Genomic DNA, 115343 nt, shown 5'->3' with positions numbered 1-115343 from the left:
TGGACGTGGGCGGCAAATACGCCGGCACCGTCTCGGGCAGCATGAACATGATGGGGAACTTTGGCGGCATGGCCGGGCCGATCGTGGTGGGCTGGGTGCTGACGCTCACCAACCGCGACTGGCAGCAGGTGTTCGTGGTCACCAGCATCATCTATTCGCTCGGCGCATTCTGCTGGCTGTTCATCGACCCGGTGACCCCGTTGGAGAAGGAAGAGGGAAAAGTTATGAATTGAGAACATGCGCGTCGATGCTGCCACGGGCTGCTTTATCTCCCATCGTTTGTTCGAGCCCTGATTCCCCATGCGCCTCCTCCTAGCCCTGTTGCTGCCGCTCGCGGCCTTTGCCCAGGAGCAAAAGCCGTCCGGCTTCGCGCTCGACCGTCTCGCCTGGCTGGCGGGCAGCTGGCGGATGGAGCGCGCCGGCCGCGTGACCGACGAACAGTGGATGGCGCCCGCCGGCGGTGTCATGCTCGGCATGTCGCGCACGGTGGCCAAGGGCAAGGTGGTTGAACATGAGTTTCTGCAGATCCGCAGCGGCCCGGGGGGCGAACTCTACTACGTCGCCCTGCCGGCGCGGCAAAAGGAGGCCACCTTCAAGGTTGCGACGCAGAGCGAAACCGAGGTGGTTTTCGAAAACAAGGAGCACGATTTTCCGCAGGTCATCGGCTACCGCCTGAACGCCGATGGTTCGCTGCTGGCCTGGATCGAAGGACCCCGGGCCGACGGCACCACGCGCCGCGTGGAATACGCCTACCGCCGCATCGCACCGTGACGCGGGTCAGGGAGGCGTTTGGCCGACGAAGACGAGGTAGAGGTTGCCTTCGGTCTGGCGCGGGTCTTCGGTGTTCGAGCCGAGGGTGAGGCTCGCGGCGGCTGTCACATTGCGTCGGAACAGCCTCATCGGACGCTCCAGCACGCGAAGAACGGTGTCAGTGGGCTCGAACTGCCGGGTCAGCCACGCCGGACGGGGCAGCGCCTCGTCATGGGCGATCCACACGGTTGCGTCGGTCGCGACGGACAGCTCGATCAGGTCCACGGCGCTGTAGAGGGCGTCGCGGTTGTCCACCTGGACCCAATCCGCGTCCTGAAGGGCGACGGGCAGTCCCGCGAAAGGTGAATCGGTGTTCACGTAGGCGTTGCGGCCGTCGCGCGCATGCGTCTCGACGTGGACGATCGAGGCGTTGGGGCCGGTGTAGTTCAGGGTTCGGATGAATCGGCCGAGCCGGGTGGCGTCGGTCCGGGCGGCGGTGGCGGCTGTCGCGGCGAGGATGAGGCGGGCAGGAGCCGTGGCCGGGAGTGACACCGTCGGCAACGCCGGCGGGGCGCCGGCGTAGGCGTTGAGGCGAAAACGGATATGGCCGCTCTGCAGTCCGGCCGCACGGGCGGTCACGGTTACTTCGCCGGGTTCGCGACCGGCCCGCAAGGCGACGCGATTGATGCCGGCCTCCAAGTCGAGATGGCGGTGGTTGATGGAGTCGGTTTTCCCGCTGTTGTAGCCACCGCGCCAAGTGACGGGGCCGCTCACGTCGAAATCGACGCGCTGCTGAAAGGTCGGCACCCGCCGGCCCTCGGCATCGACGGCCTCGACATCAACCAGGGCCACATCGGCTCCATCGGCCACGAGACCGCCGGTATGCCGGACCAGGCTCAGCCGCAGGGCCGTGGCGGGCCCGGCCGTAAGCTTGGTGGCGGTTGCGAGCACCTTGCCGCCGGATGACGCGACCGCCTTTATCTCACCCGGCTCAAACGCGACCTCGGGGAACGTGAAGAGAAAGCGGTCGGACCTCTTGCCCGACCCCAGGGAACGCCCGTTGAGCAACAGCTCGACTGTGTCGGTGTTGGCCACGACATAGACGCTTTTCCGCGTGCCGGCGGGATAGGACCAGTGACCGATGATGTGGACCTGCGGATCGTCGCGGAACATCGCCTGGGTGACGTAGTAGGCCTCCTTGGGCAGACGCACGGCATCCACCTCGCCGCTGGTGCGCGCCACCTCGACGGCCACGCGGCCGCCGCTTGTGGAGTCGGAGAAGATCCAGTTGGCGCCGCCCGCGTGCTCGGGTGCGCCGAGTTTTTTCACGTAGTGGCCGATCTGGTTGACGGCAAACTGCTCGGATGTGAGCTGGTAGGTCTGCCCCTTGGCCTCGGGGTAACCGAAGTTCGGCGGGGAGAAATCGTCCCAGACCCGGCGCGGTGACTCCTCACGGTTGTATTCGCCCTCGACGACTGGCAGCCGCGCAATCTCGCGGCCGCCCTCGGTGCCGATGCCGACATCCATGAACTCGGCCGTGATGGCATCGGCGCGGCGGTGCGCGTAGGCGCGCTGGCCGTGCGGGTCGTAGCGGTCCATCAGCGCGCGCAACTCGGCCGCGTGTTCGCGCGAGATCTTCTGGTTGCCGCCCTCCCAGATGAGGATGGACGGGTGATTGCGATAGTAGATGAGCACGTCGCGGAAGTTCGCCACGCGCAACGCCCAGGCGCCGCCCTTGGTGTCGTGTTCGCCGTCGGTGCCGGGTTGAAGCGTGACGAGGCCCAGTCGGTCGGCCGCGGCGATTTGCGCCGGACCGCCGGGCACATGGCCCCAGCGCACGAAGTTGCCGCCGGCCTCGCGCATCAGTTGCAGCGTGTAGAACTGGAGCGAATCCGGCAGCGCCGCGCCCAGGCCGGGCCACTCATTGGTGGGTTTCTGGCCCCAGCCACGAAGCTTCAGATGCGCGCCGTTCAGGAAGAGCCCGCCGTCGGTCTCCCAGCGGACCTGCCGGATGCCGAGGGGAATCTCGACGCGATCAATGTTCGTATTACGAACATTGAGGCTGATGACGACGCGGTAGAGGTGCGGGTAGGCGGGCTCCCAGAGGCGCGGCCGGGGGATGACAATGGCAGGAAGGGTGAACTTGCGGCTGCCGCCGGCGGGCAATGTCTCGCGCACTTGCATGGCGGCCACGGAGCGTCCGTCGGCATCAATGATTTCAGCGCCGATTTGGAAGTCAGCCGAGCCGGTGCGGTCGTTGCGAACGGGGACCTCGATACCGATCTGGGCGGATTTCTCGCTGATGCTCGTGGCGTAGGCGTAGGGGCCCTCGGTCTGGAGGAAGCTGTATAGCGGGAGCGTGAGGTGCAGCGGGTCGGTAACGATGAGGCGGACGTTGCGGTAAATCCCGCCGTGGGCCGGATGCCAGTGGGGGTTGTTCCAGGGAATCTGGTCGGCCTGCAGTTCCTCCAGCGTTTCCGGGATCTGCTCCATGAGCTGCTTCGAGAGCTGCGCGAGGTTGGGGTGGGTCTTCGCGTTGGTCGCGGCCTGCGGGTCGAGCGCCGGGTCCATCGGATCGCGCTGGAAACGGTTGTCGGCCATCACCGCGAGAACGTTGGGTTCACCGGGGCGCAGATGCGGTGTGAGATCGAAACCGAAGGGCGTGAAGCCGCCTTTGGCCGTGCCGAGCTTCACACCGTTGAGGTAAACCTCGGCGACCTGCCGGACGGCTTCGAACTCGATGAACACCTTGCGCCCCTGCCACTCGGCGGGAGCGGCAAAGGTCTTCCGATACCAGGTGCGGCCGCTCCATTGGTCCTGTTCGCCGCGGTGGCCGGGCAGCGACCAATTGTCGAAGGTGTCGGTGTCGTTGAAGGTGTGCGGGGCCGAGACGCGCTCCCATGCGGAATCGTCGAAGCCGGGAGTCTCGGCTTTGGCCGGGTCCTCCTTGAGGAAGCGCCAGTCGGGGTTGAAATCGATTGTTTCACGACCGTGCGCCAGAGCGAGTCCGGTCAAAAGCACGAAAAGCAGGGGGAGTCGCATGAGAGTAGTGTAGGGCGGAATCGCCGATCCTGCCGCTGAGGCGAGGGGAAGCGCGCAAACAGGCGGGATCCGCGATCCCGCCCACCCGTCACTTCCGCGCGCGGAGCAGGGCCTCGAGGAAGTAGTAGTCGCCGTAGTTGAGCGGCGTATCGACCTCGCTGTTCTTTGGATGGTTGCCCGTGGCGTGTTTGAGGATGAATCCGCCGTTGGTGCCGGTCTCGGCCAGGTAGGCGGGGGAGGCGAGGCTGCGCAGTTGCGCTTCGGCAAAGGCTGCGTAGCGGACGGCTTCGTCGGCGGGCACGTAGGTGCGGAGTTCCAGCAAGGCGGAGCAGATGATGGCCGCGGCCGAAGAGTCGCGCGGGGCGTTGGGGATCTTCGGGTCGTCGAAATCCCAATACGGCACCTTGTCGGCCGGCAGTCGCGGGTGGTTCATGATGAACGCCGCGATCTTGCGCGCCTGCGCGAGGTAGCGCTCGTCCCTGGTCTCCCGATACATCACCGTAAATCCGTAAAGCCCCCAGGCCTGGCCGCGCGCCCAGGCCGAGGCGTCGGCGATGCCCTGATGGGTGACGCGGGACTTCACGCGGCCGTCCGCCGCCGAGTAATCCACGACATGGAACGAGCTGCCGTCGTCGCGGAAATGGTGGGCGAGCGTGGTGTCGGCGTGCCGGATCGCCACTTCGCGGAAGGGCGAACCAGGTTGCTCGCGGCCGGCCCACAGCAGCATTTCGAGGTTCATCATGTTGTCCACGATGACGGGAAATTCCCAGACCTTGCTCCAGTCCCACGACTTGAGCGAGCCGATGGTCGGGTTGAAGCGGGTGGTGAGGGACTTGGCGCCGTTGAGCAGGACCGGCTTGTAGTCGGCGTTGCCCGTCAGGCGCAGGCCATTGCCATAGCTGCAATAGAGGATGAACCCGACGTCGTGCGTGCGCGTGTTGTGTTGTTCGGGCTCGAGCTGCGCGGTGAATTTTTCCGCGGCGGCACGCCACTTCGTGTCGCCCGTGGCCTCGAAGAGATACCAGAGCGAGCCGGGGAAGAAACCGCTGGTCCAGTCGCGGGTCGCGACCGTGACGAGCTTGCCGTGCTCAAAGGTGCGCGGCATCGGCTTGGCGGGATCGGCCGGCAGGTGCGCCAACATCCACTCGTATTGCCGGGCCGCGGCGGTGAGGCTCGCGCGGATGACTTCCGGGAGCGGCGTTTCGGCGGCACGCCCGGAGGCGATCGCCACAAGAAGGAGGAGGCAGAGGGGTAGTCTCACGTTTAAGAGGTATTGGCAGGTGCCGGAACGGTCCCAGCGTGCTTCAGTTTATACCGATAAGCAAACTCCAGGCAAGGATGGGACCTGGGGATGTCGCAAACGACACGGCCTCTGGACCGGCCTCAGCGAGACCGGCTGCAGCTCATCCAAGTCAACGCTTCCGCTTCCCGTTCTGCTCGATGTTGAGGTAGGTCTTGGCCTGCATCTGGGCCTCGTAGAACTCCACGAGGCGCACGCCTTCGCGGGGCTTGATGAGGTCCTTCTTCGTGGCGTGGTCGATCTGCTGCTTGATCTTCCGGCAGAGCTCTTCCCACTGGTATTGCACGCCCTCGATGACCTCGGAGACGCGCGAACCGGCGAGGGCTTCCTCGATATAGTAGCCGTTGGGCTCGTCGTCCTCGAGGAAGACATGGACCTCGTTCACGCGGCCGAAGAGGTTGTGCAGGTCGCCCATGATGTCCTGGTAGGCGCCGGTGAGGTAGATGCCGAGGTAGTAGGGCTGGCCGGGCTTCAGCGGGTGCAGCGTCATGTAGTCCTTCACGTCCTGCAGGTCGATGAAGCGGTCCACCTTGCCGTCGGAGTCGCAGGTGATGTCCACGAGCACGGCGTTGACGGTGGGCTTCTCCTTCAGGCGGTGCAGCGGCGTGATGGGGAAGAGCTGCTTGAGGGCCCAGCTGTCGAGGAGCGACTGGAAGACCGAGAAGTTGCAGACGTATTGGTCGGCGAGGAGCTTCTTGAGGTCGTGCAGTTCCTCGGGCTGGTAGCCGGCCTTGTCGCTCTCCTTGTCGATCTGTTCGCAGATCTGCCAGAAAATCTGTTCGGCCGCGGCGCGGTTCTCGAGGTCGAGGTAGCCGAGGTTGAAGAGCGAGAAGGCTTCTTCCTTCTTTTGGAGCGCGTCGTGGAAGCGCTCGAGGCGGCCCAGGCGGGCCTTGTTTTTCAGGAGCACGGCGAGGTCGTCCACGATCTTGTGGCGGGACTTGGGCTGGTGCTGCTTGCCGAGGGACTCGTGCTTGTTGATCCGCTCGAAGACCTCGACCACGAGCATGGAGTGGGGGGCGGCGACGGCGCGGCCGGATTCGGTGACGATGTCGGGCACCTTCACGCCGGAGGCCTCGCAGATTTCGCGGATGTTGAACACCACGTCGCGGGCGTATTCGCCGACGGTGTAGTTCATCGAGGACTCGAAGTTCGTGCGCGAGCCGTCGTAGTCGATGCCGAGGCCGCCGCCGACATCGAGGTAGCCCATCGGGAAGCCCATCTTGGCGAGCTGGCAGTAGAAGCGCGCGGCTTCGGTCACGGCGGCCTTGATCGTGATGATGTTCGGCACCTGCGAGCCGATGTGGAAATGCACGAGGCGCAGGCACTGCTGCATCTTGGCGGCGCGGAGCTTCTCGACGGCGAAGAGGATCTCAGCGGTGTTGAGGCCGAACTTGGCGTTGTCGCCGGTGGACATGGCCCACTTGCCCTCGCCGCGGGTCTGGAGCTTCACGCGGAAGCCGATCATCGGCTTCACGCCGGTCTCCTTCGAGATCTCGATGATGCTGTCCACCTCGGACAGTTGCTCGATCACGATGATGACCTTCTTGCCCAGCTTGCGCCCAAGGAGGGCGAGCCGCATGTAATCCTTGTCCTTGTAACCGTTGCAGATGATGAGGCGCTGGCCGCCTTCGTGCATCGCCAGGGCGATCATCAGCTCGGGCTTGGAGCCGGCCTCGAGGCCGTAGTTGAAGTCCTTGCCGGCCGAGACGACCTCGTCCACGACCTCCCGCAGCTGGTTGACCTTGATGGGGAAGACGCCGCGGTAGTCGCCCTTGTAGCCCTCGTCCTTGATGGCCTTGCGGAAGACCTCGTTGAGCTGGGTCACCCGGTGACGGAGGGTGTCCTGCATACGGATGACGAGGGGGGCCTTGAGGCCCATGCTGGTGGCCTCGTCCACCACGTCCATGAGGCGGACGGTACGGCCGTCGGCGAGTGGCTGAACCTGCACGAAACCCTCGGAATCGACGGAGAAGTGATTGGCGCCCCAGCGCTTGAAACCATAGAATTCTTCAGACTGGGCGGCGGACCACGCGGATGCGGCTTTGATCTTCAATTTTACAGACGGAAAAGGGGAGGGCTTAGGCTTGCTTTTTAAAATCGGGCTGGGCTTAGTCGCCCTTTTCCATTTTTCAAAACACCCGCAGACGCAATGACTAAAATCTCCCTATTGATCGCCCAAGCCGCTCCCGCCTCGCCCGCCGCCCCCGGTGGCGCCGGATCCCTGATGCAGTTCCTGCCGCTCGTGCTGATGTTCGCCGCGATGTATTTCCTCCTCATCGCCCCGCAGCGCAAGAAGCAGAAGGAGCACGAGAAGATGCTCGCGGCCCTCGCGGCCGGCGATGAGGTCGTTACGGCCGGTGGCATCTATGGCGAGATCACGCAGGTGAAGGATGACCGATTCGTCGTTCGCATCGGCCACGACAACGTCAAGGTCGAGATCGGCAAGGGCTTCATCAGCGCGCTGGTGAAGAAGGCCTGAGTCTTCCGTCCGAGTCCGTTCCGCGGCCCGTGTGCCGCACCATACCCCTTTAACAACCAACACCCATGCTTCGTCAAAACTTGTGGAAATTGATGCTGTGCGCAGCCGTCGTGCTGTGGGCGGCGTTCAACCTGATTCCGCTGAAGGATCAAGACTTCGGCGACTACCTCAAAACGGAGGCGGAGGCCAAGCCCGCCCAGTTCGCCACGCTGCTCACCCGTGCGTCCGAGCGCGTTAAGTCCGGCCAGGCCCAAAGCGTGTTCGTCGCGCTCAAGCAGATCGGCCGCGAGGACAAACTCGACCTCTCGCAGTTCTTCCCGCAGGTCCGCCTTGAGGAGACCCTCAAGAATGTTGAGAAGCGCAACGACCTTCTCCTGAACGAGCTCCTCCGCCAGTCCAAGGGCAAGCTGCAGCTTGGCCTCGACCTGAAGGGTGGCGTCGCCTTCACCCTCGAGGTGGAAGAGACCGCCGCCGTGGCTGAACCCGAGCACGCCCGCGTGGAGAAGCTCAACAAGGCCATCGAGATCATCGGCAACCGCGTGAACGGCCTCGGCGTCTCCGAGCCCATCATCCGGGCCGTCGGCACGAGCCGCATCGAGGTGCAGCTCGCCGGTATCTCCACCCGCGACAACCCCGAGGTTCTCGCCAGCCTCAAGAAGCCGGCCCGCCTCGATTTCCGCATGGTGCATCCTTTCGCCACCCCGCCGATGGATGCGCCTCCGGGCTACATCGCCATGACACTCGAGGGCGAGACCCGCAACGGTGAGACCTACACCGAGGAACTCTACGTCAAGCGCATCCCCGAGATGACCGGCGAGGCCGTGTCCGACTCCTATCCGATCATGGATGAGTTCGGCCGCTTCAAGATCATCCTCCGCTTCACCAGCGAGGGCAGCAAGCGCTTCGCCGATGTCACCCGCGCCGTGGCCGAGGAAGGCCAGCGCACCGGGCGCCGCGGCCGTCTCGCCATCGTGCTCGACGACAAGCTCTATTCGGCCCCCGGCGTGGAGCGCGAAATCAACAGCGATTCCGCCGAGATCTCCGGCCAGTTCTCCCAGCGCGAGGCCGTGGACCTGGCCAATGTGCTCAATAACCCCCTCGACGTGCCCCTGCAGGTCAAGGAGCAGTATGAGGTCGGACCCTCGCTGGCCAAGGACGCCGTCGCCAGCGGCAAGATGGCCTTCATCATCGGCACCAGCCTGACCATCCTCTTCATTCTGGTGTTTTATACCTTCGGCGGACTGGTCGCCGCCGTCGGCATGGCCATCAACGTGTTCATCGTGCTCGCGGTCATGGCTTATTTCGGCGCCACGCTCACGCTGCCCGGCATCGCCGGCATCGTGCTGACCCTCGCCATGTCGGTGGACTCGAACATCCTGATTTTCGAACGCATGCGCGAAGAGCTGAAGCAGGGCAAGTCGCTCGCCACCGCCCTCGAGGCCGGCTTCGACAAGGCCTGGTCCGCCATTCTCGACGGCAATCTCACGACCCTCATCACCGCCGCCATCATGGTCGTGCTCGGCACCGGCGCCGTGAAGGGCTTCGGCGTCACGCTGACCATCGGTATCTTCACCACGATGTTCGCCGCGGTCGTCGTTTCCAAGCTGCTCATGGAAATCCTGGTGCACGGCAACGTGCTCAAGAAGATGCCCATGTTCTCCGTGCTGCAAAACACCTCCTTTGATTTCATGGGCCGGGCCAAGCCGGCCTTCATCGCCTCCTGGGTCGTCATCCTCATCGGCGTCGCCACGGTCGCCTTCAAGGGCAAGGCGGTCTATGGCATCGACTTCCTCGGCGGTGACACCGTCTCACTGTCCTTCGCCAAGCCGGTCGAGGTTGGCGCGCTGCGCAGCGCCGCCCAGGCCGCCGGTTTCAAGGAGGTCAACCCGGTCTATCAGAAGACCATCGGTTCCGACCGCGAGACCCTGAAGATCACCACGCCGTTCGACCAGGCCGCTCCCTTGGTCGAGAAGCTCCAGCAGGCCTTCCCCGAGTCCAAGTTTGTCAACGAGGGCGTCACCCGGATCGGCGCCTCGGTCGGAGCCGAGATCCAGTGGAACGCCCTCAAGGCCTCCTTCTGGGCCCTCGCGCTGATTCTCGTCTATGTCGCGTTCCGCTTTGAGTTCGGCTACGGCATGGGCGCGGTCATCTCCACCATCCACGACGTGCTGATGACCATCGGCATCTTCGTGCTTCTGGGCCGGCAGTTCAACGCCTCCATGGTCGCGGCCATCCTGCTGGTGATGGGTTACTCCATCAATGACACGATCGTGGTCTTCGACCGCATCCGCGAGGAGCTGAAGATCAACCCGACCGGCACGCTGCGCGAGATCATCAACCGCTCGCTCAACCTGACGCTTTCCCGCACGATCATCACCGGCGGCACCACGCTGCTCACGGCACTCACGCTCATCTTCGTGACCACCGGCGACGTGAACGACATCGCGCTCACGCTCCTCATCGGTGTCGTGACCGGCACGTTCTCGTCGCTGTTCATCGCCAGCCCCATCTTCTACTGGTGGCACAAGGGCGACCGGAAGCACGTCGAGGCGCACCACGACATCGCCCCGAAATACGAGTGGGCCGGCTCTTCCCGCGCATCCGAGTAAGCGACGCCCCGTCGCCTCATGCGCTGGAATTACACGCCGGTCCGCGCCGAAAGCGTGGAGGCCCTTGCGCGCGGCTTGGGCACGACGCCGATCGTGGCCGAACTGCTGTTGCGCAACGGCGTGGACGGGGAGGCGGCAATTCGCTTCCTCCAGCCCACGCTGGCCAGTCTGGCCGATCCCTTCCTGGTGGCCAACCTGGAGCGGGCGGCGGACCGGCTTTTGCTGGCCCTGCAGCGCAAGGAAAAGGTCACCGTGCTCGGCGACTACGACGTGGATGGCGTGTGCAGCACCACGATCCTCGTGTGCCTGCTGCGCCGGCTCGGCCTGGAGCCGACCTATGTCGTGCCGCGCCGCGCCGAGGAAGGCTACGGCCTGACCTGCACCTCGATCGAGCGCGCCCTTGAGGCCGGCGTGCCCGACCTCTTCATCGCCCTGGACTGCGGCACGAACTCCGCCGAGGAGGTGGCGTTTCTGCGCGGCAAGGGCGCGGAGGTCATCATCGTCGACCATCACCGTTCCACCGAGCCGCCCGCCTCCGATGCGATTCTGATCAATCCGCATGTCTTTCCGGCCGCCGGGGACGACGCCTGGCGTTACCTCTGCACGGTGGGCCTGGTCTTCAAGCTGGCTCACGGGCTGTTGAAAAAACTGCGCCAGGAGCAGCACCCGGTGGCGCTTTCCATCGTGCTGAAGGACTACCTCGACCTCGTGGCGATGGGCACGATCGCCGATTTGGTGCCGTTGCACGGGGAGAACCGCATTTTTGCCCGGCACGGCCTGCGCGTGCTCGCCGAGACGCGCCGCCCCGGTCTGATCTCCCTGATGCAGGTTTCGGGCCTCAAGGCCGAGCAGGGGCTGGTGCCCACCGACATCTCCTTCCGGCTCGGGCCGCGCATCAACGCCAGCGGACGCCTCGCCGATGCGGCGCTTTCGGTGGATCTGCTCCTCAGCCGCGATCCGGGTTTTTGCGAACAGGCCTCCCGCCAGCTCGACGGTCTCAATCGCGAGCGGCAGGACATCGAGCGCCAGATCACCGAATGTGCGGAGCGGCACGTGGAAGAACGCTTTGCCACCGCCGGCGGGCTGGTGCTGTTCGACGAGGCCTGGCATCCCGGCGTGGTGGGCATCGTGGCCGGCCGCATTTCGCGCAAATACAACCGTCCGGCCATCGTGCTGGGCAACGAGGGCGAACTCGCCAAGGGCTCCGGCCGCGGCATCAACGGCTTCAACCTCGTCGAGATTCTTGGCGCCTGCGCCGATTGCCTGGACGGGTGGGGCGGACACCCGATGGCGGTGGGCGTTTCCCTGCGCAAGGAACGGCTGGAGGAATTCCGCACCCGTTTCGAAGCGGCCATCCGCGCCCGCCATGACGGGTCCGGGGTCGAGCCCGGCGTGGAGCTGTCGGGCTGGCTCGAGGGCACGGCGGTGAACGAGGTGCTCATGGGCGAACTGGACCGGCTGCATCCCTTCGGCATGGGCAACCCCGAGCCGGTGTTCGGCGTGCGCGGCCTGCGCCTGCGGAACCGGCCCGATGTTTTCAAGGAGCAGCACTTCCGTTTCACGGCCGAGGATGCCGCCGGCCGGCGCATCAGCGGAGTGGCCTGGAAAATGGCTGACCGCCTGCCGCCCGTCGGCACCCCGCTGGAACTGGCCGTGCAGCTGAACTGGAATTACTACAACGGCCGTCGCACCCTGCAAATGGAGTTGCTAGATTGGCGCGCAACCGGAACTTAAAGGCCACTAAGCCCGCTCATGTTCGAGACGCTGCTCAAGTCCTTCCAAAACTCCCCGCTCTCGCTCTGGGGGCCGTTCTTCGTGCTGTTGCTCTGCGGTCTCGGGCTGCCGCTCCCCGAGGACGTCGTGCTCGTGACCGCCGGTGCGCTCGGGGAGATCGACGGCCGTCCTTGGCTGGAGGTCACCGCAGTGATGTATGCCGGCGTGATGCTCGGGGACTCGACGATTTTCTTCGCCGGGCGCTACTTCGGCGTCCGTTGGCGCAACTCCAAGTGGTTCCAGCGCTATTTCTCCCAGAAGAAACAGGACAAGGTGGAGGACCTCTTCGAACGCTACCATTCCTGGGTGCTCTTTGTGGGTCGTTTCCTGCCCGGCCTGCGCATGCCGATCTTCTTCACCGCCGGCTCCTCGCGGGTGAAGTTCTGGAAATTCTTCTTCTTCGACGGCCTCGCCGCGCTCATCAGCGTGCCGTTCTTCGTGTGGCTCGGCCACTGGCTGTGGCGCAAGTTCAAGGACGACATCGCCCAACTCGACAAGGCCCTTTCCCGCACCCAGACCTACACGATGATTGTAGCGGGGGTCATCTTCGTGGTCGTCGTGATCGTGGTCGTGAAGAAAGTCCGCGAAGCCCGGATGAAGTGGGACGAATGAGGTGGATTCCGCGCTCCGCGCGGGATTAAACCGGCAGGGAGCACCGGCGGGGGGACTCGAATTCGTCCGCCGAAATACGGAAAAAATTCTGCTTGAAGTCACTCCGCAGACCCCGCTTATTCGCCGTTCTCTCGCGCACCCGTAGCTCAATTGGATAGAGCATCTGACTACGGATCAGAAGGTTTGGGGTTCGACTCCCTACGGGTGCGCCACTTTTGAAACTCCGGCAATCCAACAGGTTGCTGGAGTTTTGTTTTTAGTCGGCCGGCTTCCACCGGACTGATAACGTCGCGGTGGCGTTCATGCCTTCCGTTTCTCACGGTCGGCCCATTGCTTGGGAGGCAGGCCGTAGCGCTGGCGGAACAGGCGGTAAAACTGGGAGAGATCCCCGAAGCCGCAGGAGAAGACCACGCCGGTGACGGAGTGCTCGCCCTGTCGCAACAGTTCGGCGGCGTGGGTCAGGCGGAGGTCGGTGAGTTGTTCCCAGAAGGTCCGCCCGGTGACGCGGCGGAACAGCATGCTGAAATGCCTCCGCGACACCCCGGCGCGCGTGGCGGCGCGGTCGAGATTCCAGTCGTCGTAGAAGGTGGCCTCAAGTTCCCGGGCCACCGCGGCCACGCGGGTGAGGGGAGCGCTAACGGGTTGCAGCACGGGCACTCGCGCCAGCGTCACCAGCAGGCGGGCGGCGAGGGCGCGGCCGAGAGTGGCGCTGCCCAGGCGGGGATGCACGCGCTCCAGCAAGGCCCGGCGCCAGGTGGACTCGACCTGCAGCTGGCTCGGCCGGCTCAGGGCGAGGCGGCGTTCGCGGCGGCCGGCCAGCTCGCGCCACAGCCTGGGTAGCTCGGGGTCGGTGCGGAGAAAGGCGGGGCTGAGGCAAAGCAACAGCAGGGTGGAAGGTTGCTCGTCCTCCAGCCGATGCCGGGTCCCGGCCGGCATCACGAGGATCATACCGGTGCCGATACTTTCCCCGGGCCGCCCCGTCTCGTGGCAGGTTATCTGTCCGCGCAGCACGTAGAGCAGCTTGTGAAACGGGTCCGTGCGCGGGGCCATCTGGAAATCCCCGGTGTGCACGCTCTCGGCAAAGAGGACGCCGGAGGCCGGCAACGTGATGCTGAGGGGATGCGCGGTTTTCATGAAGTGCCCGATCTACCAAAGCCGGATTACAGGATAATCCAAGCGGTTATCCGACGGACCTGCTACGCTGGGTTGCCTCATCTGCCATGTCTGATTTCCCGCCCACCGTCCTGCCGCTCCTGACTGAGGAGACCGCCCTCAACGCGCTACGCCGCACCTGGCAGCCCGTGGCCAACGCCGCCGCCGTGCCGCCCGGGGGTGTCATGGGCTACACGTTGCTCAATACCGAGCTGGTGATTGCCCGGTTTGCCGACGGCAGTCTGCTCGCCGCCGACGTGGCCTGCCCGCACAAAGGCGCGCGGCTATCCGCCGGTTGCATTCGGGACGGGCAGCTGATGTGTCCGTATCACGGCTGGCGCTTCAATGCCGAGGGCGACTGCCTGAGCATCCCCTCGCTGCTGGAGCCGAACGCCGATAAACTTGCGCTCTCACACCTGCGCACTTACGAGGTGCGGCAGCGCTATGGTTTCATCTGGGTAAAACTCGTGGCCAGCCGACACGGACTGCCCGCCGTGCCGGAGTTCGAGGACGAGCGTTGGACCTACCTGATGGGGCCGCCCATGAAGTTTGCGGCGGGCTGGCGGCGTGAAGTGGAAAACTACCTCGACATGTCGCACTTCGCCTTCGCCCACAGCGCCACGCTGGGCCAGGCCGCCGATCCGCGCATACCGGACATGAAAATTACACTGCACGAGGACGGTTTCCAGATGGACGCGCCCTTTCCTGCGCTGCAATCAACCCACGAAATGCCCGGCAAGCTCCAGAGTACGCATCATCGGCGACAGCGCTGCCACTTGCCGAACTTCACCACCATCCGCCAGTCCTTTCCTGATGGGGACGAGCGCGTGTTGGTCCATGTGCCGTCGCCCAACACCGGCGAGAGCTGCACGGTGTTCTGGTCGCTCGCCATTTCACCCGGATTTCGCGGACCGCCGCCGGAGCAGCAGATCGAGTTCGCCGTCCGCGTGCTCGATGAGGACCGCCAGATGTGCGAGCTGCAGATCCCGCGTGAGGTGCCGCTCAATCCGTCGCGCGGAGGGTGGGGCGTGCTCGTCATGCCCGGCGACACGCTCGCGACCACCTTTCAGAAGCAATTTCGGCGCTGGCTGACGGCTGGAGCGACGGTATAGTCCGCGACCATGCGGAGAATGCCTCTTCTCTTCCTGGCCTGCTGCACGACAGCCTTGTTCGCGCAGTCGAGACCGGAAACCACACCGACTGAGCTGCCTGGCGCCGAGACGTTACTCTATCGTGAAACGGAAGAGTCGCCGATGCGGCTGTTCGTTGTGAAACCAACGGGCTGGCAGGCGGGTGACCGGCGTCCGGCTCTGATTTTCTTCTTCGGCGGTGGCTGGACCACCGGAACGCCAGCCAGTTCGATCTTCTGGGCGAAGTTTGCCGCCGGCCTGGGGCTGGTGGGCATCGCTCCCGACTACCGCACGAAGGGCCGGCACGATGTGCCGCCGATGGGTTCCGTGGCGGACAGCCGCGCAGCTGTGCGTTGGGTGCAGGATCATGCGGCCGAATTGGGCGTGGATCCGCGGCGTATCGTCGTGGGCGGTAATTCGGCCGGCGGCCATGTCGCGCTCTGGACCGGCATCACGCACGCGCCTCCGGGCTCCCGCGAAGCGGAGTCGCCCCTGATCAAGCCGGCGGCGCTCATTCTCTTCAGCACGGTGTCCGACACCTCGGCCGAGACCGGTTACACCCCGCAGCGCTTCGGCGAGCACACGACCGCGCTCTCGCCCGTGCATCAGCTCGATGCGCAGATGCCGCCCGTGCTGGCCTTCCACGGCGATACCGACAAGACGGTGCCGCTGCGCCAGGCCGTGGCCTTGCGGGATAAACTCATCGCCACCGGCAACGTCTGCGAGCTGCACATCGTGCCCGGTGGCGGCCACAATTTCGGCAACGACGTGCCCGAGTGGCAGGAGAAGTCGCGCGAGCTGATGATCGCGTTTCTGCGGCGGCACGGGCTTGTTCCCTAATGGAGGCGGGGTGCCCTCACCCGCGAGTTGGAGACCGCGAGAATCTGAACCAACGGGTGAGAGCACCCCGCCTCCAGTCAAGTCCGCCTCACCACCAGTTGCGCTTGGCCGCGGCGGCCAGGGCGTCGTCGAGCGGGGCGAGATAGGGATGCCAGAGTTTTTCCCACTCGAGACTGACGCAGCCGGTGAAGTCCGCCTGCAGCGCCGCGCGCAAGGGTGCCATGGCAAACTCCCCTTCGCCGGGGAGCACGTAGGAGAACGGGTGCCGCTCACTGGGCTTACTGATGCTGTCCTTCACATGAATGTGCACCACGTGCGGCTTGATCGCCGGCCAGGTCACGAGCGGTTCCTCGCCGCCGTTGCGCCAGGTATGCTGGCTGTCCCAAAGAATGGCGGTGCCGGGCGCGAGGGACAGGAACTGGTGGATCGTGGCCGCGGTGAACAGGGCGTCGTGCGTCTCGATCATGATGTCGGTGCGCCAGCCGTGCTGCTTCCGTTCTGCCCGCCACCATGTCACGGTGTCGGCCATGGCCCGATGGGTGGCGGCGTTGGCGGACTTGCCGCCGTCGAACACCCGCAGCCACGGTACGCCGCAAGCCTCCGCCCAGGGGACGAATTTTAGAAATTCATCGCGGTCGGCCTGCTTGTTGTCCGCGAGTTTGAGCGAGGTGTCGAGCGACACAATCGGCGCTGGCGCAGAGCGCAGGCGCGCCGCCAGGGCGGCCGGTGTGCCGTAGGCCTCGGTCAGGACGGCGGGCACGTCGATGGTGCCGGCCAAGGCCCGGATTTCCACCGCGTCGAGGCGGTGGCGTTCCGCCAGAGCGAGGACCTGCTCCAATGAATATTCAGGGCAACCCAGGGTGGAAATCGAGCGGCGATAGGGCATCGGTGGTGGCGAAGATGGGAATTTGCCGGAAGGATTTCACCACTAATCCTCACTAATGTCTCACAATGGAAAAGTTTTGATCGGGGGCATCCGGCCTGCCTCATTAGTGGATAGTTAGTGTGAATTAGTTGTGCCCCGTGATTTGCCCTTAAAATTCACCCAACTCAAACCCACAGACCGTGCAGATCATCGGTATCGACATCGGAGGAACGAAGTGCGCGGTCGGCGTGTTGCGGGACGGCGCGGTGGTGGAAGTGGATCGGTTTCCCACGCAGGATTACACCGCGACCTTTGCACGTTTTCGACAGGCGGTTGCCGCGCTCAAGCCCGGCCCTGATGTTGTCTTCGGCATTTCCTGCGGCGGACCGCTGGATGCGGCGCGGGGCGTCATCCTGTGTCCGCCCAACCTGCCTGGCTGGGTCGATATCCCGATTTGTCGGGTCTTCACGGAGATTTTCGGTGGACGCGCCTTCCTGATGAACGACGCCAACGCCTCCGCCCTGGCCGAGTGGCACTTCGGTGCCGGGAAGGGCTGCCGCCACATGGTCTTTTTGACCGCAGGCACAGGCATGGGCGCAGGCCTGATTCTTAACGGGCGGCTTTATGAGGGCGCATCCGGTGACGCGGGAGAAGTGGGACACCTGCGCTTGCGGCCGGACGGCCCGCTGGGCTTCGGGAAGCACGGATCGTTCGAGGGCTTTTGCAGCGGAGGCGGCATCGCGCGGCTCGCCCTGGCGATGGGGTGGCCGCAAACGGAGGTGACGTTGAAAGATCTCGCCGAGGCGGCAACCCGGGGCGACCCGCTCGCGCGGCAGGTGTTGGACACGGCCGGCGAACGGCTCGGCGAAGCGTTGGCGCTGCTCATGGATACGCTGAATCCCGAGCGGATTGTCCTGGGCGGCTATTATCCCCGTTGCTCCGAGCTCCTCCTTCCCGCGATGAACCGGGCGCTGGCGGCAGAGGCCCTGCCCAGCGCGCGGGCGGCCTGCCAGATTTTGCCCGCGGTGCTGGGAGAGAGCATTGGCAGCAACGCGGCGGTTGCCGTGGCGCTGCACGCTCTTGATACCTTGCCCGAGCGCGTCGCGGAAGGCGGCGCCAAGGAATAAGTTTCAACTGCCAAGTTACAGGATTCCCGAACCCACTCACCATGCCCCAGAGCCAACTGAACCATCTGCTGAAACGCCGTCCGGAACTCGCTGCGATCGGTCCCGATATCGCCGAGGCCTTTGAACTGCTGCGCGATTGCTACCGCGCCGGCGGCAAGGTCCTCCTCTGCGGCAACGGCGGCAGCGCGGCGGACGCCGATCACTGGTCGGGCGAACTACTCAAGGGGTTTTGCAAGAAGCGTCCGCTGACGAAGCCACTGCGAGGCAAGCTGCGCCCGGCGATTGCGAATAAGCTCCAGGGCGCATTGCCCGCGATTCCGCTAACTTCCTTCCCGGCTGCGAGCACGGCCTTTGGCAACGACGTCGAACCGGTGCTGGCCTACGCGCAGCTGATTTCTGCCCTCGGTCGGCCCGGTGACGTGCTCGTTGGGCTCAGCACCTCAGGCAACGCCACCAACGTCTGCGCCGCCGCCGAGGTGGCACGTGCGAAAAAAATGAAGATTCTGGCCCTAACTGCTGCGCACGGCGGGAAACTCAAGAAACTCAGCGACGTGTGCCTCCGTGCTCCGACGAGCGAGACCTACCTCGCTCAGGAATACCATCTGTCGATCTATCACTGCCTCTCGCTGATGTTGGAGGAGGAGTTCTTTGGGTAAATGGGTTCGCGGGCGAGGTCGGCGCAATCGCCGACCCTACATTGAGGAAGTTGAGCTATGATCCCAGTAGCACTTCGCCGGACTCGGCGTCGTAAACGGTCGTGCTACGGGCGGAGAGGTTGGCCGGGATGGTCGGCCCGCCGGGCAGGCGCAGGGTCCGTGGCCCGCCCGTGAGGGTGTGCACCATCAGCAAGCCGTCGCCGAGCAAAGTGGCGTCGTCATGGTCGTTGATGACGTGACATCCGGCCCGCCGTCCAAGCGTGCGCAGCAGGGCGGGCGCGGTCGGACTGACGCCAAAGGACCACCACGTCGCCGTATCGGTCTTGCGCCATGCGGCGCTGATGCTGCCGTCGGACCAGCGGCCGGCGACCTGGGTGGCAGGAACATCATAGACCGGCACGTGCTTCGGTGGTTCTAGCGTCTGCACCTCACGAATGCCATCGAGTTCCAGGGTTGAGATGGGACGGGTGGCATCGCGGCCGTGGGTCGTGATGCCCGTCACGGCGCCCGCGAGCGCGCCACCGATTTCACGTCCATTGCTCCAACCGACGTAGCCGGTGAACATGACATGCCTACCGGCCGCTGCGACCTGGCTGGCGATCACCTGCCGCTGCGTCTCGTTAAGCACGACGGTGGATCCGAAGATCACCAGCTTGAAAGGGGAGAGATCGAGCTGGCCAAGTTCGCCGATAAGCGCCTCGTCGGCCACGAGGCCGGAGCGGTAAAGGCCCTCGAGCAGGCCGTCCATGCCGCGACCCGAGAAGGGATTGGGGCCGACGGGCGGCTGGTCGCCAAATTTGAAACCCTCAAGCGACCAGCGCTTGGCGACCGTGTGGCAGAAGGACCACGGATCGTGGATGACCAGGACATCGGCTGGACGCCGGTACGGCCGGCCATGGCGCGATTGGGCAACGCGGTGGATGGCGCGGATCTCGGCGGCGAGGCGCGGGTGGTCCCACCAGCCGACATTGCCATGCGTGGCGAAGTCGGGCGTGCCGGCGACCATGCCAAAGTCATACCACCACTGGCCGCCGCCGCGGATGACCGGCAGCAGGGCGTTGCGACGCAGGCAGGCGATGTCATCTTCCAGCGTGGTCTTGAAATGCCGGTCCCACGGGCAGCCGACGAGGAAGGTGCCGTGATCGTTCTCGTCGAGCCACAGCTTGCCCGCACGACGCACGGCGCCCGTGATGCCGCGTCCGTGTCCGGAGCCACCAAGCGCGCGCACGCCGTCGGTGTAGGACGCGGGCGAGCACAGGCAGTCGAGGTGGGGCGAGGCGAGAACCTTGTCATGGGCGAGGTGACTGCCCGCGGCATTGCGCGCGAACTGGCCGTAGAAATAGCCCTGAAAGGCCGCCGTTACGATGGGCCGCGGCCAGCACCGTTTCACTGTCGCGGCGAGCCCGAGCAGCGCATCGGCCATCGTCAGGTGCAGCCAGGTGAAGTAGTCGATCAGGTCCTGTTGCGTGCGCGGATCGCGGAGCGGACCCACCGCGACGGTTTCGCGGGCCGGGGAATCGGGCGGCAGAACGGCCTCGATACGTGCGCCGGGACGCTGCCACGCATCAGCCAGCTGTTCGTCCGACCCGTAACGCGTGCGCAGCCACTCGCGGTAGGCGCGGGTCGCGGCGACCCCGGTGTCGGGATCGTGGTGAAGAAAGCCGAACTGGTGCCATTCGCCGTAGAGCCCGTTGGCGAGTTGGATGGCGAAGAGCCCGCCGCCCTCGGGCGTGGCGCCGAGGCGCGTGCAAAAGTCAGCCAGATGCGTATCCGCCCATTCGCGCCACTTGGTTGAGGCGAAGCTGGCCCGCAGCGGACGGTCACCGTCGCCGTGCAAGGGCCGCACCAGGCCCCAGCGCTCCTTTTCCTCGACCGGCACATCGGCGTAGCCCACGCATTCCTCGGGATGCCGGGCGCACCACCACGGCGGGGCGTTGACGTGCAGGCGCAGCATCACGGCCGCGTCGGGACACTGAGCCAGGACACCGGCGATCTGGCGCTGCGCCAGGGTCAAATCAAGTGCGGCGTCCGGCCCGCTGAGCATCTGCTCGAACCAGAGGTCGAGTTGGAAAAGCCGGACACCCTGCGCGGCAAAGAGACTGATGTTACGCGCGGGCAGTTCCTCCCATGACCAGCGGGCGCCAGGGCAGTCGCTGAGCGCGTAGATGAGCGGCGCGTGGGGCTGGCCGTTGAGCACGAGCGTCGGGCGACCGGCGCGCATTTCCACCTTCGAGATGAGCGGGGAGCGGGGCATGGAGAAAAGGAAACCTGAAACTTGAGATCTGAAACCTGAGTATGGGGAGAAGACACTGCAATAGAACGGAAATTAAACCTGTAGGGGCGGCGCTTGCGCCGACCTCGCACATGAGGTCGCAGCAAGCTGCGCCCCTGCATTTATTTCGACGGCGGGGGTGGCGGGGCGAAGTAAGTCTGCCAGAGGCCGACGATGAAGTCGGCGCCCATGGGCAGCAGGTGTTCGTCCCAGTTGTATTCGCGCTGCTTGGCCTGCGAGAAGCTGCGGTAGCCCTCGCGGGCCTTGAAGATCATGTCGCCCATGCCGACGCCCATGCGCCGCTCCAGCATGTCGCCTCCTTCGGTGGCGCGCCATTCACCCACCAGCTTAAGCGTGGCCGCGGTCGGAATATCAATCATCGCGCCCTCGAAGGCGTAGCCGAGGCTGGTGCGCAGACCGTCCCAGTCGGTGCTCTCGAACTCGTGCAGCATGCCCATCTGGCCCTCCCACGGCGACTCGGTGGCGGCGGAGGCGCGCTGCATCAGGCCGGAGGAGTAGCCCGTGCCCGTGTGCACCACGGTGCGCACGGCCTTGGAGAAGAGCCGCAGCGCCTGTCCACGGTGCAGGAGCCAGGGTTGGTGCAGGGTATCGCCGTTCAACGTGAAATCATTGCGGACACCCGCGCCTCGCGTGATGACGCCTTGGGCGAGCACCTGCTTGGCCGGCACCGCGACGGAGCCGCCGTTCATCATCAGGTCGCGGATCGCGGGATTCCAGGTCCAGCAGCGCTTGATGTTCAGGAAGCGGGCGGCCTCGAGCCGGGCGATGAAGCGGTCGAAGTCGAAACCGCGAAAGAAGGCGTTGAGTTCGTCGGGCCCGAAGTAGAGCGAGGCCGAGATGATCGCGCCCACGTAGCCCTCGACGTGGTTCGGATTCCAGCTCTTGTGAAACAACGAGTAACCGTCGAGGAGCAGGTAGTAGTCGTTGTCATCGTCGAGGCAGAAGTGGGCGGCCAGGGCGAGGGCCTGCATGAGCAGGTCGGCGCGGGCCTTCTCATCGGCGGAGAGCTGGCTCCAGGCCGCAGGCGTGCGCTTGGCGAGCAACAGGGCGTGCGCGGGGACGTGATGTGTCCAGCCGCCGATGCCGCCCTGGGCCTCGGGTTCGCGCGTGCTGCCATCGGGATATAGCTCAGGCGTGACGAGAAAGAAGCGGAGTTTGTCGGCGAGGTGCGTGGCGAGGGTTTTCCCGTCCACGACCTGATCGGGCGCCTGGAAGGCGGCCGCGGCCGTCACCTGGAGCGCGAAGGTCTCGCGCATCTCGCGCATGCGTTGGTGATCCACGAATTTCCAGCGCGGCGCCTTTGTGCGCACGGCCAGTTCGACGAGGTCGGTTGGCAAGGAGGGCAAAGGCGCCGCCGGCAGGTGCGGACAGCCGAGCAAGGCGAGGAAAAACAGGCTGAGAAAGGGGCGGATCATGGTTCGGATGGTTGAAACAGGAGATGAGAACATTAGGAGCCAGGGGAGTGAATGGTGCCGTCAGCGCGGATTTCCAGCAGCCGGCCCTGCCAGCGGAGGCCGTGCAGGGCGGCATGCGGATCGAGCCGGTCGAGTTGAGGCCGGGACTTCGGCTGGGTGTAGCCAGGGTCGAAACCAAAGAGGCCGAGCACGACGGTCTCGAAGAAGTTGCCGGCGGAAAGGCAGGTCCAGTCGTTGATATAAGGCCACTCGGTCGGCGCCTTCCGGGCACCACCGGCGACGGTGGGGGCGGCGGTCTCGACGAAGTGGGCCTGGGAATACGGACCCTGTTGGGCGGTGGCCGCCAGGCCGGGCAGCCATGTGGCGAGCAGGTCGGCGTGGTCGGTTTTGAGCAGCGCGGTGGCGGCGAGGGAGACCCAGGCCGGGTAGGAACCGTTCCACTGATGGTCGGGTCGCTGCGAGAAACCGGTGTCCTCGTCCAACGGCGAAAGGGCCGACATCCAGGTCGGCGTCATCAGCTCGCGGCGGAAGAAGTCGATCATCTCGTTGATTTGTTCCGTCGGCAGGTCCGCGTGGAGAAAGTTCAGGGTGTGGATGAAATCCCAGGCATGCCGGACCGGCACAAGTTCGCCGTCGGGCCGGCGGCAGTGCCAGTAGCCGGCGCCCGCCACATAGAGCGACTGCACCCGGGAGACGAGGGCGGTGGCTTCCTGTCGCAAACGGGACGCCTCCCCGGCGCGTCCCTGCCAATCGAGGAGCGTGGCGGTTTCGCGCAGGATCCAGACGTTGGCCGCGTTGAGCGACGCCACCTCATGCTCATAGGTGCCGACCGCTTCGAGCAGGCTGTTGCGGTCGCCGTAGTCGGCGAGGCCGCTGCCCCGGTCCAGCGTGCGGTAGTGCGACGCGCAGGCCACCAGATGCTCAAGGACGGTGCGGTCGCCGACCCGGTGGGTGAGCCAGTCGGCTTCGCCCGTCACGCGCACATAGAGCGTGATCAAGCGCGCCATGGCATAGTCGTTGCACGAATACCAGTTGCCGGTGCTCCGGCCGCTCACGTATTCCGTCCCGAAGTGGCGGTGAATGTCCCGCTCCAGCCAGCGCTCGATCGTGCGGCGGACGCAGGCCGGGTCGAGGAGCGTGAGCAGGAACGCCGCGAGGGACCAGTCGTTGATGAAGCTGGTCGTCACCCAATACCGCGGCATCAACGTGACGTAGGTGCGTCCGTGCGGTGAAACCCGGGGCTCGCGCTTGAAGTAAATGGCCGTGATGACCGCGTTGAGATAGACCGCACGCAGGGCCGCGTTGGTCGTGCGCAGCACGGGCAGGTGGCCGCTGTAACGCGCATTGCCCGGGGTGAAGGCGGCGGCGATCTCGGCGCGCCAGTCCGTTTCGGCGGCGGCGAGTTCTGCTCCCGGGTTTTCGCGCCAGCGGGCCAACGCGGAGTGAAGTTCATCCGGGTCTCCGCCAACCGCGATGATGAAGTGCAGGGTGCGGGTTTCTCCGGGCTCGAACGACCAGTCGAAGCCGAGCCAGCGGCGATCCAGCCAGTCCGGAGACGGTGACGTCGCCTGCAGGGCGTGCGCGGCGCTGGCCTGCGAGGAGAAGAGGAGTCCGCTGCGGTCGGCGAGCACTTCGCGACGGTTGCGGCGCAGCGTGGTTGCGGGTGGCGCGCCTTCCCACGGGGTGGTGGAAATGAGCGGGGCTTCCTGTGGCGACACGGGCGTATGCCAGCCATCGTCGGAACGCACGACGCCTTCGCCGGCGAGCAGGCCGAACCGCACGGTCCGGCGGGCGGCGGCGCGGTTGGTGATCTGCAGCGCGACGGTAACGGTTTGGGCGCGGACGCCCATGACCGTGGTGCTGGTGAAATGCCAGTCGCGGTGCTCGGTTTGGCGCACGACCCGGTCCGGGCGCCATTCGAAGGCGATCTCGGCGGCGGAGGTGTGAAGGCGGCAACCGTCGAACTGCAGGGTGCCGAGCCAACTGGCGCCGACGGACCACGGGGCAAAGGTCAGGTGCTGGACCGCGGTGATGTCGGGGGCGACCTGGAGGCAGCCAAGGAAATTGGTGAGTGCGGGGGGATTGAAAAGTTCGCCGTTCCGGCAGGTCAGCCGGGCGCTGGAGAATTCCTCGAGGGAGGGACCGACGGGCAGGGCCATGGGGGGGGGAGGACCGTCAGGCCGAGCCGGCGGGCAGGCGCAGCAGCGCACCATAAACCGCGATGGCGCGCTCCAGTTCACGGCGGTCGAGCCATTCATCCTTGGTGTGGGCCTGCGCAAGATCGCCGGGGCCGAGCACGATGACCTGGGCGCCGGCGGCGGCGTAGTGGCTGGCATCGGTGGCGTAGGGCGCGCCGATGGCCGTCGCGTCGAGACCGCAGGCCCTGAGCGCTGGCGCGGCCCAGGCGTGCAAGGCCGCGGAATTCTGCGGGGGCAGCGGCGGGGCGAGATACAGGCTGTCGTGCTCCACGGTCTGGCCGGCCAGGGCGGCATCACGTTCCGCCAAAATCTGGGCCGCGGTCTCGCCCGGCACGAGCCGGCGGTCGCAGTAAATCTCGCAGTAGTCGGGGATGATGTTCACGGCCGATCCGCCGCGGATAAGGTTGATGCTGGCTGCGGCGCGGCCAGTGAGGGGAAATCCCCGGCAGGCCAGCGGCAGGAAGCGCGCCTCCAGGGCGGCGACCACGTGCAGCATCGCATGGATGGCCGAACGACCCTTGCTGGGATCGGCCGAATGCGCGGCCACGCCGCGGGTGATGGTGCGCCAGCGCAGTGCGCCATTATGGGCCACGACGGGGCGGAGTCCGGTGGGTTCGCCGACGACGATCCCGCGCAGTCGAGAAATGTGCGCGAGTTCCCCGGCGAAAGCCTTGGCGCCGCGCATCTGTGCCTCCTCATCCACGACGAACACAACCCCGGCATTCCGGACGCGCTGAGTCGAGTGCGCGTAGGCTTGCAGGGCCCAGAGCATGGCTGCGCCTGACCCTTTGGTGTCGCAGGTGCCCCGGCCGTGAAGCCGGTCACCGTCCGCGGTCAGCTTCAGCGGCGGCACCGTCATGCCGTCCAGGCTGACGGTGTCGAGGTGGCTTTCGAACAGGAGCCATTCGGCATCAGGCGCGGTCTCGGCGGTGATGAGCAGATTGAAACCGCGATCGCCCACCGGGAGGCGCCGGGTCTGCAGTCCCCAGTGATGGGCGAGGGTCTCGAGATGGGCGGCCAGGGCCGACTCCCCGCCGGCCGGGCCGCCGAAATCCGGATTCACGGTCTCGAAGGAGACCATCTGGGCGAGCAACTCCTCGCAGCTGGTGGGTGGGGGCAGGGTGGGCATGTTCAGCGCAGCCAGCGTTCACGGTTCTCCGCCACGAAAGCGTCATCGGTCAGCTCGGGGTAAGCGAGACCGACGCGGGTGAGCTCCTCGGCCTGGCCCGGCGAGAGAGCCTCGTGGGGATTCAGGCAATGGATTGACTCAACCAAGCCCTGCCGGCGCAGGACCTCAAGAATGCCGGGGATGCAGCCGTGAAAGGCGTTGGCGGAATCGAAGAGCGCGGCGTTCATGTCGGTCACCGCCACGGCGCGCCGCAGCCATTCGGCGCTGATCACAGGTTGTTGGGCGGCCGCTTGGGCTTCGCGAAACAGCTTCACCGCCGAATGGGTCCACACGCCCCAGTGTCCGAGGAGTCCGCCGACAATGCGCCGGGTCACGGGTCGTCCGTGATGCGGGAATGTAAACGGTGTCAGCAAGTCGGCGACGATGGTGTCGTCGTTGCCGGTGTAGAGCGCGACGTCGTCGCGGCCGGCGTCCACGATCGCGCGGACGACGTCCAAGGTTTGGTAGCGGTTGAAGGGTGCGATCTTCACGGCCGTGACGCCGGGAATCTCCGCGAAGCGGCGCCAAAAGGAGTAGCTGAAGACGCGTCCACCGACGGCCGGTTGGAGGTAGAAGCCGACGACGGGGATGAGCCCGGCGAGGGTCGCAACATGGGCGATGATGGTCTCCTCTGGTTCGGTCTTGAACGCGGCCATGCTGACTAGGGCGGCGTGGTAGCCAAGCGAGAGCGCGAGCTCGGCTTCGCGGGTGGCCTGCGGGGTCCGGCCGCAGATGCCGGCGATCAGCGCGAAGTTGCGGGGCGCGGCGGACAGCTCGGCGCGCACGGTCGCCGCGGCGAGCTCCAGCACAGGCCGCAACAGGTTATGCTGCGGATCGCGGATCTCGAACTGCGTTGAATGCACGCCGACCGCGAGCCCGCCGGAGCCGGCCGCAACGTAGTATCGCGTCAGGGCGCGCTGGTGTCTTTCGGAAAATTTACGCTGGCGATCAAGCGCCAGCGGTTGGGCGGGGATGACGTGGCCGGCAAGCAGATGGGAACGAAGGTCCATGGTCAGAATTTGCCGCTGCGGGCTTCAAAGTGGGTGGGCTTGCCGAGGAGCCGGCCGCCGCCGCCCACGTGCGCGGCGATCAGGTCGAGCATGCGCGGCAGGGATGTTTCAGGCGGGCCGAACAGCTTGAGCGACTCGCGGGCGTCGGACAGCCACGCGGTCGGGGCCTCCGTGCCCGTGAAATGCGGCGGGCGGCCGAAACGCCGGCCAAATTCCCCGGCCAGCGAGCGCACACTGAGTTTTTCTGCGCCGGTGATGTTGAGCAGCTTCGGCGGATTGGCCGTGTGAACCAGGCACTGGATGGCGCGGGCGCACGCATCGCCCTGCCAGATGCAGTTCAACCAGCCCATCGTCAGGTCCACCGGCTCTCCGCGCGCGACCTTCAGGGCGATGTCCACGAGCACGCCGTAGCGCAGCTCCACCGCGTAGTTCAGGCGATACATGAGCTGTCGCGTGCCGAATTCCTGCGCGAAGTGGGCGAAGACGCGTTCACGTCCGACGCAGGTGCTGGCATATTCGCCAAGAAAGGCGACCGGCTCGCCTTCATGGGCCCCTGGGCCGGTGACCGGCACGAAGGGATAGACGCAGCCGGTCGAGAACACGACGATGCGCGAGTTGCGGAAATGCTGTGCGACCAGCGCCGGGACATAGGTGTTTTGTATCCAGGTGAGACCGGGAGCGCTGTCGGTGCCAAACTTCTGTCCGGCGAGATAAAGCACATTGGTCGCCAGCGGCAGCGCAGCCACCTGCGCGGCATCCGCCAAGTCGCACGGGAGCGTGCGCACGCCGAGGTTTTCGAGCCCGGCGCGGGCCTCGGGGCGGCTGAACCGCGAAACGCCGGTGACAACGGCCTCACCCCGGCCGGCAGCGTCGAGCGCGCGGCGCAGCATCACGGCGGTGGAGGTGCCCATCTTGCCACCGACTCCGAGGACCATGAAATCGCCGGGCAGATTACGGACGGCTTCAATGGCGCCAGCGGTGGGCGTCGAAAGCAGGAGTTCAATCTCGTGATCGGTGGAGGGAAGCTCGGGCATGGCTCTAGGCAGGTTCAGAGACGGAGAAAACGTTGCAGGTTGGCGGAAGCAATTAAGCGGCGAGGCGCGGCGCGCAGGGTGGAGGTGTCCAGCTTGGCCCGGGCCGCGGCGGTGATCAGCAGCGGGGTGTGGGAGGCAAAGGCGAGCTGGCGGGCGGGCACCTTGGCGAGGAGGTGCTCCATCGTATCGTGCCACTCGGCGAAAGAGAGGTCGGCGAGGAGGTTGGGGTGGCGGGGGGCCAGCTTGAGCAGGTCGGGGCGCAGGAGTCCGCTGGCTAGCACGGGGCGACCGGGGTGGCGCCGCAGCAGGTTTGCCAAGTCGCCAACCGGCACCGGCTTGATCGTCAGGGCGTGATACTCATGCCGCTGGTCGATGAGCTGCAGCTGGATGATGAGACACAGGCGGAGAAATTTCAGGGCGTCGCACAATTCGTCCACCGCGGGATGGTTGAGCCGGTAATTGTGGTAGTTGGGCAACAGCCGCACGGCGCGCACGCCCGGATCGATGGCGACGGCGGCAAGATCAGCGCGCCAGTTCGCGAGAGAAGGGTTGATCACCGGCACGGGCAGCAGCGCGCGCTGGCGCTTCGTCGCGGCGAGCAGGGCAAGGTTGGCCGGTTGCGGGGCCGGGGCGAAGACGGCGTCGAGCGGTGAAACGAGGGCGCGGGCGATGCCGTGTCGCTTCAAGTGCCCCGCGAGCGAGCGAGGCGTGTGGGCGGCGGCGAAGGAGAAGGGCCAGCGGCCGACCCAGGTGTTGGCGTCGAAGAAGTTCATTTCAGTCCGAGAAGGGCCGCGGCGTTGTCGTGGAGGATTTTTCGCTGCGTGCGGAGATCGAGGCGCGAACCCGTGATACGGGCGATGGCTACGCCGAAGTCGCGGATGGGGGCGTCGGAGCCGTAGAGAATCCGGCCGGCGCCGAGTTGCTCCACCGCGTATTCGACCATGCCCGTCTCGGGGGCGGCCCCGGAAGTGTCCACCACGACGTTGGGGCAGGCTTTCACGGCCTGCACGCCGCGCACGCCGCAGCCTGTCAGGTGGGCCATGATGATGCGGACGTCAGGAAAACGCCGGGCGAGCGTCGCAACATCCTCCGGATCGGTGTGGAAGGCACGTTCGCCGATTTTGGTCATGCTCCAGGCGTGTTGGAGAACGATCAGGTGGTGGCGGCGAGCCTCTTCCATGAGCGGGCGCATGACCGCATCGGCGGCGTTGTTGGCGATCTCCAGCTTGAGGCCGCGAAAGCCACGGGCGACGCAGCGGGCTACTTCCGCGCGGACGGCGGGGGCGCCGAGGGTCGGGTTGAGATGACAGAATCCCGTGACGAACTCCGGATGACGGCACATCAGCTCGTGCGTTTCGTCGTTGATCAGGCGGATCTGCGCCGCATTGGGCGAGCGGCCGAAGGCAAGCACGTCGCCCAGCACGACCACCTGGCGGATGCCGTGGGCGCGGGCCCGGGCCAGGAGTTGCTCCGCGCCGGTGCGGCCGCGGTGGTCGTCGCGCAGGATCGGGTGGGTATGGACGTCAATGATACGCATCGGGTCAGCGGGCAAAGTGGTGGGTAACCTTCGCCACCGCGGCCGCGGTCTGGTCCATGATCTCGTCGGTCAGGCCGGGATTGATCGCCAGCGAAATGCTGTCGGCCAGCACGGCCTCGGTGACGGGGCAGCTGACCCGGCGGTAATCCATCGTGGTGAGGCCGGCTTCGCGGAGCGGCCAGAACCCGGCGAAGAAATCGTGATTTTGAAACAGGGGGTATCGGTAAACCGGACGCGGGATGTAGCCGGGCGTGGCGGCGGCGCCTTCCGCGACCAGGGCCGCGGCAAATTCATCGCGGGTGCAACGGAAGCGGGCGAGATCGAGCCGGAGCAGGCAGAACCAGAAACTGTGACGGTCCCGTGGGTCGATGGCGGGTAGGGAAACGCCGGGAAGGGCACGGGTCTCCAGTTGCGCGAGCAGCCGCGAACCCAGACGGACGTGGTCGGCGATGATGGCGGGCAGTTTCGTCAGCTGGCCGGCCGCGACCGCAGCCTGGGGTTCGCTCATGCGGTAGTTGGGCGCGAGGCTGGTCGGGTTGCGCGCGTCTGCGGCGCTGTTGCGGTCGTAGAACTTATCGGCCCATTTCGCGAGCGTCGGACCGAAGCGCTCGTCGTTGGTCATCACGATTCCGCCGTCGCCGCAACTGACGTGCTTGAACTCGTTGAAGGAAAAACAGGCGAGATGGCCCCAGGATCCGACCGGTTTTCCGCGGTAGAGAGCCCCCCAGGCCTGCGCGCAATCCTCGATCACAAAGAGGTCATGCTCCCGGGCGATGGTCATGATGGCCTCCATGTCGGAGGGATTCCCGGTCAGGTGGACCGGCATGATGGCACGCGTCTTCGATGTGATCCGCCGACGGACGTCCTGCGGATCCAGGTTGTAGGTGTGCGGGTGGATGTCGGCGAAGACCGGGACCAGTTGTTGGTAGAGAATCCCGATGACCGAGCCCATGTCGGTGATGGGCGAGGTGATGATCTCGGAGCCCGGCGGCAGCTGGAGCGCAGCCACGGCGACGTGCAGCGCAGCCGTGCCGGAGGAGGTCGGCATCAGCCATTTGGCCGGGCAGGTCTGGCGGAACTCGGCGGCGAGGTCCGCGCACTGCGGGCCGTTGGCGTAGAAAAGGGATTTCTGTCCCACCATGGCGGTCAGTCGCGATAATTCCTCGGCGCCCCAGCGATGACGCTCGGGGCGGGGGGCGGTGACGGCCTTGGGGCCGCCGTGGAGGGCAAGGGTCGGATTCATGGCGAGGGAAGGGCGCGGAGAAAGTCCGCGAGTTTGAAGACAAAGCCGAACTCCAAGGCCACGCGCCACAGGGCCTGGCGTTTTTCGCGCTCCTCGCGGGCAGTCTCACGGTTTTCCACGGCGGTGGTGGCTTCGGCAATGGTGGAGCAAAGGCAACCGTGGCGGGCCATGTCCACCATGCCGCCCGGAGACATCAGCAGGCACCAGTTGAGCGCGAACCCGGAGTAGATGAGATGATTGATGCCTTGGGCGCGACACAGGGCGGCGAGTTGGGCGCCGTCCTCGGCGATGCCTTCTTCGCCGACCGGGCGGGCGGACGGGGCAAAATCCAGCCGGGCGAACCCGGCGGCAATGTCGGCGCTGTTATGGGCGCCGGGCGAACCCTGCGCGGCCCGCAGGCGCTGCATTCTTTCGTGGAGCGGGTCGGGCGTGACGCGCCGCGGGAGACTGGAGCCTCCGGCCAGCTGGATCGCGCGGTGGTGTCCGGGCAAATGGGAGTAGTAGTCCTTGCCGCCGCCCACGACGTGGAAGACCGGCAACGGCGAAGCGCGCACGGCGGCCAGCAGGGGCGGGAAGACCTCCCGCAGGATGCGCTCGGCTCGCGGGGTATATTCGACCGCGCGGCGCCAGCCGGGGAATTCGTGCGGTTGGCCGCAGTCCCAGGCGTGCATCACGACCAACGCCGTGTGTTGCGGGGCGAGTTCAGCCTCGACCGTGTGCCATCCACCGTAGCCCTCGCCCGGCACCGCGAGCGCGGGATCGGCGTCGAACTGACGATAGAGCTGGGCGGGCAGGCGCACGGGGTCAGGGTAGTTTGGTTTTGGCCGGACGGGAAGCGCGCCAGAGCAGGGCGCCGATCAGAAAAAGCAGCCCGCCGGCGACGAGATTGATAAGCGGCGGAGCGAGGGGCGACGAGGGCAGAACGACGCAGGCGATCAACACGAGGCCCAGCAGCACGCTGACCAATGCCAGCATCTGGAAGTCACGCAGGCTGGCCGGGGGCAGGTTGGGATCGACGGGCACAGGGGTGCGCAGGTCGGCGTCGAACCGCCGGCATTCGGCGCTGCGCGGGTCGTCTTTGCGGTAGAACAACGCGGAGAGGAAGAACACCACGGTCGCGGCGGTGATGGCGCTGATGATGTTACGCTCGTAGGCATGAGCGGGGAAGACGTCCGCCCACAGCAGGGCGAACGCGACGGTAAAGGCCGCGATGCAGGAGGCCATGCCGGACCACCACGGCGTCTTGCGGTAGATCATGCCCAGGAAGACGGGCATCATGAAGCCCGGGCCGGAGAGCGAGTAGTATTTCAATGCGAACGCGAAGGCGCCGCCCGTCCGGGCGATAAAGAAGGCGGCGACGATGCCGAGCACGCCGATGACCAGCATGGTCGCCTGGCCGACGCGCATCTGGTGTTTTTCACCAGGGACCGGCCGGCCGAATCGTTTGCGCAACGGCACGTAGATGTCGCGGGTTATGGTGGCGGCGAGCCAGTTGAAGCCGTCGCTGGCCTGGCCGAGGGTCGCGGAAAGAATGGCGGCGATGACAAAGCCGATCAGGCCGTGAGGCAGGAGCAGGAGGGCGAGGCCGACAAAGGAGGCCTCCTCGGGCGCGGCGAACTGCGGCCAGATCTCCGTGATGTTGGGGAAAATGACCCGCGCGCCCATGACGGGCAGAATCCACAGCAGCGGGCCGAACAGGGAGAGGCCCGCACAGAGCATCGCCATCTTCCGGGCGCCGCGCTCGTCGGGCACGCTCTGGTAGCGTTGCACCTGCCACCAGGCGACGTTGTAGCCGAGCATGGAGGCGGCGGCGTAGCTGAGCAAAAACAGGGGTTGGCCAGTCTGGCCGTTCAGCCCGAAATAACCTTGCGGCGCCTCCCGCCAGAGCCGCGAGAAGCCCGCCGCAACTCCGTCGCCCTGACCCAGGTAAAGGAAGGTCACGGGCAGGATCAACAGCGATGTCACCAGGATGATGACGCCCTGCACTGCATCACTCAGCACAGCCGCCCACAGCCCGCCGATGACGGTATAAACGATCATCACGAGACCGGTGCAGATCATCGTGAGTTCCAGACCCGAGAAAGTCAGTCCGAGGAAGGCGTGTTGTTCCGAAGCAAAGCCGAGAGCGGTGGAAACGAAAATGCAGAGAATATAAAGGCCCTGGCCGATGAGGATGACCTGCGGGATGATCGCGGTGACCGTGTAGAAATAGGTGGTCGAGGACGAGTAGCGGCGAGTGAGAAACTCAAGCGGAGAGTTGATCCGGGCCCTTCGCCAGCGGGCGGCGAAGTAGAACGCTCCGACGAGGTAGGCCCAGGTCGCCGCGGTGAAGACGACGACGGCGCCGAGCCCGTGCTTGTAGGTGAAGCCGGCCGCGGCCACGAACATGAAGGCCGAGAAACCCGAGACCCAGTTCGACACACCAGCGAGAACCCAGGGAACCTTGCCGCCCGCCTTGAAGTAATCGTCGGTGTTCCGGTTTTTCCGCGACGAATACCATCCCACAAAAATGACGATACCGAAGTAGAGCGTGATCAGCGCATAATCGGCACCGTTGGCATGATTGAGGACGGGCATGGCCGGAATCAGAGGGTAAAGAATGCAGGATCGTTGCGTGCGGCGACCTTACAAAGGAATGACGCTGTCAGGCGATGGTGAGGGCAGGGACGCTGGTCGTGGTCTGGAGCGTGACGTCCACCTTCTGTCCGGAGTGGCTGCCGGTGATGTGCCAGCCGGATGCCGTGCGCGTGACAGCGAGTTTGCCATGGGCGCCACCGGCGGGGGCGGTGGTGCAGGCGGTGAGGACCTCATGGTCGGTGGCGCTGGGGGAGACGACTTCAACATAGGGGAAGACGCCGACGCTCTCCGGCAGGGCGAGCTTGGCGGTGCCCGCGCTGACGGAGCCGGCGGAGGCGACGGTGGCGCGCAGCGAGGCCAGCGGCCGGTCAATGCCGAAGGTGGTGCCGGCAGCGGTCGCGGCGCCCTTGCCGTCGTCGTTGAAGACCTGGAAGCGCACCTGCACGGGCGCGGTGCTCTTGAGTTTGACGCGATCGAGCACGAGCAGGACCTCGGGCTTGAGGAAGACCAGCGTGCGCACGACGAACGCGGCGTCGGGCAGCACGAGGGCGTAGGCTTCGGAGGCGTCGCTCGTGACCGTCATCCAGCCCGGGCCCGAGCGAAAATCCGTGACGCTCGCCACGGCCCAGGAGGCATTCGTGCCTTCGGAGCCGTTGTGGTATTGGTGGCCCTGGCCGTTGATCAGAACCGCGGTGTGGGCCTCGGTGAGTCGGAGCAGCCATTGCGGCGTGGTGAAGGAATAGCCGGCGCGGAATGGGTCGTGAAACAGGCGGTCACCGTGCGCCTTGAAGATGATGCTGTTGCGGTCGGCGTGCTCGTGGTTGGCCGGACCGCCGCTGCGCAGTGCGACGACGGTGTCCGCCGGGGCCCAACCGGTGCGGGAGATGACCCAGTCGTTGCTCAGTCGCACATCGTGCAAGTCAGGGCCGGGCGCCTGGCTCGGCGCATCGGGCTGATACCAGACCGCGCCCTGCAGCAGGCGCAGCGAACCGGTGTTCTGGGCGACATGATGGCAGAGGGGATCATGGGCTGTGCTGCCGACCCAGCCGGCGACCGAGACATCCATACCCACGCCGGCATCGCAGAAATTCACGAGATCGAGCGCAGGGTTGTAGTTGCCCTTGGGCGTGGCGTTGTAGGCGGTGCCGAGCTTCGGATCCGCGACCACGCCGCCGCCGCAGGGCATGGCCATGCTCAGGGCGAACCGGATGGTGCCCGGGTAGTTGATGAGCTTGCGGTCATCGAGGCCAAGCCGGCGCCAGACGGCCTCCGCGAGCATCGCCAGGTGGGAGGTGGTGTAGCCCCAGTAGCCGACGCCCTCGTCGTAAGAGCCGTCCGAGCCATACATCGTGGCGAAGGCCTGCGCGCTCTGGCGGGAGAGATCGAGCCACTTGCCCGCATCAGGGTGTCGGCCATGGAACCAGACGGCGGCGAGACCGAGGCCGCAGGTGGGGATGATCTTGAGATTGGTGGCATTGAGGATGAGCGGCCAGCGGGCAAGGCTCACGCGGTAGGCCTGCGGATAGTCGTCCTCGGGATCGAAGCCCCAGCCCTTCACGCGGTCGGGATACTTCATGCCGTAGAGGGTGCGGTAACAGGCGGGGGCTCCCTCCGTGAGAATCCTGTGCTCCGTAAGATTCACCAGGTCGGCCGGCACGGCGGCGCCGAGCCAGTCGAGCGCATAGCAGGCGGCGATGGTGGCTTCGGGGGCGCGCTGCAGGCCGATGGTGTCCTTGCCGCCCTCGAGGAAGTAATCCCAGCGCGGGTATGCGCACATGCGCCGGAGCGCCAGCAGACACAGGTCCAACTGGCGGCGGTCGCCCCAGACCGTGTAGGCAAACGCGCAGTTCTGCACCAGTTTCCACAGGCGCATGAAGTCGGCCACATGGTTGTTGAGGCGTGATTCCTCGCGCACGAACTTCGTCTCGGCGGCAAAATCCACGTCGAGCAACTGGCTGCGGATCTCGGCACAGCGCGGAAGATCGAGATTGGCGCGGATGCGTGGCAGGTCGGCGGGGTCGAACAGCAGGCCACGCCCGGGTCCGGCGGACGGTGGGTTGGCCGCGGTCGCTGCACCGAGCGGCAGGCGGGCGAAGGGCAGGGTGGCGGCGAGGACGGCGGAACTCTTGAGAAAGGTGCGGCGGGTGGGGGTATTCATGGGGCGGGTGGGGCGGAGTGCGGAAGACGGAGAACGGATGACAGGGGACGGAGGCTCACTTGTAGCCGTGGAAGTGCTTGGGGTCGTCGGGGTCCTGATAGCGGGTCGTGTAGGTCTTCTTGCTCGCGGCCAGCTTCAGGAAAACGTCGAGCGGCACGACTTCGACGGGCCCGTCGAGCTGCTTGACCACCTCGACGAGGCTGTTGACGTCGTTGGATTCGCGGACGTGCACGAGGAGGAAGTAGGGCCGGGTGGCGTTGAGGGCGATGAGCTCGTTGAGATCGGCCGCCACCTCGGTGCGCGGGCGGCGCGGGTCGATATAGTAGTCGTAGGAAATCAGCGGCCGGGTGTCGCGGAGGTCGCGGGTGCGGGCGGGACCGTAGCCGTTGATGAAGCCGATCACATCGGGAAACGCTTCGTAATAGCGGTCCACCGTTTCCTTGGTGAGGTCGGCGTTGCCCACGTTTCCGTCGGCGGCGGAGTTGTCCATGATTTCCATCACATGCTCGTCGAGCACGGCCATCAGCTCGCGGGCCTCCTTCATGAGCAGCGGGAAGCGGTCGGCGGGAATATGGTTGGGATACATGTATCCCGGCCCCGAGAGCCCGCCGATGAAGTAGTCGTTCGGTGTCGCGCTTTCGTGGAAATACTCGAGGGCGGCGGGCGAGAACTTCGTCCAGTTCATCGTGACCTGCCACGCGAAGGGCAGCTTGCCGCGACCGGGTTTGGTCCAGACGCCGATGCCGATGCTGTCGGACTGGACAAAGGAGAGGTAAACCTTTGCCGCTGCCGTGAGCTTGGCATCGCGCGCCACGCGGTGGGAGTTCGTGAACTTGAAACCCGGGGTGAAACCGAACTGGCAGTTGAAGCTGAGGTTCGGGAGATTGTGCAGCCCCTCCATCTTGAGGCCGTAGCCGGAGAGCAGGGTGGTCCACTGCTCCTCGGTGTCCTTCGCGTAGGAGTGCCAGCCGAAGACCGTGGCACCGGGATTGAGTTCAGAAAGGAGTTTCTGGGCGAGGGCGAGTTCCTCCGGGTGCTTGGGATTGGCCGAGAGATCCTGGAAAAACATCCGCTGGCGCACGCCCCAGTCGCCCATGGCGGGTTGGCGCACGGCACCGGCGTGTCCGCCCATGAGCATGATGCTGTCGTGCGTGCAACGTGCCCAGTAGCGCCGGACCGCATCGCCGTAAATCTGGGCGTCGGTCTGGCCGGTGTAGCGACCGCGCAGGTCGTCAATGGGCTTCAGGCCGTGTTTCTCCACGAGGGGGACAAGGCCGGCGGTCACGACGAGCGCGTCCTCGAGGCCGGCGATGGTGAAGGCCACGTTCAACGTTGCGGGCACGGCCGGGTCCCAGACGACATAACCCTTCGCGGCGCCGGCGAACCGGCTCAGCGCCTCCTCGGCGGTCTTGAGCCCGGTGAAGCGAACGCCGTGCTTGCGTTGGTAGAAATCGAAGAGCGGCTCGGTGATCTCCCACTGGAAGTCCCGCGGGTGGACGACGTAAAGCTGCGGGGCGGCGCGGTTGGCGAGGCCCTGCAGGCTGACGAGCAGGACTTTTTCGGGCAAACCGCCAGCGACCTGCCATTGGCCGTCCCAATGCATGACGAAGGCCGACCGCGCGTTTTCGGCGGCGGTCAACAAGGGGGCGAGCAGCAGGGCGAAAAATAAAAGGGCGCAGCGCATGGTTCAGGGGGATGAGGGGACGCGGTTGAAACGGTAGACAAGCGGCTGGGGGCGGGAGCTATGCAGCTCGATCAGCACGAGGGACTGGTCGCCCTCGACGAGGCGGTATTCGCAGTAGAGACGCATGACGGCCTGACCTTGGGAAATCTCGATGGGGGCGTCGGCCTCGACGCGCAGCGTGCGTCCGGCGTCCAGCCAGGCGGCGCGCGCGGCGGTCTTGCCGCCCTTGGCCGGATAGAGGGCCATGTGGCGCTGCTCGACGCGGAAGAAATCCGCGAGCTCGACCGGGGCGGTGGTGTCCACCGTGTTTGTAGCCTGATGCTTCGTCGTACGCCACTGCATGTCGTGGCGCAGGCTCACGCGCGGGCCATCCACCGTGATGACAAGGTCCCAGGCGCTCCACCCATCGAGGGCTGAGCTGCGTGCAGGGTCCAGGCGCCAGCGACTGTCGAACGGCGAGCTGGCATGAGCAGCGAGGGGCGCGAGCAGGAGCAAGGCAGAGAGCAGAAGTCTTCGGGGAGTAGTCATGGCGGAAAATTAAATGCGGGCTCAGGGTGGGTCGCGGAAGCGGAGCTTTTCCTCCTCACGATCAAGGTAGGGAATTCCGTCGGACATCCACGCAGGTTGGGGCACACCCTTGAGAAAGTGGTCGAAGAACTGGTGCATGCGGCGGGCAAAATCCTTTTGGTCGGCCCGCCGGCGCAGGCTGTGCAGTTCGTCGTTGTAGTTGAAAAGATAGGCCTCCTTGCCGGCGCGGCGCAGAGCGAGGAAGAACTCGACGGCCTGCGGCCACGGCACGATATCGTCGTGGTCGTTGTGCAGGATCAGCAGCGGCGTGGTGACGCGGTGCGCAAAAAAGACCGGCGAATTCTCCACATACAGGTGCGGAGCCTCCTGCAGGGTGGCGCCGATTCGGCTCTGGTTCTTTTCGTATTTGAACTGACGGGAGCGTCCGGAGCTTTCGCCGATGGCACCGGAGGCGCTGGTCATGTTGCCCACGATCGCGCCGGCCTCGGCGGCGCGGAAACGGCCGGTTTGCGTGAGGATGTAGCAGGTCTCGTAGCCGCCCCACGAATGCCCCTCGAGTCCGAGCGCGTTCTCGTCCACGAAGCCCTGTGCCACGACCGCATCGACCGCGGCCATGACGCACTGGTAGGCGCTCGCGCCGGGTTTGCCGGTGGTGTAGGCGATGTCCGGCATGAGCACGACGTAGCCGTTGCTGGTGTAGAAGCTCGGTTCAATCACCGCCAGCGGTGCGGGCAGGAAGAAGCGGTGCAGATTGGCCGAGAGCCGCTCGTAGATGTAAACGATCATCGGATACTTCCTCGTCGGATCGAAGTTCGCCGGTTTGCAGAGCATACCGGACAACGGTTGCCCGTCCGGTCCGCGGTAGCGGACGAGGCTGGCCGAACCCCAGAGGAAGGGCGCGAGTTGGGCGCCGCCCCCGGTCACCTTGCGGGGAGATTCAAAATTGGTGTCGGTAACGAGGATGTCAGGAAACTCGTCGAAACGTGACGCGGTGAGCATGAGGGTGTCGGCTTCCAGGGCACGACCGACGAAGCGGTGATCCTTGGCGGCCCAAAGGAGGCGTTGCGGAGCGGAGTCCGCCGAACTGAACCGGAAGAAGCCGGTGTCGCGGGTGTCTTGGTGTTCCCCGCGAAAGGTCAGCGCACGGTCGAGGTCGATGCCGCGGATTTCATGCTCGGGCTCGTTGCCTGCGAGGTTGTTCAGCCGCAGTTCAATCTGGTTCAGCCGGCCGAAGCCGCCCGTCAAATTACGGGCGGGGCGACCGTCGGGGAAAACCTGCCAGAGATCAAAGCGATCATAGATGAGCAGGGACTGGCCGTCACGACTCCACCCGGCGGAGCCGTAGGCGCCGGGCATCTCCGGCATGTCGTGCCGCTCGTTGTGGACGGGAAACGGCAGGGCCTGGCTGACCGGGTGCACGGAGCCGTCACGGCTGTCGGCGACGAACCACTGCCGGTCGGCATACCAGGCGAGCCAGCGGTTGTCGTGAGACCAGCGAACGCCGGCTTTCTCACCGACTTCCCGCGCGAGGAGCTTCCGGGAGCCTGAAGTCGCGTCCACGAAGTAGAGATCATGATAAATCCCGTCGTAGTCGATGCGCCGGCGATAGGGGCGGTCATCGAGGCCGAAGGCCTTGGAACCGTCGTTGTTGAAAGTCAGCAAGGCGAGGGTCGGATCAGCCAGCTGGACAAAACGACCGCTAGCCAGGTCCAGAGTGCCGACGTAGGCGCGCTGCCGTTCTTTCTCCGCCTGCACCTTCTGCAGTGGCGGGATGAAATCGTCGTTCCAGCGCCAAAGGTCGGCGCGGATCTTTTCCTCCTCGAGCAGCGCCGCGAACCGGGGATCGGGTGCATTGAGTGCGGGCCGGGTAGAAACCAAAAGCCGGTTGCCGTCGTAGGTGAAGGCGGGGGCGGCATCGCCGCTGACAATCCAGCCGCCCGGCAAACCCGGCGCATCCGCGGGGAGAACACGCCCGGCCGCACCGGAACCGCGTCTCCAGTGGTAAACCGCCATCCGGGGCATCGGGGCGGGCGCTTCGTCGCGGTCGGTGAGGAAGGCCGCTTCAGTCTGCGTGCGGTTCCAGGTGATTTTACGGTAGCGCCCCGGTCCGGAGGCAAGCACCAGGGGTGGGGCCTGGTCACCGGGCGTGACGGCGAATACGCCGTTTTCAGCCGCAGTGGCGGACGCGGTGGCAAACAGGAGCGTCCGTCCGTCGCGAGAGAACGAATATTCGGTGACACCGGGAAAGCTGCGTTCGGCGGCCGAGTTCAGCTCGCGCAGCACAAGTTCACCTTCGGTTTTCAGGTAGGCCAGCCAGGAGCCGCCGCGGGCCGGCACTTGCAGGCTTTTCACCCCGGCGATGGGCACCGCGCGGCCGGTGGCGAGTTCGACGATAACGAGTCCCTCCGGCGGCAACTCGGCGCCCGATTTGCCGGCGCGCAACGCTTGGAGCGTGTCCGCACGGGCCGGAAACGTGTTGGCGACGGCAAAGCGACTGTCGCTCGTGAGCGTCACGTTGACGGACCGGCGCGGGGGCGGCCGTTCCGGGTCGGCCTCCGACCCCGTCATCAACACCGGCGGCAGGGCCCCGACGGGGGCACGCCATTCTTGTGTGCCGGCAAGTTCCCGCACGATCACCTCCCCGTCGCCCTCCTGCGGCATGTAGGCGTAGGTGAGGAACCGACCGTCGCGCGAAAGCACCTGGCCGGAAATGCTCCGCCACCCGTCGAAATCCACATGGCTTAATGCCCGCTTTACGTCAGCGGCCGCCCGGCCATGGATGGCCAGGGCGCAAAGCGCGACGAATAGCAGAAGGAGTCGATTGGGGTGCATGTCGCCGGGGCAGCGCGGATCAGGGATTGTGGTTCACGGGATCGGACGGCTGCCGGTGATAGGTGCGGTAAGTCTTGGCGCTGGCGGCGAGCTTCAGGAACACGTCAAGCGGCACAACCTCGACGGGCTCGCTCAGCCGGCCGATCACGTTGGCGACCTTCTCGATCGTGTTCCGTTCCCGCACGTGCATGAGCAGGAAGTAAGGGCGCGCGGGATTGAGCTGCATGAGTTCCTCGAGGTCGGCGGCGGCCTCGTCCTCGGGGCGCTCAATCGCCAGGTAGTAGTCGTAGCTCAGGAATGGCCTGCCGTCGCGCAGATCGAAGGTGCGGGCGGTGCCGTAACCGTTGATGAAGCCGAGGGCATCCGGGTATTCCGCGTAGTAGCGGTCCACGAGTTCCCGCGGCAAGTCGGTGTTGCCGACGTGGCGGTTGCCTTCCGAGTAGTCCATGATTTCGAGCACGCGCAGATCGAGCTGCTTCATGAGCTTGCGGCCGATGGCGGCGAGCGCGGGGAATTTGTCGGCCGGGATGGACTTGGGATAGAGATAACCCGGACCCGACAGCCCGCCGATGAAGTAGTCGTTGGGTGATTTGTCCTCGTAGAAGAACTGGAGCGCGGGCGGATTCATCCAGACCCAGTTCATCAGCACCTGCCAGGTGTAGGGAATGCGTCCGCGTCCCGGCTTGGTCCAGCTGCCGATACCCATCGAGTCGGTGGCGACGGCGCAGACATAGACCTTGTTCCCGGCCTGTAGGTTGGCGTCGGGCGCGACGTGATGGTTGTTGGTGAAGCGGAAGTCGGGCGTGAGCGCGATCTGCGAGGTGAACGAGACGTTGGGCAGGTTGTGCAGGCCCTCCATCATGAGCCCGTAATTCCCGATGAGGGTGGTGTGCTGGCCCTCGGTATCCTTGGCGTAGGAGTGCCAGCCGAGGACGATGCTCGCCGGGTTCTGGCCGCCGAGGATGCGTTTCAGCAGGGCGAGTTCCTCGGGGTGTTTCGGATTGGCGGAGAGGTCCGTGAAGAAGGCGCTTTGCTGGATGCCGAAGTCGGCGATCCCCGGCTGCATAACGGCACCGGCTTCGCCGCCCATCACCACGTAGTAATCGCGCGAGCAGCGGGCATAGTAGTGATCGTAGGCCCACTGGTAGATGACATGGTCGGGCTGGCCGGTGAACTTTCCACGAAGGTCAACGACCGGCTTCAGGCCCTGCGCCGCGGCGAGTGCGAGCTGGTCTTCGTTGACGACGACGAGGTCCTCGACGCCGGCGATGGTGAAGGCCACGATGAGAGAGGAGCGAACGGCTTTGTCCCACACCACAACCCCCTTCGCCCGGGTCCCGAAGCGGGCGAGGGCGGCCGCAGTGTCATTGAGGCCGAGGCGGTCGAACTTAAGGCCGTGGCGCTTTTCAAGAAACCCGACCAGTGGGTGAACGATCTCCCACTGCCAGTTCTTGGGGTATTCGAGGTAAAGGCGGGGTTGGCCGCGGTTGGCGAGGCCTTGAAGAGAAATGAGCAGGGCGTGCGCGGGCAGGTCGCCCGTCAGCTGCCAGTTTTCGGACAGTGGAATGAGCGTGGCTGCGGCGGGCGCGGGTCCGGTTTTGACCGTGCCGGCGGGTTGGGCCGGGGCGAAGACGGCGCCCAGGGCCAGAATGACCGTGGCGAAAAGACGGCGGAGCAGGCTCATGGCACGCGGGTGAATACGTAAACGACCGGACGGTTGCGGGTGCTGCGAAGTTCGATGAGAGTCAGCACGGCACCGTTGGCGGAGAGCTTGTAGTCGCTGAGGATGTTGACCGGGCGTTCGCCCTGTTGTGTGGACAAAATCAGATTGGTCGAAAGACGGAGAATGCGGCCGGCATCAAGCCACTCGGCTCGGACGTGCTTGGTACGGTCGCCACCGATGTAGGCGCCGAGGTGACGGTTGTCGGGCCAAAGGTTCACCGGCACGACATTGTCGGGCAGAGACGTGTCCACCGTCATCACATCCGCGAACCCGCGGCGCCCCGCGCCGAGCTGGCGGTCGAGCGTGATCCGGTTGCCGGCGACAGACAGGGTGAACTCGTAATTTTGCCACGGACTCAGCTCAGTGCTGCGCGCGGGGTCGAGGCGCCAGCGGCCGGCGAGCGGACTGCCGACGGCGACGGCCGATGCGGACATGACACCAAGCAGGAGAATCGTGAGCAGGCGGAACATGGGACCGACAGGAAAGGGGAGCGCGGAGAAGAAAAAGGGCGGAGGCAGCAGGTGCCTCCGCCCTCGGTTGGATGGTCGGATTGACCCGAGACTTAGAACTTCATGCCCAGCGAGAACATGTAGGAGCGGGGCTCGGCGAGGTTGTAGTTACCCTCGGAGTATTCCTTGTCCGTCACGTTGCTGACATTGAGCGTGCCGGACAGCTTGTAGCCGAACACCTCGAAGGGATAGCTGAACACCGTGTCGAACACCACGTAGTCGCCGGCCGCAAGGCCGCCGCGGGCGGTCCACATGTTCACGTTGTTCTGGATGTTGATCTCGCTCGAGTAGCGGGTGCCGAGGCCGATGCTGAAGCCGCGGCCGTAGTCGCCGATGAAGTTGTCGCTGAACGTGTATTTCTGGAACACGTTGAAGCGGAACTCCGGCGTGTTGATCAGGCGGCTGCTGAACGTGATCTCGTTCTGGATGCGCTGGGCGACGGTGGAGGTCGGGGTGAGCGCGAGGCTGGGATCAGCCAGCGTCTCGGAGCGCCAGATCCAGGAACCGGAGATGACGGCCTGGTAGTTGCGCTTCGGGGTCCAGATGACCTCGAACTCGGCGCCTTCGTTCTCCTCCTCGGCGGAGGCCGAATACCAGCGGACGATGCGGCTGAACGTGCCCTGCTTGTTCGGCAGGAGATAGTTCAGCGGTTCGTTGAACTGGCGGAGGGTGTCGTCGAGCACGCGGTTCTTGCGGTTCACGCGGAAGACCGAGGCGGTGCCGACGATCTTGTTGTCATCGAGCGCGACCTTGACGCCGAACTCCATGTTCAAGCCCTTTTCGTTCTGCACTTCGGTGAGGCCGCCCTCGGAGACGAGGCGGGCGTTTTCCGTGGAGCCGTTCAGGCCGAGCAGGGTCGCGCGGGTGTTGACCGCGTTCGGATCATAGTCGCCGCCCAGGTAGGTGACGCCACTCGGGAGGAAGGTCTGCGACACGCTCGCGTAGACGCTGACGTTTTTCTTCACCTCGAAGGAGGCGCCGATCATCTTGGAGCTGCCCTTGGTGGTGCGCGGGCGGGAGAAGATCGGGCTCAGGCCGTAGGTGACCCAGTCCGCCTGCGGGATGTTCTGCAGGGCGAAGTCGTCGACGATGAACCAGGGCGGGTTGGCCGCGACCAGCTGGCCGACGGTGCTCGTCTTCTCCTCGCGATAGCCGAGGAAGGCGGTGAGACGGTTGTCGAAGGCCGAACCCTGCCAGTTGACATACCATTCCTCGCGCTTCGGACGGCTGTGGTCCACGAGGCCGCGATCGATCGGGGTGATGCGGCGGATGTCGGGATTCATGTGCACGCCCGGATCATACTCGGAGAAGATCTGCTGCGGGGTGAGAATCTTGCCGAAGCGGTCGCGGATGAACTGCTTGTCCACGCCCCAGCCCAGCACGGGGTGGCGGAAGGCGGCCGGGATCGGGGAGACGTAGCCCTCGTCAGGCTTGTCGTAAGCGCCCGGGAGGTAGCCGTAGAACGGGAACAGGTTCGTGTGATTGTTCGAACCGTAGAACGAGTTGTAGGTCTCGCCCATGAGTCCGCCCACGAGGATCTTGTTGTCCATGCCGGCGAAGCTCGCCTTGAACACCGCATCGAGCTGGTGGTAGTAGGCGTCAATCTGGTAGCCCTGTGTGGCCACACCGCCGAGGTTGTAGCGGCGCCCGTCGGCATAAGGATTGGCCGAGGAGAACACGCGGTCAAAACGCGACTGAACCGAGGTGTAGTTGTGACGGATATCCAGCCAGTCGGTGGCCTTGAAGTCGGTCACGACCGCGAAGGTGGAGTTTTCGTCCTTCGTGTAGGTGCCGGACCCGTAGTAGTTGAACTTCTCGTCGAGCACGCGGTTGCCGCTCGCATCGGTGATATAGGCGCCGCGCGCGACGGAGGTATACAGGGGGAGATACTGGTCGTTCGCCGCGTTGCGCTTGTCCGCGATCCATTGGCCAACGTTGTTGAAGATGCGGGCCTGGTAGGCGGTGGCCGAAAGACCCGTGAGGGTCAGCAGGGCCGCAGGCGGGGCCTTGTAGTCATCGAGCCACTGGGTGGGCCAGATGTAGGAATTGTCATCCTGGTTGCGCAGGCGCTGCAGCACTTCGCCCTCGATGGCGACCTTGAGCCGGCCGCTCTTGAACGGAATCAGGGTGAGGCCGGCGTTGACCGAGTAGCCCTTCTGGTATTCGAAGCGCTGGTTGCCGATGCCGTTGTCCCACGCGCCGACGACGCGCATGGCCGCCTTCTCCGAAAAGACCTGGTTGGTGTCGAGCGTGACGCGCTCGCCGCCGATGCGGTCGTCGTAGCCGCTGTAGGAAGCGGTGACCGTGGTCGGAATCTTCGAGAAGGAAGGCTGCTTGGTGACGTAGTTGATGACGCCGCCCGGGAAGGCGTTGCCGAAGAACACCGCCGCCGGTCCCTTGATGACCTCAACGCGTTCGACGTTGTCGAGGCTGTAGGCGTTGTAGCGGAGCAGGCCGTTGCGCAGGCGCGAGTTGATCGGGAAACCGCGCAGCGTCATGATGCCCGACGGGGTGAAGCCCGTGGCGGGTTGGATGATGCCCATGCGGCCGTCACCCGCGGAGGAACTCTGGTAACGAAGAACATCCTGGATGTCCTTCATGTTGGTATCCTTGATGAAGTCCTCCGAGATGACCGAGATGTTCAGCGGGACTTTTTGGATATCCATGCCGATCTTGGTCGCGGTGGCGGAATTGGTTTTCAGGTAACCATAATCCTTTTCGCCACTCACCTCGAAGGGTGAAAGCACGAGAACGTCCTTGTCCACCGGTTCGGCGGCCAGGCTGGTGGCGGCCGGTTGCACGGCGGGGGCGGCGGCCTGGGGTCGCGTGTCGGACGGGGTGGCGGGCTGGGTCCGGCCCTCGATTTCGGCGAGGCGCTTGCGCAGGGCAGCGTTCTCTTCCTGGAGTTGGCGGAATGCATTGGCGTCCGTCGATTGCGCGGTGGCAGTCGAGGTCGTCAGCAATCCCGCCAGACCGATCGCCATGATTCGTTTGGCGAGGTCGATGGGGGTTTTATGGGGGTTCATGCTTGCGGGTGGTTTGTAGTTTCCGGTGACAAAACCGGGGAGGGTAACCTCTCCTCGGTCGAGGAGAGGTTCAGGGAGTGGCGGGCCCGTTGGCGTGGTTGGGGGCGATCAGGCGGGGGGACACGGTGATGCCCATGCGGCCGTTGAGGCCGGGGTTCTCGATCCGCCAGATCAGGTGATCGACGACCTTGCGGACGAGCAGCTGGAGGTTGACGTCGATGGCCGCGGGAGAGTGGTCGAGATTGTGGTAGATGACCGGGTTGTAGTTGCCGAGAATCGCCTCGAAGTCCCGGCCCGCGGTTTTGCCGGCTTCGCGCAGGGCGCGGAAGAACGAGCCACAAAAATGATCGGCCGGAATGTAGAGCCCGGTCGGCCGCGGCTTGGAGGCGAGCAGTCGGCTTACCAGCTGGTCGCTCTCACCGTGCGGCGCCGCGATTTCAAGGTAGCTGACACCCGGATTGGATGCACCCAGGATGGAGTGCACCGTGAGGCCGAGTTCGGTGGCGCGGCTGGTGAAGGCGTCCTTGCGGCGCACAATGGCGCTGTAGTCCGGGTCGGTGGAGATGACCGCGACGGCCTTGTGGCCGCGTTCCTTGAGATAATCGGCCGCCATCCGGCCGTTTTCCTCGTTGTTGGGTTCGACGTAGTCGCCGGGGTAGGAAGATGACCGGCGCGTCATGAACCACACATGGGGAATCTCGCGCAACTTCGCCAGACAGCCGGCCGACGGCTCCATACCCTGGATGATCACGCCGTCGAGGTGCTCGTTCGCCAGGTTGCGCGGCGGCTCATCGGGCGTGCTGGAAAACATGACGCGCAGATCGACGCGATAGCGCGGATCGGTGGACTGCACCTGCAGCAGCTGGTCCTGAAACCAGTTAAGGCTGGGATTGTTGGCCTTGGCCCCGACAAACCACACCCCGATGCGGCGTTGCTCCGGGAGGTGGGCCTTGGGGCCGCGGCGCCGGTTGAGCGGAGCGGGCACGTAGTTGTGCTGCTGCATCACCGCCCGGATGCGCGCCAAGCTGTCGGCCGCCACAAGCTGCGGCTGGTTGATGGCCCGGGAGACGGTGGCGGGGGAGACGCGCGCCTTGCGGGCAATTTCGGTGATCAACATGGGGGTAAGGTCAGACCCGGCGTGAAACTTTCATGCAAATGCATGAAAAATGATGCACGACAGTCAAGGCATTTTCAGCAGCCCGGGCTGAAAAGAGGCGCAACAAAGTCTCAAGCGACGCGGCGCAGGGCCCGACGCCAGCAGCCGAGCAGTTCGCGGCGGCACCGGATCACGTCGGGCCACACCGGGGGATTGGTGCTCACGTTGTAGCCATGCGTCATGCCCATCTCCGGGCAGACCCAGAGTTCGCCGCCCGGGCGCGGGCCGCGCAGCCAGAGCACAAAGAGTTCCTCGACGAAGGCGCGGTAGTCCAGGAACTCCGGCGTGAGCCGGCCGCGGCCGTCGGTGACGGGCACCTGGCAATGCTGGCTGTTGAAGGGCCGCAGGTGAAACAGCTGCGAGTGCTGGATCTCGCGCGGCCACGCGAGCAGGCGCGCCGCATAGTCCTTCGGCAGCACGTGCTTCGAGACGGCGAAATGCGAATGATCCCAGGTCACCGGCATGGTTTCACCCGTGACGCGGCGATAGCGTCGGGCGATCTCGGTGAACTTCTCCGGCGTTTCCGTCGCGGTGTCGCGATGGGTTTCAATGTGCACCCCCAGGCCAAGGCGCCGGGAAAGCTTGATCAGCTTCACCGCCATGGCCGCCGCGCGGGCCGGTGGCGTGTCGTGGTTGAGCAGCTGAATGTTGATGAAGTGCACGCCGCAGTCGCGCTGCTCGGAAAGCCTCCGGGTCACCGTGGGCAGGTCGCCGCAGTCGAAGCCGCTGAGCAGTTTCAGGCCGTGCCGCCGGGCACCGTCGGCAATCTCCGGATTGATGAAGGCGGCGACGCCGTCGAATCCTGCCGCCTTGATGGCGGCCAGCTTGCGGTCCAGCGTCCATTCGCGACGCGGGGCGGGGTGCCCGACCATCGACCAGGTGTGGGCACAGAGAACGAGGCGGGGCTGGGGTGAAACAATTTTCATGATGTTAATGAAAATAAATGAAAAGAGATGTTGAAAAACTGGGAAAGGCCAGCCCATTTTCGCTCACGACGCTTTGCGGCCAGCCCGAACCATTCGGGCGGCGCAGAGACCGAACCCCAGTCTCGCAACCCCAGATTTCAGTCGTGTCCGCCCAACCTTTTCAAAAATCAGCGTCATGGATCTGGTCGGCGGAAGGTTCACACGCCGCGCCTTCTGCGCCGAACCGCAGTCCTTCCCATTATCAGGTGCGATATTTCCGCCGGACCTTCGTGGTGGGTGATCCGGCCAAGGCACGGCTCACGGTGCATGTCTCGGCGGACAGCCGCTATCTGTTTTATTGCAACGGCGAGTTCATCGGCCGCGGTCCGGCGAAAGGTGACATCAACCACCATTTCTACGATACCTTCAACCTGACGCCGCACCTGCGCAAGGGGCGCAATGTTCTGGCCGCGATCGTGCTCGACATGTCCCGCGTCGCGCACCGGCCGGCCCGGTTGGGGCCGCCCTGTTCCGTGATGACTTATACCGGCGGCTTTGTGCTGGAAGGCGTGCTCACCGGAAAATCCGGCAAGGTGATGGCCGATCTGCGGACTGATGCCAATTGGCGCGTCGCGATCGACCGCGCGCATCGGTTTCAGAACGAAAACACCACCTTCGAGGGTTACCACGGCTACTTCGAGCACCGGGTTTCCAAGTTCATTCCGGCCGGCTGGAACACGACGCGGTTCGACGACTCGGGATGGCCTCCGGCGCATGTGCTCTTTCAGGCCGAGCTGCGGGAGAACCGTCGCGACCCGACCAGTCCCTACGGACTGATGCCGCGCATGATTCCGATGCTGGAGGAAGCCGAGCCGCAAAACTTTCCCGATGCCTACATCGCCGGCGGCGGCGAAGTCCCGGCCGCGTGGAAAAAACTGCTCGCGGCCGGACGTCCGCTCACCCTCAAGCCGGGCACCAGGATTGACCTCGTGCTCGACATGGGGCGCCTGACCACGGCGTTTCCGCATCTTGCGGTTTCGGGCGGCGCGGGCAGCAGCTTCCGGCTCACCTACGCCGAGGCCCTGCGCCTGCCGTGGAACACGTCCGGCGCCAAGCTGCTGGGCCGACAGCAGTCGCTGGCCAACCTGGCTTCGCACTTTGCCGATGAGAGCTCGGGCTGGACCTTCGATCGCCGGGGCAAGGTCACCGGCTGGTGTGATCGCTGGGAGCCCAGCGGTCGCGACGAGGTGTTCGAGCCGCTGCACTGGCGTGCGTTCCGGTATGTCGGCCTGCAAATCACGGTGGGGAAACAGCCGCTGAAAGTGCGCGCGGTTCGCCAGCGTTTCACGGCCTATCCCTACCGGATCAAGGCCCGCTTCCGTTCCTCTGATCCCGCGCTCGACCGCATCTGGCAGGTCGGGCTGCACACGATGCGCATGTGCTCGCACGAGACTTTTGAGGACTGTCCGCATTACGAGCAGATGCAGTATGCCGGCGACACGATGATCACGTCGCAGCTCGCGCTCTTCACCACGGGCGACGCTCGGCTGAGCCGTCAGGCGCTGTACCACTTCGATTGGTCGAGGCTCACCGACGGACTCACCCAATCGCGCTATCCCTCGCGGCTCATCCAGGTCATCCCCGCGTGGAGCATTCATTGGATCTCCACGCTCCGCGATTACCTCCTCTGCACCGGTGACCGCACCACGGCGGCGGACCTGCTGCCGGGCGTGCACGCCGTGCTCGACTGGTATCGCCGTCAGGCCGGGCCGGACGGACTGCCGGCCAAACTGCCATTCTGGAACATCACCGACTGGTGTCCATGGTGGCCACGCGGCGTCGTGCCTGGCGCCGACACCGGCGCGACCTGCATCCATTCCGCCCAGTTCATCAACGCGCTGGATGAAACTGCGTGGATCGTGCGCCAGTTGGGCAAGCCCGCCGAGGCCGACGCCTTGACCGCCGAGGCGGAGCGGCTGCGTCGCATTGCCCATGCAACCTTCTGGTCGGAAGCCGAGGGACTCTATTTTGACCGCCCGGGCGGTCCGGAAATCAGCCAGTATGGCAACGCCTGGGCGGTGGTCGCCGGATTCGCGGGTGAGCGTGAACGGTCGATCCTCATGCGGCGTTTCCCGGAGGACGCGAAGCTCGCGCCCGGGTCTTTCTTCTGGTGGCACACGGGATTTGCCGCGCTGGCCCGGTGCGGACGCTTTGATGACCTGCCCCGGCACCTGGGGCCGTGGCACGAATCCGTCAACTGCGGGCTCTCGACCTTCGTCGAGGAGAACAGTTACTGGCGTTCGCTGTGCCATGCGTGGTCGGCGCACCCGGTGCTGGAATTCCAGCAACGCATCCTCGGCGTCCTGCCGGCTGAACCCGGATTTGCGCGCATCGCCATCAGGCCGCACCGCTGCGGCCTGACCCACGCCAAGGGCAGCGTTTGCACGCCGCACGGGCTCGTGGAGACGGGGTGGAGGGTGGAGGGAGAACGCTTCCTGCTCGAAGCCAGGGTGCCGGGAAATATTCCCACCCGCGTGACGCTGCCTGACGGAACCTCGCGGGAGTTTGCCGGCGGCCGCATCCGCCTGGAGGGAGTCCTGCAATGAGTGCAGAGCTCGAACTGCACCGCATGGAGGACCGTGCGGTGGAAATCCACCGCGCGGGAGGCGGCCTGCTGCTGCGCTACGTTTATCGTCCCGACACGGCTCCGGATGAATCACCCCGGCCCTTCGCCCATCCGGTGAATACGCTGGCCGGGGAGTTGCTGACCAACTTCCGGCCCAATGACCACCGCTGGCACCACGGGCTGAACTTCACCATCAACTGTCTCGCGGGCCATAATTTCTGGGGCGGCGGCACCTACCGCAAGGCCGATGGCTACCAGATGCGCGGTGATCACGGCAGCCAACGGCATGTGGCTTGGACCGAGCAAAACGCCACGCGACTGGCTCACACGCTCGACTGGTGCGTCAACGCCTCCGGCGAGCGGTTGCTGGCGGAGCAACGCGCACTGGCTTTCGCCATCATTTCGCCAAAGGCCTGGACCCTGCGCTGGACCGCCACGCTCAGGAACGTCACGGCCCGCCCGCTGTCGCTCGGTCAGTATCATTCCCGGGAAGGCCTGGCGGGCTCGCATTACACCGGCCTGCAGTTTCGCGGCGCCCGCGATCTGCTCGACGACCATCTCGACGACACCATCAATGTCTTTGCCGAGGGCGGGCTCGTGGGCGAAAAGGCCGTGCACGGCGCCGCCGCCCGCTGGATGGAATGGCGCGGGCAAAAGGACACGTCACTGCGCCGCGTGGCCGTTCGTTTCGAGAATCACTCCGGCGCCCTGCACTGGTTTGTGCGCCGGAACAATCCGCTCGCCGCCCTGCCGTTTCAGTATGCGCAGGATCTCCTGCTGGAGTCCGGTGCCGCGCTGACGCTCGATCACACCCTCACCTTCACCGACGCATGAGGCTGGATCGTCGCACTTTTCTGCGGGGGCTGGGGGCCGGCGCCCTGGGCTCGCTGGCGGGGGTTGCCTCGGCCCGGGCGGACGGGGACGGTTTGCCGACGTTCACGGCGTCTGGCGCCGACGGGTTTTGGCAGGCCGTGCGGGCGCAATATCCGCTGCTCGATGATCCGCTTTATCTCAACACCGGCGGTCTCGGTCCCGTGTCGCGGCCCGTGCTCGCGGCCGTCGAAACGACCGCGCGGCGCCTCCAGGAGCATTCCGAATCGGGCCACGGTCTCTTCGAGCCGGCGCGCGAAGGCATGGCGCGTTTTCTCGGCGCCCAGCCAGAGGAAATCTGCTTTGTCCGCAACGCCACCGAGGGCAATTCGATCATCGCGGCGGGCCTCGCCCTCGGCCCCGGTGATGAGGTCATCTTCGATTCGCACGCGCATCCCGGCGGCTCTTTCCCGTGGTTCAACCAGGCGAAACAACGCGGCGTCGTCGTGAAGCTGTTTGAACCGGACCCGGCGGCTGATGACGGCAATCTCGCCCGCATCCTGGCGCTCGTGACGCCGCGCACGAAGGTCGTTCAGCTCAGCCATCTCACTTGCACCACCGGTCAGCTTCTCCCGGTGCCCTTGATCGCCGAGGCGGTGCGCCGGCGCGGCATCTGGCTGCATGTGGATGGCGCGCAGGCGGCCGGCATGATCCCGCTGGATCTCCGCGCGCTCGGCAGCGATTCGTATGCCTTCAGCGGACACAAGTGGCTCGGCGGGCCGCATGAGACCGGCGTGCTCTTCATCCGCCGCGACCGGCTCGAGGAAGTCGCCCCCACCGGAATCGGGGCTTATTCGGGCGAACTGGCGCAATTGCCGGGGGAACTGAAGTATCATGGTGCGGCTTCGCGCCATGAATACGGCACGCGCAACGCCGCGCAGGTAGAAGGTCTCCTGGCCGCCGTCCGCCTGCAGGAACAGATCGGCCGGGAGCGCGTGGCGCAGCATGGCGCCGACCTGGCTTCACTCCTGCAGGAGGAGCTTGCCGCCGTGGACGGCATCACGGTGCTTACGCCGGCTGCCCGCTCGATGCGCGGCTCAATCATCACGATCCGGCACACCCGGGCCGACGCAGGAAAATTCTTCGGTTACCTGCTGGAGCGGCACCGGCTGCGCTGCCGGCCCGTGACCGAGCAGGACCTGCGCGCCGTGCGCATCTCCACCCACGTTTTCAATTCCCGCGCCGACTGCCGGCGCGTCATCGCCGCCGTGCGGGCGTCGGTCCGGGACCTCTGAGCCATGCGGCCGTCAATTTTCCATTTCCGCGATCAACTCGACCTCCACCGGCGCCCCGGCCGGGAGCGCGTTGACGCCGACCGCGGCGCGCGCGTGCCGTCCGCGGTCGCCAAAGACCGCGACGAGCAGGTCGGAGGCGCCGTTCAGCACCTTGGGCTGGGCCGTAAAGTCATCGGTGCAGTTCACGAAGCCGCCCACGCGGACGATCCGCTTCACCTTGGCGAGGTCGCCAACCTCCGCCTGCAGTGCGGCCAGCAGCTGGATCGCACAGGTGCGGGCCGCGGCGGCGCCCTGTTCCACGGTGAGTTCGCGGCCCACCTTGCCGGTCACGATTTTGCCGTCCGCGTCGCGGGCGATCTGTCCGGCCAGGAAAACCAAATTGCCGCTGCGCACGGCCGGCACGTAATTGGCGATGGCCGGAGCCGCGGCGGGCAGGGTGATGCCCAGCTCCTTGAGCCGGTCGGCGGGTGTGACGCCGGCGGCGGCGTGCGCGATGAATGCAAACAACAGGCCACGGAGGATGTGCTTCATGCGCCGACTGCACACTTCGCCTCCAACCGGCGCAACGTCGAAACTTTTTCCCCATGATGAGATCATCCCCCATGTTCCGGCTCCTGCTGGGCGGTGCCTTGAGCGCCGTGCTCGGGCTGCTCGCCACCCGCGCCGCCGCCGCGTCCCACGACCTGTATGTGTGCGCCGCCTTCAACAACGGCAGCCGCGTGATGGGTTCCAACGACGGCTCTTCCAACGGCGTGTTTGTGCGCACCCCGGAGGGCTTCCGTCACATCGGCATCAACTACCCGCTGGCGATCTCGGCGACGTTTGACCCGCGCGACGCCAAGGTTTTCTACGTGGCGTGCCTCAGCGGAGTCCTCCGCACCCTGGACGGCGGAAAAACTTGGCGGCTGGTCACGGGTTGGGATGAGACGGAGCCCAAATCGGTTGCCGTGGACCTGCTGAAACCCGATCACGTTTATACCGGCCTCCCTGATGGCATCGTCGTCTCCCGCGATCGCGGCCAGACCTGGCAGCGCCGGGAGCGCGGTTTGCCCGAGCGCGGCAAATACACGCAGGTCGTGCGCGCCGACCGCACGCGCCAAGGCCGGGTGATGATCGGCTGCGAGACCGGAATCTACCTCACGGAAAACGGCGCGGACTCCTGGAAGCGCGTGCTGGCCACCGCCGAAACCGTCAACGACCTCCAGCAGTCGCCGCATGACCCCAGGCTCTGGATCGCGGTGACCCAGAGCGCCGGGGCGCTGATTTCCCGTGACGGCGGGGCGACTTGGAAGCAACTGGCGTCCGTGCCCTCGGCCAAAGCCCTCTACAATGTCGCCTTTGATGCACGCGAGCCCGGGCGCCTCGCCATCGCGAGTTGGAACTACGGGCTGCTGTTGAGCGCCGACGGCGGTGTGACTTGGACGCCCCGCCACGCCGGTTTGCCCGGGGAGGGCTCGCCGCGGGTGTGGCGCACGGCAATCGATCCCGACAACGGGCAACTCTTCGCCGCCGTTTTTGGGCAAGGGCTTCACGTCTCGAGCGACTCTGGACTCACCTGGCGGCCGGTGCCCGGCATGGAAGGCGGCTCAGTCCAGACCTTCACTTTTGTGCCCCGGACCGGTCCCTGAACATCCGCTACCATGAAACGTCTCCTTTCCGTCATTCCATTTTTCAGTGTTCTGGCCGTCTTCGCGCATGCGCAGCCATCCACCACCGGCCCCGTGCCGGTGCCTCCGGCTGACTTCTTCGCCGATGCGCGGCGCACTACCTATGTCGCCCGGGCCAATGAGGTGCTCCAATGGTATGTGGATTCGATCAAGCCCGGCGAACCGGCGACCTTCAACTCCGGGCAGATTGCCGCCAAGCTGGCGCGGCGCGAGGATGCCGCCGCCTGCTCGGCGCGGATCATTGAGCTCATGAGCCGGCCCCAGAGTGCGGACATGTTCTGGATGTTTCCCTGGACGGCGATCTCCTTCCTCGGCCGCGACCAGCTCACGCCCGAGGCGAAGGCCGCGATCCGCGGCCAGTGGAAAACCTATTTCCCGATGCGCGGGGACACGGAGAACCACTGGGCGATGTATTACACGTCGCTCTTTCTCATGACCGAGCTTTATCCCGAAGATCCGGCGGACAGCTGGTTCAACGGCAAGAGCTCGGCCGAGAACCGCGCGGAGGCCAAGGCCTACCTCATCCACTGGATGGACCTGGCTACGACGATCGGGCAGGGGGAGTTCAACCCGACGCACTACATCGGCGAGTACGCCATCCCGATGCTTTATCTCGCGACCTGGGCCAAGGACCCCGAGATGAAGATCCGCGGACGCATGAAGCTCGACTGGCTGCTCGCCGACCTGGCGGAAAACACGCTCGACGGCGTGTTGCGCGGACCCAATGCGCGCACCGACGACACGTCGGTCATCCAGCGTTGGCTGGCCCTGTCGTCCTATTTCAGCTGGCAGTGCTTCGGCAACACGCCGCCGCCGCCGAGCTATGGCGGATTTGGCGTCTGGTTTGCGGTCGCCGCCGCCAACTACGAGGTGCCCGAGGTCATCCATCGCATCGCGGTCGATCGCCAGGAGGACTTTCTGCAGCGCGACCTCAAGCGCAGCCGCCGTCGCTGGCGCTACAGCGACGAGTTGATGGCGTTGGTTTACAAGACCAACTACGTGCGCCGCGACTACGCCGTCGGCTCCTACCAGGGCGGCATGACCGATCCGATCCAAGCCCACGTCTGGGATGTGACCTGGTCCGTGCCAGACCCGCGGGGCATCCACAACACGATGTTTTCCGCGCATCCCTACGCCTCCGCCCGCGCGATGCAGATGTATTTCACCGAGCTGCCGGATCACATGCTCGAGTTGCTGGCGAGCCAGGGCAAACCGTCCTACGACGTGCCCGACAAGATCCTCGGCTGTTCGCCCTACGAGCAGGTTTTCCAGGACCTCGACACCGTGATCGCGCTCTACGACATCCCGGCGGACGATCGCTACCCGCGCGTCAACGGCTTCTTTTCGAAAGACCTGGTCAATGTGAGCGACGACAAGCAGTCCGGCTGGATCTTTGCCCAGGGCGGAAACACCTACCTGGCCTACCGGCCTTTGGCGCCGTTCCATTGGGAAAACCTGCTCGGTTACAAACAGCTGCCCTCGACCAGCGGCTACAAGTGGGAGCGCGTGGACCGGGGCGAAAAGGGCGACAGGCTCCTCGTCAGCCCGCACGGCAAGAACGGCACCATCGTGCAGGCCGCCAGCGCGGGGGAGTTCAAGGATTTTGCCGCGTTTCAGGACGCGATCCGCGCGCTGCCGCTCGAGTTCACGCTGACGCCGGTCCCGTCGGTGAAGATGCGCACGCTGCGCGGCCGTGAAGTCAGCTTCGCCTACGGCCAGGCCCCCAGGGTCAACGGCAAGAAGGTGGACTACGCGAAATGGAAGCTCTTCGAGGGCCCGCACCTCAACGCCGACCGTGGCTCGCGCAAGCTGACCATCACACACGGCCGCCTCGAGCGCATGCTCGATTTCAACACGCTCACGATCACCGACCGCGTCCGCGGCAACTGAGTCCCGCGCATGAGCTATCCCTCGGCCCTTCCGCTGTTCCGCGTGCGCTTCGACCACGGCTTCCTGGCCGAAAGGGCGCGGCTCGTCCGGGAGACGGTGATCCCGGGTCAGTGGGAGGCGCTCAACGACCGGATCCCCGGTGCCGAACGCAGCGGCTGCGTGCATAACCTGCAGGTGGCCGCGGGGGAGAAGGCCGGGGAGTTCCACGGCCTGTTTTGGCAGGACTCCGACCTGGCCAAATGGATCGAAGCCGCGAGCTACCGGCTCGCCACGCATCCGGACCCGGCGCTTGACACGGAGCTCGACCGGTTGATCGCCACGCTCGCCAAGGCCCAGCGCGAGGACGGCTATCTCAACACCTACTTTCAACTCGTCGAACCGCAGAACCGCTGGGCCAATCTGCGCGACTGCCACGAACTCTATGTTGCCGGACACCTCATCGAGGCCGGGGTCGCGCATTTCCACGCCACGGGCAAGCGCACCCTGCTCGCCGTGGTCAGCAAGCTCGCCGATCTGGTTGCCCGAACCTTCGGAACCGGCCCCGGGCAGATTCCCGGCTATTGCGGACACGAGGAGATTGAGCTGGCGCTGGTGAAGCTGGCGCGGGCCACGGGCGAGCAACGCTACCTGGCGCTGGCCGACTATTTCATCACGCAGCGCGGGCAGTCGCCCAACTACTTCGAGACGGAAGCCCTACGCCGCGGCGAAAAGGACAAGCTGCCCTGGCACATGCATCACGACGGCCTCGCGACCCTGCAGGCCGCTCGCCCGGTGGCGGAATTGAAGGAACCGGTCGGCCACGCGGTGCGGATGATGTATCTGCTCGCGGCGATGCTCGACCTGGCGCAGGACAAGGGCGATCCCGCGCTCCGCGAACACGGTCGCCGCCTCTGGCAGGCCATCGTGGAGCGGCACCTCTATGTGACGGGTGGCGTCGGCAGTGAACCTTACGGCGAGAAATTCTGTGAGCCCTTCGACCTGCCGCCGGACCGAGCCTACGCCGAGACCTGTGCGGCGATTGGCGTGGTGCTGTGCGCCCGCCGGATGCTTGAACATGAGCTGGATGGTTCGCACGCCGATGTCATGGAGCGCGCGCTCTACAATAATGTGTTGTCCGGGCTCGCGCTGGACGGGCGGACCTATTTCTACGTCAATCCGCTGGAAGTAGTCCCGGCCGTCGCCAAGCGGCGCTTCGAGTGTCACCTCGTGAAGACCCAGCGCGTGCCATGGTTTGGCTGCGCCTGCTGTCCGCCCAATGTCGCGCGACTCTTCGCTTCGCTCGGCGCCTATGCCTATGCCCAGGTGGCGGACGGACTGGCGGTGCATCTTTACGCGGGTGGCGATGTCTCGTTCCGCGTCGGCCCGACGCCGGTGAAGCTGCGCGTCACGACCGACTATCCGTGGAAGGAGCGGGTCGAGCTTTCTGTCGAGCCGGAGACGTCGGCCGAATTCACGCTGCATCTGCGGGTGCCAGGCTGGTGCCGGGCGCCCCGGCTGGAACTGAATGGGCGCCCCTCGGACCTGGAAACCGTCCGGGGCTATGCGCGCCTCCGCCGTCTCTGGAAGCAGGGAGACAAGGTGGTGCTGGAACTGCCGATGCCGGTCGAACGCGTGCGCGCTGATGCCCGCGTGTCGGCAGCCTCAGGACAGGTGGCATTGCAGCGCGGACCGCTGGTTTACTGCGCGGAACAGGTCGACAACGGGGCACAGCTCTCGGCCCTCAGCCTGCCGCGCGCGAGCCAGCTCAACGCGCGTTTCGTTCCGGATTTGCTGGCCGGATGCTTTGTCATTGAGGGAGAGGCTTGTCGCACCGAGCCCGGGGAGAAACTTTATGCAACCGCAGCCCCCCGCGTCACCCCAGCGCGGTTTCGGGCCGTGCCTTATGCGTTGTGGGCCAACCGGGGCGAAGGAGAAATGCGAGTATGGCTAAGGGAATCCTGACGCTTATTCTCAGTCTCTGGCTCGCCTGCGCCGCGATGGCGGGCGGATCGCTTGATGACGGCTCGAAAGCGGCGCATGCGATGCTCACCCGGCTCTGCGACGATTTCGGCGGACGCCTGACCGGCACGCCGGCCAACCAGCGGGCGCTGGTGCGGCTCGCGGAGGAACTGCGCGCACTCGGCCTGCAACCGGAAGTGGTGCCGTTCAAGATGCCCGGCTGGGAGCGGGGCGCTGATCGCGTCGCGCTGGTGGCCCCGCTTGAGCGTTCGCTGCGGGTGGCGGCGCTGGCCTACACGCAGCCGCACCGGCCCTTTGAGGCGGCGGTCCTGGACATGGGCAGCGGGAAACCGGAAGAATTTCCAACGGACTGCAAGGGAAGGGTCGGCCTGCTCAGCGCCTCGACCGCGTTGCAACTGCGCGAGATCGCGCGCACTGCGGCCGCGCGCGGCTTGCGCGGCATCCTATTCATAAACCGCGAAGGCGGCGGCCAATTGCTGGCGCGCTCGAGTTCCTTCACCGGCGAACCGCTGCCGCTGCCGGCCTACTCGATCACGCAGGAGGAAGGGCTTTGGCTCCGGCGGTTGCTCAAACGCGGCGAATTTGTGCGTGTGCGCATGGAGACCAAATCGCGGTGCCGTGAGATCGAGACCGCCAATCTCGTCCTGCGCCTGCCCGGTCGTTCGCCGGAGCGCATCATCGTCGGCGCTCACTTTGACAGCTGGGACCTGGGGCAGGGGGCCCTGGACAACGGGCTCGGCACCGCGCAGCTGTTCGCGCTCGCCCACGCCCTGCGCGGACGCGACCTGGCGCGCACAGTCGAGCTGCACTGGTTCAACGGCGAGGAGCAGGGGCTGTGGGGTTCGCGCCATGCCGCGAGCCGGATCGGCGACGCGCCGGTCGTTGCCATGATCAACCTCGACATGGTCGGCGTGCCAATCGCAGTGAACGCCCTCGGCGACACCTCGCTCGTGCCCTCGCTGGAGCGCTGGAACGCCGCACGCGAAAAGCCGCTTTCCCTGGGCGTGCAGAACATCAACTGGTTCGGCTCGGACCATACCCCTTACCAGCTCGCCGGAGTGCGGGCCATCACCTTCAACGCGCCGATTCCGCGCGAATCGGTCCGCTACTACCACGACCTTGCCGACACCATCGACAAGCTCCCGGAACAGATCGTGGTCGATTCTACCGCCGTGATCGGCGACCTCGTGCTCGCGCTGTGCGAGGATTCCGAATTGCGCGCGGAGCGCCGGGTGCCGGACGCGACGGAGAAGCTCTTCACGACCTTCGGCCTTGAACGCCGCATGCACGCGATCGGCTACTGGCCCTTTTAATTGATTACCCCACACCCCATGACCGCCATACCCCTGCCATCCCTCCTCGCCACTTTCTTCGGTCTCCACTGGGTCGATGCCCTGATCATCGTCGTTTACATGATCGCCGTGCTGGCGATCGGCAAGGCGCTGTCGCACGGGGTCAAGGGCGAGAAGGATTTTTTCCTCGGTGGCCGCTCCCTCGGCAAGTGGTTCCAGTTTTTCCTCAGCTTCGGCACGATGACGGACCCGGGGCAGGCCACGACCACCTCAAGTTCCGTCTATCGGCAGGGAGCCGGCGGCGCCTGGCTGGCGCTGATCACGCTGTTTCTTACGCCGTACTACTGGTTCAGCACGGTCTGGTTCCGCCGCGTGCGTCTGACCACCACCGCCGAGCTGTTTGAGGACCGGTTCGGCAACCGGTTCCTGGCCACGCTCTATGCCTCCACCACGGTCCTGATGGCGATCGTGAGCATCGCCGGCGGCAATGTTGTCGCCTTGAAAACGCTTCAGCCGCTCATGGTGAAGGAACCGGCCGCCTACACCGTCGTGGAGGCCCAGCGGGTCGCCGACTATCACGAGTTTGTCACGCTGCGCACCGAACGGCAGTCGGTCTCGCTGGCAGGCGAACGCGCCGCCCGTTACGACGTGCTGAAGGCCTATTATGACCGTGGCGAACTCCAGCCCTATATCTCCTATCTGAAGCCCGTGCAGTTCTACCTCGTGTCCACGGTGCTGGTCGCAATTTTCGTGATGCTGGGCGGACTCAAGGCCTCGGCGATGGTGGATGCGTTGCAGGCCGTGCTGGTCATCGTCATCTCATTCATCCTGATTCCTTTTGGTCTGGCCAAAATAGGCGGATTTGCGGCGCTGCACGAGAAGGTGCCGGCCGCGATGTTCAACCTGTTCGGCGGTGACGGGGCCAGCGAATACACCTGGTATTCCATCGCCGCGCTGCTCTTCGTGCAGCTGGTGGGCATTGTCGGCTCGCAGGCGAACATGACCATCGCAGGTTCGGCCAAAAACGAATACGCCGCGCGCATCGGCGCCGTGACCGGCGGTTTTAGCAAACGGTTCGTGACGATCGCCTGGGCCTACTGCGGCCTGATAGCGCTGGCGATGTTCGGGCCCTCGCTGTCCGACCCGGACCAGGCTTGGGGCCTGCTGACCAAGGCGCTGCTGCCGGTCGGGCTGATCGGCATCATGATTATCGGCATCCTTGGCGGAAAACTGGCGCTCCTGGGCGCGCAGTCCGTCGTGCTCGCCGGTCTGGTGGTGAAAAATCTCTACGAGCCCTTCTTCCCCGGCAAATCTGAGAAGCACTACATGCTGATCGCCCGGCTCACGGTGCCGGCGGTGTTGGGCGCGGGCGTCGTCGTCGGCCTGTTCCTCAACAGCGTCGTGGCGCTGCTCAAGTTCGCCATCGTGCTGCTCCTGATTTGGGGTGTGCCGATCACCTTCATTTTCATCTGGCGTCGCCTGACCGAGACGGCCGTGCGCGTGCAGGTGTTTGCCACGCTCATCCTCATCGCCGTGATTCCGTGGGGCGTTGCCTCGATACCGACTCTGGCCCAGTCCGAGACGCTGACGGCGATGACGCGCGAGCGGGTGCTCACCAGCGAGGTGACCGCCACGGCCGAGGATGTCGCCGCCGGCCGGGCTGCGACAGTCGGACAGACGTTCACCAAGACGCGGCGAATCGAGCCGGTCTCGATCTATTTTGAGGAGGGCGTTGTCCGGACCAACCCGCAGGACCCGTCCTCGCCGCGTACCGGCAAGGGGCTGTTCCGTTTCGAGGTGTGGCTGGTTTCCCTGACGGGGGCCGATGTGGCGGGGTTCTCCCCGGCCATGCTGCTCACGACGCGCTACCTCGTGGATGTGCTGCTGCCCATGCTGATCGTCGTCGTGGTCAGCCTGCTGACCCGGCCGACAGATCCGGCGCGGGTCGCGCGGTTTTATGTGCGGCTCAAGACACCGGTCGCCGCCACGCTCGAGGAGGATGCCGCGGAGGTCGAGCGGAGCTACGCCGCCCCGCAGCGCTTCGACCAGCAGAAACTTTTCCCCCGCTCCAACTGGGAGTTCACGAAATGGAACCGGGAGGACCTCCTGGGCTTCCTCGGTTGCTGTGTCCTCGTGGGCATCGTGCTCGTGGTCTTCAAATTCGTACTGACCCTCGGCAGCTGAGGTGCGGCCTTTTGATCATGCCCAAGTTCACGCCCACAATCATTCTCGATGAACCTTGTGCGCGCTTGCGTGATGAGGTGACGGCGTTCGGACCGGTGTTCATCTTCAAGCCCAGCCGTGGATTCCTTTCTTCGCCGATCGCCGCCGCGGAAGAATTGCCCGCGATGCTGGCAACGGCGGGTATGAAACCGCCGTATGTCTTCGTGGCCGCTTCCTTTGGTGGCTTCGCCGCGCTGGCCTTCGCCGCCCGTAATCCCGGAGCATTGGCGGGAATGGTGCTGGCGGATGCTTCGCATCCCGAACAGAGCGTTGCGGCGCTTGCAGCAATTCCCGCCGACACTCCCTTAACGCCGACAGTGACGGCGTTCAAAAGGACCCTTCAGGGCTTTGGCCCCGTCTGGACCGAAAGTTGCGCGGCGATCGCAAAGATCCATGACTTCGCGGACTTGCCGCTGATTGTGTTGGCGGCCGGAACCCCGGACATGCCCGATGAATTACCGTCGGAAACACGCGCTTCGTTGACCCGAAGCTGGCACGCCCTGCAGCGAAAACATGCGGCCCGTTCCACGCGGGGAGAACTGCGGATTGTGGAGGGGGCGGGACATGATCTCGTGCGCCTGGCTCCACAATCCGTCCTGACCGCAATCAGGGAACTCGTCTTGCCCGCGGTCGCCGGCGCCTTGAGCCCTTAACCCTGGTCCACGCTTCTTCCATCCGATTTGAATCACTGTTTCACATGTCCACTCCCCGTCACACCCCCGCCACCCGCGCCGAAGTCGAAACCATCCTGCGTTGTGGACCGCCGCGCCGCGTGCCGTTGTTTTTACCCGCCATCTACGAGCACAAGGCCTGGTTCATCGGCAGCACGCCCTCGGCCATTGCGCGCGACGGCAATCTGCTCGCCCGCGCCTTGCTCGCCGAATACGAGGCCATCGGTCCGGATGCCCTCGCCGTTGGCGTCGATGTTTACAACCTTGAGGCTGAGGCCGTGGGCTGCACGGTGACCTTCTACGAGGGCGACGACACCTCGATCCCCGGCATCAGCCCGGGCAACCACCGGCTGCATGTCGGCGACGATCTCACGGCGGCGCCGGTGCCCAATCCGCTCAAGGACGGTCGCATGACCGTAAACCTGGAAGCGGCGCGTCAGGTGCGCCGGGCGCTGGGGGACAACTATTGGCTGCGCGGGGCGATCTCGGGGCCGTTCTCGCTGGCTATCTCGCTGGTTGGCGCCGAGGCGCTGTTTCTGGCCTGCTACGATCAGGCCGACTGGGTCCGCAGCGTGCTCGCCTACGCCGGGCGCATCATCAAGGAATTCGCCAAGGGCTACATTGATGCCGGAGCCGAACTCATCGTGTTCGACTCGCAGGCGTCGCCCGATCTGTTGTCGCCGGCCATGTATGAGGAGTTCGTGCTGCCCGTCACGCAGGACCTCGTGCAATGGGCCGCGGCGCAGGGCGTGCGGGACATGCCGTTGATCATCGGCGGCAACACCACCTCGATCGCCGGTCTGCTGGCGCAGACCGGGGCCAACAATCTCCTGTGCGACTTCACCGCGGATTTCGACGAATGGGCCGCGGCCTGCCGGGAACACGGCCGGGCCTGCCGCCGCAACATTTCGCCCCGCCTGATCCAATCGGCGACGCCTGATGAAATCTACGCCGTGGCGGTGGAGGAACTGCGCCGCGGCCGCGATCTCCCGGGCTTCATCATGGGCACGGGCGTCATCGCCTTCGGCACCCCGGTCGAGAATGTCCTCGCGATCAAGCGCGCCTGCCTGGATGCCGCGAAGGAGTGATCCTGTATCCGATGAAACGCCTGTTGCTTGGTTTTCTCCTTTTGTTGCCGGGATCCGCCGCCGTCGCTGTCGCGCCCGCTCCGACGGTGTTGATCTGCGGTGGCAGCATGATGAACGGCAATCATTTCGCTGATTCCGTGCTGCCCGTCATGCAGCGTCACTATATCGGGGTGAAAAAAGTTGCGCTGGTGCTGCATGCCACCTTGCCGGCCGAGCGCGACCGGATGGAGGCACGCCTCCAGGAAGCCTTCCGGCATCTTGGCGGAATTGCGGCCGAGTCGCTGCACCGGCGCGACGCAGCCGGACAAATGGCGCTGTTGACCGAGGCGGACGGAATCTTCGTCGGTGGTGGCGAAACCTTTGTGTTGCTGGGTGAGCTCTATCGCACCGGTCAGCTTGAAGTCATCCGCCGACGGGTAGCGGCAGGGGTGCCCTATGGTGGCTCCAGCGCCGGGGCCAACATTGCCGGCCTGCTCATTGGCACGACCAATGATTTTCCCACCGCCGATGTTCCCAGTCGGAAATCACTGGGGCTCATTGCCGCGGCCATCAATCCCCACCACCCGCCGCCCGAGCTCAAGGCCGACTTCGAGGGGCGAGCCGGCAAAATCAAGGCCTACTTGCAGTTCAATCCCACGGAAACCGTCCTCGCGCTGGCTAATGCCTCGATTGCCCGGCTGGCTGACGGGGTGGTGAGGCTGGAGGCGGGCCAGGGCTGGCTCTATCGTGCCGAGGGCGTGCGTGAGCTGGTGCTGGGTGAAGCGGTGCCGGAGCTCGGCGGTCCAAAGTCGTAGGTTAGCGTCCAGGTGCGCGATTCGCCGGGGGCGAGCACGAGCGCGAGGAACGGCTCGAAGGACAATGTATTGCCGTTGGCCCACAGCACGCACTTGAGCGGGGCGAAGTCCGTGGCGAAGCGCACCGCAGTCAGCTTCGGATGCGAAAGCGTCACGGCGAAGGGCTGGTTTGCCGGGAGGCCGAGGTGAACGAGATGGCCGTCATGGACACCGACAAAAGCGCAGTGCAGCGTAAGTGCACCGTCGCACAGAAGGTAGCCGGGATTGTCTTCAAGCGAAACATCCGGCGCCAGCTTGGCCCGCAGGAGACCGTCGCTTTGCAGCGCAAAGAAGGGGTGAGCAAACCATTCGAGGGCCAGCGGAGCGGTGCCGCGATTCGTCAGTTGGGACCGGGAGAGCAGTTGTCGCCCGCGCAACTCGATGCTGCGTTCCAACGCGTAAGACCAGCGGCCCACAGTCTGCGCGGTGCGGAAAACGGTTCGGGTCGGTTCTGGTTCGACCTGCCAGACGCAGGGTTCGGTAACGATGACCGCTCCCTGCTCATCGCGGCCGAGCGCTCCCGCTCCAGGCGCAAGTCCGATGGAGCCGTCCCAGAGCAGGGGTTGTCCGGTCGTGGTGCTGTGCCGGAAGGATTCCGGCAGACCCTGGCCGTTGTGCGGCTGGGGTTTGACTTCCGGCCATTCGGGGCCGGTCAGGAGCGTGCCGACGCTGGAGTCGTGCACCTGCCAGATGTAGCCGCCCCAGCAGAAACGCGGCCCAAGCCGAGCATGCTCCGCCGCGGGATCGAGCAAATCAACGGTCAGTTCCGCGTTGGCGAGAGTCAGCATGGGGAAATGGTCCCTCAGCGCAGGCGCATGACGCGCAGCGTGGTGTTTGCCCCGTCCACCACGAGGGCGAACTGGCCATGCGGGCGTGCTTGAATCTCGATTTCCTTGCCGACCAACTCGTAGGTGATGGGCTCGTAACCCTCCCACACCTGATTGTTGTCGAGTTTGAATCGGTTCCCTCCCTCCCATTTGACGACCTTGGCGCGAAGGGGCGGCAGGGTGCGCCAGTCGGCGTCATCGAAGAGCGGGAGCCCGAAGCGCTCGAGGACGCCGGGATTGGGCTTCGGCGTCGCGGTCGCGGCGGTGCGCGCTTCGGCGAGTTGGTTCCGCAAGGTGGCCGTGGCGCCAGCCTGGTGGCGGATGAGGGCCGCATCAATCACCCCGATCTGGTCGGGGCTGAGTTTGTCGAGGCCGGCGCGCTTCCACTCCGCCTCGCTGAGGATGGCCTTCAGGCCGGGAAAGGAGCTCTGGGCGCTGGCCAGACCGGTGGTGAGGAGCAGAACAGCGGTAAACAGCAGGGTCTTCATGGGAGTAGCTTAAGGGCGGAGAAATCCGTCGCCAGTGTTTTGCGCGGCCACGAGCCGGGCAAAGGAGCCGCCTCGTGCGATGAGCGAGACAAAGTCGCCTTCCTCGACGATCCGGCCTTCGTTCAAGACGATGATGCGGCTGGCATTGCGAATCGTGCTCAGACGGTGCGCGATGGTGATGACGGTGCGGCCAGCGGACAGACGGTCGAGCGCCTCCTGGATCAGCCGCTCGCTTTCGTAGTCGAGGGCGGAGGTGGCCTCGTCGAGGATAAGCACGGGCGGATTGCGCAGGATGGCGCGGGCGATGGCCAGGCGCTGGCGCTGGCCGCCGGAGAGGGTGGCGCCGCGTTCGCCCACCAGGGTCGCGTAGCCTTCGGGCAGGCGCGCGATGAATTCCTCGGCGTTGGCCTGGCGGGCCGCGGCGCGCAGCTCGTCCTCGGTGGCATCGGCGCGGGCGAAGCGGAGATTGTCGCTGATCGAGCCGGAAAGCAGCAGGCTGTCCTGCAGCACGACGGCCAGCTGGCGGCGGATCCACCGCATGTCCCACTCGGCCTGCGGCACACCGTCGATCAGGATCCGGCCTTCGCCCGGGGCGTAGAGCCCGAGCAGGAGGTTGGCCAGGGTGCTCTTGCCGGAACCGGAAGGCCCGACGAAGGCGATGTGTTCGCCCGGGCGGAGCTGCAGGGAGATGTCGTGCAGCACGCGGCGGTCCGGCGCGGAGGGATAGGCGAAGGAAACGCGGTCGAAAACGATTTCGCCACGCAACCGGTCGGTGCGCCGCCGCCCGTGCCAGCTTTCAACATAGGCGGAGTCCACCAATTCCTTGATGCTTTGGTAGCTTTCGCGGCCGACGAAATACTGCTCGCTGAGGCCGACGAAGGCCTGGATGGGGCCGAGGACAACCGGCAGTCCCGCGACGAAGGCGAACAGCGTGCCGAGCGAGATGGTGCCGCGGATGGCGAGCAGGGCGCCGCCGGCCATCACGACGAGCGCGATCACCTGCGTGCTCACATACCAGAACGTGCCGAAGACCGCGTTGACGTAGCTCTGGTGCACCCGGCTGCGGGCGAAGGCGGAGCTGGTGCGGTCGAGGTCGGCCTCGGCCTGACGTTCCTCGCCGAAGCTGCGCACGAGGCGGAGCGCGGAGATGTATTCGCTGGCCGTGCCGGTCAGCTTTTCCTGCGCAAGCCGCGCCTCGTTGTTGCTGAGCTTGATCCGGGCGAAGAAGTGATACTTCGCGATGCCGTAGGCGGGCAAAATGAGCGCGAGCACGAGCGCCAGCCGCCAGTTCAGCACCGCGAGGATGACGAAGATACTGCCGCCATAGAGGATGTTCGGCAGGAACTGGTTCAGGATATTGTAGAGCAGCGCCTCCACCTTCTGGGTGTCGAAGGCATATTTCGAGAGGAGGCGGCCGGTCTTCTGCTGGTCGAGGTAGCCGAAGCTGAGGAACTGGAGCTTGAAGAAAATGCGCGAACGCATCTCGACCATCATCTGCGCCATGGCCTTGGCGATCTCGTTGGCGCCCCAGACGGAGAAAATGTAATGCACCGCCAGCAGCAGGAGGAATACGCCGCCCAGTTCGAGGATGGCGATGCTGTCGCGGGCGGGCACGGCCACGTCGATCATGCGCTGGAAAAGCCAGGGGCAGGGGGCCACGGCCAGAGAGCGCAGCAGGGCGAGTCCCAGCCCGCGCCAGAGCGAGCTGCGGCTGCCCCACAGATAGCCGGTGATCGTGCGCGCGGCGAGCGCCTCGCGGTTCATGGAGCGAGGATCAGTCCGGACGCGGGTGCTCGCCCTTCTTGCGTCGAGGGGCGCGCTGGCCATGCAGTGCCGTGTAGAACGAGTCGCCCGGCTTGATCGAACCCCGGGTGACGATCTCGCCCGTGAAGCCCGACTTGTAGATGGCGGTAAGCAACTCGAGTGTCTGGCGGGCCTGGTCGCCCGAGGTCAGCGGCCGGCGACCGGCGTCCATGTCGGCCACGAAGGCGTTGAGCTGCGCACCGTGGGTCGAGCCCACATCGGGCGGGAAGCTGTGCCAGGCCTGCAGCAGGCCGTCGTCCTGCGCGGGCGGCACGGGCGTCAGCCGCCAGTTGTCCCGGGTGTAGCTGTAGAGGTGGGTGAGTTCCACGGTGGCCCGCTGGTAGTCGAGGCGGATATACGTTTCCTGGCGCGGGCTGAGGGCGCTGTTGACGATCGAGCCGACGGCACCGTTGGCAAAGGTCACCAATGCCATCGACACATCCTCGACCTCAATGGCGCGGTCGAGGGTCCGCACCACGGCCCGGACCTCGCTCCACGCGCCCATAAGGTGCAGGAAGTGGTCCATGGCGTGAATGCCGAGCCCCATGGTCGGTCCGCCCAATTCGGTTTCCCAGCGTCCGCGCCACGGCACGGCGTAGTAGGCGGCGTCGCGAAACCAGAGTGTGTTGCAAACGCCCACCAGCGGCCGGCCCAGGTGACCGGCGTCGGAAAGGCGCCGCACATGGCCGGTGACGGCGCCGAAGCGCATCTGGAAAATGCAGGCCGTGTAGGCGCCGGTGCGTTTTTCCGCGGCCTCGATGCGATCGAGTTCGGCGAGGGAGCCGCACAGGGGCTTCTCGCACATGACCCAGGCACCGGCCTCCATCGCGGCGATGCACATGTCGGCATGCTGGGCGGGCGGGGTGGCCACGAGCACGATGTCGGGTTTCACCGCCGCCAGCATGGTGGCGTAATCCGTGTAGCATCCGGGAATGTTGTGCTGTTTGGCGAAGGTCTCGACGCGCTGGGCGTCGATGTCCACCGCAGCCTCCAGCGTGACGCGGCCGAGAGTCGCCTCAACCGCCCGGACGTGGGCCTCGCCGATGGAACCGGTTCCGACCAGGGCGGCACGATAGGTCTTCATGTGAGGAAAGGGCGAGCCGCAGAGGCAGGCTTATTCTGAAACGAATGCATGGTGATAATAGGCCGAAAGAGCTTAAAGCCGGAGCGCTCTCCAAATGAGCCTAAGGATGCGGGTTCGGCGACAGGAAATATTCTGAAAATGGCTGAAAAATACCCGTCCAGCGAACGATGGTTCGTCGCCGGTTACGGCGGGAAGCCGCGGGAATCAGGCCACACCGGCGAGTTTCAGGATTTTGTTGCCGGTGAGACGCCGCTCGGGCGGCAGGGCGTGCGGAGTCCGGCCGCCATGCAGGGTGGCCATTTCGGCGAAGCGCGCCTGCGTGGCTTTGACAAAATCTTCGACGGGCCGCGTGTCTCCACACAATGCCATGATTTCGGGCAGCCACCGGTGACCGTAGCGGACATGGTTCTGCTCATCGTTGCGGTCAAAAGCCAGCAGCGTGTCCGCCTCGAAGTCGTTTAGCTCGCGCACCCGGTCCATGACATGCGCCTTGGTGGGGAAGCTGCCGGCCTCGAATTCCATGGTCATCATGGCGTAGCGTTCGTGTGGCGGCATCTGGACGAGGATGTTGTAGAGGTCGAGCGAGTGCTCGAGGGACATGAGGTCCACGCCGAGCTTGGGCAGCTGTCGGTAGCCGAACTGGCTGTGCCGGGACTCGTCCCAGAGATGGCGCGCCATGTCATGATGCAGATCGAACGGCGCTTCGGGCGTGTCAAAGAAGACCGTGGCGAGGTAATCGACGGCATCCATCTCCATCATCAGCCAGACGTAAACCATGAGCCGGACGACGCGAGCATCGGTCTTGGGGTCCGTCAGCCAAGGACGGACAATCGGGGTCTCCTCCGGATCGTGACTGAAAACGCTGGAGCAGGTGGGATACTTGCCGCGGTTGCACGTGGCGGGATGGGTGTAGGGCCGGTTCGCCGATTCCCAGCTGAAGCCGCCGGGTAGCGGCGTGGGTGGGTGCTCGCCGAGCATTCCGCCCAGGGCGGCCAAGGCGGTGCGAAGATGGTCGGTCGAGGCCGTGGCATCGATGCCGTTGAGGTAGGGGGTCATCTCGGCCGCATGACGTTCTTCGTCGGTGATAAATTCCTCAACCAGCCGACGCGAGGGCCAGTCGGCCAGATGGTGGGTGGCCGCGAGATAATGACGGTAACCGGCGAGCAGGGCGGGCTTGAGCACGCGGTAGAACCCCGCAAGCGCCACGTAGCCGTCGGCCGGCATGACGGCTTCGGTGAACAGCCGGCGGATTTCCGGCCGCACCGATTCACCCGCGCCAAAACCGCTGAGCTCGCGGCCGCGCTCGCGGATAAACCGGGCGTGGCCGGCGGATTCCCACACGTGCTGGCTGAGCAAATATTTCAACTCCGGTTCGCCCACCCGGTAGATGAGGGTCGTGGCGGTGCGGACGAACTCGCGTTCGACCTCGAAGAGCAGGCGCTGCAGGCGGGCCATTTCCTGGACTGCGGCCATCCGCCCGGTGGCGGACTGGGCGGCAACGGGAGCGGTGGTGGAGGACGCGACCATAAGGCGTGGAAGCTGGAGGTTCAGCAAATGCGACCGCGCTTGCCGGCCAGGGTATGACCGGGGGGATTTACGCCCACCCAGCGTTCGTCGATCGGTTCACTGGCGCGCTGGTAGCGGGAATCACTGGATATGCGCAGACGGTTCTCACTGCGGTTGTCGAGCGAGGCATGCACGAGGAACATGCCGAAAGTGAGAAAGTCGCCCGCGCTGAATTCGGTCGTGAGCCAGCGGCCGCCGAACTTGTTGCGGACTTGCGGCGGGTTGTGCGACAGGGTGCCGCTGAAGGTCCATTTGCCGGCCTTGGCGTTCTCGGCGTCCTTGGGTTTGTTTTCGCAGAAGGTGTCCACGTCGCGGTACACGTATTTTTCGAGCAGATCCATGCGCTTGTGCGAACCCTCGAGCACCATGAGGCCGCCGAGCGTGAAGGAGATGTCGCCGTAGGGCAGCCAGCAGGTCATGTGGCGGTGCGTGCCGCGGCCCATGTAGGGCAGATCGCAGTGCGGGTTGGTGCCCTTGCCGGGCCCGATGGCGCGCAGCCACGTGAAGTCATAGTGGCGGATGGGCTCCGCGAAGAACTTGGCGTAGAAGTCGGTGAGGCGGCCGGAGTAGAGCAGGCGCTGGACCTCGGGGTTGCCGTTGGTGATCTCGGGCTTGAACACGTAGCCGGAGCCCGGCTTGCACACGCCGTCGATGTGCGGGTAGGCCGGATCGAGCACGCCGGCTTCGGCGAGGCGCGAGGTGAGGCTGGCGCGGGCGGCGAGCACCTCGTCGCGATCAAGGTAGCCGCGCATGTAGAGGTAGCCGTCCTCGGCCACGCGGCGGCGCAGCTCTTCAAAGTCGTCGGCCGCATCGCTGGAATCGCGCAGCAGGCCGACCTTGTCGTCGGTCATTTCAAGTTCATGACCAAAGGAAACGAGCTGGGGCAGGGAGGTCGTGGTGCTCATGCCCTAAGCTACACGCAGTTGGGCGGGCATTAAATGGTTGAAACGGGAGAAGTGATGTAAATTTTGGGCCGGTGCCCCCGCCGCCGAAATACCGCGCCCAACCCTGGCTGCAGAGTCCGCTCCGCACTCCGGTGGGCGAGATCGAGCTGGCCGGCCTGCTGCTGAACGTCCCGGGCATCAACCCGGCGGACATGCGGATTTTGAGACGATTCACCCTGGTGCTGATGGTGGAGGGCCGGGGCTACTATCGCGACGGGCGCGGGACGAGCTACGAGCTGGTGCCCGGGGACGTGGTGCTGGTCTTTCCGGAAATCGCCCACGCCTACGGTCCGGTTCGCGGCGGTGAGTGGACCCAGATCTACTTCGTGTTCGACGGACCGCAGTTCCAACTTTGGCGGGCGCAGGGCCTGCTCGATCCGGCGCGACCGGTGCTGCGGCTCGGCTCTCCCGACTATTGGCGGCGGCGGCTGCAGGATGTGGTCAAGGGCGAGCCCCTCCACACCGCCGGTGCGCCCCTGCGTGCGATGGGCCGGTTTCTCCAGGTGGTGACGGAAATGATCGCGACCGACGCGGAAAACGTCCGCCAGGCCGGCCGCGATGCCTGGCTGGAAAAGAGCCTGCGGCTGCTGGGCGAACGGGGAAGCGGCGGCTGGGCGACGCCCCAGGATGCGGCGACCCAGGTCGGATTGAATTACGAGAACTTCCGCAAGCGCTTCGCCGAACTCACCGGCGAGTCACCCGGCCGCTACCAGAAACGGCGTCGGTTGGAATGGGCCTGCGCGGCGATCTATCACGGCGAGTCGTCGCTCAAGGAAATCGCGGACTCGCTCGGCTTTTGCGACGTCTTCCACTTCTCCAAGGCGTTCAAGCAGGAGATTGGCTTCACGCCGTCGGACTACCGGCGGCGGGTGCGCGGCCGGTGAGGAACCGCCGCACCGCCATCCGATGACGGCGGCGCGGCGGCGTTGTCCCCAACACAAGACGTTCAGGTGGCGGACCAGCCCTCCGGCCAGATGGTGCCGGGAATCGGGCGCCAGTAGATCGAGCGATCAATGCGCGGCTTGGCGTGACGGTATTGCTCCGTCAGGCGCAGCTTGGTCCGCAGATGCTGGACGAGGTTCTCGCCGTAGAAGAAGGTGTTTTCGCCGACGCCCGAGAGCACGAGAACTTCGTGGGGGGTGGTCTCGAGCAGGGCGATGAGGCCCCGGATGTTGGCGAGTTCGAGGTCGATGGCCGCCTGGAGCTTTTTCTCGCACGCCGCCTTGGTGGCAGCGTCGGACTTCTCATCAAGGTAGCCGTAAACGCATTCGCACCAGGCGCAGACGTTGCGCAGGCTCGTGACCCAGTGGAGGTAGGCGCGCACGCGGTCGCGCAGATCGGTGAAGACTGTCTGCGATTCGCCGGTGAGCGTCTGGGCGAGGCCGTCCAGCCGGGCGATGAGCGGCTGTAGCTTGGCGATGACGTGCTGATCCATGTCGGCGGACATCTTGGCGCCGGACTCCCGCGTGATGAGGTCGAAGAGCACGTCCTTGCCCAGATCATTCAGGCCGGGGTTGTTGTGCTGGAAGCAACCGTGGCGCTCGTAGTAATCGCGCTCGGCCGCGGGCACCGCTTCGAGGTCAGGCACGAAGGGCCGGTCCCAGGTACGCTGCCAGCAGAAGCCGAAGGCGCAATAGAGTCCGACCATCGGCTGCCAGAGCAGGGCCTCTTCGAACTCGCGCCAGGCCTCGCTCAGGGTGGAGGCCTGGGCCGGTCCGACCAAGGTGGCGGCGAATTCGGTGAGGACCTGTTCGACGGGCTTGTCGGGGAAGAACTGCGCGGCGCGCAGAATGACCGGATTGGGCCAGTAGGGTGCCCGGGCCGCATTGGTGAGGCCGCCCAGCGCGCTGACCCGCTTCAGGCCGGTTTCGCGGATGGCGGTGAGCTTGCGGTGCAGCAGGCGCGGGAAGGGCAGACCGAGGAGCGGCTCGTGATTCATCACACCGGAGGCGGAATAGTGGAGAACCGGCTCGACCCCGGCCGCGCGGGCGGTGGCCAGCGCCTCTTTCTCGGAGGCATCCATGGTGGTGTGAAACAAACTGCCCGCGACCGCCTGGTTCTCGGGATACTTCGGGTGGGAGTAGGGCACATGGTAGCCCCGGACGTTCAGCGACGGAGCCTCCCAGGTGACATGACCGCCCATCTCGGCCTTGATGTGCTCGTGCTCCACCTTGAAGGGCTCGATGCGGAGGATGACGTCGAACTCCGGATTAATCTCGGCGGCGGCGGTGCGGAGATTCTTCAGGTAGCGGCCGATGCTCTGGCCCGCGCTCTGCGCGATCTTGTCGTGGTTGCGCCACTCGCGGATCATGTAGGGGCCGCCGTTGCGTCCGACGTAGAGCGAGGCGGTGTGCTCGAAGCCGGCGCCGCTGTCGTTCGTCCAAACGGACATGTAGCTGAGATCCGGCACGGCCCGCATGATCTTCTGCAGGGCCTCGCGGTAGTGCCGTTGCACAATCGGGTGGTCCTGCGCCATGGTGTAGCGCGGCAGCTTGGAGCGGAACGGATGATCCACGCGCGCGCCACGGAGCGAGGGGTACTTGGTGAAGAAGCGCTCGGGCAGCGTGCGCGGTTCGAACATGCAGATACCCGGCTTCAGACCGTATTGGCGGCCAAGGCCCGCGAGGCCGACGAGGTGGTTGAGATTGGCATCGAGGTAGAGCGCTGGCCACATGCCCTTGGTCAGCGGCGTGTCCACGAAGTGGTTGAAGCCCGGCGCATAGGTGTAGAACTGCGGGTAGTATTCGAACGGCACGAAGTCCTCATAGGGCATGTGCGCCTGCAGGCCGTTGACTTCGCAGTGGGTGAAACCGGCCTCGGCCAACGCGGCGACGTAGCGCTCCGGATCGAAGTTGCGCGCACTCCGCCAGTATTGGGTGTAGCAGGCGTCCCAGTGCGGCCGGTGCCAGCCAAAGGTCGCGGGCAGGAGCAGGCCGGCGGCGAGTTTCTCGCGGGTGAACTCACTGGCGCCGGAGGCGAGCAGGCGGACCGCGGCGTAAAGGAATGAGCCGTGCGTGGCGCAGATTTCACCGCTGCCATCCTCGGCAAGGCGAAGCCAGGTCCACGCGCTGGAGTCCTTGGCCTTGGCTGGCAGCTTGGCGGGTAGCCCGCGCCCGGCCAGGGCGACATGGACGCCGCCCGGACCAGCGACGAGTGCGGCGCCGGTGAGGCGGGCCAGTTCGCGGGCGGCGGTGATTTCACCCGGCTCGGCGGCGACGGCGTGGGAAACGGTTTTAAGGCTCAGGACAGGGGGCGTGGGGGTGGCAGTCATGGCGATGCGTCCGGTGTGCGAAGCCCCCGACGTGGTCGCAATCGCAAAGCGAGTCCGACACCAAGGGACACCAAACAATTCCCAGAATCTTCATGAGCGCCGGCTCGGCCCGCCCGAAGCGCGCTGCTGAAATGATCGGGACGTGATTGCCGGTGCCGGTCACGGAAACGCGCCTCAGGGCCCGCCGGCCGGGCGTCACGACTCTCTCCCTCCCATGTCACAAGATCTCCTGAGTCTCGCCGATCTCGAGCCGCCGATGGGCGACCTTTTCACCAACCGTCGGTTGGACGCGGGGCGCTCCGTCTGGACCCGGCCGTTGCCCGGTGAGACCGGGGTGCCCAAAAAACGCATCATCCACCAACGGGTGATTCGCTTGCATGGTCCGGTCCGGCTCGGTCGGCTGGGCGTGCGTCGTGGGCCGGGCTACCACAAATGCGGCAGCCGGCAGGATCTTGATTGGGTCACGGGCCTGCGCGTCCTGGCCTGGAGCGGAGGCCGCTGGCGGGTGTTGCTGCAACGGGATGCCCTGCAACCGGGCGTGCCCGGGGCCGTGGCCTGGATGCGGTTGCCCCGGATCACCACCACGGCGGTCATCATCGAACTGCGGCGGTCGGGCATCGACGGGGGCTGGACCCCGTGGAATTTGGCGATGTCGGCCTTCATTCTCGAAGGTGAACCGCTCACGCCGCTCGCACCGCGATCCGAGCGGCTGCTTGAGCCGGGCGTCATTTCCCTGCGCAATCTCCCCGTCGGTGTCCGGGCGGAACTGGTCAACGGCGAGGTGCGCTACCGCACCCGGGACTTCGAGGTGGGCTTTGCGCTGGGCCGGCCGGGCTTCACCCACTGGGGCCTGCAGATTGAGGACCGCGCCCAGGCGGGCAGGAATGTTCTGGCCACCCGGCCGCCGCTTTTTTCCCAAGGCCCGCAACTGCATCCGCTCGGCTGTGCGCCCGTGCTGGCCCCGGCCGTGCGGTGCGACCTGAGTGGCACGGTGGCCGTGAACGGGGGCACGGTGACCTACGAATTTCAGGCCGGTGGACAGCACTACCGCTTGGCGTGGGAAGTCAGGCCGACCGGACTTCGCCTCAAGGCGCAGCGCGTCGCGAAACAGGCCATGCTCGCCTGGCACAGTGCGGCTTGGATGATCGGCCTGCGCAACAGTGCGGCGCCTTCGCATGTGCTGGGCCGGTTGCTGGAGACCGGGGAAACCGGGGCGGTCGCGCTGCCGGCCCTGCTGACGTTGCCGACCTTTGGCAGCTGGAAGGTGGAATCCGACTCGCCCAAGGGGTGGGCGCGCAGCGACTGCTTTCGGGCCCACGACCTGAACACGCTCGAACTCAAGGTTGGCGAGGAACGCACCCCCGAGGGGCTATATCGTCTGCCGGCCGGCACGCACCGCGCGATGTTCACGTTTACACCGCAAAGACCGGCTGAACTGCTGGCGGAATCGGCTCCGGCAGTCGCCCGGCGCGCCCTGGCGCGCACCCAATGGGTGGCGCTCACATTCCGCACCGACACGGCCACGCTCAGCAACAATGGCGCCTCGATGCACTGCCCGATCTGCATGGACACCTGGGCGGCGGTCATTGCCCCGCAGGGAAACTTGCTGCCGGATTTGCCGGCGGCGGAATTCCTGCGTCACTCCCTGGAGCGCTGGCTCACGGGCGGTCCCGGTTACGCGGCGGGCCGGCTCCTGCAGGATGGCAGCTCGCACGATGCGGACGATGAATACCTGCAGACCGGTGCCTCGGCGCTGCGTGGTCTTGGTTCCTACCTGCGGCATCACGCGACGCCGGCCTGGTTCAGGGAATTCCGTCCGGTTATCCTGGAAAAGCTGCGCGCGGCGCGGGACCGGGATCTGGATGGCGACGGGCTGATCGAGAGCCTGCATCGGACCGGCGTGAGCGGCACCAGCCAATGGAGCACCTGCTGGTTCGACGTGATTTCCTTCGGCTGGAAAGACGCCTTTGCCAATGCGATCCTGTACGGCGCGCTGCTCGAGCTGACCGCAGGGCTGCGTCGCTTCAACGAACTTGAGCAGGCGGAAAAATTGTCCGGGTGGGCCGGCTGGCTGCGTGCGAACTATCGGGACACGTTCTACAACAAGGCGACCGGCTGGCTGGCGGGCTGGAGGTGCCGCGAGGACAAGCTGCACGACTACGCCTTTCTGCCGGTCAACGGTGCGGCCATCGCCGAGGGCTTGCTGTCACCGGATGAAGGCCGGGCGATTCTGCAGCGACTGCTCGCGGAAGCGCGTCGGGTCGGTCTGCCTGATCCGGCGGGAGGCCTGCCCGGAAACCTCCGGCACATTCCCGATCATGATCTCTCGGATATCATCCAGGGCTATCCGCTGGGGTATTACCAAAACGGCGGACGCACCCATTCGCAAACGCGGCATTTCGTGATGGCGCTCTACCGGTGCGGCCTGAATCGCGAAGCAGACCGCATGCTGAAGCGCCTGTGCGCCGGCTTCGCCGCGGCGAAAGTCTTCGGCGGAAACCAGAGCGGCGTGGACTGGCGGTATTGGGACGACCGTCCCTGTGGCTACGAAGGCCTGCTCACCGACCAGTTCGGCGTGCTGGAGGCGATCTGCTGGCGCTGGGGTCGGCCGCGCGAGGGCTGAGGCGGTGCTCAGTCGGGCAAGCGCTTGACGAAGATATTGCGATAGCGGACGACGCTCTTGGGGTCGTGGGCCTGGAGAGCGAAGGTGCCGCTACCGAGCTTGCGCTCGAAAGCGGTGCCGGGCTGGGCGCCGGGCGGTTCCCTGTATTGGACGACAATCTTGTCGTTTACCTTCACGGTGACAGTGCCGGCTTGGACGATGACGTGTTGCGTCCACCATTTGCCATCTTCGGCCGCCACGAAGCCCACGCTGGCGACATCGTAGACGCTCCCGGTTTTCTTCCAATCGCTTTGGGTGTTGTTCACCTGGGTCTCGAAACCGGCCGTGGGCCAGCCGCTCTCCTGATACTTGGTGTGAAAGTATATGCCTCCATTGGAGCCGGGCTCGGTCATGACCTCGACCTTCAGCTCGAAATTTTTGAAGGGTGCGGCGTCGCCGGTGTAGAACAGGTGGCTGCGCGGACCGAGCGTGACGAAGGCTCCTTCCTCGATTTTCCAGGTGCCAGGATTCTCCTTGGAAGCGGTCCAGCCGGCGAAGGACTGGCCGTCTGTCAGGGAAACGAATCCGGTTTCATCATCAGCGGCGGCGATGACCGCGACGGTGACAAGGGAATGGCAGGCAACAAAGCGAAGCCAGGAGCGGAGGGGGAGGGAGCGCATGGTGGTGAGACAGAACCTCGCCCTGGGCGGAGTCGCAAACGGAAAGCGGTTTAAGCGTTAGGCGAGATGGCGACATGTTTGCTGCGGACCACGCGGTCTGGGGCTCTCGTGCGGCCAACGTGTACAGTAAGGATCCCCACCGATCCAGCCCGCGCCGGAGCGCCGGTTGCACCCATGAAAAAGGCCCGCGTTGCCGCGGGCCTCGGGGAAAGAAGGGGGATCAGATTGCCTTGGGCAGTTCCACGCCGTCGAACTCGACGGGGTGGGGGTGGTTGCGCTTGTCCTTGTGCTGGCCGTGGCGCTTGTGGAGGATGTGATCAATCTTGTCCACCAGCAGGTCGATGGATTTGTGCATCTCCTCGGAGTCGGCCGAGCAGTTGATATTGGGCCCGCGAAGCTCGACGTGGGCCTTGGCGACAAACTTGTGGGCGACGTCATGCTTGCGGTCGCACTCCAGTTCGACGCGGATCCGGACGATGTGAGCCTGGTGGCGGAAAAGTCGCTCGGCTTTCTCCTGCACGTAGTGCTTGAGGGAGGGGGTCAGCTCGAGGTGGATACCGGTCACAATCACATCGTGGGATTTATTGGTATGGTTCATGGTTTTTCCTTCGGTTGGACTAACACAAAGGGCGCGGAAGGGGAGAAGCCTCCCCGGGTTCATTTCGGTTGTTCCTATAGTGCGGGCCGTCGCGAGGACCGGGCCAGACGTCACTGGGAACAGACACTTCATTTGGCTGAGTAAGATCTCTACCCAACGGGCCGGATTTGGCAATGCTTCTCGCCTTCATATTCCGGAATAATTATTGAACGAAGAAAGCATGACCCATGCCGACGAACCGCTGCCCCCGGCCGAGCCCCCGCTCGTAAATCCTGCCGAACTGCCCGGGTGGGTGCTGCTCAGCGATGAAAAGCTGCTGGTCCTCGACAAACCGGGCTGGCTGGTGGTGCATCCGTCCAAGAACGGCCCATGGTCGAGCCTGGCTGGCGCGGTGCGGGAGGGACTGGGGTTGGAGACCATCCGCTTTATTTATCGGCTCGATCGGGAGACTTCTGGAGTGGTGATTCTGGCCAAGGACGAGGCCACCGGCAGCCGGCTGCAAAAGGCCATGGGCAAGCGGCAGATCGGCAAGGCCTACGTTGCCCTGCTCGAAGGAGAACTTGCCGGACCGGTTACCGTGGACCAGTGGCTGGGGCCTGACCTCAGCGCCGGAGTAACGGTCAAGCAGAAGGTGGTGCCGGCCGACACTCCCGATAGCCAGGCGGCGACCACGGTATTTCACCCCCTGGTGGTGCGCGGTGGCTGCACCTTGGCCGGAGTAGAATTGCTCACCGGCCGCAAGCACCAGATCAGAGCCCATGCTGAATGGCTCGGCCATCGGGTGATCGGCGACAAGCTCTATGGCGCCGATCCACGTCTCTACCTTGAGTTCGCCATGCAGGGCTGGACCCCGCGGCACTCGGCTTTGCTCCGTTTCACCCGGCAGGCGTTGCACTGCACGGCCATTGATCTGCGTCCGACCCACATGAATTATCTGCTACGTGCACCTTGGCCGGTGGATCTGGCGCGGTTCGCGGCGCGCGAAATGAATCTCCCTGCCGCGGAGGCGCAGGCGCTGATCGATCGCTTTGTGGCGGAGCGAATGCCGGGCTAGGCGGAGTTCGTCACTGCAGGAGAGCGCCCACCGCGGCGCGGACCACCGCGCGCTGGGTGGCAATCCGCTGCTCGAGGGGCAGGGTGGAGGGCGTCTCCAGCGTGTAGTCCAGTGGGCCGTGATGATTACGCAGGTAAATGGCCTCGGGCCAGGATTCGCGCAGCAAGGGATCGCTGACCGGGCGGATGATGCCGGGTCCGGCGGCCTCACGTCCGTCGATGACGGTGGCGATTTCTATCGGCCCGTGGACGCGGGCGGCTTCAATCAGATCATTTGCCAGCGAGGGCAGATTGAGCGGGTTCAGTTCGTAGAGGTAGAACCCCTGCGCTTCCCAATCCTCGTGCAGGCAGAGGCTCAGGTCGAAATTCGGCTGCTGTCGGAGCCAGCGGACATGGGCCTGAGTTTCGGCGGACTGCAGAGACTTGTAATCCCGGTTGAGGTCCAGGCCGGCGTGGTTTTCCCGGGTCCCGTGCAGGAATCCGGTCGGGTTGAGCAGCGGGCAGACAAACCAGGTGCAGCGTCGGTCGAAGAAACCTTCCCGCATGAGCTGCAGCAGCGCCCAAGGCGGAGCCGGTTCATCGCCATGCATCCCGGCGGAGAGGTAAATCCGCGGTCGCGGACCGACGCTGCGCTTGGTGTAGGCCGAAAGCGGATGGCCAAGCACCGCCCCGAAGTCCTGCCGCCTGAAACCCGCCGCCAGCGCCGCGGAAGAAAACTGCACGGAGAAGTCAACGGGGTCGAGCGGTTGGTCGGGCATGGGGTCGCGATGTTTCTGGCTTCCCGGGCGGCCGGGGTAAAGTCCGCTCGCGGTCATCGCGAAATTTGTGCCGGATTCGAGTCCTGAGGACTTGACGAATCGGTTGTGCCTGCCGTGTTAGTCGCCACACCCTCATGCAAGGCATCGACTTCATCAAGGATCTCGCGGTCGTCATGCTGGTGGCGGGACTCGTCGGCTGGGCCTGCCACCGGGCGGGGCTTTCCGTCATCGTGGGTTTTCTGGCGGCCGGCATGGTGATCGGTCCGTTCACGCCGCCCTTCTCGCTTGTGACGGACATCGGGCGCATCGAGACGCTGGCGCAGGTCGGCCTCGTGTTCCTCATGTTCTCGATCGGCATGAAGCTCAGCCTGCGCAAGCTGCGCCGCCTCGGCCTCTCGCTGCTGGTGGCCACGGCGGTGACGGCGCTGATTGTCTATAATCTGTCGCGGCTGGGCTCGCCGCTGCTCGGCTTCAGCGGGGAGTCGGCGGTGTTCTTCGGGGCCCTGCTGATCGTTTCCTCCTCGGCCATCATCAGCAAGGTGCTGCAGGAAACCGGCCTGACCCACGAAAAAGCCGGCCAGATGGCCATGGGCATAACGGTGCTGGAGGACGTGGTCGCGGTCATTTCGCTGGCCCTGCTCAATTCCGTGGTGCTGCTCGGCGGCATGGGGGAAGCCAGGGTCGGCCAGACACTGGGCCTGTTGAGTGCGTTCGTGGCGCTGGCCGGTGTGATCGGCCTGCTACTCGTGCCGTGGCTCTTGCGGCGGCTGGGCGAGTCGGCGAGTGAGGAATTGCAGACGCTCATGGTGGCCGGACTGATGCTCGGTTTGGCGCTCACCGCGCAGAAGGCCGGCTATTCGCTGGCGATGGGCGCGTTCATCCTTGGTTCGATCATCGCGGAAACCCCGCAACGGGCGCAGATCGACCGCGTGTTCGAGGGGGCTCGCGACATGTTCAGCGCCGTGTTTTTCGTTTCCATCGGCATGCAGATTGACGTGCGCCTTTTGGGTCAGTCGTGGTTGCTGGTGCTCGGAGCCTCGGTGCTGGCCATGGTGGCGCGCCCGCTCGGCGGCACGGTGGCGATGCTGGTGACCGGCGTGCAGCTCAAGGATGCGGTTCGCGTGGGCCTGATGATCACGCCCATCGGCGAATTTTCGTTCATCATCGCGCAACTGGGCGTTACCGCCGGGGTCGTGCCTGCCAGCTTTGGCGCGGTGGCGGTGGGGCTTTCCTTGCTGACGGCCATCGCCGCTCCGGTGCTCACGCGTCGCTCCGGCGTCATCAGCGACTGGGTGGCGGCCCGCCAACCCGTCTGGCTGGAAAGCTGGCTCGGCTACTACGGGCGCCTGCTCGAGCGGTTTCAACAGATCCAGAAACGCAGCGTGCTCTGGCAGCTCAGCCGCAAGCGCGTCATCCAGATCACGCTGGAGATGCTGCTGGTGACGGGACTTTTTGTCTTCTCCGACCAGATGTTCAGCCTGGTGCGGGATTACCTGCCGGTGCACAGCCGCTATCCGAGCGGAGCCACGGTGCTGTTCTGGAGCGTGCTCGTGCTGGTCGCCCTGGCACCCCTGGTGGCGATCTGGCGCAATCTTTCGGCGCTGAGCCTGCTCTACGCGCAGGTCAGCACCCAGGGGCACGCGAAGGCGGCCAAGCTGGCCCCGGTGGTTGAGACCGGCCTGAAGATCGGGGCGGGGCTGCTGCTCGTGTTGTGGCTGAACGCCATCCTCCCGATCAGCGGCGCCGCGCGCTGGCTGCCGGCGGCGGTGCTGGTGGTCGTGCTGGTCGGGCTGTATTTCCTGCGGAGCCGGCTCATCTACTGGCACAGCATGCTGGAGGTGGAGTTGCAGGAGCGCCTGACCCAGGGCGACCACAAGTTCACCGGGACCACCGCGCCCTGGATGGCACCTCACGGCGAGTGGAAGCTCGCGCTCACGGACTGCATGCTGCCCGACCTCGCAGACAGCCGCGGCCGCTCGCTGGGCGAACTCGCGCTGCGCACGAAATTTGGCTGCACCGTGGCCGGCGTCGAACGGCAGGGGGTCATGGTGGGGAATCCCACCGGCGACATGATCCTGTATCCGCGTGACAAGGTGCTGCTGCTCGGCACCGCCGAGCAGGTGGCGGCCGGCAAGGAGTATCTCCAGCGCGCTTCCGGCGCACCGGTGACATCCAACTTCGACGAGGTGCGCATGGAGTCGCTGGAGATTCCCGTCGAAAGCAGACTGCACGGCCGCACGCTTGCAGAAGTGGCCCTGGGCAAGGCCTACGGCCTGCAGGTGGCGGGCATCAATCGCGCGGGCCACCGCATACTCAATCCTCGCGGTGATGAAAAACTCTGCGTCGGCGACAGCCTGCTGGTGCTCGGCAGCCCCGACCAGATCGCCACCTTCAAAGAATCGTTGCGCGTGTGAGCGCGCTCACTGCGGGGGCGTGAGACGCTGGATAAACGACCAGGAACCGTCGTTCCAGCCATGGCCTTCAATCTGATACAGGCTCAGGGTCCCGAGATAGTCGGTTTGCTGCGGTGTCCATAGCATGGCGCCGTAGTATCGGGTTCGCTTCTCCGGCGGCTCAGTCTGGTTGAAGAGTGAGACGCCGTGGAGTGCGGGATAGGGCGTCAGGGCAGGAACCGGCTTCGTCGGAAGATTGAGCTCCGCGCGGATAGTGGCGGGGATGTCGATCACGGAAGCTGGAAGGGTCGAGGTGCGGATTTCGCCCTGCGCACCGAAGCGCTTTATGAGGAGCAAGGGAAGCCCCCGGGCTTTGTCCCGCTGGAAGTCTCCCCGCGCCGCCGTGCGATCCAGTTCTGCCGTCCGGGCGGTAAACTCGGGCTTCACATACATCTCGGGTGAACGGCCGCTGCCATGATCGCCCACCATGACGATCAGGGAATTGTCGTAGAGTCCGTGTTGTTTCAGTTTTCGCAGAAACGCGCCCATGATGCGGGCGTAGGCCTCGGCTTGTTCGCTGAAATTCTCCCGCGTGTAGTCAAATTTACCGTAACTGAGATCGCGCTTCATCTTCACCGGCACATGCAGACCGGCCAGGTGGTAGAACTTGAAGACATCCCGGCCGGGACGAATCGTAATCCGCGTGTCGGGGTGATCCAAACCGAGTGCAAACATCCGAAAGAGGTCGTCCAAGGTGTGCCCGAGTCCGACTTCGCGTGGAATGGGTTCAGGCTGGCGCGTGGCGGATGATTTGGCTGAACCGGCCATCCATCGCGAGACCAGCCAGCTCGAGTCGTTATGGACAAATCGCTTCGCGAAGTGGGGCAGACTGCGAAACAGGCCAAGGTCCACCACCCGGGCTACGTCGACCAGTTTGTCCGCGAGTGGGCGAGGTCGGCGTAGAATATTGTCCGCCAGTTCGTCGTGGTAGTAAATCGACTCATTGGCGAGACTGCGCCAAGGATACAGATGCACGTCTATTCCGGCCTGTCTCAGCGCGGCTGGCAGGGAATCCTTGAGGTAGGCTGATTTTAGAAAATCCTGCCGGGGCTGGCTGTTGTCGTAGATGCGGCCGGTCAGGATGGAAGGGATGGCAAATTCGGTGAAATTGAACCCCGCCGTGGTGTCGGGAAAATAGGTGAACCCCGGGAACTGCGCGCGGTATTCCTGATGCGGCAAGATCGCTTCCGAGAAAATGTCGGTCTGATATTCGTCCAGCAGGATCAGCACGACATTGCGTCCCGCGGAGAACTCGAAGACCGGCCGTTTATCGACGTAGTAATGCTTGGAGTAGTCGTGCGAGCTATTATGGACATGGGTGGCGTTTACGGCCAGAGAACCAATCTGAAGCAGCAATATTCCTGCGCAAAACAATGGCATCCGTCGGTGGATTCGCGGCGCAAACCAAAGCAATACCGCGCTTAGAACCAACCAGAGCGCCCCATCAGTCAGCAGGCGTCCGGGATAATCCGCCCAGACGATGGTTTCGCCGTCCAGAGCACCGTAGGACCAGACGAGGGCATAGGCATGAATCCAGCATAGCAGGGTGAGCGCGAGCAGCAGGACCCCGAGGCGAGGACGAATCCGTCGAGGCACCAGCAAAAGCAGTCCGGTGAGCAGCAAAGTAAAGACCACGGTTACCAGCGCTAGAACGGCAAGCAGTTCATCAAAGAACACGAGCAGCGCGGCCTGATTGGCCAGGTAGGCATGGGCCGGCACGAAAAAGAGCAGTGTGCTCGCGAGGCTGAATGCAGCCAAGGGGACGGCCGGATCAAATCGGGAGGGTACGGGAGGTGGGTCGGAGGGAGTTCGGGTCATGTGTTTGCTTTCCCCGTTGGCCCTCAGGGATATTGAGAATCTTGGAGAACGACCGCGAATGCTGTATCCGGTTCCGTCCCATCGGAGGTGACTCCGGTGGGCGTGGCCCGGTCGATGGCCACCTGAGCGGAAACCAGAAAAAGGGTCGGCTATGAGCCGGCCTCGAAAAGGTAGAGCACGCGCTCCGAGCCGGCCACCGGACGGCGGTCCAGCCTGCGGTAATGCCGGTCAAAGGCCTTCTGAAACGACGCCTCGGTGTAGTCCGGAAAAGTGTCGACGCGGTTGCAGAGCAGGGTGGCAACCTTTGAATCGCTTTTGGGCACCCACTCGATGATCAACGTGGCAGCGATGCGGCGAAAGAACTGCGCGCAGAGCTCAAGCGGGACATTGTTGCCGATGGCCAGGTGATGGATCAGCGCCAGCGCCAGCGCCATGTCCGGCGGTTTGCGCTCGAAGAAGGACTGGCGTTCGCGCAGTTCCCAGCCCAGCGACGGGCTGGGGTTGGTGAGGTCCAGCAGCGCCGGATGCAAATTGCTGAGCCGGTGGCTCCGGACATGACGATAACATTTCTCAACGGCGGCGGCATCGATGTCCCAGGCCACGGTCTGGGCGCCATGTTCGACGGCCAAACGGCTGAACGTGCCGTCGTTGGCGCCCAGATCCCAGACCGAGTCCGGATCACATTGCCGGATCCAGTCACTGACGGTGGCGGTTTTGTCGGCGGCAGCTTGATCGACGTAGTTGGTGTTCTGGTAATAGTCCGCCCATTCCGTGCCCTGTGGAGCCCAACGCAGGCCGCGCACGGCCGATTCGAGGCTGTCCAGTATGCCCAATAGTCCTGAGCGCGAAATCACCCGGGGTCTGACCTTGGTATCCCGGTTGACGTATCGTGATTGAGTCCGCGCATGAAGGTGCAGATGCATCAGCAGTCCCGGCCGCAACCAGCTTCGGCGGGGCAGCAGGCCGCTGGCGAGGTCCAGCGGTATCCCATCAAGATGACAGCGCAGCAGCTGACCCAACCGGACATCCCGATGGGCCATCAGCGCAAGCGGCGCGAGGAAGTGCTGGCAAAACTGACGGTAGGCCGGCCAGGACGTTCCCACGGCATACGGCTCGAAGGAAAGCGTATCGATCAGCACCGGCCGCCCCGCAAGAAACTGGATGTTGTAGGCACTGGCATCCTTGAGCGAATATCCCTCCGCGAGGGCGGCCCGCTGGATTTGCAAGGTCAGCAGTGCGGCGTCCTGGAGCTGGCTGAAGCTCCACTCAAAGGGTGGGTGATCAGCGGCAGCTGTTCAGGCTCGAGGACGAGATCGTCCCAGCCGTTCCGGCCGGGTGAAACTTCCCGATGCGGGATCAGCCAGCCGTTCGCCTGCAAACGTGCATAAAAGCCGGATTGCTTGAGCTTGGCGTAGGTTGCGGCGTAGGAGGGCGCAATCCGGCGATAAAACGTGTTGTCGTGCGCGAACACGAATCCGTCCCTGTCCCGAAAGGATGAGCCGAGTCGTTGCATCAGGTTTGTCGGAGGCGTTGGCGCAGGGCGTAGAACCGCTCAGGGATTTTCTTCCAGAGGAGCCGGGGCATCGGGTCCCTTGTCCTTGGGCTGGTCGCGTCGCACAAACGCAACGATACGCCGCCAATAGGTTTTCAGCGTGTAGGAAAGGCCGAGGATCCCCGCCAGAATCATCTGGAGCACGATGCTGCCGGCACCCGGATCTAGATAAGCAATGAGTTGGGCCATAGTGTGGGTATCTGCCTAGGAGCAATCCTTGGACCATCTGCCGGATCCGGCAGATGGTATTTAGACTAACTGTCGAACAAGACAGTTGATTGGGCCCAACTCACCAGTGCACAGCCGCTCTCTTTGTGCAAATTAAACAAAAAGGCGCACCCGGGTGGATGCGCCTGATGAATCTTGAGCGACTAGGCTCAGTTGTTGCCGGGCTTCGCCGGGGTGTCGGCCTTCTTCTCTTCCTTGGGCTCTTCCTTCGCGGCGTTCTTGAACTCCTTGATGGACTGGCCGAGACCCTTGGCGAGGGCCGGGAGCTTGGCACCGCCGAAGAGCAGCAGCAAAATGACCATGATGATGATCAGTTCGGGCGCCCCGAGGCCGAAGATGGCGAGGAGAGGGGAAAGCGTGAGGGACATGGCAGGAAACTAGTTTGGAGAAAAAGTGAGTAAAGGCCGAAAGCGGTGCGCTCAGTTCTGCGGAAACATCGGTTTGCCGAGCGGGCCGCCCTGCTTGATGAACTGCGGCGGGATTGCCGGTGGCTTCTTGAGCAGGTTCTGCGGGTTGTCGATCTGCTCGGCGTCGAAGAAGCCGTGCAATTGGCGGATGCGCGTCGGGTGGCGCATCTTGCGGAGCGCCTTGGCCTCGATCTGGCGGATGCGCTCGCGGGTGACCTTGAACTGCTTGCCGACCTCCTCGAGCGTGCGGCTGTAGCCGTCCACGAGGCCGAAGCGCAGGGTGAGCACACGGCGCTCGCGCTCGGTGAGCGAGTCGAGCACGTCCATGATCTTTTCGCGCAGGAGCGAGAAGGCGGTCATGTCGTAGGGATTGTCCGCCGACTTGTCCTCGATGAAGTCGCCGAAGCTGGTGTCGTCGCCGTCGCCGACGGGCGACTGGAGCGAGATGGGCTGCTGCGCCATCTTCATGATCTGCTGCACGCGCTCGACGGGCAGGTTCATCTCCTCGGCCACCTCCTCGGGGGTCGGCTCGTGGCCGAACTCCTGGAGGAGCTGCTTCTGGACCTGCATCACCTTGTTCAGCGTCTCGATCATGTGGACCGGGATGCGGATGGTGCGGGCCTGGTCGGCGATGGAACGGGTGATGGCCTGGCGGATCCACCAGGTGGCGTAGGTGGAGAACTTGTAGCCGCGGCGGTATTCGAACTTCTCGACGGCCTTCATCAGGCCCATGTTGCCCTCCTGGATGAGGTCGAGGAAGGAGAGGCCGCGGTTCGTGTATTTCTTGGCGATCGAGATCACGAGGCGAAGGTTGGCCTCGACCATCTCCGTCTTGGCCTTGTGGGCTTCACGGATGTGGCCGCGGGCGACCTTGAGGGTGTCGAGGAGGGCCTGCGGGGCGATGCGCAGGTCGATTTCGAGGTCCTTCAGGCGCGAGTTGACGGCGCGGACGTCGATGGCGGTGTCCTTCTTGGACTTCGGGTGCTTGGAGCGATACAGGTCGGAGAAGCACTTCTCGACATCCTGGATCTTGGGCCGGATCTCGCTGAGGAAGTCCTCAAAGACCTTCAGCTTGAAGTAATATTTGACGTAGCACTGGCGCAGCACGTTGTCGCGCTTCTTGAAGCGGATCATCGCGTTCTTCTTCGCCTTCTCGTCGCGGGCCTTGTGCGCGTCACCCCAGGCCTCGGTGGCGGCGGTGTCGTTGTCGCGGGTGGTCTGGACGAGTTTCTCGAGGCCCTTGAAGTAGGCGTCGCGGCTCTCGATTTTTTTGTCGATGACGAGGCGGTCGAAACGCTCGGTGCGGAGCAGGAGCTTTTCGCCGAGGTCGGAGAGGTGCTTGCCGACGGGGCCGAGGGCAAAGAGCGCGGCCTGCGCGTTCATCTCGGCGGTCTCGATGCGCTTGGAGATCTCGACTTCCTGCTCGCGGGTCAGCAGCGGGACCTGGCCCATCTGCTTGAGATACATTCGGACCGGGTCGTCGAGGATGTCGTTGTTCGACGTGCGGGACTCTTCCTCCTCGGCCTCCTCCTGGCGCTGCTTGTAATTGTCCACCTCCTGCGGATCGAGGATGTCGATCTCGAGGTTCTGGAGGACGGAGATGACGTTCTCGATGTCCTCGGGATTGTCCACCGACTCGGGCAGCGCCTCGTTGATGTCGGCGTAGGTGAGGTAGCCCTGTTCCTTGGAAAGACGGATCAGGTAGCGGATCTTGTCGTTGAGATCGCCGGAAAGATTCTCGAGGGCCTTCTCCTTGAATTCCTTGGCCGCGTCAGCGGTGATGTCGGGCACGGGGGCGGCGGCGCGGACGGGCTCGGCGTGGGGCTTGGCGGGCGCGTGGGCCGCTGCGGCTTTGGGCGTTTCGGACGCGTGCGATTTGGCGGCGGGGGCGTGATCCTTCGCAGGCTTCTTGGCAGCGGGAGCGGCGGGCTTGGATTTGCTCGGCATAACGTGAATAGAGTATCCCGGATGGGCTACAGCGCGAAAGGCGGGTTCGACAGCGGTCAGGAAGCCACGGTAAGCTTCGGCGGATTCAGGAGCTGACGGGTGATTTCGGCGCGCTGTTTTAAGAGGGACATCAAGTCGGGGTCACCTATCGCGCCTTTCGAGGCTATTTCAAGTTCTATTTGTTGCTTCTTCGGCTCTAGGAAGCGCTTCTGCAAGTGGCGCAGTCCCTCGTTGGCAATCTTGGTCCAATCCTCGTCGCCCGGGGCCTGGAAAAGCAAGGTGGCCACAAGCGTCTTTTCTTCCTCTGTTTCAAGGAGTTGGTCCAGAGATTCGCGCCCGTGCCAGCCGTTGTGAACGACCTCCGCCAGCAGCCGGTCAAGCAGTCTCCCGGCGGTGCTGCTTATATCAATCCAGTCGTGCGCCAGATGATGGCCGAGCTGCAGCATGAGCGCTTCGTTGTGCAGGCAGATATAGAGCAGATGCTCCTCAAAGCCCTTGGTGTGGCTGTCGGTGGCGTTCCGGACCGTTGCGGCGAAGGCTTCCTTGCCGCCGGTAAACCGCCGTCGTTCGAGGATCGCCACCTCGCTGCGTATGGCGTCGGGCTGCACGCCGAGGAGCAGCGAAATCTGCTGCAGGTAATCATCGCGTGCGACCTGGGTGTCGGCTTGGAGCGCGATCTCCACCATGCTGCGCACGGCGTTCATGCGCTCGTTGAAAGACGCCGCGCCGGGGTCGGGGAGGAAGGCCTGGCGGGCAAACGCCATCGCGCCCATGGCCCCTTTGCGCACGTCGTCGTAGGCACCGAGGCCCTTTTCCAGGAAGAGCAGGTCGGGATCGAGTTTCTCCGCGCCCGCGAGCTTGAGGAAACGCACCTCCAGACCGGCCTTGAGCGCCATCGGGAGAAAACGCAGCGCGGCCTTTTGTCCGGCACTGTCGCTGTCGAAGAAGCACTCGACCTGTGCGTGGTAACGCCGCAGCAGCTGGAGCTGGCCCTCGGTGATGGATGTGCCCTGCGGGGCAATGGCGGTCTTGAGGCCCACACTCCAGCAGCGCAAGGCGTCGAGCTGGCCCTCGACCAACACGAACGGATGTCCCTCGCCGGCGTGGCTGCGCGCCCGGTCCAGGTTGAAGAGCAGGTTGCTCTTCGTGAAAATCGGCGTCTCGGGTGAGTTGACGTATTTCGCCTCGTGCGAGGGATCGTCCTGCGGGGTGATTTCCAACTGGCGGGCCGTGAAAGCGACCACGCGGCCCTGGTGATCGCGGATTGGAATCATCAGTCGGCCGCGAAACCGGCAACGGATCGCTCCGAGCGTGGGGATGACACCGTCGCGGATGAAAAACAGGCCGCACTGGCGCAGGGCGTCCTCGGAGAATTTACGTTTCAGCATCGCCGCGGCGAGCCCGCTGTCTTCGACCGGGGCGAAGCCAATCTTGAAATCTTCCGCGAGTTCGGGAGTGAACTTGCGGTTCTTCACCCAGTAGGCCCGGATGAACTCGCCGTGCGGGTTGCCCGCCAGGAAGGCCTGCCGGTAGTAGTCGGCCGCGAGATCGTGGATATCGAAAATTTCCTGCCGCAGGGAACGCGTTTCCTTCGAGGGCCCGCCGGAACCCTCCTCGTATTCAAGGGCGAAGCCGAAGCGCTGGGCAATGGCCTCGACCGCCTCGGTGAACTGCAGGCCCTCGGTTTCCATCACAAAATTGATGGCGTCGCCGGCCTTGCCGCAGCCAAAGCATTTGAAGAAGCCTTTGTCGGCGGAAACGTTGAACGACGGCGTCTTTTCCGTGTGAAACGGACACAAGCCCTTGAACCGCCCGCCGCCGGCCTTCTTCAGCGACACGACGCGGATGACGACGTCGTGGATGTTCACGCGGTTTTTGAGGTCGCGGAGGCTTTCTGTTTTGATGACGGGCACGGGTGGAAAAGGCTGTCATCGCGAGGCCGCAACGCGACCGTGGCGATCCATCTAGCTGGATTGCTTCGTCGCTCCGCTCCTCGCAATGACAATCTGGGACATTTTCTCCGGAAACGTCAGGCAGTTTAAACTTTTCCCTTCCGGTGCGGTCTGTCAGGTTGCGCGCTCTGGTCGCCTCCCGGCCGGTCGCCTTTTTTCATGCGCCTTCCTGCACTTCCCTCCCTGCTTTGCCTCGTCCTGCTCGCCGCACCGCTGCTGCGCGCGGCTGACGCCACTCCCGCAGTGGCACCGCTGTTTGAGCACCGCTTGAACGATTTCAGCGACGCCGACTACCGCTACGCCGTGGAGCAAACGATTCAGGAGTTCGAACGCAGCTCCGGCCGCTCGCTTGTGCCCGGGGCCAAGAAAAAGGCCGGGATCAAGATTTACGCCGATTCTGGCCCCGGCTTGGCCACGCCCTTCGGGCTGGTTCGAGCCGTGATCACCGCCTTGGAAAAGCGCGGATTCGAAAAGCAGGACATCTTCCTCGTCGGCCTCAACCCGCTGCGCCTGCGCCTCACCGGATTTCTGCCCTCTTACTCCTCGGGCGTGGCGCCGTTTCCCGGCCACCCGGTCTTCGTGCTCGAGTCGGGCAAATTCTACGATCCGGCCTGGTTCTACGACAGCCCGCTGCCGGCCCGATTCGACGCCGTGTTGACCGAGCAGGCCGCCAAGCGGGCCGCCGGCGGCAAGGCCGAGACGACGGTCGAGGAGGACCGCAAGAGCTTCCTCGCCACCCCGCTGTTCCTCGACGCCGATTTCTGGATCAACCTGCCGGTTTATACCGACCACCCGGTGCTTGGCATCAACGGTTCCCTGGTCAACGCCACCCTCTGGAACGCGAGCAACACCTTCCGCTTCTTCAAGAGCCCGGCCACGGCGCCGGCGGCCGTCGCCGAAATGGCGGCCATCCCCGAGCTGCGCGAAACCTGGGCGCTGAGCATCGCCAGTCTCCAGCTCTACCAGTTCATCGGCGGCCCCTTCTTCAACTCGCTCTACACAGTCTCCGAGCCGCGCCTGCTCGCCAGCGCCGACCCGGTGCTGCTCGACTCGGCCCTGCTGCTGCGCATGAACGCCGCCCGCAAGCGCGCCGGTTTCGATCCCATTTCCGAGGATGATGCCCGCGTGCTTGAGTTTGCCCGTCAGCTCGGCGTGGGCTCGACGGATGTCGAGCATGCCGAGCTGAAGAAAATCGGGGCGCCGTAAGCCGCGGCGCGGGGGATCAACCCAGCGACGTGCGCAGGGCCCGGGCCTCGGCTGCCAGCTCCCGCGCGGCTGCGAGCAGCTCGTTGTGGTCAGGCTGCACGGCAGAAGCGGACGATGTCATCAGCTGCGCTTGCTTTTCGTCCGGATCGCCGAGTCCGCTTTCGCGGAATCGGCGCAAACGCTCCAGGATGAGGTCGCGAATTTCGGAGGCGTTTGTGACGCTGTGGAACAGGCCGAGGTGCATGTCATCTTCCTTGCCCCGGCTCTCGTGGCTGTCTCCCCCACCGGAGCCACCGCCCGCCGACTGCACCTTCACATCGGAGAGCCCGAGGAGTCGCTGGAGCGGTCCCTGTGAGACCTCGACCTGTTGGATGTTGGCGAAGCTCATGGTGGACTCGTTGACTTTCCAGAGGCCATGCCGGATGCGCAGGCTGCGGTCGGTGACCATATACCAGCGCAGATCGTAATCCATCCGGGCGAGCAGGAACGTGATCGGGAGCTGCAGGATATAGACGATGAGACCGACGATTTCGAAAAACCAAATCACCAGCATGGCCGGCTTGGGCAGACGCGAGAGAAAGTTAACCATGCCGTTGCGCCAGGCATAGAACCCTTCCACCGGGCCGAGTTTGCGCTTCGCCCTGCGGTTCTCCTGCATTTGCTTCCCGGCCGCCTCGGCCTGGGTTTTGATTTCGGAAACCACCGAGTTCACGGTGCGTTCGACGGCATTGTTACCCGCAGGCGGCTGGACCTGGGGCGCAGGGCTTGCCGCCGGTGCGGATGCGGCGGTTTTGGGCTCGGGCGCTGTTGTGCGCTGTTGTTCCACGCGGTCGCCCAGATCGGAAAACACGCCGAACCAAAAGATGATGCCGGCGAGGGCGCCAATTTGGGCCACTCCCCACTTGAGCAGTCGCAGATTGAGAAAATTCTTCCCGGCGCGAAAAACCCGCAACGAGGCCGGATCGCCGTGCGGCGCCTGGGGCTCGGGCGGCACGCGCAGCCAGTGGAGCAGGAGGGCGGTCAGGCGTGAATACATGGCTTCAGGCGCGGCGGGCGAGTTGCTCGCGCAAGGCGCGAAGTTCGGCCGCGGCTTCGCGCAGGGCGGCCACGACTTCGTCGGAGTTGGCCACGGTGTGCGTGGCCGGGGCCGCAGCCGGGTGATCCTTCACCCCGCGCATCCGGGAGTAGAGGAAGTCGCGCAGGGCCTCGAATTCCTTGATGCCCTCGATGGTCATCTCGGCCGAACTGCTGCCGGAGGCGGTCTGCACGAGGATGCGGGCGAGACCGAGCCAACGCTCGACGATGTTGGACTTGAGATGGATGTCCTGAATGCGCGCGTAGTTCACGATGATCTCCTTCCGGAAAAGGATGCCCCAGCTCATGGAGATGCCATCGTCCGTGAACTTGTACCGCATCGTGTGGTAGCGGAAATACAGGTAGGGCCCGGCGAAGACCAGCAGCGGAGGAAAGCTGAGGCAGCTGAGCAGGTAATATTTGAACAGCGATTTGTCCGGGCGCTCGATCGCCTGGATCTGCCGGTCAAGGACGGGGTCGGTCATGGGGAGGGAGAAAAGCCGGTGCGACGCTTGGGCGCAAGCCCCGGACCGTTGCAAGGCACGGCGGCGTTTCCAGAGGTAGCAGCTATTTGCTCTCGTCGGTGCGCTGCAACGGCGCGCGCACCCGCTCCGTGGCCGGCAGCCCTGTGGCCGTGTCGGCGATCCAGAATTCGCAGTAGCTGTTCTTGCCCAGGAACTGGGCGTCGGTGGCGAAACGCAGCTGATAGGCGCGCTCGCTGAGCGCGTTGAGCTGGAGCTCCGCCTCGCCGGTGAATACGCCGCGAACGAAGACCACCTTGATCTGTCGCATTCCGGCCTTAAGGGACACCGGTGTCTGCCATCCCGTCCGGCCCACGCTTAGCGGCATGCCGTCGATCGCCGCAATGAATGCCGTGAAATCATCGAGCATCGCGCTCTTCTCCTCCGAGCCGGTGATGCTGGCCGGAGGCGGCTCGATCACCGGTGGCGGAGGTGGCGGTGCCACGGCGGTTGCCGGGATCGTCTGAGTAGTCGTGCAACCGGCCAGCGCCAGCAGGGCGAGGACCATGAACAGGGATGGGGCGGGGCGGCGCATGGTTCCGGTTCAGCAAAAAGCGCACGGGATGAGCGTGCGCCTGGTGTTTGAACGATGACGGGCCGGTTCAGTTGGCGGTGACAGTGACCGCCACGCTGCTTTCACCGGCGCTGCTGCGGAAAAACAGCGAACCGCTGCCAGGCTTGCCGCCTTGGAGGGGAATCGTGACGCTGCTCAATCCGGCCGGCACCATCACCACGGGCATGACAACGCTTTCCGGCACGTCGGTGGTGACGTCGATTAACAATCCCCCTGCGGGGGCCGGCTGCGGAATGGTGAAGGTGAGGGCCTGTTGTTCGCCCTGGCGCAAGGTTACGCTGTCCGGCGCGACCTGGAAGCTGATGGCGTCCACCCGGAAGCTGCCCACTTCGAGGCTGCCGGCGGCGCCGCGCACCATGAGCTTGTAGCTGCGGCCGGGCTCCACGGCGGGCACGAAGAAGCTCAGCGAACTGGGCGACTCAAAGACGGTGCGGGTCGGATTGTTGTCGAAATAAACAATGTCCGCGGGCGAGAAGCCGGCGCCAAGGATGCTCACCCGGGAGCCGACCGGCGCGCGGGTGGCTTCGGAGCGGATCACGTAGCGGCCGGAAATCCGAAGGTTCTGCAGTTCCGAATAAAGGTCCTGCGCGTCAGAGCTGCCCTTGGTCATGTATTCGCAGATGAAGTAGTAGGTGGCGCTGGTGCGTCCGGCAGGCAATTGGTAGTCGAACTCCCAGAGGTCGGTGCCGGCGGGACTGCGGTTCATGGTGTAGCTCTGGCCGTCGATGATGATGCGCGGGCGGATCGTGGCGGTCTCGACCTGACGGCTGGCACGAAAGCTGGCCGAGATGGTGTAGATCTGTGAGGGATTCTGCGGCACGGTCTCGGGCGTGAGGTTCGTGATCGTCATGTTGCAGCCGGTGACCAGCAGCATCATGAGCAAGGCGGCCAGCGCCGGGAAAATTCTGCTCGCTTGGAGTGAGGGAGTCTTGTGCATTGGTTTGAAATTCTGACGGAAACGCCGGGGCCGCGCAGGCCGTTGGCAGACCGTTAATTGAAGAACCCTCATAATGGCCGGGCTCCCCTCAGGGCAAGAAAAAGCGCAGACGCCGACCCCCACGCCGCTCGGTGTGTATGTGCATGTGCCGTTTTGCGCGACGACCTGCGACTTCTGCGCTTTCTACCAGACCGTGCCCAAAGGCGACGCCATTGCCCGTTACCTTGACGGCATCGAGGCCGAAGCCGGGCTGGTGGAATGGGGAGGTCGCGCGGCGGCCACGGCCTTCTGGGGCGGCGGCACACCGGGGCTGCTGAAGGCCGACCAGCTGGATCGCCTCGGGCGCATCATGTTGCTCTATTGCGGCGGGCAGCCGACCGAGTGGTCGGTCGAGCTGGCTCCGGCCACGGTCACGGCCGAACGGTTGGCCGTGCTGAAGGCGTTGGGGGTCACTCGCATCTCGCTCGGCGTGCAAAGCTTTAACGATGCGTTGCTCGACGCCCTTGGCCGCCAGCACACGCCGGCGCAGGTTTACCGGGCCTACGACCTTATTCGCGCCCAAGGCTTCGCCAGCGTCAACGTGGACCTGATGTTCGCCTTGCCGGGCCAGGAGGAAACCCAGTGGCGGGCCGACCTCGACGAGGCGCTGCGGTTGGCTCCCGACCATCTCTCGACCTATTGTCTGACCTTTGAGGAGGACACCGCGCTGTGGGTGAAGCTTTCACAAGGGAAAGTGAAGCTCGATCCGGCCAAGGAGGCGCTGTTTTACCAGCGCACCTGGGACTATCTTGGCGCAGCGGGTTTTGCCCAATACGAGGTCTCCAACTTTGCCCGTCAGGGTCACGCCTGCACCCACAACCTTAACACCTGGCACATGTATGAGTGGGTCGGTCTCGGACCTTCCGGCGCCAGCCAGCACGCCGGGTGGCGCGCGTCCAATCCGCCGGATCTCGGGCTCTGGTTAGCCGATGTGGGCGCCGGCCGCCGGGCCACGGCTGATCGCACCGCGCTGACCGAAGCGTTGCTCGCCTCCGACGCCGTGGTCTTCGGCCTGCGCATGAATGCGGGGGTCTCGCTCCCGCGCCTGCGGAAACGGTTTCCGCGCGCCAATTGGTCCGGCCTTGAGGACCTGTTGCCCAGGCTGCTGCTCGAAGGCCTGCTCACCGCGACGCAGGAAGGCGTCATCCGGCTCACCCCGCGCGGCCGCCTCATCGCCGACGCCGTCGGTGCGGAGGTGCTCGAGGCCTTCGAGGCGGAAACCAGGTCGACCTCGCGATGAGTTCTGGACCCGCAGATTTTCCCGAAGCGAGTCATCCTGAGCGCAGCGAAGGATCCAAGGGACGCAACGCGCCCGCGAAAGCATTCGAAACTGCCGCTGGAATCTTCGCTGCGCTCCGAATGACATTTGCCCTTGGTGTGCTGTTTGCGGGGCTTTCGATCACCGCCGCCTACGCCCAGCGCATCGAAATCTCCTGGCCGACCCCGAGCAAGGCCTGGGAGCGCGGCAGCGACTACGAGAACTGGGTTCAACCCACGGTCTCCGGCGAGCCGCGCTCCGGTCTCTGGGGCTCCGTGCGGAGCAACGGCACGCAGTTTCACGAAGGCCTCGACATCCGCCCGGTTGGCCGGGACCGCAACGGCGAGGCCACCGACCCGGTATTCGCAGCGATGGACGGGGTGGTTCGCCACATCAGCACGAAGCCGGGCAACAGCAGTTACGGGCGCTACGTGGTGCTGGAGCATCCGGGCCTGTCGCCCGGGGTCTATACGCTCTACGCTCACCTGGCCTCGATTGACCCGGGCATCCGACCCGGCGTGACGCTCCAGCGTGGCCAACGTCTCGGCATCATGGGCCGCAGTGCGGGCGGTTACGCGATCCCGAAGGACCGGGCGCACCTGCACTTCGAGATCGGCCTGCGACTCACCGACGACTTCGCCTCGTGGTATGCGTGGAAAAAGTTCGGCAGCCCCAATGTGCACGGCGCATGGAACGGCATGAACCTGATGGGCCTCAACCCGAGGGAATTTCTCGATCAGTGGCGCAGGCGGCGGGTGGACAACTTTGATCAGTTCTTGGCGGGCCTGGATTCCGCCGTCCGCTTGCGCGTGACCACGACTCGCGTGCCGGATTTCATCCGCCGCTATCCCGCGCTGCTCACGAAACCAATCGACGGTCTGGTCGGAGGCTGGGAAGTGCAGTGTGACGTGACGGGACTGCCTTTCGCCTGGACGCCCCTGACTCCGATGGAACTCGCCGGCAAACGCGCCGGCTCAGTCGAAATCGTCTCCGTGGATACGTCCGCCCTTCGCGCCTTCCGCGGCAAAGACCTCATCCGCACCCGCAGCGGTCGTCACACGCCCGGTCCCGACCTCACCACGATGCTACAGCTGGTGTTTGGACTGCGTTAGCCCGTAAGAACCCCGCCGCTCAGCTCTGCGGCTTGAGCTGCTTGAGGAGTTGCTGGAACTCGGGGTCGGGCTTCAAAATCTCCAGGTCCGGGTCCTGTTCCATCCAGTCGCGGTCGTCGTAGCCGAGGGCAATGGCCTGGCGCAGCGTGCGCAGCGCGTCCGGGCGCTTTTTGCAGAGCGCAAGGGAACAGGCCAGGTTGTAGTGCGCCGTGGCGTTGGTCGGCTCGAGGCGCACGAGCTTGCGGTCCATCTTCAGGCCGTCGGCGATGCGGCCGACCTTGGTGTAGAGCCCGCCGAGCAGGCTGACGACCTCGGTGTAACCGGGGCAGCGGCGGTGCACCGCTTCGTAGAACTCAATTTCAAACTGCGGATCGGGTTTGGACGTCTTGGCCATTTCTAAAAGTCAGGAGCTTTACCACTAATGCACACGGATGAGACACTCATGAAGTCAGGTTCGGATTAGTGCGTAATGAGTGGAGATTAGTGGTTAAAAATCACTTCTTGGTTCGGTTCGGGCAACGGCCGCCGGAGCGGTGGGCGATGCACTGGGCGCTGACCTGCAGGCGCTGGGAGATGGGTTTTAGTCCAAGTTTCAGGGAGACGGTGCTGCCATACCAGCTCATGAACGGGGCGCTGATCTCGAAAATCTTGTCGCAGTCCACGCAGACCACCTGCGCGACCTGATTGCTGCCGCCCTCGGTGGCGGGACGGTAAAATTTCTCGCCGGAGCCGATGTCCACCTCGCGCAGGACCAGGCTCTCGGTCATGAGAGGGAGGGTGCGATAGACGGTGGCACGCGACACGGAGTCATCGATGGCCCGGGCACGTTCGAGCAGCTGCTCGGCGGTGAAGTGCTCCGTCTGGGCCATGGCGGCGTCAAAAATGGCCAGACGCTGGTTGGTCACACGGTGACCCTGCTCGGTCAGGTAGGCGGTGAATTTGTCGCGGACGGATGCTTGACTCACTGGCGGTTATGTCGCCGGTCCGGACGCAGCCTGTCAAAGGCAATCTCGGCGCAGAGATTGCGCAAAACGCGTTGCCTCGCTCCGGCGGCGCGCGCTCACTGGCGGTCATGATCGTGGGTGTCCAGCCGCTGGCGGGTTTCGACAAGCTCCTGCATTACAAGGTGCCGGAGACCCTGCGTGCGTCGATCCGGGCCGGCTCGCTCGTGCGCGTGCCCATCCTCAACCAGCACAAGGTCGGCCTCGTGATGGAGGTGAACGGCGTCGTGGACGTGCCGCTGGAAAAGCTCAAGACCGTGTCCGGCCTGTTGCAGGATTACCCGGCGCTGACGCCCGACCTGCTCACCTTGGCCAAGTGGATGCATGGTTACTACGCCGCCCGGATGGAATCCGTGCTGGAGGCAATGATCCCCGGCGCCGTGCGCGACGGCACGCGGCTCAAGCAGGAGAAATACCTCTCCGCCGCCCACAAACCGACCACCGAGGAGCTGGCCGCCCTCCGCAAAAAAGCCCCGCAGCAGTCGCGGCTCATGGAATTTCTGGCGCACCAGTTCCAACCGGCGAAGAAGAGCCTCTTGCTTTCGCGCCTCGCCGTGACCGCGGCTGTGGTGAACGCGCTGGTCAAACGTGGCTGGGTGCGTGAGGAGGTGCGTCATGTCGAGCGCGTGGCCTATGCCGACCAGTGGGCTACCGGCGAGGTCGTGGCGACGCAGCCGCCCAAGCTCAACGAGGAGCAGGCCACGATCGTCACCTCGGTGGGCGCGAGCCTCGACAAGGGCAAGTTCGCGGTGCACCTGCTGCACGGCGTCACCGGGTCCGGCAAGACCGAGGTCTATCTGCACGCCGTCGAGCGGGTACTGGCGGCCGGCGGCAGCGCGATTTATCTCGTGCCCGAAGTGGCGCTCACGCCGCAGACCGTGGCGCGCCTGCGCGGGCGATTCGAGGCGGCGGGCCACCGGACGGTGGTCTGGCACAGCCACCTGAGCGAGGGCGAGCGGCTCGACGGCTGGACGGCGCTGGCCTCGGGGCAGGCGAGGGTGGTGGTCGGAGCGCGCTCGGCGGTGTTCGCCCCGGTGCGTGACCTGCGGCTCATCGTCGTGGACGAGGAACACGAGCCCGCCTACAAGCAGGACGAAACCCCGCGCTACCACGGCCGTGACGTGGCGGTTTATCGGGCGAAACTGGCCAACGCCACCTGCTTGCTCGGCTCGGCCACCCCTTCGCTGGAGTCGTTCTCCAACGTGCGCAACGGGCGTTACCGCCTCGACGTGCTCACGAAGCGCGTGGACGACAAGCAGCTCCCGGACTTCCAGATCGTGGACATGCGCATCGAGGTCATGCGCACGCGTGGACTGGTGACGCTGTCTCGCCTGCTTGTGAACCACATGCAGGCGCGATTCGAACGGAAGGAGCAGACGATCCTTTTCATCAACCGTCGCGGCTATTCGTCGAGCATGCAGTGCCGCAAGTGCGGGCACGTGGAGGAATGTCCGCATTGCAGCGTGGCGATGACCTACCACCGCGCCGACGAAACGCTGAAATGCCATCTCTGCGGGCACGAGCGCGGCGCGCCCGCCGTGTGCCCGAGCTGCGCGGCGCCGGACATCCGCTGGCGCGGCCTCGGCACACAACGCGTGGAGGAAGCAGTGCGGCGCGTGCTGCCACGCGCGCGGCTGGAGCGCGTGGACACCGACACGATGGCCAAGCGACACCGCTTTCGCGAGATCCTGTCCGACTTCCGCACCGGCAAGATCGACGTGCTCATCGGCACGCAGATGATCGGCAAGGGACTCGATTTCCCCAACGTCACGCTGGTCGGCCTCGTGGACGCCGACCTCTCGATGCACGTGCCGGACTTCCGGGCCAACGAACGCACCTTCCAGCTCCTCGTGCAGGTGGCCGGCCGCGCCGGCCGCGGCGACCGCGCGGGCGAGGTGGTGGTGCAGACCTTCACGCCGAAGGCCGACGCCGTGCAGTTTGCGAAGAACGCGGATTTTAACGGCTTCGCCGAGGCCGAGCTGCATGTGCGCCACCGGTTCCAGTATCCGCCCTACCGGCACCTGATCCACCACCTCTTCCGCGGACCGAACCCGGAGAAGATCAAGTTTTTCGCCGAACATTGGGCCAAGGAGGTGGAGAAGGCGCTCGGCAACACCGTCGAGCTACGCGGCCCCACGCCTTCGCCCATCGAGAAGGTGAAGGACGAGTATCGCTACCAAATCTGGTATTTCTGCGCCTCGGCCGCCAAGGTCGTGCCCGCACTCGTGAAGCTGCAGGCCACGGTCAAGTGGCCGGAGGACGTATTCCAGGTCCTCGACGTTGATCCGATGAGCCTGATGTGAGGAGAGCGCCATGGATGAAGGCGGATTGCTCACCCTAGGTTTGTCATTCTGAGCGAAGCGAAGAATCCAGAGTCATGGGCACAGCGTGCATGTGGCTGGATCCTTCACTCCGTCCAGGGTGACAGGTTATGGTAATTTGGTCTTTAACTGGGCCATTCCGTGTTCATGTGTGGGCAAGGCTTTCGATGAAAATCTACTTCATGGGCATTTGCGGCACGGCGATGGGCAATGCGGCACTGCTGGCACGCGCGGCAGGGCACGAGGTGCTCGGGGCCGACGCCGGGGTTTATCCGCCCATGAGCACGGTGTTGGCTTCGGCCGGCATCACCTTGCACGAAGGCTACGATCCGGCCCGGCTCGCCCGGCTCGCGCCCGACCTCGTCGTCATCGGCAATGCCATGTCGCGCGGCAACCCCGAGGTCGAGTGGCTGCTCGACACGCGCGCCATCGCCTTCACCTCGCTCCCGGCGCTGCTGGCCGATTTCGTGCTGAAGGGCCGCAAGAACATCGTCATCGCCGGCACGCACGGCAAGACGACCACCACGGCGCTGACGGCTTTCCTCCTGCGTGAGAACGGCCGCGACCCCGGCTTCCTGATCGGCGGCGTGCCGCAGGATCCGCCGGTGGGCAACCACCTCGGCACGGCGGCCGATCCCTTCGTGATCGAGGGCGACGAATACGACAGCGCCTTCTTCGACAAGCGCAGCAAGTTCATCCACTACGCGCCGCACATTGCGGTGATGAACAACCTCGAATTCGACCACGCCGACATCTTCCGCGATCTCGCCGACGTCCAGCGCACCTTCCTGCACCTCGCCCGCATCGTGCCGCGCAACGGCTGGATCGTGCTGAACGGCGACGACGACAACCTGCGCACGCTTGGGATGTTCTCCTGGACCCGCACCGTCAAGGTTGGCACGGGCGAGGGGAACGATGTCCGGATTACGCACTTTGCCGAGTCACCCGCCGGCGTGGAGTTCACCCTGACGTGGCGCGGCGAGGATCCGCAGGTCGTGCGTTGGAGCCAGCCCGGCATCTTCAACGCCCGCAATGCCGCCATGGCCGCGGTCTCCGCGGCGCTGGCCCTTTTCCCCGACGACCCGACGCAGCTCAAACTGGATGCCCTCGCGCGCTTCCGCGGCGTGAAGCGCCGGCAGGAACTATTGGTGGACACGCCGGCGCTGAAGGTGATCGAGGATTTTGGTCACCATCCGACGGCGCTGGCCGAGACGCTCCAGTCGCTGCGCGCGCGGCATCCCGGCCTGACGGTCAACGCGGTCTTCGAGCCACGCAGCAACACCGCCCGCACCAAGGTGCTGCAGGCCAGTTTCACCCGGGCACTCGGGCTGGCCGACGAGGTTTACATCGGCGCGGTCAACCGGGCCGACAAGCTGAAGGAGGGTGACCGCTTCGACGTCGAGGCTGTCATCCAGCACCTCGACGTGCAGGGGGTCCACGCCTACACGGCCGACACCAACGCCGCTTTGCTCGATAAACTCCTGGCCAACACCTCCACCGCCAGGGAACCGCAACTGGTGGTATTCTTCACCAACGGCTCCTTCGACGGAATTATCGGCCGTTTTGTAAGTGGCACGAAGGGCTGAGGGCCACGAAAACGACGGAGTCTGGTTCTCCGGCTGGGCTCTGCTTCAGGCCGAGACGGCGCCCGTTTCCTGCCAAGCCCGGATGCGCTTATCGAGAAAATCGATCCACACCGGCTGGTCATTGAGGCACGGAATGTGGGTGAAATCCTCACCGCCGGCCTTCTTGTAATCCTCGGCGCCCTCGACGCGGATTTCCTCAAGGGTCTCGAGGCAGTCGGTGACGAAGGCTGGCGTGATGACGAGCAGGCGCTTGATGCCGCGACCGGGCATTTCCTCAAATGCGTGATCGGTGTACGGCGAGAGCCAGGGTTCGCCGACAAGGCGCGACTGGAAAGTGATCGACCAAGATCCGGGTTTGAGGCCCGCTTTCTCCGCGAAAAGCTGCGTGGTGCGCGTGACTTGGGCCTTGTAACAGGTGGCGTGCGCCGGCGAGCAGGTGGTGCAGCAATCGGGGACGACCTGGCAATGCGCGTGCGAACTGTCGGCCTTGGTCAGGTGGCGCACCGGAATGCCGTGGTAGCTGAAAAGCAGGTGATCGTGCGGCTGGGCGAGGTAGGGTTTCGCGCTGGCGACGAGGGCCTCGATGTAATCGGCATCGCCGTAGTAGGGCTGCACGCATTCGATCTTCAGACCGGGCGCGATCACCGCGGCCTCGCGCTGCACCTTCACCACCACGGTCTCCCAACTCGACATGGCGTAGTGCGGGTATTGCGGGAAGAGGAGCAGGCGGTCCACGCCCTGGTTGACGAGACGGCGCAACACGTCGGGGATGGAGGGATTGCCGTAGTTCATGGCCAGTTCAACCGGCAGGGTGGTGCGCGTCTGCAGCTTGGCTTGCACTTGCTTGCTGGTGAGGATCAGCGGCGAACCCTCGGGCGTCCAAATGCTTTCGTAGGCGTGCGCGGACTTGGGCGCGCGGAAGCGGCAGATGATCTGCTTGACCAGCAGCGAGCGCAGGAAGCCGATGGCCGGCTTGTCGATCACGCGTTCATCACCGAGAAATTCCTCCAGGTAGCGACGGACATCCGGGACGGAGGTCGAATCGGGTGAACCGAGGTTGAGCAGCAGGACGGCGGACTTGGACATGGTGTTGGGCAAGAGAGGTGGCGGAACGGCGGGCAAAGTCAACCGGAGCGGGGAAACGGGCCGGTCGATGCCGCGGCTGCAAACCAACGGGGCTGAACCGGCGCCAGCGAACTGGCCGGCCAAGGCCGAATTTCCCGATCAAGGGCGTTGGACTTCATGGCTGCATCCTATCAAGGCGCTTGATAGTCGGGAAATATTGGATTCCGCTTACGATGATAGGCACCATCTATGGAGCTGCATCAACTTCGCTACTTCCTCGCCGTCGCCCGCACGCGCAACTTCAGCCGTGCGGCCGAGCAGTGCCATGTGGCGCAACCTTCGCTCAGCCAGCAGATCAAAAAGCTGGAGGAGGAGCTGGACGAGCGGCTGTTCGAACGCACCAAGCGCGAGGTGGCCCTGACTCCGGCCGGAGAGGTCTTTCGCGGCCATGCGGAACGGGCCCTGGAGGAAGTGGAGGCGGCCCGGGAGAAGGTGCGCGAAGTGCGCGGGTTGGTGCGCGGCCGGGTCGTGCTGGGGGCGCTACCGACCGTGGCGCCCTATTTCCTGCCGGCACGACTGCGCGCGTTTGCCGAGAAGTTTCCCGGCATCGAGGTCGTGGTGCACGAGGACACGACCAACCGGTTGGTGGCAGCCGTGCTGGGCAAGGAGGTGGATCTGGCGCTCCTCAGTCTTCCGGTGGAGCGGGCCGGGTTGCAGGCCAGGGAATTTTTCGATGAGCCGCTGCTGGTGGCCCTGCCGGCGCGGCACCGGCTGGCGGCCAAGCGGAGACTGACCCTCGACGACCTGGAGCAGGAGCCGTTCATCCTCATGCAGGAGGGCCATTGCCTTGCGGGACAGGCGTTGCAGTTCTGCCGGCTGAACGGCTTTGCACCGCAGGTGAGTTTTCGCAGCGCGCAGTTGGAAACCGTGCTGGCCTTCGTGGCCGAGGGGCGCGGGGTGTCGATCATTCCCGCCATGGCCCGGCGCGACCGGGATAAAGCGGTGGTTTGCCGCGCACTGGCCGGGATGACCCGGTCGGTCGGGGTGGTTCATCGCTCGGGCCGGCCGCTGGCCGGGACCGCCCAGGCGCTGCTGGATTTCCTCGCCGCCAGCGGGCCGGGGGCGCGCTGATCCCGTCCGCACTCTGGGCTGGGCAGGGTGGGGCTTTTGTCCCTAGTTTGGGCGGGACGTGTTCTGACCAAGTGCTGACGCGTCAGGCCCCAACCCCACTCATGTTCTCCGTCGCGACAGTTCTGTCCATGGCTACCACAGCCTTGGTCGTGGCCGGTGCGGCTTGGTGGCTGCATCGCCGGCAGCGGCGGCGGGCGGAAACCGAGGCGGAACAGCGGGTCCGGCAGAGGTCGGAACTCATCGAACAGGCCCAGTGTGCGCTCTGGGAAGCGGATGTGCAGGTCGAGACCGACGATTGGACCTGGCAAATCAAGCTGCATCCGTCGGCGTTTTGCCGGCAACTGTTCGGGCCCGAACTCACCGTCGGTCCGGCCAATTTCTGGGATCAGTTCCAAATCGACACCCGGGAGCAGATGGACCTGCGCGCGCGGGAGGCCTTGCAGCGCGGGCACGCCGGCTATCAACAGGAGTTCAAGGCGATTCGGGACGGACGGACCTACTGGCTCCAGGAGACCGTCTCCATTACCCGCCTCGGGCTGGATCACTACCGTCTGGTGGGCCTGATCACGGATCTGACCGCGCAGCGCGAGGCGGAGATGGCCAGGCGGCAGAGTGAGCAGGGCCTGGAGCGCATCCTCGCCAACGCCCAATGCATGCTGTGGCGGGCCATGGTGACCGAAGAGAAAGGCAAGTTGCTCTGGCCGCATTTCGATGTGCCACGCTCCCGGCTGTCCGAGCGCCTCTTTGGGGCGCACCGGCAGTTCAATCCTGAGCGGGGTTTCTGGGATGGCCTGGCCATGCCGGATCAGGCGAAGATGGATGCGCACAGCAGCCGGGCGATTCACGGCAATGCCCCGGGTTACGAGCAGGTTTTCCGCGTCGTCACGCCTGCGGGTGCGACCTTCCATCTGCACGAGCGGGTCTCCATCACGCCTGAGAAAACCGGGACCTGGAGTCTTGTTGGCGTCGTCACCGACATCACACCGCAGATCGAGGCGGAGGTCGCGCAGAAGCGCACCGAGACGACGCTGGCCCACTTGTTGGAGCGCGCCGACTCGATGATCTGGCAGGGCCGGATCCAGCGCCAGCCGGATGGCCGGCTTGACTGGAAACTGTTCGTGCCTGCCTCGCAGCTCTTCCGAAAGATTTTCGGCCACGATCCCGACGGGGACCGGGGCTTTTCGTGGGGCGAGATGGGCGTGCCGGAAGTTCAGGAGATGGAGGCCCGCTCCTATCGCGCCATCACCGAATCCGCACCCGGTTACGAGCAGGTGTTTCACGTGCCCCGGAGTGATCGCCCGATCTGGCTCACCGAAACGGTCACCATATCGCCAGCGGGCCCCAACGAGTGGGAACTGGTCGGCATCATCACCGACATCAGCGACCGGCACCGCGTGGAAGAGGCCTGGCGCAGCAGCCAGGAACGTCTGGGCAATCTCCTGAATGTCGCCGAGTGCATGCTGTGGGAGGCATCGGTGCTCCTCCAGGCCGACGACACGCTGACCTGGGACCAATACATCCCTCCTTCCGCGCTTTACCGCCGGATATTTGGCGAAACCGGAGATGCTCCGTTGCAGCTGCACTGGTCGGAACTGCAGATCCCGGAATATCCGGACATGGTCACGCGAACCCTGGCGGCCCTCAAGGCTGGCGCACCCGGCTACACCCAGGAATTTCGCGTGGTGCGCACATCCGGGGACATCTGGCTGCGGGAGACCGTCTCCATCCAGCGGGATGGCGTGAACCGATTCCGCATGGCGGGTGTGATCACCGACATCACCGCCCAGCGGCGGGCCGAGGAGGCCCACCGGGCCAGCGAGGTGCAGCTCGCGGTGTTGTTGGACGGGGCCGACTGCATGATCTGGCAGGGGCAGTGCCGCAGAATGGGCCCGGACGATTTTAACTGGCAGGTCTTCACCCCGCGTTCGCAACTCTACCGGCGCATCTTCGGCACGGAGCCCGTCGGCGAGTGTCATTTTGCCTGGACACCAGAACAGGTGCCGGAGTTTTGGGAGATGCGTGACCGCTCGCGGCGGGCCATGCTGGAGGGTCGGACCGCCTACGAGCAGGTCTTCCATTGCCTGCATCCTGCAGGCGACATCTGGCTGCAGGAAAACGTCAGCATCAAGTCGCTGGGACCGGATCATTGGGAGCTGACCGGCATAATCGCCAACATCACCGCCCAACGGGAATTGCAACAGGCCCGGCAAGCCAGCGAGAAACGACTGAGCGAGCTTCTGGGGCGCGCCAACTGCCTTCTCTGGGAATCCACTGTCTCCCTGCTGCCTGACGGCTGGCAGTGGGAACATACCATCCAGCCTTCGCTGTTTTATCAGCGGCTCACCGGTGCACCGGAGCCGCTGGCCGGTGCTTCCATGTGGCCGGTGGAGCGGGTTCCGGAGAGACCGGAAATGGACCGGCGTTGCCGGGACGCGATTCTGGGCGGTTCACTCGGCTACGATCAGGTTTTCCGTTTCGTCAGCCGTGAAGGTGCCACCACGTGGATCAGCGAAAACGTGACCGTGAACCGGCTGGGCGAGAATCGGTTTTGGCTGGTGGGGGTGGCGGTGGACATCACGGCGCAGCGGACCTCCGAACTCGCCCTGCAAGCGAGCGAGCAACGACTGCTCGAGATTCTGACCCGCGCGGACTGTCTGCTCTGGGAAGCCACAACCATGCTGGAAAAGGACAGCTGGAAGTGGGAATTCAACATCCAACCCTCGCTGTTGGGCGATCGGCTTTACGGCTCCGGGCGGCCTGCCTCGGCTCGCGGGCTCTGGCGGGAGTTCACCATTCCCGAGTGGCAGGAGATGAATGCGCGGTGCCGGCAGGCGCTGGAGCAGGGCCTGCCCGGCTATGAGCAGGTGTTTCACATCATCCAGCCGGATGGAGCAGCGGTGTGGATCCGCGAGAATGTGACCATCAGGAAACTGGACGTTAACCGCTTTTCGCTGGTGGGGGTGGCGGTGGACATCACGGCCCAACGCGGCGCCGAAGCGGCGCTGGCCAATGAGAAGGAGCGGCTTGCGGTCACCTTGCGGGCGATGAACGAGGCGGTATTCACGACCGACGGTGCCGGGGTTGTCCAGTTTGCCAATCCGGCGGCGCTCAACCTCGTCGGACGCGCCGGGACGGATTGCGTGGGGCGTCCGGTGCAGGAGGTATGCACCCTGGAGAATGTCCGCGACGGTGCGCGAGTATTGCTCCCGATCGCCCGGGTGGCGCAGGGCGACCTGATCGCCGACCTACCCGGGCAGACCCGCCTGGTCGGGGCGGATGGTCGCCGTCGCCTGATCGAGGGCTGCTGCGCGCCGATCCGTTCAGCCGACAGCCAGGTCACCGGCACGGTGTTGGTGATGCGCGACGTTACGGAACAGGACCGCCTCGAGCAGGAACTCATCCGCGCCACCCGGCTCGAATCGGTGGGTGTGCTCGCCGGGGGCATCGCCCATGATTTCAACAATATCCTCACCGCGGTCATGGGCAACCTGGCCCTGGCCCAGCTGGATATCGCGCCCGGCAGTCCGGCCATGGCGAGCCTGCGATCGGCGGAAAAGGCGGCTCTGCGCGCGCGCGATCTCACGCAGCAGCTCCTGACTTTTGCCAAGGGCGGCGATCCGGTTCGCGCGGCCATTCAGCTCGAAACCGTGGTGCGGGAGATGGCTGGATTCGCCCTGCACGGCTCATCCATCAAGGCCAGTTACGACCTCGCCCCCGACCTCTGGGCCGCCGATGCCGACAAGGGGCAGATCGGTCGCGTGGTGCAGAATCTCGTCATCAACTCGGTGCAGGCCATGCCCAAGGGCGGCAGCCTGAGAATCTCGGCACGCAACGACCCGCAGGCGCACCTGGCCCACCCCGGCCTGGCTGCCGGGGATTATATCCAGATCGCCATCTCCGACAGCGGTGCCGGCATCAATCCGGAGAATCTTTCGCGCATCTTCGATCCCTATTTCACCACAAAGCAAACCGGTACCGGGCTGGGTTTGGCGGCCGTGTATTCGATCATCCGCAAGCATCGCGGCCACATTGAGGTGGAGTCCCAGGTCGGCCAGGGCACAACCTTCCGCTTCTGGCTGCCGGCGCTCAACTGCGCGGTGGCCAAGCCGGACACGAACACCCCCTGGGCCACCACGAAGACCCATCAGTTTGCCGGGCGCGTGTTGTTCATGGACGACGAACAGATCATCCGCGACATGGCCACCTCCTTGCTCGAGCGGTTCGGTCTGAAGGTGGATTGCGCCGCGGACGGGGCGGAGGCGGTCGCCAAATACCAGTCGGCCCTGCAGACAGGCCGGGCCTACGACCTGGTGATCACTGATCTGACCGTCCCGGGCGGCATGGGCGGGCTGGCTGCCCTGGGCAAGCTGCGGGAACTGGACCCGCAGGTGAAGGCGGTTGTCTCCAGCGGTTACTCAAGCGATCCCGTGCTGGCCAACTACCGGCAGCACGGCTTCAGCGCCGTCATGGCCAAACCCTATGAGGTGGGCGAAGTGGCCCGCGTCTTGCGCGAATTGTTGCCCGCCGGCTGATCAGGGCTCAGGCGGCCGAGCGGATGGCCGCAATCAGCCGATGGACGTTTTCCGGCGCAATCCGGTCGGTGATGATCGTGGAGGGAAACTGGCGCTCGATGTCGAGATGCACACCGGGTTCCGAGCCGGGGCGCACGATGTCCTCCACGAAATCCATGCCGCCGCGCGGCTTGATCCATCGGTAATAGGTGTCGGCGTCGGCGGACTCGATGACGATATCCATCTTGAGCATCACGGCGCAGTAGAGGGTGAGATCCCGGTAGGAGGCGAACCACGTCGGCGGACAGGTGAGCTGGTCACGGATGATGAGTGTCATGGCAAAATCCCTTTTGCAGAAAATGTGCCGTCTTTGGCCTGAGGTGGTTTTCTCTGGATTAGTGGTTCATGGATGGTTCACTGGCCTTTCCTAATCGTCACAAATTCATATGAGTTCAGCCCGTCCGCCCGTCCTCCTGGTCATCCGTGATGGCTGGGGCAAGAATCCCGATCCCAAGCAGGATGTCACCAACGCCGTGGCCCTGGCCAAGAAGGCCTGCGACGACGCGCTCCATGCCCAATACCCGCATGCCCTGGTGCGGGCCTCGGGACTCGATGTCGGTCTGCCCGACGGGGTGATGGGCAACAGCGAGGTCGGCCACGAAAACATCGGCGCCGGTCGCATCGTGGACCAGGAACTCGTCCGTCTGAACAAGCTTTTTTCCGAAAAGCGTCTCGCCACGAACGCAGTATGGAAAAATCTCGTTGCCCGCGTCAAGTCGGGTGGCGGCAAGCTGCACCTGTTCGGCATCGTGTCCGATGCCGGCGTCCACGGCATGCTGGAGCATCTCTACGGCATCCTCCGCCAGGCCAAGGAAGACGGCCTCACGCAGGTTTACCTGCATGCCTTCACCGACGGTCGCGACACGCCGCCGTCGAGCGGACTCGGCTACATCAAGCAGGTGGAAGCCCAGATGAAGGCCATCGGCGTGGGCCGGATCGCCACGGTCTGCGGCCGCTTCTGGGCCATGGACCGCGACAACCGCTGGGAGCGCGTGCAAAAGGCCTACGACATGCTGGTCGGCAAGGCCGCGGCCCAGGCGCCGAGTGCCGAGGCGGCCGTGCAGGCCTACTACGACAAACCGATGAGCCCGACCCAGGTCGGCGACGAGTTTGTGCCCGCGACGTGGATTGTTGGAGCCGAGGGCAAGCCGGTCGCCACCATCGCGAACAGCGACGCCGTGCTCTTCTACAACTATCGCGGCGACCGCCCGCGGGAGATCACCAAGGCCTTCGTGCTCGACGGCTTCAAGGACTTCGATCGCGGCCCGAAGCTGGACCTCTACTACGCGACGATGACCGAATACGAGTCCGGCCTGCCGGTGCACGTCGTGTCGCCGAAGCCCGAGAAGCTGAAAAACATTCTCGGCGAGGTGGTGGCCGCCGCCGGGATCGCGCAGTTCCGCTGCGCCGAGACCGAGAAGAACCCGCACGTGACTTTCTTCTTCAACAATTACCGCAAGGACCCTTTCCCCGGCGAAGAGCGGGCCTGCCCGGCGAGTCCCAAGGTGCCGACCTACGACCTGCAACCGGAAATGTCCGCCGCCGAGGTGACGAAGTTCGCCAAGGAGGCGATTCTCTCCGGCAAATACGGCCTGATCGTCGTCAACTACGCCAATCCCGACATGGTCGGTCACTCCGGTTCGCTGCCCGCGACCATCAAGGCCGTCGAGGCCACCGATGCCGGGGTGGGCGAACTGCTCGCCGCCCTTGCGACGAAGAACGGCAAGGCGGTCGTCTGTGCCGACCACGGCAACGCCGAACAGATGTGGGATCCGACCGTCAACGGCCCGCACACCGCGCACACGCTGAATCTCGTCGAGGTGTTTGCGGTGGGCGAGGGGCTTGCCGCCGGGAAGACCAAGATGCGCAGCGGCGGCCGTCTCGCCGACATCGCGCCGACCGTGCTCCACCTCATGGGCCTGCCTAAGCCGGCGGAGATGACCGGCGAGAGCCTGATTTCAGGCTGAGCGGGTCGGTTGACGTTTTCACCGGCATCGCGTCAGATTCACGCGATGCCGGACCTCTTCATCATCGCCGGGCCGAACGGGGCGGGAAAATCCACCTATGTGAAGCGCTTCCTGCCCGAGGAAATGCGCTGCCGGGAGTTCGTGAACGCGGATTTGATCGCGGCCGGGCTGTCGCCTTTCGCTCCTGATGCGGTCTCGTTTCAAGCCCGCCGGATCATGCTGAACAGGCTGCGGGAGCTTTTTGAATCGCGTCAGAGTTTCTCGTTCGAGACCACGCTCACGGGCTACGGTTACACCCACCTGTTGCGGGAGATGAAGGAGGCGGGTTATCGCATACGCTTGGATTACCTGTGGATTCCGAATCTGGACATCACGCGCAACCGGGTGAAGCAGCGCGTTCGGAAAGGCGGACACGACATTCCGGACGAGGTGCAGCAAAGGCGGTTTGGCAAGGGGGTGCGGCTCCTGCTGGAGCATTACCGGCCGCTAGTGAATGACTGGCGGATTTACGACAACACCGGTCAAAATCCCCACCTGATCGTTTCTGAAAAGGACGGTAAGCTGAGGGTCTCGGATATTTCCCGACTTGTGATGATCGAGGCGGCAGCTAACATCCCGATCATGACGGATAAGCCGACCGACCGGGTGGAGGAACCGCAGACAGCCGACTACGATTGGGAAACCCGCGCCTCCATGCGGGCCATGCGCAAGGCTTACGCCGATGTCATTCTCGAAAACCTCGCCTGGGGTCTGCCCGTCATCCAGTGGCGCGACGGCATCGGGGTCGTGGAGGTGCCGGCCGAGCAGCTCGAACCGCTGGCGCGGCGCATTCTCGAGACCAACGGCGAGCCGCTGCCTCCGGAAGAGGAGCGGGCGCTGCTCGCGCACGTGAAGATCTGAGCCCGCGCTGCGCATGACTCCCGTCGGTTTCGTTTCCGCGATCCTGCCTGACCTCGGCTTTGAGGATGTCATCCGGTTCGCGAAGCAGGCCGATTACCAGTGCGTCGAGCTCTGCTGCTGGCCGGTGGGCAAGGCGGAGCGGCGCTATGCGGGAGTCACGCATCTCGATGTTGCCACCCTGACGGATGCCCGCGCGGCGGAGGTGAAGGCGTTTTTGAAAGAACAGGGCGTGTTTCTCTCCGGGCTCGGTTACTATCCCAACCCGATGGAGGCCGACGCCGAGCGCGCGGCTTTCTTTCGCGAGCACCTCAAGAAGGTGATCGTCGCCGCGCATAAGCTCGGTCTGCGCAACGTGAACACATTCGTCGGTCGCAATCAGCAGCTCAATGAGGTCGAGAACCTGAAGCTCTTTGCGGAGGTCTGGCCGCCGTTAGTGAAGCTTGCCGCGGAACACGGCGTGAACATCGGCATCGAAAATTGCCCGATGTATTTCACCTACGACGAGTGGCCGAAGGGGCAGAATCTGGCGTATTCGCCGGCGCTGTGGCGGAAGCTGTATGAAATCATACCCGATGCGAACTTCGGCCTGAACTACGATCCCTCGCACCTGCTCTGGATGCAGATGGACCACCTGAAACCGTTGCGCGAGTTCACGTCACGCCTGCACCACCTGCACCTGAAGGATGCGCACGTTCATCGGGATCGATTGGACGAGAATGGTATCCTCGCCAACCCTCTGACATTTCACACGCCAAAGCTCCCCGGTCGGGGTGACATCGACTGGGACGCGTATTTCAAAGCCTTGCGCGAGATCGGCTGGACGGGGCCGGTCGTCGTCGAAGTCGAAGACAAGGATTACGAAGGGAGTCTGGAGGACCGGAAGCGGTCACTCACTGACGCCAGAAAGTTTCTGCGGACTTGGATTCCTTGAGACACAAGTAACAAGGACCAAGTATCAAGTAGCGGAGCCGTAAACCTTGATACTTGTTACCTGAAACCTGTTACTTTCCATCCACCGACTTGTCCCGGAACAGCGCGGCGAAGAGGCCCAACACGCCGAGGGCAAAGGCGGCGGGAATCCACCAGAACGACTGCCATTGGGCGAGGGTGAGCGCGGTGGCGGAGCCGAGGAATCCGTTGTAAACCCGGCCGGCGATCTGCGCACCGATCAGCATGCCTGCGCCGTAGGTCACCAACACCAGCATGCCCTGCGCCTGTCCCCGCACGGCCGGTGAGGATTTCTTGTCCACGTAGATCTGACCGGTGACGAAGAAGAAGTCGTAGCAGATGCCGTGCAGCGCGATGCCGGCGAACACCATCCATTGCACCTGGTCCGGGGCGCCAAGGGCAAAGAGCGCGTAGCGCAGCACCCAGGCGCCCATGCCGACCACCAGCATCCACTTCACGCCGAGCCGGGCAAAGAAGACCGGCATCAGCAGCATGAAGCCGACCTCTGAAACCTGTCCGAGCGTTTGCGTGGCGGCCACGCTGGTCAGGCCGACCGCGCCGAGGAAGAGTTGCGTGAAGTTGTAGTAGGCCGCGAGCGGGATGCAGATGAGGAAGGAGCTGAGCAGAAATACATAAAACGGCCCGCTGCCGAGCTGGCGAAACGCATCGAGGCCAAGGATCGAGCCGAAGGAAACCTGCCTGCCCTTGGCCGAGGGCGGCGTGTGGGGCAGGGTGAAGCAGAAGAAGCCGAGCAGGAGAGAGGCGACGCCCGCGGTCAGGAGCGGCGCGGATGTTCCCTCGGCAGTGGTGCCGACGAGTTTGTCGAGCACGAAGGACACAGCCAGGCCCGCCACGATCCAGCCCAGCGTGCCGAATACCCGGATGCGCGGGAATTGTTTTTCCTGGTCGTCGAGGTGATGGAAGGCGAGCGAGTTGGCCAAGCCAAGGGTTGGCATGTAGCAGAGGTTGTAGACCAGCAGCCCGAGAATGAAGGCCGTCGGCTGGGCGGCTAGTGAAGGCACAGCCAGCAGTACGGCGCTACCCAGCAGATGGAGCACCGCGAGCACCTTTTCGGTGGCGAAGAATCGGTCGGCCACGAGCCCGAGGAAGAACGGTGCGACGATGGCCGCGACGGGATTCACCGTGAACGGCCAGTGAGTGAGGCTGCCCATGCCCTGTGCGGTCATATAAACCGCGATCGAGGTATACCATGCCCCCCAGATGAAGAACTGGAGGAACATCAGAACGGACAGCTTGGCATTGATCGCGGATTTCATGGGGTGGAGGGGCTGTTGGGGTGGCCGGCCAGCTTGCTGGCGCCACAAACGCCGTAAGTCGCTCGTGGCGTGAGCAAGCTCACCGTCCAAGGGACCGGGCGCAACGATGGTTTTGCCCTGTCATACAGCAGGAAATTCTGATTGCTCCCCGACGGTGCGGGTCGTTTTGTTCGTCGTTCCGTCCCTATGCTTCGCACCCATCATTGTGGCCAGCTCACCAAGTCCAACCTCGGCGCGACCGTGTCGCTTGCCGGCTGGGTTGATTCCGTCCGCGATCACGGCGGCATTATCTTCGTCGACCTTCGCGACCGCGAGGGCGTGACCCAGGTGAAGTTCGACTCCGCGCTGCGCGCCCAAGCCGCGCAGCTCAAGGACGAGTCCGTCATCGGCATCACCGGCAAGGTAGAGAACCGCCCCGAGGCGATGGTGAACAAGAACCTCCCGACCGGTGAGCTCGAGATCGATGCCACCGAGCTGATCATCCACAACCTTTCCGAGACACCTCCGTTCCCGCTGACCGACGCCGGTGGTGACAAGGTCAACGAGGACCTTCGCCTTACCTACCGTTACCTCGACCTGCGCCGTCCGAAGATGCGCAAGAACCTCGCCGTGCGCCATCGCGCCACGAAGTCCGTGCGCGACTATTTCGACTCCCAGGGCTTCTACGAGGTTGAGACGCCCGCGCTCTTTAAGAGTACGCCCGAAGGCGCCCGCGAGTATCTCGTGCCGTCGCGCATCCATCCGGGCGAGTTCTACGCGCTCTCGCAGTCGCCCCAGCAGTTCAAGCAGATCCTCATGGTCGCCGGCGTGGAGAAATATTTCCAGATCGCCCGGTGCTTCCGCGACGAGGACTTGCGCGCCGACCGCCAGATGGAGTTCACGCAGATCGACGTCGAGGTGTCGTTCATTGACCGCGAGGGCATCTACACTCTCTTCGAGGGCATGCTGAAGAAGGTCTGGAAGGACGTGCTCAACCACGACCTGCCCACGCCGTTCCCGCGCATGGCCTACAAGGACGCGATGAACCGCTACGGCGTGGACAAGCCCGACACGCGCTTCGCGATGGAGATCGCGGACTTTTCCGAGACGTTCAAGACCTCCGGCTTCAAGGTCTTCCAGTCTACCGTTGCCGCGCACGGTTCGGTCAAGGCCTTCAATGCGAAGGGCCTCGCCGATGTCACGCAGGGCGAGATCGGCGCGCTCGAGGACATCGCCAAGACCCTCGGCGCGAAAGGCCTCGCCTACATCAAGGCCGAGGCCGGCGGCTGGAAGTCGCCCATCGTGAAGTTCTTCTCCGAAGCCGAGAAGGCCGAGCTGACCAAGAAGCTGAACATCGAGGACGGCGACATCGTGTTTTTCGCGGCCGCTCCGTGGGAGCGCGCCTGCGCGATCCTGGGCCGCATCCGCCTCGAAGCGGCGCAACTGCTCGTGAAGCGCGGCAAGCTCAGCATCCCCGCCGACCAGTGGAATTTTCTGTGGGTCGTCGATTTCCCGCTCATGTCCTACGACGAGGAGAAGGGCAGCTACGCGGCCACACACCACCCGTTCACCGCCCCGGTGACGGAAGACACCGCATTGCTCGACACCGACCCCAAGGCGGTGCGCGGCCAGCATTACGACTGCGTTTTGAACGGCATGGAACTCGGCGGTGGCTCGATCCGCATCCACCAGCCCGCGGTGCAGGAGAAGGTGTTCAAGGACGTGTTGAAAATCCCCGCCGAGACGGTCGAGAGCCGCTTTGGCTACATGCTCAAGGCCTTCAAGTATGGCGCGCCCCCGCACGGCGGCATCGCCTTCGGCCTCGACCGCATGTGTGCGCTGCTCTGCGGCACCACGAGCATCCGTGACGTCATCGCGTTCCCCAAGACGCAGAAGGCGCAGGACCTCATGGCCCAGAGCCCGACGCCGGTCACCGCGAAGCAGCTCAAGGAGCTCCACATCCAGACCGTCATCCCGCAGGCTTGAACAGCTCGCCTGCTCATTTCTTGTCCGGGATGCGCCGCGACCGCCTAAAGGCTTGCGCCTGATTCACAAAGCGGAAGACTGCCGGGCAAAGACAATTTCTACCCCATGAAACTTATCACCGCCATTATCAAGCCGTTCAAACTCGAGGCCGTTAAGGAAGCGCTGACCGCCGTC

General features: G+C 64.9%; 89 protein-coding genes and 1 tRNA gene (2 of these 90 cut by a window edge). 38 read left to right on the top strand and 52 right to left on the bottom strand.

All coding sequences use genetic code 11. From position 1 onward, the window contains the following. On the top strand, positions 1-233 hold the 3' end of the coding sequence (locus ESB00_RS10440) for an MFS transporter (protein ID WP_129047633.1). 1153 nt of this gene lie to the left of the window's left edge; 233 of the gene's 1386 nt are visible here — the last part of the coding sequence; its start codon lies beyond the left edge, outside the window; it ends in the stop codon at positions 231-233. Between the two features lie 67 nt (positions 234-300). Beyond that, positions 301-771: a DUF6265 family protein gene (locus ESB00_RS10435; RefSeq protein WP_129047632.1), complete on the top strand. Its 471-nt coding sequence runs from the start codon at positions 301-303 to the stop codon at positions 769-771. A 6-nt stretch (positions 772-777) separates the two neighbouring features. Here ESB00_RS10435 and ESB00_RS10430 read toward each other — a convergent pair whose 3' ends face one another. The 3 genes from ESB00_RS10430 to speA all read right to left on the bottom strand — a co-directional run bounded on the left by ESB00_RS10430 (position 778) and on the right by speA (position 7145). Further along, complete coding sequence (locus ESB00_RS10430; RefSeq protein ID WP_129047631.1) at positions 778-3792, bottom strand: glycoside hydrolase family 2 protein; 3015 nt, start codon at positions 3790-3792, stop codon at positions 778-780. A gap of 88 nt (positions 3793-3880) precedes the next feature. Next, positions 3881-5053, bottom strand: coding sequence for a glycoside hydrolase family 88 protein (locus ESB00_RS10425; protein ID WP_129047630.1), 1173 nt, complete (start codon positions 5051-5053; stop codon positions 3881-3883). Between the two features lie 151 nt (positions 5054-5204). Then, the gene (gene speA, locus ESB00_RS10420; RefSeq protein ID WP_129047629.1) at positions 5205-7145 is read right to left on the bottom strand and encodes a biosynthetic arginine decarboxylase; all 1941 of its coding nucleotides are present in this window, start codon (positions 7143-7145) and stop codon (positions 5205-5207) included. Between the two features lie 96 nt (positions 7146-7241). Between speA and yajC the strand changes: the two genes are divergently transcribed. The 5 genes from yajC to ESB00_RS10395 all read left to right on the top strand — a co-directional run bounded on the left by yajC (position 7242) and on the right by ESB00_RS10395 (position 12777). Further along, on the top strand, positions 7242-7571 hold the full coding sequence (gene yajC, locus ESB00_RS10415) for a preprotein translocase subunit YajC (protein ID WP_129047628.1): 330 nt from the start codon (positions 7242-7244) through the stop codon (positions 7569-7571). A 65-nt stretch (positions 7572-7636) separates the two neighbouring features. Further along, positions 7637-10180 carry a protein translocase subunit SecD gene (gene secD, locus ESB00_RS10410; protein WP_129047627.1) on the top strand — a complete coding sequence of 848 codons (2544 nt, stop codon included), beginning with the start codon at positions 7637-7639 and terminating at the stop codon, positions 10178-10180. Between the two features lie 18 nt (positions 10181-10198). Then, entirely contained in the window at positions 10199-11914 is a 1716-nt protein-coding gene (gene recJ, locus ESB00_RS10405; protein ID WP_129047626.1) for a single-stranded-DNA-specific exonuclease RecJ, read from the top strand. Between the two features lie 18 nt (positions 11915-11932). Continuing rightward, positions 11933-12565 (top strand): DedA family protein, encoded by a 633-nt coding sequence (locus ESB00_RS10400; protein WP_129047625.1) that lies wholly within the window; start codon positions 11933-11935, stop codon positions 12563-12565. Positions 12566-12700: 135 nt separating this feature from the next. Continuing rightward, a tRNA-Arg gene (locus tag ESB00_RS10395) sits at positions 12701-12777 on the top strand. An 88-nt stretch (positions 12778-12865) separates the two neighbouring features. On the opposite strand, the gene ESB00_RS10390 is transcribed toward ESB00_RS10395, so the two are convergent. Continuing rightward, the gene (locus ESB00_RS10390) at positions 12866-13699 is read right to left on the bottom strand and encodes a helix-turn-helix domain-containing protein (RefSeq protein WP_129047624.1); all 834 of its coding nucleotides are present in this window, start codon (positions 13697-13699) and stop codon (positions 12866-12868) included. Between the two features lie 86 nt (positions 13700-13785). Here ESB00_RS10390 and ESB00_RS10385 point away from each other — a divergent pair, with 86 nt between their 5' ends. Together ESB00_RS10385 and ESB00_RS10380 are read left to right on the top strand one after the other, a co-directional pair. Further along, positions 13786-14829 carry an aromatic ring-hydroxylating oxygenase subunit alpha gene (locus tag ESB00_RS10385; protein ID WP_129047623.1) on the top strand — a complete coding sequence of 348 codons (1044 nt, stop codon included), beginning with the start codon at positions 13786-13788 and terminating at the stop codon, positions 14827-14829. 18 nt (positions 14830-14847) lie between these two features. Continuing rightward, positions 14848-15687 (top strand): alpha/beta hydrolase, encoded by an 840-nt coding sequence (locus ESB00_RS10380; protein ID WP_164976133.1) that lies wholly within the window; start codon positions 14848-14850, stop codon positions 15685-15687. Positions 15688-15775: 88 nt separating this feature from the next. Here ESB00_RS10380 and ESB00_RS10375 read toward each other — a convergent pair whose 3' ends face one another. Further along, entirely contained in the window at positions 15776-16573 is a 798-nt protein-coding gene (locus tag ESB00_RS10375; RefSeq protein WP_129047621.1) for a sugar phosphate isomerase/epimerase family protein, read from the bottom strand. A gap of 179 nt (positions 16574-16752) precedes the next feature. On the opposite strand from ESB00_RS10375, the gene ESB00_RS10370 reads away from it, so the two are divergent. Together ESB00_RS10370 and ESB00_RS10365 are read left to right on the top strand one after the other, a co-directional pair. After that, positions 16753-17679: an ROK family protein gene (locus ESB00_RS10370; protein WP_129047620.1), complete on the top strand. Its 927-nt coding sequence runs from the start codon at positions 16753-16755 to the stop codon at positions 17677-17679. Positions 17680-17720: 41 nt separating this feature from the next. Beyond that, positions 17721-18335: a D-sedoheptulose-7-phosphate isomerase gene (locus ESB00_RS10365; RefSeq protein WP_129047619.1), complete on the top strand. Its 615-nt coding sequence runs from the start codon at positions 17721-17723 to the stop codon at positions 18333-18335. 55 nt (positions 18336-18390) lie between these two features. Here the strand turns inward: ESB00_RS10365 and ESB00_RS10360 are convergent, their stop codons facing one another. From ESB00_RS10360 to ESB00_RS10265, 20 genes are all read right to left on the bottom strand, one after another. Continuing rightward, the gene (locus ESB00_RS10360; protein ID WP_129047618.1) at positions 18391-20589 is read right to left on the bottom strand and encodes an alpha-amylase family protein; all 2199 of its coding nucleotides are present in this window, start codon (positions 20587-20589) and stop codon (positions 18391-18393) included. A 140-nt stretch (positions 20590-20729) separates the two neighbouring features. After that, entirely contained in the window at positions 20730-22043 is a 1314-nt protein-coding gene (locus ESB00_RS10355; protein ID WP_129047617.1) for a hypothetical protein, read from the bottom strand. Positions 22044-22075: 32 nt separating this feature from the next. Next, the gene (locus ESB00_RS10350) at positions 22076-24202 is read right to left on the bottom strand and encodes a hypothetical protein (protein WP_129047616.1); all 2127 of its coding nucleotides are present in this window, start codon (positions 24200-24202) and stop codon (positions 22076-22078) included. Between the two features lie 16 nt (positions 24203-24218). Further along, positions 24219-25370, bottom strand: a complete 1152-nt coding sequence (locus tag ESB00_RS10345; RefSeq protein WP_129047615.1) for a M20 family metallopeptidase — start codon at positions 25368-25370, stop codon at positions 24219-24221. Between the two features lie 2 nt (positions 25371-25372). Then, on the bottom strand, positions 25373-26419 hold the full coding sequence (locus tag ESB00_RS10340) for a dihydrodipicolinate synthase family protein (RefSeq protein ID WP_129047614.1): 1047 nt from the start codon (positions 26417-26419) through the stop codon (positions 25373-25375). 2 nt (positions 26420-26421) lie between these two features. Continuing rightward, entirely contained in the window at positions 26422-27453 is a 1032-nt protein-coding gene (locus ESB00_RS10335) for an NAD-dependent epimerase/dehydratase family protein (protein WP_129047613.1), read from the bottom strand. Positions 27454-27467: 14 nt separating this feature from the next. Then, positions 27468-28226: an amidohydrolase family protein gene (locus ESB00_RS10330; RefSeq protein WP_129047612.1), complete on the bottom strand. Its 759-nt coding sequence runs from the start codon at positions 28224-28226 to the stop codon at positions 27468-27470. After that, on the bottom strand, positions 28223-28990 hold the full coding sequence (locus tag ESB00_RS10325) for an amidohydrolase family protein (protein ID WP_129047611.1): 768 nt from the start codon (positions 28988-28990) through the stop codon (positions 28223-28225). The genes ESB00_RS10330 and ESB00_RS10325 overlap by 4 nt, the downstream gene beginning before the upstream one ends. 4 nt (positions 28991-28994) lie before the next feature. Then, the gene (locus tag ESB00_RS10320) at positions 28995-30233 is read right to left on the bottom strand and encodes a DegT/DnrJ/EryC1/StrS family aminotransferase (protein ID WP_129047610.1); all 1239 of its coding nucleotides are present in this window, start codon (positions 30231-30233) and stop codon (positions 28995-28997) included. Further along, positions 30230-31033 (bottom strand): hypothetical protein, encoded by an 804-nt coding sequence (locus tag ESB00_RS10315; protein ID WP_129047609.1) that lies wholly within the window; start codon positions 31031-31033, stop codon positions 30230-30232. The genes ESB00_RS10320 and ESB00_RS10315 overlap by 4 nt, the downstream gene beginning before the upstream one ends. 4 nt (positions 31034-31037) lie before the next feature. After that, positions 31038-32810, bottom strand: coding sequence for a sodium:solute symporter family protein (locus tag ESB00_RS10310; protein WP_129047608.1), 1773 nt, complete (start codon positions 32808-32810; stop codon positions 31038-31040). Positions 32811-32877: 67 nt separating this feature from the next. Further along, a complete protein-coding gene (locus tag ESB00_RS10305; RefSeq protein WP_129047607.1) occupies positions 32878-34968 on the bottom strand; it encodes a heparinase II/III domain-containing protein in 2091 nt (696 codons plus the stop codon). A 55-nt stretch (positions 34969-35023) separates the two neighbouring features. Continuing rightward, positions 35024-36652 carry a GxGYxYP domain-containing protein gene (locus ESB00_RS10300; protein WP_129047606.1) on the bottom strand — a complete coding sequence of 543 codons (1629 nt, stop codon included), beginning with the start codon at positions 36650-36652 and terminating at the stop codon, positions 35024-35026. A 3-nt stretch (positions 36653-36655) separates the two neighbouring features. Beyond that, positions 36656-37180: a hypothetical protein gene (locus ESB00_RS10295; RefSeq protein ID WP_129047605.1), complete on the bottom strand. Its 525-nt coding sequence runs from the start codon at positions 37178-37180 to the stop codon at positions 36656-36658. A gap of 21 nt (positions 37181-37201) precedes the next feature. Continuing rightward, positions 37202-40012 (bottom strand): S9 family peptidase, encoded by a 2811-nt coding sequence (locus tag ESB00_RS10290; RefSeq protein ID WP_129047604.1) that lies wholly within the window; start codon positions 40010-40012, stop codon positions 37202-37204. Between the two features lie 19 nt (positions 40013-40031). After that, positions 40032-41696 carry a GxGYxYP domain-containing protein gene (locus ESB00_RS10285; protein WP_129047603.1) on the bottom strand — a complete coding sequence of 555 codons (1665 nt, stop codon included), beginning with the start codon at positions 41694-41696 and terminating at the stop codon, positions 40032-40034. Further along, positions 41693-42205 carry a hypothetical protein gene (locus tag ESB00_RS10280; RefSeq protein WP_129047602.1) on the bottom strand — a complete coding sequence of 171 codons (513 nt, stop codon included), beginning with the start codon at positions 42203-42205 and terminating at the stop codon, positions 41693-41695. Before ESB00_RS10280 ends, ESB00_RS10285 begins: the two co-directional genes overlap by 4 nt. 92 nt (positions 42206-42297) lie before the next feature. After that, positions 42298-45270 carry a TonB-dependent siderophore receptor gene (locus tag ESB00_RS20105; protein ID WP_129047601.1) on the bottom strand — a complete coding sequence of 991 codons (2973 nt, stop codon included), beginning with the start codon at positions 45268-45270 and terminating at the stop codon, positions 42298-42300. 70 nt (positions 45271-45340) lie between these two features. Continuing rightward, positions 45341-46387 carry a LacI family DNA-binding transcriptional regulator gene (locus ESB00_RS10270; protein WP_129047600.1) on the bottom strand — a complete coding sequence of 349 codons (1047 nt, stop codon included), beginning with the start codon at positions 46385-46387 and terminating at the stop codon, positions 45341-45343. Between the two features lie 110 nt (positions 46388-46497). Then, entirely contained in the window at positions 46498-47352 is an 855-nt protein-coding gene (locus ESB00_RS10265; RefSeq protein ID WP_129047599.1) for a sugar phosphate isomerase/epimerase, read from the bottom strand. A 245-nt stretch (positions 47353-47597) separates the two neighbouring features. Here ESB00_RS10265 and ESB00_RS10260 point away from each other — a divergent pair, with 245 nt between their 5' ends. Genes ESB00_RS10260 through ESB00_RS10250 form a run of 3 tightly spaced genes read left to right on the top strand, consistent with a single transcriptional unit; the run spans position 47598 to position 52062 of the window. Then, positions 47598-49937: an alpha-L-rhamnosidase-related protein gene (locus ESB00_RS10260; RefSeq protein WP_164976132.1), complete on the top strand. Its 2340-nt coding sequence runs from the start codon at positions 47598-47600 to the stop codon at positions 49935-49937. Beyond that, positions 49934-50791, top strand: coding sequence for a DUF6807 family protein (locus ESB00_RS10255; protein WP_129047597.1), 858 nt, complete (start codon positions 49934-49936; stop codon positions 50789-50791). Before ESB00_RS10260 ends, ESB00_RS10255 begins: the two co-directional genes overlap by 4 nt. Further along, entirely contained in the window at positions 50788-52062 is a 1275-nt protein-coding gene (locus ESB00_RS10250; protein WP_129047596.1) for an aminotransferase class V-fold PLP-dependent enzyme, read from the top strand. Before ESB00_RS10255 ends, ESB00_RS10250 begins: the two co-directional genes overlap by 4 nt. A gap of 12 nt (positions 52063-52074) precedes the next feature. On the opposite strand, the gene ESB00_RS10245 is transcribed toward ESB00_RS10250, so the two are convergent. Beyond that, complete coding sequence (locus ESB00_RS10245) at positions 52075-52593, bottom strand: RidA family protein (RefSeq protein WP_129047595.1); 519 nt, start codon at positions 52591-52593, stop codon at positions 52075-52077. A 56-nt stretch (positions 52594-52649) separates the two neighbouring features. Between ESB00_RS10245 and ESB00_RS10240 the strand changes: the two genes are divergently transcribed. The 8 genes from ESB00_RS10240 to ESB00_RS10205 are packed head-to-tail and all read left to right on the top strand — an operon-like array spanning position 52650 to position 63646. After that, a complete protein-coding gene (locus ESB00_RS10240) occupies positions 52650-53690 on the top strand; it encodes a WD40/YVTN/BNR-like repeat-containing protein (RefSeq protein ID WP_164976131.1) in 1041 nt (346 codons plus the stop codon). Positions 53691-53702: 12 nt separating this feature from the next. Continuing rightward, positions 53703-55619 carry a hypothetical protein gene (locus ESB00_RS10235; RefSeq protein WP_129047593.1) on the top strand — a complete coding sequence of 639 codons (1917 nt, stop codon included), beginning with the start codon at positions 53703-53705 and terminating at the stop codon, positions 55617-55619. A gap of 9 nt (positions 55620-55628) precedes the next feature. Next, positions 55629-57560, top strand: a complete 1932-nt coding sequence (locus tag ESB00_RS10230) for a glycoside hydrolase family 127 protein (RefSeq protein WP_129047592.1) — start codon at positions 55629-55631, stop codon at positions 57558-57560. Then, positions 57542-58891 carry a M28 family metallopeptidase gene (locus ESB00_RS10225; RefSeq protein WP_129047591.1) on the top strand — a complete coding sequence of 450 codons (1350 nt, stop codon included), beginning with the start codon at positions 57542-57544 and terminating at the stop codon, positions 58889-58891. Before ESB00_RS10230 ends, ESB00_RS10225 begins: the two co-directional genes overlap by 19 nt. A gap of 18 nt (positions 58892-58909) precedes the next feature. After that, positions 58910-61054, top strand: coding sequence for a sodium:solute symporter family protein (locus ESB00_RS10220; protein ID WP_129047590.1), 2145 nt, complete (start codon positions 58910-58912; stop codon positions 61052-61054). Between the two features lie 17 nt (positions 61055-61071). Further along, a complete protein-coding gene (locus ESB00_RS10215; protein ID WP_129047589.1) occupies positions 61072-61746 on the top strand; it encodes an alpha/beta fold hydrolase in 675 nt (224 codons plus the stop codon). A 44-nt stretch (positions 61747-61790) separates the two neighbouring features. Then, positions 61791-62852 carry a uroporphyrinogen decarboxylase family protein gene (locus ESB00_RS10210; RefSeq protein ID WP_129047588.1) on the top strand — a complete coding sequence of 354 codons (1062 nt, stop codon included), beginning with the start codon at positions 61791-61793 and terminating at the stop codon, positions 62850-62852. After that, positions 62849-63646 carry a Type 1 glutamine amidotransferase-like domain-containing protein gene (locus tag ESB00_RS10205; protein WP_129047587.1) on the top strand — a complete coding sequence of 266 codons (798 nt, stop codon included), beginning with the start codon at positions 62849-62851 and terminating at the stop codon, positions 63644-63646. Before ESB00_RS10210 ends, ESB00_RS10205 begins: the two co-directional genes overlap by 4 nt. Here the strand turns inward: ESB00_RS10205 and ESB00_RS10200 are convergent. The 6 genes from ESB00_RS10200 to ESB00_RS10175 all read right to left on the bottom strand — a co-directional run bounded on the left by ESB00_RS10200 (position 63574) and on the right by ESB00_RS10175 (position 70358). Further along, positions 63574-64473, bottom strand: coding sequence for a hypothetical protein (locus ESB00_RS10200; protein WP_129047586.1), 900 nt, complete (start codon positions 64471-64473; stop codon positions 63574-63576). The genes ESB00_RS10205 and ESB00_RS10200 overlap by 73 nt on opposite strands. Positions 64474-64487: 14 nt before the next feature. Then, complete coding sequence (locus ESB00_RS10195; RefSeq protein WP_129047585.1) at positions 64488-65000, bottom strand: hypothetical protein; 513 nt, start codon at positions 64998-65000, stop codon at positions 64488-64490. Between the two features lie 9 nt (positions 65001-65009). Beyond that, on the bottom strand, positions 65010-66764 hold the full coding sequence (locus ESB00_RS10190) for an ABC transporter ATP-binding protein (RefSeq protein WP_164976130.1): 1755 nt from the start codon (positions 66762-66764) through the stop codon (positions 65010-65012). Positions 66765-66774: 10 nt separating this feature from the next. Then, positions 66775-67887 carry a Gfo/Idh/MocA family protein gene (locus ESB00_RS10185; protein WP_129047583.1) on the bottom strand — a complete coding sequence of 371 codons (1113 nt, stop codon included), beginning with the start codon at positions 67885-67887 and terminating at the stop codon, positions 66775-66777. A 204-nt stretch (positions 67888-68091) separates the two neighbouring features. After that, positions 68092-69414: a ferritin-like domain-containing protein gene (locus ESB00_RS10180; protein WP_129047582.1), complete on the bottom strand. Its 1323-nt coding sequence runs from the start codon at positions 69412-69414 to the stop codon at positions 68092-68094. Between the two features lie 20 nt (positions 69415-69434). Further along, positions 69435-70358 (bottom strand): phytanoyl-CoA dioxygenase family protein, encoded by a 924-nt coding sequence (locus ESB00_RS10175; protein ID WP_129047581.1) that lies wholly within the window; start codon positions 70356-70358, stop codon positions 69435-69437. Between the two features lie 71 nt (positions 70359-70429). On the opposite strand from ESB00_RS10175, the gene ESB00_RS10170 reads away from it, so the two are divergent. Then, on the top strand, positions 70430-71281 hold the full coding sequence (locus tag ESB00_RS10170; RefSeq protein WP_129047580.1) for a helix-turn-helix domain-containing protein: 852 nt from the start codon (positions 70430-70432) through the stop codon (positions 71279-71281). A 62-nt stretch (positions 71282-71343) separates the two neighbouring features. Here ESB00_RS10170 and ESB00_RS10165 read toward each other — a convergent pair whose 3' ends face one another. Then, complete coding sequence (locus ESB00_RS10165; protein WP_129047579.1) at positions 71344-73668, bottom strand: hypothetical protein; 2325 nt, start codon at positions 73666-73668, stop codon at positions 71344-71346. Positions 73669-73882: 214 nt separating this feature from the next. Between ESB00_RS10165 and ESB00_RS10160 the strand changes: the two genes are divergently transcribed. Further along, entirely contained in the window at positions 73883-76291 is a 2409-nt protein-coding gene (locus ESB00_RS10160) for a hypothetical protein (protein ID WP_129047578.1), read from the top strand. Between the two features lie 8 nt (positions 76292-76299). On the opposite strand, the gene ESB00_RS10155 is transcribed toward ESB00_RS10160, so the two are convergent. Beyond that, complete coding sequence (locus ESB00_RS10155) at positions 76300-76950, bottom strand: 3-keto-disaccharide hydrolase (protein WP_129047577.1); 651 nt, start codon at positions 76948-76950, stop codon at positions 76300-76302. Between the two features lie 220 nt (positions 76951-77170). Further along, positions 77171-77548, bottom strand: a complete 378-nt coding sequence (hpf, locus tag ESB00_RS10150; RefSeq protein ID WP_129047576.1) for a ribosome hibernation-promoting factor, HPF/YfiA family — start codon at positions 77546-77548, stop codon at positions 77171-77173. Positions 77549-77768: 220 nt separating this feature from the next. Between hpf and ESB00_RS10145 the strand changes: the two genes are divergently transcribed. Next, positions 77769-78602, top strand: coding sequence for an RluA family pseudouridine synthase (locus ESB00_RS10145; protein ID WP_129047575.1), 834 nt, complete (start codon positions 77769-77771; stop codon positions 78600-78602). A gap of 10 nt (positions 78603-78612) precedes the next feature. Here the strand turns inward: ESB00_RS10145 and ESB00_RS10140 are convergent, their stop codons facing one another. Beyond that, positions 78613-79359, bottom strand: coding sequence for a M14 family metallopeptidase (locus ESB00_RS10140; RefSeq protein ID WP_129047574.1), 747 nt, complete (start codon positions 79357-79359; stop codon positions 78613-78615). Between the two features lie 134 nt (positions 79360-79493). On the opposite strand from ESB00_RS10140, the gene ESB00_RS10135 reads away from it, so the two are divergent. Beyond that, on the top strand, positions 79494-81773 hold the full coding sequence (locus ESB00_RS10135; protein ID WP_129047573.1) for a cation:proton antiporter: 2280 nt from the start codon (positions 79494-79496) through the stop codon (positions 81771-81773). Positions 81774-81779: 6 nt separating this feature from the next. Here ESB00_RS10135 and ESB00_RS10130 read toward each other — a convergent pair whose 3' ends face one another. The 7 genes from ESB00_RS10130 to dnaG form a co-directional block, all read right to left on the bottom strand. Further along, the gene (locus ESB00_RS10130; protein WP_164976129.1) at positions 81780-83570 is read right to left on the bottom strand and encodes a sulfatase-like hydrolase/transferase; all 1791 of its coding nucleotides are present in this window, start codon (positions 83568-83570) and stop codon (positions 81780-81782) included. Between the two features lie 209 nt (positions 83571-83779). After that, positions 83780-84856, bottom strand: a complete 1077-nt coding sequence (locus ESB00_RS10125) for a class I SAM-dependent methyltransferase (protein ID WP_218938726.1) — start codon at positions 84854-84856, stop codon at positions 83780-83782. A gap of 2 nt (positions 84857-84858) precedes the next feature. Continuing rightward, entirely contained in the window at positions 84859-85143 is a 285-nt protein-coding gene (locus ESB00_RS19885; RefSeq protein WP_218938725.1) for a hypothetical protein, read from the bottom strand. A 39-nt stretch (positions 85144-85182) separates the two neighbouring features. Next, positions 85183-85371, bottom strand: a complete 189-nt coding sequence (locus ESB00_RS10120) for a hypothetical protein (protein ID WP_129047571.1) — start codon at positions 85369-85371, stop codon at positions 85183-85185. A gap of 188 nt (positions 85372-85559) precedes the next feature. After that, positions 85560-85778 carry a twin-arginine translocase TatA/TatE family subunit gene (tatA, locus tag ESB00_RS10115; protein WP_129047570.1) on the bottom strand — a complete coding sequence of 73 codons (219 nt, stop codon included), beginning with the start codon at positions 85776-85778 and terminating at the stop codon, positions 85560-85562. Between the two features lie 51 nt (positions 85779-85829). Continuing rightward, positions 85830-87764, bottom strand: a complete 1935-nt coding sequence (gene rpoD / locus ESB00_RS20195; RefSeq protein WP_129047569.1) for an RNA polymerase sigma factor RpoD — start codon at positions 87762-87764, stop codon at positions 85830-85832. A 56-nt stretch (positions 87765-87820) separates the two neighbouring features. Next, the gene (gene dnaG, locus ESB00_RS10105) at positions 87821-89677 is read right to left on the bottom strand and encodes a DNA primase (RefSeq protein ID WP_129047568.1); all 1857 of its coding nucleotides are present in this window, start codon (positions 89675-89677) and stop codon (positions 87821-87823) included. 198 nt (positions 89678-89875) lie between these two features. Between dnaG and ESB00_RS10100 the strand changes: the two genes are divergently transcribed. Beyond that, positions 89876-90922, top strand: a complete 1047-nt coding sequence (locus ESB00_RS10100; protein ID WP_129047567.1) for a DUF362 domain-containing protein — start codon at positions 89876-89878, stop codon at positions 90920-90922. A gap of 16 nt (positions 90923-90938) precedes the next feature. Here ESB00_RS10100 and ESB00_RS10095 read toward each other — a convergent pair whose 3' ends face one another. From ESB00_RS10095 to ESB00_RS10080, 4 genes are all read right to left on the bottom strand, one after another. Continuing rightward, the gene (locus ESB00_RS10095) at positions 90939-91958 is read right to left on the bottom strand and encodes a PH domain-containing protein (RefSeq protein ID WP_129047566.1); all 1020 of its coding nucleotides are present in this window, start codon (positions 91956-91958) and stop codon (positions 90939-90941) included. 4 nt (positions 91959-91962) lie between these two features. Next, positions 91963-92481 (bottom strand): PH domain-containing protein, encoded by a 519-nt coding sequence (locus ESB00_RS10090; protein ID WP_129047565.1) that lies wholly within the window; start codon positions 92479-92481, stop codon positions 91963-91965. An 82-nt stretch (positions 92482-92563) separates the two neighbouring features. Next, entirely contained in the window at positions 92564-93052 is a 489-nt protein-coding gene (locus tag ESB00_RS10085) for a hypothetical protein (RefSeq protein ID WP_129047564.1), read from the bottom strand. A 67-nt stretch (positions 93053-93119) separates the two neighbouring features. Then, positions 93120-94028 carry an IPT/TIG domain-containing protein gene (locus ESB00_RS10080; protein ID WP_129047563.1) on the bottom strand — a complete coding sequence of 303 codons (909 nt, stop codon included), beginning with the start codon at positions 94026-94028 and terminating at the stop codon, positions 93120-93122. A gap of 73 nt (positions 94029-94101) precedes the next feature. Here ESB00_RS10080 and hemW point away from each other — a divergent pair, with 73 nt between their 5' ends. After that, positions 94102-95307, top strand: coding sequence for a radical SAM family heme chaperone HemW (hemW, locus tag ESB00_RS10075; RefSeq protein WP_129047562.1), 1206 nt, complete (start codon positions 94102-94104; stop codon positions 95305-95307). 119 nt (positions 95308-95426) lie between these two features. After that, positions 95427-96437: a M23 family metallopeptidase gene (locus tag ESB00_RS10070; RefSeq protein WP_129047561.1), complete on the top strand. Its 1011-nt coding sequence runs from the start codon at positions 95427-95429 to the stop codon at positions 96435-96437. A 19-nt stretch (positions 96438-96456) separates the two neighbouring features. Here ESB00_RS10070 and ESB00_RS10065 read toward each other — a convergent pair whose 3' ends face one another. Both ESB00_RS10065 and ESB00_RS10060 read right to left on the bottom strand, forming a co-directional pair. Further along, entirely contained in the window at positions 96457-96831 is a 375-nt protein-coding gene (locus tag ESB00_RS10065; protein WP_129047560.1) for a TPR end-of-group domain-containing protein, read from the bottom strand. 100 nt (positions 96832-96931) lie between these two features. Further along, the gene (locus ESB00_RS10060; RefSeq protein ID WP_129047559.1) at positions 96932-97402 is read right to left on the bottom strand and encodes a Fur family transcriptional regulator; all 471 of its coding nucleotides are present in this window, start codon (positions 97400-97402) and stop codon (positions 96932-96934) included. A 107-nt stretch (positions 97403-97509) separates the two neighbouring features. On the opposite strand from ESB00_RS10060, the gene priA reads away from it, so the two are divergent. Both priA and ESB00_RS10050 read left to right on the top strand, forming a co-directional pair. Then, positions 97510-99741: a replication restart helicase PriA gene (priA, locus tag ESB00_RS10055; protein ID WP_129047558.1), complete on the top strand. Its 2232-nt coding sequence runs from the start codon at positions 97510-97512 to the stop codon at positions 99739-99741. A 185-nt stretch (positions 99742-99926) separates the two neighbouring features. Next, complete coding sequence (locus ESB00_RS10050; protein WP_129047557.1) at positions 99927-101345, top strand: UDP-N-acetylmuramate--L-alanine ligase; 1419 nt, start codon at positions 99927-99929, stop codon at positions 101343-101345. Positions 101346-101390: 45 nt separating this feature from the next. On the opposite strand, the gene hemH is transcribed toward ESB00_RS10050, so the two are convergent. Next, entirely contained in the window at positions 101391-102431 is a 1041-nt protein-coding gene (gene hemH / locus ESB00_RS10045) for a ferrochelatase (protein WP_129047556.1), read from the bottom strand. Positions 102432-102659: 228 nt separating this feature from the next. Between hemH and ESB00_RS10040 the strand changes: the two genes are divergently transcribed. Together ESB00_RS10040 and ESB00_RS10035 are read left to right on the top strand one after the other, a co-directional pair. Continuing rightward, positions 102660-103541: a LysR family transcriptional regulator gene (locus tag ESB00_RS10040; protein WP_129047555.1), complete on the top strand. Its 882-nt coding sequence runs from the start codon at positions 102660-102662 to the stop codon at positions 103539-103541. Positions 103542-103669: 128 nt separating this feature from the next. Beyond that, positions 103670-108073 (top strand): PAS domain S-box protein, encoded by a 4404-nt coding sequence (locus tag ESB00_RS10035; RefSeq protein WP_164976128.1) that lies wholly within the window; start codon positions 103670-103672, stop codon positions 108071-108073. 7 nt (positions 108074-108080) lie between these two features. Here the strand turns inward: ESB00_RS10035 and ESB00_RS10030 are convergent, their stop codons facing one another. After that, positions 108081-108389, bottom strand: coding sequence for a hypothetical protein (locus tag ESB00_RS10030; RefSeq protein WP_129047553.1), 309 nt, complete (start codon positions 108387-108389; stop codon positions 108081-108083). Positions 108390-108498: 109 nt separating this feature from the next. On the opposite strand from ESB00_RS10030, the gene gpmI reads away from it, so the two are divergent. Genes gpmI through ESB00_RS10015 form a run of 3 tightly spaced genes read left to right on the top strand, consistent with a single transcriptional unit; the run spans position 108499 to position 111910 of the window. Then, the gene (gene gpmI, locus ESB00_RS10025; RefSeq protein WP_129047552.1) at positions 108499-110079 is read left to right on the top strand and encodes a 2,3-bisphosphoglycerate-independent phosphoglycerate mutase; all 1581 of its coding nucleotides are present in this window, start codon (positions 108499-108501) and stop codon (positions 110077-110079) included. A 45-nt stretch (positions 110080-110124) separates the two neighbouring features. Beyond that, positions 110125-110979, top strand: a complete 855-nt coding sequence (locus ESB00_RS10020) for an ATPase (protein WP_129047551.1) — start codon at positions 110125-110127, stop codon at positions 110977-110979. A 13-nt stretch (positions 110980-110992) separates the two neighbouring features. Further along, positions 110993-111910: a sugar phosphate isomerase/epimerase family protein gene (locus ESB00_RS10015; RefSeq protein WP_129047550.1), complete on the top strand. Its 918-nt coding sequence runs from the start codon at positions 110993-110995 to the stop codon at positions 111908-111910. A 70-nt stretch (positions 111911-111980) separates the two neighbouring features. Here the strand turns inward: ESB00_RS10015 and ESB00_RS10010 are convergent, their stop codons facing one another. Beyond that, entirely contained in the window at positions 111981-113204 is a 1224-nt protein-coding gene (locus tag ESB00_RS10010) for an MFS transporter (RefSeq protein ID WP_129047549.1), read from the bottom strand. A gap of 186 nt (positions 113205-113390) precedes the next feature. Between ESB00_RS10010 and aspS the strand changes: the two genes are divergently transcribed. Beyond that, the gene (gene aspS / locus ESB00_RS10005) at positions 113391-115169 is read left to right on the top strand and encodes an aspartate--tRNA ligase (RefSeq protein ID WP_129047548.1); all 1779 of its coding nucleotides are present in this window, start codon (positions 113391-113393) and stop codon (positions 115167-115169) included. 105 nt (positions 115170-115274) lie between these two features. Continuing rightward, positions 115275-115343, top strand: partial view of a P-II family nitrogen regulator gene (locus ESB00_RS10000; protein ID WP_129047547.1) — the 5' portion only. The gene runs 270 nt beyond the window's last position; the window shows 69 of its 339 coding nt (coding positions 1-69); its start codon is at positions 115275-115277; the stop codon falls past the right edge of the window.

Source organism: Oleiharenicola lentus, from assembly GCF_004118375.1.
GTDB lineage: Bacteria > Verrucomicrobiota > Verrucomicrobiia > Opitutales > Opitutaceae > Lacunisphaera > Lacunisphaera lenta.
Note: the sequence above shows the minus strand (reverse complement) of the source record. Positions and strands in the feature narration are given on the sequence as shown.

Excerpts from the sequence above, each read along its gene's own strand:
- ESB00_RS10310 (WP_129047608.1), bottom strand. The coding sequence starts at position 32,810 with ATGCCCGTCCTCAATCATGCCAACGGTGCCGATTATGCGCTGATCACG.
- aspS (WP_129047548.1), top strand. The coding sequence starts at position 113,391 with ATGCTTCGCACCCATCATTGTGGCCAGCTCACCAAGTCCAACCTCGGC.
- ESB00_RS10200 (WP_129047586.1), bottom strand. The coding sequence starts at position 64,473 with ATGCTGACTCTCGCCAACGCGGAACTGACCGTTGATTTGCTCGATCCC.
- ESB00_RS10435 (WP_129047632.1), top strand. The coding sequence starts at position 301 with ATGCGCCTCCTCCTAGCCCTGTTGCTGCCGCTCGCGGCCTTTGCCCAG.
- ESB00_RS10195 (WP_129047585.1), bottom strand. The coding sequence starts at position 65,000 with ATGAAGACCCTGCTGTTTACCGCTGTTCTGCTCCTCACCACCGGTCTG.
- tatA (WP_129047570.1), bottom strand. The coding sequence starts at position 85,778 with ATGTCCCTCACGCTTTCCCCTCTCCTCGCCATCTTCGGCCTCGGGGCG.
- ESB00_RS10160 (WP_129047578.1), top strand. The coding sequence starts at position 73,883 with ATGTCACAAGATCTCCTGAGTCTCGCCGATCTCGAGCCGCCGATGGGC.
- ESB00_RS10400 (WP_129047625.1), top strand. The coding sequence starts at position 11,933 with ATGTTCGAGACGCTGCTCAAGTCCTTCCAAAACTCCCCGCTCTCGCTC.
- rpoD (WP_129047569.1), bottom strand. The coding sequence starts at position 87,764 with ATGCCGAGCAAATCCAAGCCCGCCGCTCCCGCTGCCAAGAAGCCTGCG.
- ESB00_RS19885 (WP_218938725.1), bottom strand. The coding sequence starts at position 85,143 with ATGCAACGACTCGGCTCATCCTTTCGGGACAGGGACGGATTCGTGTTC.
- ESB00_RS10300 (WP_129047606.1), bottom strand. The coding sequence starts at position 36,652 with ATGCGCTGCGCCCTTTTATTTTTCGCCCTGCTGCTCGCCCCCTTGTTG.
- ESB00_RS10285 (WP_129047603.1), bottom strand. The coding sequence starts at position 41,696 with ATGAGCCTGCTCCGCCGTCTTTTCGCCACGGTCATTCTGGCCCTGGGC.
- ESB00_RS10155 (WP_129047577.1), bottom strand. The coding sequence starts at position 76,950 with ATGCGCTCCCTCCCCCTCCGCTCCTGGCTTCGCTTTGTTGCCTGCCAT.
- priA (WP_129047558.1), top strand. The coding sequence starts at position 97,510 with ATGATCGTGGGTGTCCAGCCGCTGGCGGGTTTCGACAAGCTCCTGCAT.
- ESB00_RS10380 (WP_164976133.1), top strand. The coding sequence starts at position 14,848 with ATGCCTCTTCTCTTCCTGGCCTGCTGCACGACAGCCTTGTTCGCGCAG.
- ESB00_RS10145 (WP_129047575.1), top strand. The coding sequence starts at position 77,769 with ATGACCCATGCCGACGAACCGCTGCCCCCGGCCGAGCCCCCGCTCGTA.
- ESB00_RS10175 (WP_129047581.1), bottom strand. The coding sequence starts at position 70,358 with ATGAGCACCACGACCTCCCTGCCCCAGCTCGTTTCCTTTGGTCATGAA.
- ESB00_RS10375 (WP_129047621.1), bottom strand. The coding sequence starts at position 16,573 with ATGCCCTATCGCCGCTCGATTTCCACCCTGGGTTGCCCTGAATATTCA.
- ESB00_RS10365 (WP_129047619.1), top strand. The coding sequence starts at position 17,721 with ATGCCCCAGAGCCAACTGAACCATCTGCTGAAACGCCGTCCGGAACTC.
- ESB00_RS10035 (WP_164976128.1), top strand. The coding sequence starts at position 103,670 with ATGGCTACCACAGCCTTGGTCGTGGCCGGTGCGGCTTGGTGGCTGCAT.
- ESB00_RS10250 (WP_129047596.1), top strand. The coding sequence starts at position 50,788 with ATGAGGCTGGATCGTCGCACTTTTCTGCGGGGGCTGGGGGCCGGCGCC.
- ESB00_RS10330 (WP_129047612.1), bottom strand. The coding sequence starts at position 28,226 with ATGAACTTCTTCGACGCCAACACCTGGGTCGGCCGCTGGCCCTTCTCC.
- ESB00_RS10340 (WP_129047614.1), bottom strand. The coding sequence starts at position 26,419 with ATGGACCTTCGTTCCCATCTGCTTGCCGGCCACGTCATCCCCGCCCAA.
- ESB00_RS10290 (WP_129047604.1), bottom strand. The coding sequence starts at position 40,012 with ATGCACCCCAATCGACTCCTTCTGCTATTCGTCGCGCTTTGCGCCCTG.
- ESB00_RS10190 (WP_164976130.1), bottom strand. The coding sequence starts at position 66,764 with ATGAACCGCGAGGCGCTCGCCGCGCGCACGATCACCGGCTATCTGTGG.
- ESB00_RS10305 (WP_129047607.1), bottom strand. The coding sequence starts at position 34,968 with ATGAATACCCCCACCCGCCGCACCTTTCTCAAGAGTTCCGCCGTCCTC.
- ESB00_RS10360 (WP_129047618.1), bottom strand. The coding sequence starts at position 20,589 with ATGCCCCGCTCCCCGCTCATCTCGAAGGTGGAAATGCGCGCCGGTCGC.
- ESB00_RS10120 (WP_129047571.1), bottom strand. The coding sequence starts at position 85,371 with ATGGCCCAACTCATTGCTTATCTAGATCCGGGTGCCGGCAGCATCGTG.
- ESB00_RS10295 (WP_129047605.1), bottom strand. The coding sequence starts at position 37,180 with ATGACTACTCCCCGAAGACTTCTGCTCTCTGCCTTGCTCCTGCTCGCG.
- ESB00_RS10335 (WP_129047613.1), bottom strand. The coding sequence starts at position 27,453 with ATGCCCGAGCTTCCCTCCACCGATCACGAGATTGAACTCCTGCTTTCG.
- ESB00_RS10215 (WP_129047589.1), top strand. The coding sequence starts at position 61,072 with ATGCCCAAGTTCACGCCCACAATCATTCTCGATGAACCTTGTGCGCGC.
- ESB00_RS10230 (WP_129047592.1), top strand. The coding sequence starts at position 55,629 with ATGAGCTATCCCTCGGCCCTTCCGCTGTTCCGCGTGCGCTTCGACCAC.
- ESB00_RS10325 (WP_129047611.1), bottom strand. The coding sequence starts at position 28,990 with ATGCGTATCATTGACGTCCATACCCACCCGATCCTGCGCGACGACCAC.
- ESB00_RS10140 (WP_129047574.1), bottom strand. The coding sequence starts at position 79,359 with ATGCCCGACCAACCGCTCGACCCCGTTGACTTCTCCGTGCAGTTTTCT.
- ESB00_RS10080 (WP_129047563.1), bottom strand. The coding sequence starts at position 94,028 with ATGCACAAGACTCCCTCACTCCAAGCGAGCAGAATTTTCCCGGCGCTG.
- ESB00_RS10090 (WP_129047565.1), bottom strand. The coding sequence starts at position 92,481 with ATGACCGACCCCGTCCTTGACCGGCAGATCCAGGCGATCGAGCGCCCG.
- ESB00_RS10070 (WP_129047561.1), top strand. The coding sequence starts at position 95,427 with ATGACATTTGCCCTTGGTGTGCTGTTTGCGGGGCTTTCGATCACCGCC.
- ESB00_RS10020 (WP_129047551.1), top strand. The coding sequence starts at position 110,125 with ATGCCGGACCTCTTCATCATCGCCGGGCCGAACGGGGCGGGAAAATCC.
- ESB00_RS10430 (WP_129047631.1), bottom strand. The coding sequence starts at position 3,792 with ATGCGACTCCCCCTGCTTTTCGTGCTTTTGACCGGACTCGCTCTGGCG.
- ESB00_RS10225 (WP_129047591.1), top strand. The coding sequence starts at position 57,542 with ATGGCTAAGGGAATCCTGACGCTTATTCTCAGTCTCTGGCTCGCCTGC.
- ESB00_RS10165 (WP_129047579.1), bottom strand. The coding sequence starts at position 73,668 with ATGACTGCCACCCCCACGCCCCCTGTCCTGAGCCTTAAAACCGTTTCC.
- ESB00_RS10015 (WP_129047550.1), top strand. The coding sequence starts at position 110,993 with ATGACTCCCGTCGGTTTCGTTTCCGCGATCCTGCCTGACCTCGGCTTT.
- ESB00_RS10350 (WP_129047616.1), bottom strand. The coding sequence starts at position 24,202 with ATGGCCCTGCCCGTCGGTCCCTCCCTCGAGGAATTCTCCAGCGCCCGG.
- ESB00_RS10210 (WP_129047588.1), top strand. The coding sequence starts at position 61,791 with ATGTCCACTCCCCGTCACACCCCCGCCACCCGCGCCGAAGTCGAAACC.
- ESB00_RS10135 (WP_129047573.1), top strand. The coding sequence starts at position 79,494 with ATGCAAGGCATCGACTTCATCAAGGATCTCGCGGTCGTCATGCTGGTG.
- ESB00_RS10180 (WP_129047582.1), bottom strand. The coding sequence starts at position 69,414 with ATGGTCGCGTCCTCCACCACCGCTCCCGTTGCCGCCCAGTCCGCCACC.
- yajC (WP_129047628.1), top strand. The coding sequence starts at position 7,242 with ATGACTAAAATCTCCCTATTGATCGCCCAAGCCGCTCCCGCCTCGCCC.
- ESB00_RS10255 (WP_129047597.1), top strand. The coding sequence starts at position 49,934 with ATGAGTGCAGAGCTCGAACTGCACCGCATGGAGGACCGTGCGGTGGAA.
- ESB00_RS10265 (WP_129047599.1), bottom strand. The coding sequence starts at position 47,352 with ATGAAAATTGTTTCACCCCAGCCCCGCCTCGTTCTCTGTGCCCACACC.
- ESB00_RS10280 (WP_129047602.1), bottom strand. The coding sequence starts at position 42,205 with ATGTTCCGCCTGCTCACGATTCTCCTGCTTGGTGTCATGTCCGCATCG.
- recJ (WP_129047626.1), top strand. The coding sequence starts at position 10,199 with ATGCGCTGGAATTACACGCCGGTCCGCGCCGAAAGCGTGGAGGCCCTT.
- ESB00_RS20105 (WP_129047601.1), bottom strand. The coding sequence starts at position 45,270 with ATGAACCCCCATAAAACCCCCATCGACCTCGCCAAACGAATCATGGCG.
- ESB00_RS10345 (WP_129047615.1), bottom strand. The coding sequence starts at position 25,370 with ATGCCCACCCTGCCCCCACCCACCAGCTGCGAGGAGTTGCTCGCCCAG.
- ESB00_RS10095 (WP_129047566.1), bottom strand. The coding sequence starts at position 91,958 with ATGTATTCACGCCTGACCGCCCTCCTGCTCCACTGGCTGCGCGTGCCG.
- gpmI (WP_129047552.1), top strand. The coding sequence starts at position 108,499 with ATGAGTTCAGCCCGTCCGCCCGTCCTCCTGGTCATCCGTGATGGCTGG.
- ESB00_RS10030 (WP_129047553.1), bottom strand. The coding sequence starts at position 108,389 with ATGACACTCATCATCCGTGACCAGCTCACCTGTCCGCCGACGTGGTTC.
- ESB00_RS10100 (WP_129047567.1), top strand. The coding sequence starts at position 89,876 with ATGCGCCTTCCTGCACTTCCCTCCCTGCTTTGCCTCGTCCTGCTCGCC.
- ESB00_RS10235 (WP_129047593.1), top strand. The coding sequence starts at position 53,703 with ATGAAACGTCTCCTTTCCGTCATTCCATTTTTCAGTGTTCTGGCCGTC.
- ESB00_RS10390 (WP_129047624.1), bottom strand. The coding sequence starts at position 13,699 with ATGAAAACCGCGCATCCCCTCAGCATCACGTTGCCGGCCTCCGGCGTC.
- hpf (WP_129047576.1), bottom strand. The coding sequence starts at position 77,548 with ATGAACCATACCAATAAATCCCACGATGTGATTGTGACCGGTATCCAC.
- ESB00_RS10240 (WP_164976131.1), top strand. The coding sequence starts at position 52,650 with ATGAGATCATCCCCCATGTTCCGGCTCCTGCTGGGCGGTGCCTTGAGC.
- ESB00_RS10245 (WP_129047595.1), bottom strand. The coding sequence starts at position 52,593 with ATGAAGCACATCCTCCGTGGCCTGTTGTTTGCATTCATCGCGCACGCC.
- ESB00_RS10065 (WP_129047560.1), bottom strand. The coding sequence starts at position 96,831 with ATGGCCAAGACGTCCAAACCCGATCCGCAGTTTGAAATTGAGTTCTAC.
- ESB00_RS10220 (WP_129047590.1), top strand. The coding sequence starts at position 58,910 with ATGACCGCCATACCCCTGCCATCCCTCCTCGCCACTTTCTTCGGTCTC.
- ESB00_RS10385 (WP_129047623.1), top strand. The coding sequence starts at position 13,786 with ATGTCTGATTTCCCGCCCACCGTCCTGCCGCTCCTGACTGAGGAGACC.
- ESB00_RS10185 (WP_129047583.1), bottom strand. The coding sequence starts at position 67,887 with ATGAAGACCTATCGTGCCGCCCTGGTCGGAACCGGTTCCATCGGCGAG.
- ESB00_RS10320 (WP_129047610.1), bottom strand. The coding sequence starts at position 30,233 with ATGAATCCGACCCTTGCCCTCCACGGCGGCCCCAAGGCCGTCACCGCC.
- ESB00_RS10355 (WP_129047617.1), bottom strand. The coding sequence starts at position 22,043 with ATGATCCGCCCCTTTCTCAGCCTGTTTTTCCTCGCCTTGCTCGGCTGT.
- ESB00_RS10270 (WP_129047600.1), bottom strand. The coding sequence starts at position 46,387 with ATGTTGATCACCGAAATTGCCCGCAAGGCGCGCGTCTCCCCCGCCACC.
- hemW (WP_129047562.1), top strand. The coding sequence starts at position 94,102 with ATGGCCGGGCTCCCCTCAGGGCAAGAAAAAGCGCAGACGCCGACCCCC.
- ESB00_RS10010 (WP_129047549.1), bottom strand. The coding sequence starts at position 113,204 with ATGAAATCCGCGATCAATGCCAAGCTGTCCGTTCTGATGTTCCTCCAG.
- ESB00_RS10050 (WP_129047557.1), top strand. The coding sequence starts at position 99,927 with ATGAAAATCTACTTCATGGGCATTTGCGGCACGGCGATGGGCAATGCG.
- ESB00_RS10085 (WP_129047564.1), bottom strand. The coding sequence starts at position 93,052 with ATGCGCCGCCCCGCCCCATCCCTGTTCATGGTCCTCGCCCTGCTGGCG.
- hemH (WP_129047556.1), bottom strand. The coding sequence starts at position 102,431 with ATGTCCAAGTCCGCCGTCCTGCTGCTCAACCTCGGTTCACCCGATTCG.
- secD (WP_129047627.1), top strand. The coding sequence starts at position 7,637 with ATGCTTCGTCAAAACTTGTGGAAATTGATGCTGTGCGCAGCCGTCGTG.
- ESB00_RS10040 (WP_129047555.1), top strand. The coding sequence starts at position 102,660 with ATGGAGCTGCATCAACTTCGCTACTTCCTCGCCGTCGCCCGCACGCGC.